General features: G+C 68.5%; 99 protein-coding genes (2 of these 99 cut by a window edge). 49 read left to right on the top strand and 50 right to left on the bottom strand.

Annotation, left to right across the window (positions count from 1 at the left end; genetic code table 11):
• From ABZ717_RS01745 to eccCa, 3 genes are all read right to left on the bottom strand, one after another.
• A protein-coding gene (locus ABZ717_RS01745) for a hypothetical protein (protein WP_358503930.1) crosses the window boundary here: on the bottom strand, nucleotides 1-1925 show its 5' portion. 739 nt of this gene lie to the left of the window's left edge; the window shows 1925 of its 2664 coding nt (coding positions 1-1925); the start codon lies at nucleotides 1923-1925; its stop codon lies off the left edge, out of view.
• A gap of 71 nt (nucleotides 1926-1996) precedes the next feature.
• Nucleotides 1997-2323 (bottom strand): hypothetical protein, encoded by a 327-nt coding sequence (locus ABZ717_RS01740; RefSeq protein ID WP_067602334.1) that lies wholly within the window; start codon nucleotides 2321-2323, stop codon nucleotides 1997-1999.
• A 276-nt stretch (nucleotides 2324-2599) separates the two neighbouring features.
• Nucleotides 2600-6508: a type VII secretion protein EccCa gene (gene eccCa / locus ABZ717_RS01735; RefSeq protein ID WP_358504079.1), complete on the bottom strand. Its 3909-nt coding sequence runs from the start codon at nucleotides 6506-6508 to the stop codon at nucleotides 2600-2602.
• Nucleotides 6509-6780: 272 nt separating this feature from the next.
• On the opposite strand from eccCa, the gene eccD reads away from it, so the two are divergent.
• A complete protein-coding gene (eccD, locus tag ABZ717_RS01730) occupies nucleotides 6781-8121 on the top strand; it encodes a type VII secretion integral membrane protein EccD (protein WP_358503927.1) in 1341 nt (446 codons plus the stop codon).
• A 35-nt stretch (nucleotides 8122-8156) separates the two neighbouring features.
• Here the strand turns inward: eccD and ABZ717_RS01725 are convergent, their stop codons facing one another.
• The 6 genes from ABZ717_RS01725 to ABZ717_RS01700 all read right to left on the bottom strand — a co-directional run bounded on the left by ABZ717_RS01725 (nucleotide 8157) and on the right by ABZ717_RS01700 (nucleotide 16707).
• Complete coding sequence (locus tag ABZ717_RS01725; RefSeq protein ID WP_358503924.1) at nucleotides 8157-10190, bottom strand: tyrosine protein kinase; 2034 nt, start codon at nucleotides 10188-10190, stop codon at nucleotides 8157-8159.
• 43 nt (nucleotides 10191-10233) lie between these two features.
• The gene (locus ABZ717_RS01720; protein WP_358503921.1) at nucleotides 10234-12285 is read right to left on the bottom strand and encodes a serine/threonine-protein kinase; all 2052 of its coding nucleotides are present in this window, start codon (nucleotides 12283-12285) and stop codon (nucleotides 10234-10236) included.
• Between the two features lie 19 nt (nucleotides 12286-12304).
• Entirely contained in the window at nucleotides 12305-14383 is a 2079-nt protein-coding gene (locus ABZ717_RS01715) for a serine/threonine-protein kinase (protein WP_358503918.1), read from the bottom strand.
• Nucleotides 14384-14541: 158 nt separating this feature from the next.
• Nucleotides 14542-15081 (bottom strand): hypothetical protein, encoded by a 540-nt coding sequence (locus tag ABZ717_RS01710; RefSeq protein WP_358503915.1) that lies wholly within the window; start codon nucleotides 15079-15081, stop codon nucleotides 14542-14544.
• Between the two features lie 11 nt (nucleotides 15082-15092).
• Nucleotides 15093-16307 carry an N-methyl-L-tryptophan oxidase gene (gene solA, locus ABZ717_RS01705; RefSeq protein WP_358503912.1) on the bottom strand — a complete coding sequence of 405 codons (1215 nt, stop codon included), beginning with the start codon at nucleotides 16305-16307 and terminating at the stop codon, nucleotides 15093-15095.
• A gap of 25 nt (nucleotides 16308-16332) precedes the next feature.
• Complete coding sequence (locus tag ABZ717_RS01700; protein ID WP_358503909.1) at nucleotides 16333-16707, bottom strand: hypothetical protein; 375 nt, start codon at nucleotides 16705-16707, stop codon at nucleotides 16333-16335.
• A gap of 607 nt (nucleotides 16708-17314) precedes the next feature.
• On the opposite strand from ABZ717_RS01700, the gene ABZ717_RS01695 reads away from it, so the two are divergent.
• Nucleotides 17315-18565: an MFS transporter gene (locus tag ABZ717_RS01695; protein ID WP_358503906.1), complete on the top strand. Its 1251-nt coding sequence runs from the start codon at nucleotides 17315-17317 to the stop codon at nucleotides 18563-18565.
• Between the two features lie 149 nt (nucleotides 18566-18714).
• Here the strand turns inward: ABZ717_RS01695 and ABZ717_RS01690 are convergent, their stop codons facing one another.
• Nucleotides 18715-20532: an acyl-CoA dehydrogenase gene (locus ABZ717_RS01690; RefSeq protein ID WP_358503903.1), complete on the bottom strand. Its 1818-nt coding sequence runs from the start codon at nucleotides 20530-20532 to the stop codon at nucleotides 18715-18717.
• Nucleotides 20533-20839: 307 nt separating this feature from the next.
• On the opposite strand from ABZ717_RS01690, the gene ABZ717_RS01685 reads away from it, so the two are divergent.
• Nucleotides 20840-21388 carry a hypothetical protein gene (locus ABZ717_RS01685; protein WP_358503900.1) on the top strand — a complete coding sequence of 183 codons (549 nt, stop codon included), beginning with the start codon at nucleotides 20840-20842 and terminating at the stop codon, nucleotides 21386-21388.
• Between the two features lie 297 nt (nucleotides 21389-21685).
• On the opposite strand, the gene ABZ717_RS01680 is transcribed toward ABZ717_RS01685, so the two are convergent.
• Nucleotides 21686-22684, bottom strand: coding sequence for a hypothetical protein (locus ABZ717_RS01680; protein WP_358503897.1), 999 nt, complete (start codon nucleotides 22682-22684; stop codon nucleotides 21686-21688).
• Nucleotides 22685-22864: 180 nt separating this feature from the next.
• Complete coding sequence (locus ABZ717_RS01675; RefSeq protein ID WP_358503894.1) at nucleotides 22865-23536, bottom strand: DedA family protein; 672 nt, start codon at nucleotides 23534-23536, stop codon at nucleotides 22865-22867.
• Between the two features lie 166 nt (nucleotides 23537-23702).
• On the opposite strand from ABZ717_RS01675, the gene ABZ717_RS01670 reads away from it, so the two are divergent.
• The 3 genes from ABZ717_RS01670 (at nucleotide 23703) to ABZ717_RS01660 (ending at nucleotide 26949) form a co-directional block, all read left to right on the top strand.
• Nucleotides 23703-24305: a suppressor of fused domain protein gene (locus tag ABZ717_RS01670; RefSeq protein WP_358503891.1), complete on the top strand. Its 603-nt coding sequence runs from the start codon at nucleotides 23703-23705 to the stop codon at nucleotides 24303-24305.
• A gap of 75 nt (nucleotides 24306-24380) precedes the next feature.
• Nucleotides 24381-26420, top strand: a complete 2040-nt coding sequence (locus ABZ717_RS01665) for an acyltransferase family protein (RefSeq protein WP_358503887.1) — start codon at nucleotides 24381-24383, stop codon at nucleotides 26418-26420.
• Nucleotides 26421-26631: 211 nt separating this feature from the next.
• Nucleotides 26632-26949: a hypothetical protein gene (locus ABZ717_RS01660; RefSeq protein WP_358503884.1), complete on the top strand. Its 318-nt coding sequence runs from the start codon at nucleotides 26632-26634 to the stop codon at nucleotides 26947-26949.
• Nucleotides 26950-27466: 517 nt separating this feature from the next.
• Here the strand turns inward: ABZ717_RS01660 and ABZ717_RS01655 are convergent.
• From ABZ717_RS01655 to ABZ717_RS01645, 3 genes are all read right to left on the bottom strand, one after another.
• Nucleotides 27467-32521 carry a DNA repair ATPase gene (locus tag ABZ717_RS01655; RefSeq protein WP_358503881.1) on the bottom strand — a complete coding sequence of 1685 codons (5055 nt, stop codon included), beginning with the start codon at nucleotides 32519-32521 and terminating at the stop codon, nucleotides 27467-27469.
• A gap of 11 nt (nucleotides 32522-32532) precedes the next feature.
• A complete protein-coding gene (locus tag ABZ717_RS01650; RefSeq protein WP_358503878.1) occupies nucleotides 32533-34578 on the bottom strand; it encodes a flotillin family protein in 2046 nt (681 codons plus the stop codon).
• 180 nt (nucleotides 34579-34758) lie between these two features.
• The gene (locus ABZ717_RS01645) at nucleotides 34759-35400 is read right to left on the bottom strand and encodes a DUF1449 domain-containing protein (protein ID WP_358503875.1); all 642 of its coding nucleotides are present in this window, start codon (nucleotides 35398-35400) and stop codon (nucleotides 34759-34761) included.
• A 306-nt stretch (nucleotides 35401-35706) separates the two neighbouring features.
• On the opposite strand from ABZ717_RS01645, the gene ABZ717_RS01640 reads away from it, so the two are divergent.
• The 3 genes from ABZ717_RS01640 to ABZ717_RS01630 all read left to right on the top strand — a co-directional run bounded on the left by ABZ717_RS01640 (nucleotide 35707) and on the right by ABZ717_RS01630 (nucleotide 38506).
• Nucleotides 35707-36135 carry a YciI family protein gene (locus tag ABZ717_RS01640; RefSeq protein ID WP_358503872.1) on the top strand — a complete coding sequence of 143 codons (429 nt, stop codon included), beginning with the start codon at nucleotides 35707-35709 and terminating at the stop codon, nucleotides 36133-36135.
• Between the two features lie 82 nt (nucleotides 36136-36217).
• Entirely contained in the window at nucleotides 36218-37489 is a 1272-nt protein-coding gene (locus ABZ717_RS01635) for an RNA polymerase sigma factor (protein WP_358503869.1), read from the top strand.
• Nucleotides 37490-37522: 33 nt separating this feature from the next.
• On the top strand, nucleotides 37523-38506 hold the full coding sequence (locus ABZ717_RS01630) for an NAD-dependent epimerase/dehydratase family protein (protein WP_358503866.1): 984 nt from the start codon (nucleotides 37523-37525) through the stop codon (nucleotides 38504-38506).
• A 122-nt stretch (nucleotides 38507-38628) separates the two neighbouring features.
• On the opposite strand, the gene ABZ717_RS01625 is transcribed toward ABZ717_RS01630, so the two are convergent.
• A complete protein-coding gene (locus tag ABZ717_RS01625; RefSeq protein WP_358503863.1) occupies nucleotides 38629-38817 on the bottom strand; it encodes a DUF397 domain-containing protein in 189 nt (62 codons plus the stop codon).
• A gap of 10 nt (nucleotides 38818-38827) precedes the next feature.
• Nucleotides 38828-39682 (bottom strand): helix-turn-helix transcriptional regulator, encoded by an 855-nt coding sequence (locus tag ABZ717_RS01620; RefSeq protein WP_358503860.1) that lies wholly within the window; start codon nucleotides 39680-39682, stop codon nucleotides 38828-38830.
• Between the two features lie 535 nt (nucleotides 39683-40217).
• On the opposite strand from ABZ717_RS01620, the gene ABZ717_RS01615 reads away from it, so the two are divergent.
• From ABZ717_RS01615 to ABZ717_RS01595, 5 genes are all read left to right on the top strand, one after another.
• A complete protein-coding gene (locus ABZ717_RS01615; RefSeq protein WP_358503857.1) occupies nucleotides 40218-40349 on the top strand; it encodes a hypothetical protein in 132 nt (43 codons plus the stop codon).
• A gap of 97 nt (nucleotides 40350-40446) precedes the next feature.
• Nucleotides 40447-40974, top strand: a complete 528-nt coding sequence (locus ABZ717_RS01610; RefSeq protein WP_358503854.1) for an ATP-binding protein — start codon at nucleotides 40447-40449, stop codon at nucleotides 40972-40974.
• On the top strand, nucleotides 40971-41396 hold the full coding sequence (locus tag ABZ717_RS01605; RefSeq protein WP_358503851.1) for a hypothetical protein: 426 nt from the start codon (nucleotides 40971-40973) through the stop codon (nucleotides 41394-41396). The genes ABZ717_RS01610 and ABZ717_RS01605 overlap by 4 nt, the downstream gene beginning before the upstream one ends.
• Nucleotides 41397-41608: 212 nt before the next feature.
• On the top strand, nucleotides 41609-42166 hold the full coding sequence (locus ABZ717_RS01600; protein ID WP_358503848.1) for a sigma-70 family RNA polymerase sigma factor: 558 nt from the start codon (nucleotides 41609-41611) through the stop codon (nucleotides 42164-42166).
• A complete protein-coding gene (locus ABZ717_RS01595) occupies nucleotides 42163-43248 on the top strand; it encodes a CU044_5270 family protein (protein ID WP_358503846.1) in 1086 nt (361 codons plus the stop codon). The genes ABZ717_RS01600 and ABZ717_RS01595 overlap by 4 nt, the downstream gene beginning before the upstream one ends.
• A 64-nt stretch (nucleotides 43249-43312) precedes the next feature.
• On the opposite strand, the gene ABZ717_RS01590 is transcribed toward ABZ717_RS01595, so the two are convergent.
• The 6 genes from ABZ717_RS01590 to dnaK all read right to left on the bottom strand — a co-directional run bounded on the left by ABZ717_RS01590 (nucleotide 43313) and on the right by dnaK (nucleotide 51073).
• Nucleotides 43313-43867 (bottom strand): Uma2 family endonuclease, encoded by a 555-nt coding sequence (locus tag ABZ717_RS01590; protein WP_358503844.1) that lies wholly within the window; start codon nucleotides 43865-43867, stop codon nucleotides 43313-43315.
• 74 nt (nucleotides 43868-43941) lie between these two features.
• Nucleotides 43942-46551, bottom strand: a complete 2610-nt coding sequence (gene clpB, locus ABZ717_RS01585) for an ATP-dependent chaperone ClpB (protein ID WP_358504076.1) — start codon at nucleotides 46549-46551, stop codon at nucleotides 43942-43944.
• Nucleotides 46552-46660: 109 nt separating this feature from the next.
• The gene (locus ABZ717_RS01580; protein WP_358503842.1) at nucleotides 46661-47161 is read right to left on the bottom strand and encodes a helix-turn-helix transcriptional regulator; all 501 of its coding nucleotides are present in this window, start codon (nucleotides 47159-47161) and stop codon (nucleotides 46661-46663) included.
• Complete coding sequence (gene dnaJ, locus ABZ717_RS01575) at nucleotides 47158-48321, bottom strand: molecular chaperone DnaJ (RefSeq protein ID WP_358503840.1); 1164 nt, start codon at nucleotides 48319-48321, stop codon at nucleotides 47158-47160. The genes ABZ717_RS01580 and dnaJ overlap by 4 nt, the downstream gene beginning before the upstream one ends.
• A 127-nt stretch (nucleotides 48322-48448) precedes the next feature.
• A complete protein-coding gene (gene grpE / locus ABZ717_RS01570; RefSeq protein WP_358503837.1) occupies nucleotides 48449-49174 on the bottom strand; it encodes a nucleotide exchange factor GrpE in 726 nt (241 codons plus the stop codon).
• 42 nt (nucleotides 49175-49216) lie between these two features.
• Complete coding sequence (gene dnaK / locus ABZ717_RS01565) at nucleotides 49217-51073, bottom strand: molecular chaperone DnaK (protein WP_358503834.1); 1857 nt, start codon at nucleotides 51071-51073, stop codon at nucleotides 49217-49219.
• A gap of 568 nt (nucleotides 51074-51641) precedes the next feature.
• Between dnaK and ABZ717_RS01560 the strand changes: the two genes are divergently transcribed.
• The 4 genes from ABZ717_RS01560 (at nucleotide 51642) to ABZ717_RS01545 (ending at nucleotide 58846) form a co-directional block, all read left to right on the top strand.
• Nucleotides 51642-53861: a (Fe-S)-binding protein gene (locus ABZ717_RS01560; protein WP_358503831.1), complete on the top strand. Its 2220-nt coding sequence runs from the start codon at nucleotides 51642-51644 to the stop codon at nucleotides 53859-53861.
• Between the two features lie 436 nt (nucleotides 53862-54297).
• Nucleotides 54298-55293 carry an ABC transporter ATP-binding protein gene (locus tag ABZ717_RS01555; RefSeq protein ID WP_358503828.1) on the top strand — a complete coding sequence of 332 codons (996 nt, stop codon included), beginning with the start codon at nucleotides 54298-54300 and terminating at the stop codon, nucleotides 55291-55293.
• A 49-nt stretch (nucleotides 55294-55342) separates the two neighbouring features.
• Nucleotides 55343-56185: an ABC transporter permease gene (locus ABZ717_RS01550; RefSeq protein WP_358503825.1), complete on the top strand. Its 843-nt coding sequence runs from the start codon at nucleotides 55343-55345 to the stop codon at nucleotides 56183-56185.
• Between the two features lie 78 nt (nucleotides 56186-56263).
• On the top strand, nucleotides 56264-58846 hold the full coding sequence (locus ABZ717_RS01545; protein ID WP_358503822.1) for a histidine kinase: 2583 nt from the start codon (nucleotides 56264-56266) through the stop codon (nucleotides 58844-58846).
• Between the two features lie 74 nt (nucleotides 58847-58920).
• Here the strand turns inward: ABZ717_RS01545 and ABZ717_RS01540 are convergent, their stop codons facing one another.
• From ABZ717_RS01540 to ABZ717_RS01530, 3 genes are all read right to left on the bottom strand, one after another.
• Nucleotides 58921-59664, bottom strand: a complete 744-nt coding sequence (locus tag ABZ717_RS01540; protein WP_358503819.1) for a hypothetical protein — start codon at nucleotides 59662-59664, stop codon at nucleotides 58921-58923.
• 159 nt (nucleotides 59665-59823) lie between these two features.
• On the bottom strand, nucleotides 59824-60315 hold the full coding sequence (locus ABZ717_RS01535) for a hypothetical protein (RefSeq protein ID WP_358503817.1): 492 nt from the start codon (nucleotides 60313-60315) through the stop codon (nucleotides 59824-59826).
• Nucleotides 60316-60588: 273 nt separating this feature from the next.
• Nucleotides 60589-61152: a gamma carbonic anhydrase family protein gene (locus ABZ717_RS01530; RefSeq protein WP_358503814.1), complete on the bottom strand. Its 564-nt coding sequence runs from the start codon at nucleotides 61150-61152 to the stop codon at nucleotides 60589-60591.
• 377 nt (nucleotides 61153-61529) lie between these two features.
• Here ABZ717_RS01530 and ABZ717_RS01525 point away from each other — a divergent pair, with 377 nt between their 5' ends.
• A complete protein-coding gene (locus ABZ717_RS01525) occupies nucleotides 61530-62774 on the top strand; it encodes a cell division protein DivIVA (protein WP_358504074.1) in 1245 nt (414 codons plus the stop codon).
• A 131-nt stretch (nucleotides 62775-62905) separates the two neighbouring features.
• Complete coding sequence (locus ABZ717_RS01520; RefSeq protein ID WP_358503812.1) at nucleotides 62906-63355, top strand: GNAT family N-acetyltransferase; 450 nt, start codon at nucleotides 62906-62908, stop codon at nucleotides 63353-63355.
• A 42-nt stretch (nucleotides 63356-63397) separates the two neighbouring features.
• On the opposite strand, the gene ABZ717_RS01515 is transcribed toward ABZ717_RS01520, so the two are convergent.
• Complete coding sequence (locus tag ABZ717_RS01515; protein ID WP_358503809.1) at nucleotides 63398-65083, bottom strand: MDR family MFS transporter; 1686 nt, start codon at nucleotides 65081-65083, stop codon at nucleotides 63398-63400.
• A gap of 189 nt (nucleotides 65084-65272) precedes the next feature.
• Between ABZ717_RS01515 and ABZ717_RS01510 the strand changes: the two genes are divergently transcribed.
• Together ABZ717_RS01510 and ABZ717_RS01505 are read left to right on the top strand one after the other, a co-directional pair.
• Nucleotides 65273-65887, top strand: coding sequence for a TetR family transcriptional regulator (locus tag ABZ717_RS01510; RefSeq protein WP_358503806.1), 615 nt, complete (start codon nucleotides 65273-65275; stop codon nucleotides 65885-65887).
• A gap of 107 nt (nucleotides 65888-65994) precedes the next feature.
• Entirely contained in the window at nucleotides 65995-66645 is a 651-nt protein-coding gene (locus tag ABZ717_RS01505; protein ID WP_358503803.1) for a class I SAM-dependent methyltransferase, read from the top strand.
• A gap of 52 nt (nucleotides 66646-66697) precedes the next feature.
• Here ABZ717_RS01505 and ABZ717_RS01500 read toward each other — a convergent pair whose 3' ends face one another.
• The gene (locus ABZ717_RS01500; protein ID WP_358503800.1) at nucleotides 66698-67078 is read right to left on the bottom strand and encodes a Rid family hydrolase; all 381 of its coding nucleotides are present in this window, start codon (nucleotides 67076-67078) and stop codon (nucleotides 66698-66700) included.
• 184 nt (nucleotides 67079-67262) lie between these two features.
• On the opposite strand from ABZ717_RS01500, the gene ABZ717_RS01495 reads away from it, so the two are divergent.
• The 3 genes from ABZ717_RS01495 to ABZ717_RS01485 all read left to right on the top strand — a co-directional run bounded on the left by ABZ717_RS01495 (nucleotide 67263) and on the right by ABZ717_RS01485 (nucleotide 69499).
• On the top strand, nucleotides 67263-68861 hold the full coding sequence (locus tag ABZ717_RS01495) for a D-aminoacylase (RefSeq protein WP_358503797.1): 1599 nt from the start codon (nucleotides 67263-67265) through the stop codon (nucleotides 68859-68861).
• A gap of 111 nt (nucleotides 68862-68972) precedes the next feature.
• Nucleotides 68973-69245 (top strand): type II toxin-antitoxin system prevent-host-death family antitoxin, encoded by a 273-nt coding sequence (locus tag ABZ717_RS01490; protein ID WP_358503794.1) that lies wholly within the window; start codon nucleotides 68973-68975, stop codon nucleotides 69243-69245.
• The gene (locus ABZ717_RS01485; RefSeq protein ID WP_358503792.1) at nucleotides 69242-69499 is read left to right on the top strand and encodes a type II toxin-antitoxin system RelE/ParE family toxin; all 258 of its coding nucleotides are present in this window, start codon (nucleotides 69242-69244) and stop codon (nucleotides 69497-69499) included. Before ABZ717_RS01490 ends, ABZ717_RS01485 begins: the two co-directional genes overlap by 4 nt.
• Nucleotides 69500-69511: 12 nt before the next feature.
• Here the strand turns inward: ABZ717_RS01485 and ABZ717_RS01480 are convergent, their stop codons facing one another.
• Entirely contained in the window at nucleotides 69512-69820 is a 309-nt protein-coding gene (locus tag ABZ717_RS01480) for a hypothetical protein (protein ID WP_358503789.1), read from the bottom strand.
• 217 nt (nucleotides 69821-70037) lie between these two features.
• On the opposite strand from ABZ717_RS01480, the gene ABZ717_RS01475 reads away from it, so the two are divergent.
• Together ABZ717_RS01475 and yidC are read left to right on the top strand one after the other, a co-directional pair.
• On the top strand, nucleotides 70038-70337 hold the full coding sequence (locus ABZ717_RS01475) for a DUF6412 domain-containing protein (RefSeq protein ID WP_358504071.1): 300 nt from the start codon (nucleotides 70038-70040) through the stop codon (nucleotides 70335-70337).
• Nucleotides 70338-70480: 143 nt separating this feature from the next.
• Nucleotides 70481-71176 carry a membrane protein insertase YidC gene (yidC, locus tag ABZ717_RS01470; RefSeq protein WP_358503786.1) on the top strand — a complete coding sequence of 232 codons (696 nt, stop codon included), beginning with the start codon at nucleotides 70481-70483 and terminating at the stop codon, nucleotides 71174-71176.
• Between the two features lie 4 nt (nucleotides 71177-71180).
• Here yidC and ABZ717_RS01465 read toward each other — a convergent pair whose 3' ends face one another.
• Nucleotides 71181-71798 carry a superoxide dismutase family protein gene (locus ABZ717_RS01465; protein WP_358503784.1) on the bottom strand — a complete coding sequence of 206 codons (618 nt, stop codon included), beginning with the start codon at nucleotides 71796-71798 and terminating at the stop codon, nucleotides 71181-71183.
• 364 nt (nucleotides 71799-72162) lie between these two features.
• Between ABZ717_RS01465 and ABZ717_RS01460 the strand changes: the two genes are divergently transcribed.
• From ABZ717_RS01460 to ABZ717_RS01420, 9 genes are all read left to right on the top strand, one after another.
• Nucleotides 72163-72795, top strand: coding sequence for a YigZ family protein (locus tag ABZ717_RS01460; RefSeq protein WP_358503781.1), 633 nt, complete (start codon nucleotides 72163-72165; stop codon nucleotides 72793-72795).
• A gap of 112 nt (nucleotides 72796-72907) precedes the next feature.
• Complete coding sequence (locus ABZ717_RS01455; RefSeq protein WP_358503778.1) at nucleotides 72908-74374, top strand: PQQ-binding-like beta-propeller repeat protein; 1467 nt, start codon at nucleotides 72908-72910, stop codon at nucleotides 74372-74374.
• A gap of 67 nt (nucleotides 74375-74441) precedes the next feature.
• On the top strand, nucleotides 74442-75101 hold the full coding sequence (locus ABZ717_RS01450; protein WP_358503775.1) for a hypothetical protein: 660 nt from the start codon (nucleotides 74442-74444) through the stop codon (nucleotides 75099-75101).
• Between the two features lie 142 nt (nucleotides 75102-75243).
• Complete coding sequence (locus ABZ717_RS01445) at nucleotides 75244-77172, top strand: methylmalonyl-CoA mutase family protein (RefSeq protein WP_358503772.1); 1929 nt, start codon at nucleotides 75244-75246, stop codon at nucleotides 77170-77172.
• Complete coding sequence (gene scpA / locus ABZ717_RS01440; protein ID WP_358503769.1) at nucleotides 77169-79403, top strand: methylmalonyl-CoA mutase; 2235 nt, start codon at nucleotides 77169-77171, stop codon at nucleotides 79401-79403. The genes ABZ717_RS01445 and scpA overlap by 4 nt, the downstream gene beginning before the upstream one ends.
• Nucleotides 79400-80503 (top strand): methylmalonyl Co-A mutase-associated GTPase MeaB, encoded by a 1104-nt coding sequence (gene meaB / locus ABZ717_RS01435; protein ID WP_358503765.1) that lies wholly within the window; start codon nucleotides 79400-79402, stop codon nucleotides 80501-80503. Before scpA ends, meaB begins: the two co-directional genes overlap by 4 nt.
• A 269-nt stretch (nucleotides 80504-80772) precedes the next feature.
• A complete protein-coding gene (locus ABZ717_RS01430; RefSeq protein ID WP_358503762.1) occupies nucleotides 80773-81144 on the top strand; it encodes an STAS domain-containing protein in 372 nt (123 codons plus the stop codon).
• Nucleotides 81145-81299: 155 nt separating this feature from the next.
• Nucleotides 81300-81581, top strand: a complete 282-nt coding sequence (locus ABZ717_RS01425; protein ID WP_358503759.1) for a type II toxin-antitoxin system Phd/YefM family antitoxin — start codon at nucleotides 81300-81302, stop codon at nucleotides 81579-81581.
• Nucleotides 81578-81877 carry a type II toxin-antitoxin system RelE/ParE family toxin gene (locus ABZ717_RS01420; protein ID WP_358503756.1) on the top strand — a complete coding sequence of 100 codons (300 nt, stop codon included), beginning with the start codon at nucleotides 81578-81580 and terminating at the stop codon, nucleotides 81875-81877. The genes ABZ717_RS01425 and ABZ717_RS01420 overlap by 4 nt, the downstream gene beginning before the upstream one ends.
• 89 nt (nucleotides 81878-81966) lie before the next feature.
• Here the strand turns inward: ABZ717_RS01420 and xylA are convergent, their stop codons facing one another.
• Both xylA and ABZ717_RS01410 read right to left on the bottom strand, forming a co-directional pair.
• Entirely contained in the window at nucleotides 81967-83124 is a 1158-nt protein-coding gene (xylA, locus tag ABZ717_RS01415; RefSeq protein ID WP_358503753.1) for a xylose isomerase, read from the bottom strand.
• 69 nt (nucleotides 83125-83193) lie between these two features.
• Nucleotides 83194-84384 (bottom strand): ROK family transcriptional regulator, encoded by a 1191-nt coding sequence (locus tag ABZ717_RS01410; protein ID WP_358503750.1) that lies wholly within the window; start codon nucleotides 84382-84384, stop codon nucleotides 83194-83196.
• A 57-nt stretch (nucleotides 84385-84441) separates the two neighbouring features.
• Here ABZ717_RS01410 and ABZ717_RS01405 point away from each other — a divergent pair, with 57 nt between their 5' ends.
• Both ABZ717_RS01405 and ABZ717_RS01400 read left to right on the top strand, forming a co-directional pair.
• The gene (locus tag ABZ717_RS01405; protein ID WP_358503746.1) at nucleotides 84442-85020 is read left to right on the top strand and encodes a GNAT family protein; all 579 of its coding nucleotides are present in this window, start codon (nucleotides 84442-84444) and stop codon (nucleotides 85018-85020) included.
• Entirely contained in the window at nucleotides 85007-85474 is a 468-nt protein-coding gene (locus ABZ717_RS01400; RefSeq protein WP_358503743.1) for an NUDIX domain-containing protein, read from the top strand. Before ABZ717_RS01405 ends, ABZ717_RS01400 begins: the two co-directional genes overlap by 14 nt.
• Before the next feature lie 56 nt (nucleotides 85475-85530).
• Here ABZ717_RS01400 and ABZ717_RS01395 read toward each other — a convergent pair whose 3' ends face one another.
• The 3 genes from ABZ717_RS01395 to ABZ717_RS01385 form a co-directional block, all read right to left on the bottom strand.
• A complete protein-coding gene (locus tag ABZ717_RS01395) occupies nucleotides 85531-86463 on the bottom strand; it encodes a M48 family metallopeptidase (protein WP_358503740.1) in 933 nt (310 codons plus the stop codon).
• Between the two features lie 158 nt (nucleotides 86464-86621).
• Nucleotides 86622-87368, bottom strand: coding sequence for a DivIVA domain-containing protein (locus tag ABZ717_RS01390; protein WP_358503737.1), 747 nt, complete (start codon nucleotides 87366-87368; stop codon nucleotides 86622-86624).
• A gap of 31 nt (nucleotides 87369-87399) precedes the next feature.
• A complete protein-coding gene (locus ABZ717_RS01385; RefSeq protein ID WP_358503734.1) occupies nucleotides 87400-87696 on the bottom strand; it encodes a hypothetical protein in 297 nt (98 codons plus the stop codon).
• Between the two features lie 572 nt (nucleotides 87697-88268).
• Here ABZ717_RS01385 and ABZ717_RS01380 point away from each other — a divergent pair.
• Nucleotides 88269-89573 (top strand): hypothetical protein, encoded by a 1305-nt coding sequence (locus ABZ717_RS01380; protein WP_358503731.1) that lies wholly within the window; start codon nucleotides 88269-88271, stop codon nucleotides 89571-89573.
• A gap of 249 nt (nucleotides 89574-89822) precedes the next feature.
• Here ABZ717_RS01380 and ABZ717_RS01375 read toward each other — a convergent pair whose 3' ends face one another.
• Nucleotides 89823-90719, bottom strand: coding sequence for an N-acetylmuramoyl-L-alanine amidase (locus tag ABZ717_RS01375; protein ID WP_358503728.1), 897 nt, complete (start codon nucleotides 90717-90719; stop codon nucleotides 89823-89825).
• A 556-nt stretch (nucleotides 90720-91275) separates the two neighbouring features.
• Here ABZ717_RS01375 and ABZ717_RS01370 point away from each other — a divergent pair.
• Together ABZ717_RS01370 and ABZ717_RS01365 are read left to right on the top strand one after the other, a co-directional pair.
• On the top strand, nucleotides 91276-92352 hold the full coding sequence (locus ABZ717_RS01370) for a DNA primase (RefSeq protein ID WP_358503725.1): 1077 nt from the start codon (nucleotides 91276-91278) through the stop codon (nucleotides 92350-92352).
• A gap of 420 nt (nucleotides 92353-92772) precedes the next feature.
• Nucleotides 92773-93993, top strand: coding sequence for a hypothetical protein (locus ABZ717_RS01365; protein ID WP_358503722.1), 1221 nt, complete (start codon nucleotides 92773-92775; stop codon nucleotides 93991-93993).
• 231 nt (nucleotides 93994-94224) lie between these two features.
• On the opposite strand, the gene bldC is transcribed toward ABZ717_RS01365, so the two are convergent.
• Together bldC and ABZ717_RS01355 are read right to left on the bottom strand one after the other, a co-directional pair.
• Nucleotides 94225-94428 (bottom strand): developmental transcriptional regulator BldC, encoded by a 204-nt coding sequence (gene bldC, locus ABZ717_RS01360; RefSeq protein WP_013155387.1) that lies wholly within the window; start codon nucleotides 94426-94428, stop codon nucleotides 94225-94227.
• Nucleotides 94429-95133: 705 nt separating this feature from the next.
• Nucleotides 95134-95967, bottom strand: coding sequence for a hypothetical protein (locus ABZ717_RS01355; protein WP_358503720.1), 834 nt, complete (start codon nucleotides 95965-95967; stop codon nucleotides 95134-95136).
• Between the two features lie 253 nt (nucleotides 95968-96220).
• Between ABZ717_RS01355 and ABZ717_RS01350 the strand changes: the two genes are divergently transcribed.
• On the top strand, nucleotides 96221-96448 hold the full coding sequence (locus ABZ717_RS01350; protein WP_358503717.1) for a DUF3073 domain-containing protein: 228 nt from the start codon (nucleotides 96221-96223) through the stop codon (nucleotides 96446-96448).
• Between the two features lie 151 nt (nucleotides 96449-96599).
• Here the strand turns inward: ABZ717_RS01350 and purM are convergent, their stop codons facing one another.
• From purM to ABZ717_RS01335, 3 genes are all read right to left on the bottom strand, one after another.
• On the bottom strand, nucleotides 96600-97676 hold the full coding sequence (gene purM / locus ABZ717_RS01345; protein WP_358503714.1) for a phosphoribosylformylglycinamidine cyclo-ligase: 1077 nt from the start codon (nucleotides 97674-97676) through the stop codon (nucleotides 96600-96602).
• A gap of 124 nt (nucleotides 97677-97800) precedes the next feature.
• Complete coding sequence (gene purF, locus ABZ717_RS01340) at nucleotides 97801-99297, bottom strand: amidophosphoribosyltransferase (protein WP_358503711.1); 1497 nt, start codon at nucleotides 99295-99297, stop codon at nucleotides 97801-97803.
• A 54-nt stretch (nucleotides 99298-99351) separates the two neighbouring features.
• Nucleotides 99352-99795, bottom strand: a complete 444-nt coding sequence (locus tag ABZ717_RS01335; RefSeq protein ID WP_358503708.1) for a sterol carrier family protein — start codon at nucleotides 99793-99795, stop codon at nucleotides 99352-99354.
• 432 nt (nucleotides 99796-100227) lie between these two features.
• On the opposite strand from ABZ717_RS01335, the gene ABZ717_RS01330 reads away from it, so the two are divergent.
• Nucleotides 100228-100845, top strand: coding sequence for a DUF47 family protein (locus tag ABZ717_RS01330; protein WP_067600200.1), 618 nt, complete (start codon nucleotides 100228-100230; stop codon nucleotides 100843-100845).
• 83 nt (nucleotides 100846-100928) lie between these two features.
• On the opposite strand, the gene ABZ717_RS01325 is transcribed toward ABZ717_RS01330, so the two are convergent.
• Nucleotides 100929-102491, bottom strand: a complete 1563-nt coding sequence (locus tag ABZ717_RS01325) for a helix-turn-helix domain-containing protein (protein WP_358503704.1) — start codon at nucleotides 102489-102491, stop codon at nucleotides 100929-100931.
• 143 nt (nucleotides 102492-102634) lie between these two features.
• Here ABZ717_RS01325 and ABZ717_RS01320 point away from each other — a divergent pair, with 143 nt between their 5' ends.
• Together ABZ717_RS01320 and ABZ717_RS01315 are read left to right on the top strand one after the other, a co-directional pair.
• Nucleotides 102635-103903 (top strand): FAD-dependent oxidoreductase, encoded by a 1269-nt coding sequence (locus ABZ717_RS01320; protein WP_358503701.1) that lies wholly within the window; start codon nucleotides 102635-102637, stop codon nucleotides 103901-103903.
• A 75-nt stretch (nucleotides 103904-103978) separates the two neighbouring features.
• On the top strand, nucleotides 103979-104428 hold the full coding sequence (locus ABZ717_RS01315) for a GreA/GreB family elongation factor (protein ID WP_358503698.1): 450 nt from the start codon (nucleotides 103979-103981) through the stop codon (nucleotides 104426-104428).
• A 78-nt stretch (nucleotides 104429-104506) separates the two neighbouring features.
• On the opposite strand, the gene ABZ717_RS01310 is transcribed toward ABZ717_RS01315, so the two are convergent.
• The 8 genes from ABZ717_RS01310 to ABZ717_RS01275 all read right to left on the bottom strand — a co-directional run bounded on the left by ABZ717_RS01310 (nucleotide 104507) and on the right by ABZ717_RS01275 (nucleotide 112870).
• On the bottom strand, nucleotides 104507-105511 hold the full coding sequence (locus ABZ717_RS01310; protein ID WP_358503695.1) for a hypothetical protein: 1005 nt from the start codon (nucleotides 105509-105511) through the stop codon (nucleotides 104507-104509).
• A 114-nt stretch (nucleotides 105512-105625) separates the two neighbouring features.
• Nucleotides 105626-106591 (bottom strand): nucleoside hydrolase, encoded by a 966-nt coding sequence (locus tag ABZ717_RS01305; protein WP_358503693.1) that lies wholly within the window; start codon nucleotides 106589-106591, stop codon nucleotides 105626-105628.
• 31 nt (nucleotides 106592-106622) lie between these two features.
• The gene (gene pstB, locus ABZ717_RS01300; RefSeq protein ID WP_358503690.1) at nucleotides 106623-107402 is read right to left on the bottom strand and encodes a phosphate ABC transporter ATP-binding protein PstB; all 780 of its coding nucleotides are present in this window, start codon (nucleotides 107400-107402) and stop codon (nucleotides 106623-106625) included.
• 15 nt (nucleotides 107403-107417) lie between these two features.
• Nucleotides 107418-108500 carry a phosphate ABC transporter permease PstA gene (gene pstA / locus ABZ717_RS01295; protein ID WP_358503687.1) on the bottom strand — a complete coding sequence of 361 codons (1083 nt, stop codon included), beginning with the start codon at nucleotides 108498-108500 and terminating at the stop codon, nucleotides 107418-107420.
• Nucleotides 108497-109462, bottom strand: a complete 966-nt coding sequence (gene pstC, locus ABZ717_RS01290) for a phosphate ABC transporter permease subunit PstC (RefSeq protein ID WP_358503684.1) — start codon at nucleotides 109460-109462, stop codon at nucleotides 108497-108499. Before pstC ends, pstA begins: the two co-directional genes overlap by 4 nt.
• A 268-nt stretch (nucleotides 109463-109730) precedes the next feature.
• Nucleotides 109731-110714, bottom strand: coding sequence for a mycothiol synthase (gene mshD / locus ABZ717_RS01285; protein ID WP_358503681.1), 984 nt, complete (start codon nucleotides 110712-110714; stop codon nucleotides 109731-109733).
• Between the two features lie 81 nt (nucleotides 110715-110795).
• Entirely contained in the window at nucleotides 110796-111830 is a 1035-nt protein-coding gene (locus ABZ717_RS01280; protein WP_358503678.1) for a hypothetical protein, read from the bottom strand.
• Between the two features lie 257 nt (nucleotides 111831-112087).
• Entirely contained in the window at nucleotides 112088-112870 is a 783-nt protein-coding gene (locus ABZ717_RS01275) for a response regulator transcription factor (protein WP_358503675.1), read from the bottom strand.
• A 109-nt stretch (nucleotides 112871-112979) separates the two neighbouring features.
• Here ABZ717_RS01275 and ABZ717_RS01270 point away from each other — a divergent pair, with 109 nt between their 5' ends.
• The 4 genes from ABZ717_RS01270 to ABZ717_RS01255 form a co-directional block, all read left to right on the top strand.
• Nucleotides 112980-113237 carry a MoaD/ThiS family protein gene (locus ABZ717_RS01270; protein ID WP_358504068.1) on the top strand — a complete coding sequence of 86 codons (258 nt, stop codon included), beginning with the start codon at nucleotides 112980-112982 and terminating at the stop codon, nucleotides 113235-113237.
• Between the two features lie 46 nt (nucleotides 113238-113283).
• Nucleotides 113284-113550: a glutaredoxin family protein gene (locus ABZ717_RS01265; RefSeq protein WP_358503673.1), complete on the top strand. Its 267-nt coding sequence runs from the start codon at nucleotides 113284-113286 to the stop codon at nucleotides 113548-113550.
• 391 nt (nucleotides 113551-113941) lie between these two features.
• The gene (locus tag ABZ717_RS01260; protein ID WP_358503670.1) at nucleotides 113942-114637 is read left to right on the top strand and encodes a redox-sensing transcriptional repressor Rex; all 696 of its coding nucleotides are present in this window, start codon (nucleotides 113942-113944) and stop codon (nucleotides 114635-114637) included.
• 142 nt (nucleotides 114638-114779) lie between these two features.
• On the top strand, nucleotides 114780-115343 hold the beginning of the coding sequence (locus ABZ717_RS01255; protein WP_358503667.1) for a glutamyl-tRNA reductase. The gene runs 948 nt beyond the window's last position; only the first 564 of its 1512 coding nucleotides appear in the window; the start codon lies at nucleotides 114780-114782; its stop codon lies beyond the right edge, outside the window.

Genomic DNA, 115343 nt, shown 5'->3' with positions numbered 1-115343 from the left:
GACGTCGCCTCGTTACCGGACTCCAGGTAGGCGATGGCCTCGATCTGCTGGTAGGCGTCCACCGAGTTCACGATGCGCCCGGCGGTCTCGTCGTTGCCCATGAGGAGCTGCATGAACTGGGCACGCTCGTCGGGACCCATGCGCACGTAGTTGGTATCGGGATCGAAGTCCCCGATCCCCTGCACCGGGTTGCCGTCGGTGTCCAGGATGTCGCCGTTGGCGAAGCTGAAGATGTGGGCTTCGAAGATGTCGCCCAGGCTGTCGGCCAGAGCGCCGTTGAACTGGGTGAAGGAGGCGTCGGAGTAGTCGTTGTCCCCCTCGGTGACACTGACGCCGGTGTTGATGAGGGCGTCGTGCATCTCCGGGTCGGTGATGGTCTCCATGAACCCGGTGAAGGCGTCGCCCGCGCGCTCGTTCACCTCGGGATCCTCACTGTGCACGTCCTCGGCCAACCAGTCGGTGAGCTGTCGCGCGGTGTGCCCGTCGTCGTGCCATTCGAAGGTGAGGGTGCCCTCCAGGGCCTGCTTGCGCAGGTCCTCGTCGCCGTAGGGGACGCCCGGCTCCTCGTTGAGGTGCTCCCCGGTGAGGATGTAGTAGTTGGAGTCCTTGTTCCGGGAGGCCACGTCGACCATGTGCGAGACCTGCTCGGAGTCGGGCAGCACGCCGTCGGAGTCGTGGACCTCGCCGCCCCAGGCGTCGAGGAACGCGCCGGTGCTCAGGTGGAGGTTGGTGGACAGGCCGTAACCGGCCTCCAGGTTCTCGTCGGTGTGCTCCATGAAGGCGGAGAGCGCCTTCATGTCCATGCCCATCCCGGCGGGGCCCGTGGAGACCTTGCCCTCCGCGTCGGGGTTGATCCACGGCCCCTCGACCGCGTAACGGAAGCTCTGGGGCAGGTTGTCGTAGCCACCGCCGATACGCGGGTCCGACAACGCGAGTAGACCGTCGCCGAGCGTGCCGAGGGCCTGTTCGCGTTCCTCCTCGCTCATGCCGGACTCGGCCATGAGGTCGGGGTAGGCCATGAGGCCCGCGCCGGCGCCGTCGCGGTAGTAGGGCTCCTCCAACTGCCGGTAGAACTCCTCCAGGAACTCGACCTCCTCCGACTCGAACTGTGTCCCGTTCTGCTGGTGACCGCGGGCGTTCGACCCCATCATCGCCATCACGAGCATGAGCTCGTGGTAGCGGTCGTCCAGGGGCTTGTCTCCGGACCAGTAGGCCGAGAGTTCGTCGGCGTACTCCTCGGCGTTCTCCGGGGTGAGTTCGACGTCTTCGAGGAGTCCGGAGTAACGCGACGGGTCGAGGCTGAGGAACCCCCAACCGGCGTTCCCGGCCTCGATGAGCTTGGAGACGTTCTCCGGGGTCGGACCCTCTTCGAGCATGGTCCGAACGTCTTCGGCGGTGTCCTGGAGGGTGTTCCAGTTGGTCCGCTCGCGCTCGATGAGGCCCTCCTGCACGGTGGAGAGTTCGTCGTAGAGTTCGCGACACTTCTTCTCGTCACCGGCGCCCCAGTCCGTCCAGAGGAACCCGTCGGCCTGCGGGTGGGACTCGGTGATCCGGTCACCCTGGTACTTGGAGGGGACGGCGCCCTCCTTCTCGCCCTTGCTGGTCTGCCAGGTGGAGAGTTGGGCCTCGCGTTCGTCGTCGAAGGCCTTGACGGTGTCGGCCCACATCTCGGCGACCGAAGAGGCATAGCTGACCGAGACCGCGGCGTCCCGCCACTTCTGGATGTCCTCCTCGGAATGCCCTTGGATGTTCCAGGCGATGAGGTCGGTGAACTGATGCGAGGCGGAGTCGAAGCTCCCCCCGAGGTCGTCGGCGCGACCGAGCACGCGGGCGTTGAGGATCTCCAGATCCGACGCGCAGTCGTACATGTCGGCCGAGCGTCCGTAGAAGTCTCGGGGGAAGAAAACGAGGGCGATGGTGGCCACGGTCATCCTCAGGGGCGAAGAGCGAGCGGGGTGATGGAAGGGGACTCGGGCTGGGGCGAGGCCACGGGGCGTCAGTCGAAGTTCAGGTCACGGTGGGACTGCCAGGGGTGGAAGCCGTCCGAGCTGTCGAGGTCGTTCTGGGCGACCTCACCGGCGCCGGCCTGGATGTTGTTGGCCAGGGCGAGACCGTGTTCCTGGAGGTCGATGAGGGCTTGGTCGGCCTCTTCCCGGAACTTGTTGAACCCGGATCTGACGTCTTCGTGGCCGCAGGCGCCCACCGCGTCTCCGAGGAGGAGGTCGAACGCGTCGGCCAGCCCGGCCATCGCGGCGGCGAGGGTCTCGGCGTACTCGCCACCCTCCATCGCCTCGATCGGGTTCGCGCCCGCTTCGTTGGTCATGGAGGCACTCCTTTCGGATGAGGGTGTGCACCGGCGACGGAGACCGGTGTCCGCTGACGCCACTTCGGGGAGTGACGGGGACAGGGTCGCCTGGTGCGACGACGGTAAGAGGACGAGAGTTTCATACCAAAGGAAACAGAAGTGTAACGAGACCCGTATTGTCCGAGGTGACCGTGCGTAGGGTGACCACGCATGTACACACCGAGTTGGAGTCGTCGGCGGCGATGGCTCGCGGCTCTTGGCCGCCTGAGCCACCGTCGGTCGAGGCGGGCGTCGTTACGCGGGGGGCTCGCTCCAGCCGACCTGCAGCAGGTCGGGGCGCTTTCCACGAAGGGCCAACTGCGCACGACCCTGGGGAAGCTGCTTGGAGGCCACACCGTTGGCCAGGCGTCCCTCCATACGGTCGCCGGAGAACAGCACGCCCGGGGTGGCCATGTCGCTCAGCGACTGCAGCACCGGCTCGAACATCGCGCGTGCCGTACCACCGGTGCGGCGGGCGGCGATGACGTGCAGGCCCAGGTCGGCGCCCTGCGGGATGAACTTGGCCAGGGGAGCCAGCGGGTTGCTGCGCGAGGCGATCATGTCCATGTCGTCCACGATGACGTACAGGTCGAGCCCCTTCCACCAGCTGCGATCCCGCAGCTGTTTCGGGGTCACGTCCGGGCCCGGCAGGCGTTGCTGGAGGGAACCGGCGAGGTTGTCGGCGACCGCCTTGGTCTGCTCCGCGGTCGTGCAGTAGGCCAACAGGTGCTCTTCGGGAACCAGTTCCAGGTGTGAGCGTCGGAAGTCGACCATCACGATGCCCAGCTCCTTGGACGGGCGTTGGACGATCTGCTTGACCAGCCCGCGCACCAAGGCGGACTTGCCGCTCTGCGGGTCTCCGAACACCAACAGGTGCGGGTCCCGGTCCAGGTTCATCACGGCCGGGGCCAGGGAACTCTCGGCCATGCCCAGCACCAGCTCCCGCGACCTGCTCCGGCCGGATCTGCGGCCCTTGAGCAGCTCGTCCAGTTCGACGCGCTCGGGGAGGGTGCGCACGCCCTGGACCGCCTTCTGCGGCCAGCGTTCCCGGATCCGTTTGATCAGGTCCTGGACGCCGTCGGTCAGGTCCTCATCGCTCGCGACACCGTCCACCCGGGGCAGCGCCACGTGGGTGTGGTGCTCTTCCGCCGACAGACCTCGACCCGGGGTGTCCTTCGGGATGTCCTCGGCGATCTTGCGTCCGATGCCCGAGTCCATGGGGTCGCTCAGCCGCAGTTCGAACCGGCCGCCGAAGAGCGCCTGCAGACGGGAACGGACCTGGGAGGAGGCCGCGCCCGTCAGGATGGTGTGCACGCCAAGGGAGGGACCACGCGTCGCGATGTCCATGAGGTAGTCGTCGGCGGCGTCGAAGGCGTCCCGAACGGCCGACCAGCCGTCGATCATCAGGAACAGGTCCCCTGGGACGCTGGACGGCACCTCGCCCTCCGCGCGGGCCTGACGAAAGGCCGCGGGCGAGTCGAGCTTGTGCTTGCGGAACAGACGCTGGCGGCGGTCGAGGTGTCCGGACACGTCGGTGAGGACCCGCTGGACCTTCTCCGGGTCGGCCCGTCCGGCCACACCCGCGACGTGCGGAAGCTCGTCCATCGCCTGGAGCGCGCCACCACCGAAGTCGATCGCGTAGACCGCCACACGACCCGGCGGGTACCGCCACGCCAGACTCGTGATGATGGTCCGCAGCAGGGTGGACTTACCGGACTGGGGGCCTCCCAGGACGACGATGTTGCCCTCGCCACCGGTGAAGTCCAGTTCGGCGGGGACCACGCGTTGTTCGCGCGGGATGTCGGTCAGTCCGAAGACCGCCTTGGCCTCGGTCGGGTTCGGCTCGGTGCCCGCACCCTCCAGGTCCTCGCCCTCGCCGAGGTCGGTCAGGACGGTGTCGAAGGTCAGCAGCTCCGGGAGGGGCGGCAGCCAGACGGGGCGTACGGGGTCGGCGCCGGAGGCCACCAACCGATCCACGGTCACCTGCAGGGTGGTGCGCTTCTCCTGCTTGGGTTTTTCCTCCGACTTCGCCTTGATCGAGTCCACCAGCGACTCCACCAGCGATCCCGCGCCCGTCACCTTGCCCAGGCCGTTGTAGGACAGCAGCGGAAGGACCGGGTCGTGCTCGGTCTTCTCCTCCTTGGCCGGTGGTTCGTAGGGCTGGGAGACCATGGCGGCCTTGAACCGTTCGAAGACCGAGGTGTCGACCTTCAGGTAACCCGAACCGGGCTCCGGGGGCAGGTGGTAGGCGTCACCGACACCGATCGCCTCCCGGCTCTCCGCCTCGGAGAACGTCCGCAGACCCACCCGGTAGGACAGGTGGGACTCCAGCCCCTTGATCTTGCCCGACTCCAGCCGCTGGGTGGCGAGCAGGAGGTGCACGCCGATGGAACGGCCGATCCGGCCGATCGCGACGAACAACTCCGCGAAGTCGGGGTGGGCGGTCAACAGTTCGGAGAACTCGTCGATGATGATGAGCAGGTGCGGCAGTGGTTCCAGGCCGGGATCGTTCTCCCGGGCCGCTTCGTAGGCGTGCAGGTTGGGCAGGTTGCCGGCGTTCTTCAGGATCTGTTGCCGTCGTACCAGTTCACCGAAGGTCGCCTCGCGGAACCGGATGACCAGGCCGTCGTCGTCGGCGAGGTTGGTGATGAGCCCGGCGCTGTGCGGCAGCCGGTCGGTGTCGGCGAAGGTCGCGCCACCCTTGAAGTCGACCAGCAGCAGGGCCAGGTTCTCCGGTGAGTGGTTGATGACCAGGGAGGCCACCATGGTCCGCAGCATCTCCGACTTACCGGAACCGGTGGCACCGACGACCAGGCCGTGCGGTCCCATACCGCCGAAGGCTGATTCCTTCAGGTCCAACAGGACGGTGTTGCCGCTCGGGCCCACCCCGATGGGTACGCGCAGGTAGTCGCCGGTGGAGCGTTTGCGCCAGGTACGGCGGGTGTCCAGCGCGGCGACGTCGGGGACGCCCAGGATCTCGGGTAGCCCGACGGTCTCGTGCATGGCGTCGTCGCCGTCGGTCACCGCGATGCCGTAGGGGGCCAGGACGCGGGACAGGGTGGTCAGTTGGGCGACGCCGGCGTTGTCGGCCCTGCCATCGAGGGGCACGTAGGCGGACTCCGGGTCCGGCTTGATGCCCTCGGTGTCCTCACGCAGGGTGCCGTCGGCCTCGATCAGGAGCCGTAGCTCCACGGAGTCGGGTTCCTCGCGTCGCTCCGAGGACAGGATGATGACGTGGATGCCGAGGTCGGCCAGGTTGGTGACGGGGGGCTCGGCCTGAAGGCCGGAGAGGGTGGACTGGTACTCGCCGTCCAGGACGACCACGAGCCGCTGTGTGCCGGGGCCCGGGGGCTTGCCACGGCGACGTTGCAGGTCGACGGTGCGTCGTTCGATCTCGTCGGAGAGGAGTTCCGCGACCTGCACGGTGTTGTCCGAGACGAAGCGGGCGGGCATGGGGCCGTCCGTGGCGTCCTCGAAGGTGTTGTGCGGCAACCACTTGGTCCACTCCCACCGCTCCCGGAGCTTCGGGTCGCGGACCACACCGATGCGCAGGTCGTGTGGGGAGTGGAAGACCGAGAGCTGGGAGATCATCGCTCGGACGAGACCGCGTCCGGCCTCCCGGTCCCCGTTGATCGAGATGACGCCGTGCCGTCGGAGTGGAACGATCAGGGGCATCTCGGGGACGTCGCCGTAGAGCTCGATGAGCTGGTCGGCGGCGCCTTGGCAGACGGGATCGTAGACGATCAGCGGGGAGGAGGTATCGACCTTGAGCTTCAACCTTCGGGCCAGAGGCCGTGTGCCGCATCCGACCCGCACGTCGAGGAAGTCGGGGTCGGAGGCCCGGCGTTCCCATCTTCTCGCCCGGGAGCGGGCCGGTTCCGTGAGCAGACTCGGCTTCGGATGGCGGAAGGCGTTGTCCGAACGCTGGCCGGCGGCGACGTCTCGAACGATCTCGCGCAACTGGTCCAGGTAGTCGACGTAGCGCTCTCGTTGCTCACGAATGCGCTTACGCGGGCCGTTGTGCTGGGCGACGAACATGATGATTCCGACGATGACGCTCGCGAGCATGATCATCACGCCCGCCACCATCATCAATGGTCGGTGACCCATGGTGATGGACATCAGAAGGGAGCCCGAACCGGTGATGATCGGCATGATGATCATCGCGCCCGAGCTACCGGCCGGCGCGTTCTCCGGCATCTGCGGCGGTGTCGCGATGACCAGCGGAGACGTCCCTGGTGCGGGTGGTATCTCACGAGCCGGGCGGGGAACAGGTCTCGTCGCCACGGGGGTCCCTTCTCCGTCCACCTGCAAGGTTTCGTGTTTCGGTGACTACGCTATAGATGATCTCGTGGACACAGCGAATCGCCTAATTGTCATCGGTTGCGCCCGTTGAGCATGGTAATCACAGAACGAGTCGACAAAGAGGGTCTTGGGTGAGCGGATACTGCAGGGTCACGGTCACCGGACCCCGGCGCTGGGCCGATCTGGCGCTACCGGGAAGTGTTCCCGTCGCCACACTCATGCCTCGCATCATCGAGGTCTGCGTGGACGAGGGAGAGAGCACCGAACCGGCTTCCTGGACACTGACCACGGTCGACGGTCAACCGGTTCGCCCCGAAGCGCCTCTCGAAGGCGCGGGTGTCTACGACGGGGACGTGCTCCTCCTCGATCGTGTGGTCGCTCCGAGCCGTCCCGAACACGTCGATGACGTACGCGGCGCGGTCGAGGACAGCGTCGACGAGACCGCGTGGATCTGGAACCCGACGACCACGTTGTCGTTCGGCCTGCTCGTGGGCGGCATCGGGCCGTTGCTGATGCTGTTCCTCATGATGTGGCTGCGTCCGTCGCCGGGGCACCTCGCGGTGGCGGCGTTGGGCACGTTGTTGACGATCGGCACGATGATGCTGGCGGCCCGCCGGCCGCTGCCCGCGGTCGCCTACGTCCTCTTCGCGACGGCCTGTGTGTGGGGTGGTGCCACCGCGGTCCTCGCGGCCGGGTTCCTCTTCAACCCCACCCCCTTGGTCACGGGGGCCATCGCGCTCTGCGGGGGTCTGCTGGTGGCGGTGATCGGCTGGTCCATGCACGAGACCGGGCTGCCCTACATCGCCGGACTCACGGTGCTGACCCTGACCGGGGGCGTTCTGGTCGTGGTCGGGATCTTCGCGCAGCCGGTACAGGGCGTGCGCGCGATGGGGATCGCGCTGGCCCTGTGCGTGGGCGCGCTGCCGCGTGTGGCGATGGTGATGGGCGGCCTGTCCGGACTGGACTACGAGGTCGGACGGTCGGGTCAGGTGGCCACGGACCGGTTCGAGGAGACCTTCACCAACACCGACCGCCTGCTGCTGGGCATCGTGATGGGCACGGCCCTCTCCGGCGGGATCTTCGCGGTCCTGCTCGCCTACTTCGGCACGGGCCTTCCCGACCTGCTGCTGTGCGGTCTCCTCGGGGTGCTGTTGGTGATGCGCTCCCGTCTGTTCGACCGCATCCGTCACGTGCTGCCCCTGCGCCTGGCGGGCGCCGTGGGTCTGGGCGCCGCGGGTGTCGCGGTCACGGTGCAGCACCCGGTGTTCGGCCCGTGGCTTCCGGCCGTGGTCCTGCTCGCCGGGATCCTCCTGAGCGTCCTGAGCTGGGTGAAGTTGAACGACGTCCCCCGTGCCTCGCTCCGAAGGGTCCTGAACTGGACCGAGATCCTCATCATCATGACGATGTGCGTCATGTTCGCCTGGGGCATGGGCCTGTTCGACTTCGTGGCGAGGATGACCGGAGCCACCTGATCCCACGGTGCTCCGAAGCAGGGTGACGCGGGCCCTCAGTAGAGGGTGCCGGTCTGTTCGAAGGTGTCCGGGTCCAGCAGGACCGGGGGTGTGCCGTCGCCGGGCAGGGCCGCGATGACCTCGCCGTCGGGGTGGATCGCGACGCTCCGGTAGGAGGCCGCCTGATCGGCCGCCTCCAGCAGGTTCTCGCCGGACTCCAGGTCCCAGACGTAGGGGTGGTACTCCCGGGAACCGGGGCCCGTGCCCGCCGACCACGTCGCGTACAGCCGCTCCCCGGCGGGGTCGAACAGGAGTTGGACGAGGATGGGCTCGTCGTCGGACTCGAACTCCTCGCGGGTGAACGAGGCGACCTCGCTGCCGTCCTCGTAGTCCTCGACTTGGACCTCGGGGTCTTGCGCGTAGGCGATCTGGGTGGTTCCCGGCCGTACCGCCAGCGAACTGTCCGAGGTCCCCTCCACCGTGCCGACCTCTTCACCGGTGCCGACGTCCCAGACGTGGACGGTGTCGTTGTCGTTGGTGGCGACGTGGTCCTCGTCCACGAATCGGGTCTCGAACTGGAGCCCCTCGGCGAAGGGCTCGCCGGCCTCGCCGGTGGCGGTGTCGACGACGTTGGTGCCCGGGCCCTCGCCGGAACCCTTGTCCAGGGTGACGGCCAGTCGGGTGCCTTCGGGGGAGAACGCGAAACCCCGGACGTTCTTCGGGCTGGCCAACCAGCGTTCCTGGTCGTCCGGGCCCTCCTGCGCTCCCAGGTGTCGGACGGTTTCGCCGGAGATCAGGTCGTAGGTGTGCGCGAGGAGGACGGGATCCTCTCGTCCCTCGTATTCGACGGGCGCGGCGGTGACCAGTGTGCAGCCCACCGGTGAGAGCGCCGCTTCCGAGAACAGGTCCGAATCCGATGTGGTGGGGCGGGCGATCTCCCGTCCCTCCCGCCAGTCCCAGACCATGAACCCCACCTCGGAAGCGACGCCCAGGACGTCTCCGTCACCGGAGAACGTGAGGTTGGAGATGTTGATGTCCGGAGCGGGAGGTTCCTCCGGAGGCGGGAACCCGGTGGCATCCAGGCAACGGCCCTCGCCGACCAGCGACTCCGAGCCCTCTTCCGGGCCGGTCGCGTCCGCCGGATCATCGGACAGTCGGTCATGGGCGAACATCGCGCCCCCGGCCGCGAGTACGACCAGGACCAGCGCCCCGGTGCCCAGGGCGAGCAGTCGTCCGCGCCCGCGACGCATCGTCTGCGGCGGCGTCACCTCCCGTCCCGCGGGGCCGGTGGCCAGGACCTCGCCCTGACGTGTGGCGACCGCGTCGATCGCCGCGCGCAGCGGAGGCGACCACGGAGGTGGCTCGGTGGGCCCACCGAGCATGCTCACCAGGTCCGAGGAGCTGGGACGCAGTCTGGGGTCCCGCTTGAGACAGGCGTCCACCAGGCCGCGCAGTTGCAGTGGCACGGCGGACAGGCCCTCGGGCCCGGCCACCCCGGAGACCGCGTAACAGAGCGTCGCCGCCCACGAGAACACGTCCGTGGCCGGGCTCGCTCCGCCCTCCGGAGCGGCGAACGCCGGATGCGGCGCCCGCCGTTCGGTGTCGGAGACCGCCCACTCCAGGCCGGGGTCGGCCAAAACGGCCCCGTGACCCGCCATGAGGACGCCGTCCGGCCACAGCGAACCGTGTGCCGGGCCGGCGCCGTGCAGGTCGGCCAGCGCCTGGGCCAGGGCCAACGCCAAGGGGCGCACCGCGTCTACGGGGAGCGGGCCGTGTGCGCGCAGGAGTTCGGCCAGGGTGGGCCCGAGCGGACGGGAGACGGCGACCCAGGGGACCGCGCCGCTCAGGTCGGCGTCCCGGACCGCGCACACGTGCGCCCCGGACAGCCCGCGCGCCCCCTCCACCTGGCGGGCGAAGGCGGCGCGGAAGGTGGGGTCGGTGGCGTACTCCGGACGTACGACCTTCACCGCCACCGACGAACCGTCGTGGGGTACCCCCAGGTAGACGCGGGCGTAGGCGTCCTCGCCGAGGCGGGCGCGCAGCCGGTAGGGGCCGATGGCGGGCGGGTCGTGCGGGTGGAGAGGGAACATGGGCCTTACCGGGGTCGGGGAGGGAGGGGACACGGGGCGGGGGTCACATCTCTTCCACCAGACGCAATTCGACCGCGTCCACGAACCACATGCCGCTGCCGTGCCCGGGCACGCCCGAGATGACCTCACCCTCCGGGTGCACGGCGATCTCGTGCAGGTATCCCTCGTTCTCGGCGGCGGTCAGGTCCTCCCCCGTGGAGTACTCCCACACCTTCATGTAGGCGTCCTCGAACTCGTAGTCCACGGGGACGTAGGTGACGTAGACACGGTCCGCCTCCACGCTGTACTGCACGTCGTGGACCTCGAACTCCTCCGCGTCCATGTCCTCGTCGACGAAGTCGGTGGAGTCGGAGGGATCGTCGAGGTTCATCCGGTGGGCGCCGTTGGAGATGGGATGCAGGATGGTGGAGTCGTCCACCATGGACACGCCCTGGGGGCCCACGAGGGGGCTTTCCTCGCTCTGTCCGATGACCTCACCGCTCTCCACCTCCCACAGGTACAGCTTCTCCGAGTAGTCCTGACCGACCACGTGGGCACCGTCGGGGGAGACGTCGACCGAGCGCACGCTGTAGGGACCGGAGAGCGTGTCGGCCATCTCGTCGGTCTCCAGGTCGTAGATCATCACCGCCGAGTCGGTACCCCCACCCGCGCCGACCACCAAACGGGTGCCGTCGTCGGTGAAGGCGATGGAGCCGATGTCGAAGCCCTCCGAGTAGACCGTGTGCTCGCCGCTCTCCAGGTCGTACACGTGCGCGCCGTCGTCGGAGGCGTAGGCCAGCAGGCAGTCGTTCGGGCTGAAGCTCGGGTGCCCGTACAGCATGGGGATCCGCGTCTCGATCCGCGCGACCTCGGTGTCCTCCCGCCAGCTCCACAGGGCCACGCCGCCGGTGCCGGCGACGGCCAGGACCTCGCCGTCGCTGGAGAACTCCGTGTAGAAGACGCCTTCGTCGTCGTTGGGCGCGGTGGGTTCCTCCTTGGCCGCCTCGGTGAACTCGGGGGCGAGGTGCTCGGTGGCGTCGCACGTCTGGCGCGGAGCCGCCTCCTGCTCCTCGGGGTCGGGGGACCCGCCGACCAGACCGGCCTGTCCCGCGGTCCACACACCGAGCCCGGCGACCATCGCCAGGGCCACGGTGGCGGCGCCGGCGATGAGCAGGCGCCCGCCCAGACCACCCTTGGCCCCGGGGGAGGGGGCGGCGGACACCGTGGCGTGGAACTCGTGCGCGACCCCGTCGATTCGGGCCGCGGCGTTCGGCGGCGACCAGGCGGCGGAGGTCGGAGCGGGGGCCACCGGACCACCGAGGGCGTGCAGCACCTGCGCGGCGTTGGGCCGCGAGGCCGGGTCCTTCTCCAGACAGGCCGCGATGACGTCGCGCAGGGACGGTGGGACCTGGGCGAGGTCGGGGTCGAGGTTGGCGATGCGGTACAGGACGGTTGAGGGGTGGCCATCGCCGAACGGTCCCTGGCCGGTGAGCGCGTAGACCATGATCCCGCCGAGCGCGAAGACGTCGGCGGCCGGCCCCGGGCCGTGTTCGGAGTCGACGGACTCCGGTGACATGAACGCGGGGGTGCCCGCGAAGCGTCTCCCCTCCTCGCCGGCCTCGGGGGAGTCCCCCATCGCGTGGGCGATGCCGAAGTCGATCACCTGGGGGCCCTCGGCCGCCACCATCACGTTTCCGGGCTTGAGGTCGCGGTGGACCAGCCCGGTGGCGTGGACGCGTTCCAGGGCCTGGGCGATGCCGCGGGCCATGAAGCGCACCGACTGCTCGGGGAGCGGCCCGGTGTCGTACACCAGGTCCTGCAGGGAAGGGCCCATCACGTACTCGGTGGCCAACCAGGGGGTCTGCCCGGAGGTGTCGCCGGCCAGCACGCGCGGCGTGTAGTCGCCGTGGACCCGCTGGACGAGTTCCAGCTCACGGGCGAACCGTTCACGGAACCCGGGGTCGTAGGCGTACTCGGCGCGCACGACCTTGACCGCGGCGGGCCTGCCGTCGGAGTCCATCCCGAGGTACACGCGCCCCATGCCACCGGAGCCCAGCAGGGCGATGACACGGTAGGGGCCTACCTCGCGGGGGTCGTGTGGGGCGGGTTGCTGCATGGTGGCCTTCCGGGGGTGTTCAGGAGAACTCGGCGACGACTTCGTAGTCGGTCGTGTCCAGGACACGGACGGTGGCGTAGCCGTCCTCGGTCACGGTGGTGGCGATGTGCTCGCCGTCGGCGCTGACCCCGATGACGTCCGAGAGACGTAGCCCCTCGACCGGCGTGACCTCACCGGTGGCCGTGTCCCAGACGGGAGTGTCCGCGGTCGGCCAACTCGTCCCGCCGTAGGCGACGGAACCGTCCTCGGACAGCGCGACCTCGTAGATGTTGTCGTCGCCGAGGCCCGACATGTCCATTTCCCGGGTGGAACCGTCCGTCAGGTCGACCGCCAGGACCTCGGTGTAGTCCATCAGGACCACCAGGGTGCTCCCGTCCCTGGACAGCGCGAAGTCCGAGATCTCCTCACCCTCGAACCGGTGGACTTCCTCGCCGCTCTCGGCGTCCCACACGATCGTGAAGGCCGTGCCCTCACCATCCAGGTTGTAGCTCGCCCCCACCAGCATCGATCCGTCCGGGGTGTAGTCCAGGGCGTGCAGGTATCCGTCGAGGGGGAGGTCGAAGACGACCTCCTCGCTCTCCACGTCCCACGTCTGAAGAATCGGGTTCCCGTCCTCGGTTCCATCGTCGGAGGCCTCGGCCGCCAACGTGGAGGCGTCCTCGGTGAGGGCGGCCATGTCGAACATGCCGAACTCCTCGTCCTGGCCCAGGACCGCGATCCGATTGTCGCTTCCGCCCCGCCAGACCCGGATGTACTCGTTGACGGCGGTCGCGACGTGGCCACTATCGGTGAAGTCGGCCCCGAGGGCGCTCGGGTACTCGTCGATCAGCTCCCCGTCGCGCCAGTCCCACGTGCTGAGGGTGCTCGCGCCGAAGACGTGCAGGTGGTCGCCGTCCTCGGAGAAGGTGAGGGTGTACATGAACCCGCCGAAGTGGTCGCTCTCCTCCGTGTCCGGATCGCCTTCGCCGGCGGCCCCGCCGTCCGTCCCCGCGTCCGCCCCGTCATCCGCCCCGGCGGAGGCGTCGGCGGTGGGTTCCCGCCCGTCCTCGGATCCGAGGGGCAGCGCGGTCCACGCCAGCGCCCCACCACCGAGCAGGACCAAGGCGGTGGCCGCGGCCGCCGCGATCACCACGGACCGGCGGCGCCACCACGAGGTTCCACCGCCCCGACCCGGGCCGTTGCCCATGGGCAGGGTGGTGCGCTCGGCGGCCCTGGCCTGTTCCGTCTCACCCGCCTTGGCGTCGATCTGCCGGTTCACCCGGGTGGGAAGCCAACCGTGCGCGGCCGACGGCAGCGGCAGACCGGACAGCTCACGTAGGATGGAATCGGTGTCGGGGCGTTGTTCGGGTTCCTTGGCCATGCACCGGGCGATCAGGTCCCGCAGCGGCCCCTCCGGGAGGGCCTCCAGGTTCGGTTCCGCCTTCAGCACCTTGGCGAGGGCGTTGACCGGGCTGCCCGCACCGAAGGGCGGCGTCCCACTGGCGGCGAAGATCACCGCACCGCCCAACGAGAACACGTCGGCGCGCGAAGTGACGTTCTTACCGGTGATCTGTTCCGGAGACGTGTACGACGGGGTGCCGAAGGTCTGGCCGGTCCTGGTGAGGACGGTCCCCTCGACGGCGCGGGCGATTCCGAAGTCGATGACCTGTGGACCCCGCGGGGACAGCAAGATGTTGCTGGGTTTGAGGTCGCGGTGCATCAGCCCGGCGGCGTGGATGGTCGCCAACGCCTGGGCCAACCCCAGGGTGAGCACCAACAGGGACTCGGCGGGAAAGTGCCCGACCTCCCGGACGGCCTCCTTGAGGGTGGGGCCGGGCACGTACTCGGTGGCCATCCACGGTTCGGGGGCCTCGGGGTCGGCGTCCACGACCGCCGGGGTGAAGGGGCCTCGCACGCGTTGCGCCGTGCGTACCTCACGGGCGAACCGTGCCCGGAACCCGTTGTCGTGCGCCAGGTCCTCCTTGACCACCTTCAGGGCGCACAGGTGACCGTCGGGGGTACGCGCGAGGTACACCTTCCCCATCCCGCCGGCGCCCAGCCGGGCCAGGAGTCGGTGCGGACCGATGGCGGGGGGATCGTCGGCGGTGAGGGGTTGCATGACTGCAGGGGATCCTTACTGCGCGCGAGTCGGCGGCGTTTCCGGAGGGTTCACGGAGAGGACGTGTACCGGGCCAATGTAGCGGCTTGGCGACAAACCACCCAGGGCGCTGTCCTCATCCGGCCCGGAGTTCCGCCTGATGGGGCGGTCGAGGGGGCTCAGTCGCGTCCGCCCAAGAGCGCCCTCGGGAAGTAGCCGAGTTCGGGGTCGATCTCGTACACGGTGACGGCCCCGCCCTCGGAACGCACGCCCGTCAGGAGGCTCCCGTCATCGGAGAGCGTGAAGGGGTGTACCTCGGGTCCGGAGGTCGACGGACCCTCCGGCCGGAACTCCTCTCCGGTGTCGGGATCCCAGGCCACCAGGAATCGGGCCCGACCGTCCTCGCCGGTGCGCGAGGCCAGGACGAGGTCGTGCTCGCGACTGTGGGCGACGTCCATGAGGGCGCCGTCGACCATCAGACAGCCGCTCGGGTGGAAGGCGACCGGGGCGGGGGAGGACAGGTCGGTGTCGACGGGAACGTGCGCGAGGGGTTCACCCGACTCGGAGTCCCACAGGGAGGTGCCGTCCTCCATGGCGGTGGCCAGGGCCATGGAGTCGGGGGTGTGGACCAACGTGGACGTGGAACGGGAGTCCGGTGCGGACAGGTCGCCGGGGGCGGCGGGCTCATGGGATCTTCCGGACGTCGTGGACCAGGACACGACGTCGGGGTTCAGCGAGACCGTCGCCCGTCGGTATCCCAGCGGTGCGGATCGAACATACCGATCGGCAGGTCCGTGTGTCCGGTGCGGGCCAGGTCGGCGAGGGCCACGCCCACGGCGGAGGCGAACTTGAACCCGTGACCGGAGAAACCACCCGCCAGGACCAACCCCGGCAGCTCGTCCCGACGTCCGATGAGGAAGTGCTCGTCGGGCGTCATCGTGTACATGCAGGCCACCATGTGTTCGGGCAGTGGGCCCACCCCGCGCAGTCCCGCGGCGAGGTCGCCCAGACGGCGTGCGTCGTCCTCGTCCGGGGGACGGGGGCCGACGTCCGGGTCGACGGGTTCACCCCACTGGGAACCCGCGCGTCGGCCCGCGGCGGCGCGCACCGTCTCGGACTCGGCGTGGATCCCGATCTTCAAGGTGCGACCGTCGTCCATGCTGGGGAAACCGAACCAGAGGGTGCCGTCGGGTTCGTCGCGCGCGAAGACCGGCTCGGGGCCGGCCGTGCTGGGCAGGGGATCGGTGATGGGGAACCATCCGAGCACGCGCCGCTCGACCCTGATGCCACCGCCCAGGTCGGTGAGACCGGGCAGTAGACGGGTCAGCCAGGCGCCCGCGGTCACGACCACGCGGCGGGCACGGATCTCGGTGTCACCGACCCATACGCGCGGGCGGTCGGGATCGGGCTCGACGCGGGTGACGGCCCGCTGCGTGAGCACCCGCGCCCCGGCCTGGCGGGCCAGCCGGACGGCGGCGAGGATCGCGGGTTCGGGCAGGACCACCCCGGCGCCCTCCTCGAACACGCCGACCTCGTCGGGGCGCGTGAGGTGGCGGGGGTGGCGTTCGGCCAGGGCCGACGCGGAGAGGTGTTCGTGGGCGAGGCCGTGTTTCTCGGCGGCCAGGGTGGATCCGGCGATGGCCGCCGAACCGGGGTGGCCGAGCATCAGCGCGCCGGATCGGATGACCAGGCGTGCCCGCGCGGCCTCCTGGAGTTCGTCCCAGGCACGCCACGCGGCGCGCACGAAGGGGACGTACTCCGCGCCCTCCAGATAGGCGGTCCGGATGATGCGGGACTCGCCGTGGCTGGAACCCCGGTCGTGCCCGGGGGAGAACTGTTCGACACCGATCGCGTCGACGCCCTCACGGGCCAGCCGCCACAGGGTCTGGGATCCCATCGCGCCCAGGCCGACCACGACGGTGTCGGTGTCCAGGGGTCTGCTCATGGGGCAGAAGGCTAACGGGAGCGCGTCAGGCGGCGGCCACCGGGCTGCGGTGCGTGTAGTAGTGCGCCGGCTCGGGGATCTGGGCGAACGGGTTGAGCAGGGCCGCGGCGCCGGTGGGGTCGTTCGCCGGGTGCGACATGGTGCCGCCCTGGAAGAGGTCGTTCCAGAAGAAGCGGCCGTCGCGGCACCAGACGTTCACGTCGCGCATGACGGAGGCGACGGCCATCTCGGAGCTACCGGACCAGTAGAGGGGACGGGTGGCCACGGCGGAGAGTTCGTTCAAGAGCGCCGTGATCGCTCGCTGGGCGCAGAAGGCGTGGCGAGGCTTGTGCTTGACCCGGCTGGCGAGTACCGACTTCGCCCGGGAGGCCCGGGGGTTGTTCAGGCGCCAGTGACTCAAGGTCGTCTCCAGTGTGTGTCGAGGAACCGCGGGTGCTGACCGTGTGTGCTTGTGCGGCCACGTCGCCGCGGTGTCGAGGGGCCACCGGATGGCTTCCTCGAACGAAGTTGGTGCGGTGTGAACTCTGCCGTTACCTCGCAGTTATTCTTCGCGCTCCGGATGCTAGCAGCAACGTCCCCCTGGGAGTCGAGGCTTGTAAGTGTGACGCATGTAACACCTAACAAGTCTGTATCGACCCGTTGATTCATAAAACCTGCAGTTCAGAAGGGTCGAATAGAACTTGTGTTCGAGTTATCGAACCGAGATGAAAGGACTCTGGTCCCGATTCGACTGTCGCCAGAGTCACCCGTTTTCGCCACGTTGAGCCGCGAAACTGTCGCCTACAGTGACTTTGTGCAGGTGGGGCAGGTTTTGCCGGTCGGCGGCGGTGCTTTGCCCTTTCCACACCCGCCGCACCACAAGGCATTCCCGTTCTTTTTGCGCGGCCGGTCACCCCGGTGCGGGGGGTGTTCGCCGGTGTGGAGGACACTGGAAAACGGCGGGAAACAAGGAGAGAAGCGGCGAAGTGACCCAGATTCGGTCCGAAACATCCGGTGACAGGACAACAGTGAACGGCGCCGACCCCGACGAACCACGGGGCGGTGCCCGCGCCTGGTTGGTGTGGGGCGTGGCCGTGGGCGGTTACTTCCTCGCCATGCTGCACCGCAACGGACTCGGTGTGGCCGCCCTGGAGGCACAGAGTCGATTCGACGTCGGGCCCGCGCTGCTCTCCCTACTGCCCATGCTGCAGCTGCTCGTGTACGTGGTCCTGCAGGTGCCCGCCGGACTGCTCGCCGACCGGCTCGGCCCCCGGTACACGCTGGTCATGGGCATGGCGGCGATGGCCATCGGATCCTGCATGTTCGCGCTCGCCCCGGGGATCGAGATGGCGGTCGCCGGCCGTTTCCTCATCGGTCTGGGTGACGCGCTCGTCTTCCTCAACGTCATCAGGCTCGCCGCGCTGTGGTTCCCCCGCGCGCGCTACGCGCTGGTGAGCGGTCTGACCGGTGTCGTCGGCGGCACCGGCCAAGTGGCCAGCGCCGCCCCGCTGGCCTGGGCACTGGGCGGGATCGGCTGGGTGGCGGCCTTCCTCGCCACAGCCGGGCTCACCGTGCTCATGGCGTCCCTGATGCTGCTGATGGTCCGTGACCGACCCGACGGGGCGGCCGGACGTTCCACCGTCGCCGACCCCATATCCGCCTGGGCGGCCCTCAAGGAGGCGCTGCGCGCCGACGGGCCCCGGATCGGCATGGCGCACCACGCGGCCGTCATGGCGCCGTTCACGATGATGATGGTGCTGTGGGGCTACCCCTTCCTCGTGAACGGTCTGGGGCTCTCCGAGGGCGCCGCCGCACTCACCCTCACCGGTCTGGCCGCCGGTGCCCTCCCACTCGCACCCCTAGCGGGGGTCCTGGTCGGTCGCAGGCCGGGCGTGCGGGGCTACTTCGCCCTGGTCTTCGGCGGAACCCTGAGCCTGGGGTGGCTCCTGTTGGTCCTGTGGCCGGATGGCGCGCCCGTACCCCTCGGCGTGGCGGTACTGGCCTTGAGCGCGCTCGGTCAGACCATGGCGCCCACGATCTCCTTCGACTTCGCCCGCGACGGTATCCCCGCCGGTCGCACCGGAGTCGCCTCGGGCCTGGTCAACATGAGCGGGTTCACCACCGCCGTCGTCTGCACCGTCGCCGCGGGCGCGATCCTCCAGGCGCTCCCCGAAGAGCCCTCCTCCTACCAGGTGGCCTTCGTTCCCATGGCCGTCACCACGGTCCTGTCCACCTGCGTGCTCGTCGTGTTCCTCCTCCGCGCCCGCCGCCGGAGATAGGGGGCGCGCGTCGGCCCGCGCGAGGAACGCCACCGCGGTGGCGACCTCGTGGACGTGGAGCCCTGAGCCCGTGGGGCGAGAACGCCCGAGGGGCGGGGCGGTCGTGTGACCACCCCGCCCCTCGGCGGTGTCCTGTGTCCCGTCGGAGCCTAGAAGGCCTCTTCGGGGACGTCCATGAGGCCCAGGTTCACGTTCTGGGCGATCTTCAGCTCGGCCTCGACGCGGGGCAGGAACTGCTCGGAGAAGAAGCGCGCGGCGGCGATCTTCCCGGTGTAGAAGTTCTTGTCCACGTCGTCGGCGCCGTCCACGCTGTTCAGCGCGATCTCGGCCTGGCGGAGCAGCAGCCAGCCCAGGACCACGTCACCGAAGGCGAACAGCAGGCGGACGGAGTTCAGGCCGACCTTGTACAGCTCGCGGGAGTCCTCGGCGGAGCCCATCGCGTGGCCGACCATGAGCTCGACCATCTTCTCGACCTGGCCGAGGGCGCCGAGCAGGAGCGCGCGCTCCTCCTTCAGCTGACCGTTGCCGGCGTCGCTCTCGGCGAAGGCCCTGATCTCGGCGGACAGCGTGCCGATGGCCTGGCCACCGTTCTTCACGATCTTGCGGAAGAAGAAGTCCTGAGCCTGGATCGCGGTGGTGCCCTCGTAGAGGGTGTCGATCTTGGCGTCGCGGATGTACTGCTCGATCGGGTACTCCTGCAGGAACCCGGAGCCGCCCAGGGTCTGCAGGGACTCGGCCAGCAGCGCGTAGGAGTGCTCCGAGCCGACACCCTTGACGATCGGAAGCAGGAGGTCGTTCATGGCCTCCAGCCCGGAGGGGTCCTCACCCTTGGCCCGGGCGATCTGGATCGCGTCCTGCTGGGTGGCGGTGTAGATGACCAGCGAACGCATGGCCTCCACGTACGCCTTCTGCGTCATGAGGCTGCGACGCACGTCCGGGTGGTGGGTGATGGTGACCTTGGGGGAGTTCTTCGCCCCGGCGAGGTCGTTGCCCTGCACGCGGTTCTTGGCGTACTCCAGGGCGTTCAGGTAACCCGTGGACAGGGTCGCGATCGCCTTCGTTCCGACCATCATGCGGGCGTACTCGATGACGAGGAACATCTGACGGATGCCGTCGTGCTTGTCGCCGACGAGGTAACCGATGGCGGGGTGCTTGTCGCCGAAGGTCAGCTCACAGGTGGTGGAGGCCTTGAGGCCCATCTTGTGCTCGACGTTGGTCACGTAGGCGCCGTTGCGCTCGCCGAGGGACCCGTCCTCGTTGACCAGGAACTTGGGCACCAGGTAGAGGGAGAGGCCCTTAGTGCCGGGGCCGGCGCCCTCGGGGCGGGCCAGCACCAGGTGGAAGATGTTCTCGGACATGTCGTGCTCGGCCGAGGTGATGAAGCGCTTGACGCCCTCGATGTGCCAGGTGCCGTCACCCTGGTCGGTGGCCTTGGTGCGGCCGGCGCCGACGTCGGAGCCGGCGTCCGGCTCGGTCAGCACCATGGTGGCGCCCCAGCCGTTCTCGATGGCCTGCTGGGCGAACTTCTTCTGAGCCTCGTTGCCCTCGGCGTGCAGGATGCCGGCGAAGCCGGGGCCCGCAGAGTACATGTGCACGGAGGGGTTGGAGCCCAGGATGAGCTCGGCCGCGGACCACACCAGGGAGCGGGGGGCGCCGAGGCCGCCGAGCTCCTGGGGAAGGTCGAGGTTGTACCAGCCGGCGTCCATGTAGGCCTGGTAGGACTTCTTCAGGCTCTCGGGGATGGCGACGGTGTTGGTCTTGGGGTCGAAGACGGGCGGGTTGCGGTCCGCGTCCTCGAACGACTCCGCGACGACACCGGTGGCGAGGCGGTCGACCTCTTCCAGGATGGTGCGCGCGGTCTCCTCGTCGAGTTCCTCGAAGGGGCCCTGGCCCAGGATGTCCTGGCGCTTGAAGAGTTCGAAGAGGTTGAACTCGATGTCGCGCAGGTTGCTCTTGTAATGCGTCATGGACAGCTCCGCTGTGTCCCTGGCCGCGGTGTCTGTACACGCGGATCTACCGACTAGTAACAAGTCAATGTTACTACTGAGTAGCTCCATGCGCCAGTCTTGGCGGGTACTTGTGTCGGCCAAGGGTGCGTCAACTGTCCCTCAGGGCAGGTTATTGGGGCGTTTCGGACACTAGGTCCATCGGTATGGGTGCGCTCCCAAACCGACGCGAAGACGCGCAAGAGCCCCCGACCGCCCCACCCTCATCGCCCGCCGTGAGGAGGGGACGGACCGGACCCTGGGTTTCGGCGCCTCCACCGCGGAGGCCGTGACCGCCGCGTTGCGCGACCTGATCGCCATGGAACAACTGGCGGAGCACGGGGTCCCGCCCCACGAGGTGGCCGACACGTGGCTGGAGGCCTTCGACCCACGTTCCCTCGTCCTGGACACCGACTCCCGGGCGGAGCCGCCGGACGACGTCCGAACCACGGCCGACCAGGTGTGCGAGGCGTTGGCCGAGGACGGTCGGAACGCCGTCGTCGTCCGGACCGGCACCCCGGACCTGGAACGTTGCGGGATCCACACGGCCAAGGTGTTGTTCACCGTGCCGTCCGGGACCACCTCGGCCGACGGGACCGAGTATTTCAAACCTGTACTTCATGCTGAAGTGACACCGTGCCTTGTGAGTTCGGGGGATTTTTCTGCGAGCCCCGTGCGCACAGTAACTTTTGTTTCGCTTCCGGTGGGGAGGCAGTGGTCGTGGCCGGTGTCAGGGCCGGCTTCCGATGTGTTATTCGAATATGAAAAGCAGAGTTGGTCGTGTGTTCAGGCCATGTCAATGGTGATTCTTTTTTATGTGAACCTCGATGGCCGTTGAAAGGTCTGATTGCGCAGGTAGAACACTAGGCATCTTATCCACCTGTTCGCACTTGACCTTTTTCCTCCAAAAGTCGCATGAGGGTGTCGAAGTTCGCGCGAATACCTGGCCGGGCGGGCCTTTGCATGTTTTTCCCGTGACGTTAAGTGACTTCGGTCGGAAATGGTGGCGGAGGTTGGATCCTATTCGTCTTCTATTCGACCGGGACAAGGATGTGCGGGCGGTCCCCATCGATGTGTCGCGTTCGATATGGCGCGGGGCGGGACGGCCGAGCCGTCCCGCCCCTGGGTGAGTGCCTCAGCAGGCGCCGCGACCCTCGGTCGTGTCGCACAGCCCTCGTCCGTCGGTCCAGGACAGGGCGTCACGGGCGTTGCCGCCGAACGGGCGGGTGACCGTCACGTCCACCCCGTGCCCCGAGTCCTGCGCCAACCACACCCGGACCTCGTTGTCACCGGCCCGGAGCACGTAGAACGGGTGCGGTACCGGCGACTGGCCACTGCCCGGGTTCGCCCACCAGTCCGCGCCCTGGGCGTTGGCCACGTCCACGAACAGGCAGTCGTACGAAGAGCCCTCGTAGGAGCAGGTCCGCGCCTGGCCACCGCCGTAGCGGTCCACGGTCGGCTCCGCGCCGATGCCGTTGTTGTACGCACGCCAGTAGACGGTGTCGCAGTCACCGGCGGAACAGGCGTTCCAGTCCGACCACGCCGTCGCCCGCGCGGCCGGCGCGGCCGATCCGCCGTTGATGGCGCCGCAGTACTTGTCCACGATGTAGGGCACCACGAAGTCGGACACCCACACCGAGTCGATGGCCTCACCGGCGGTGTTGTCGGTTCCCAGCCCGGCCGAGTCCATCTGCCACAGGCCGACGCCCGGGTTGAAGAACAGGCCGTCACGCCCGGCGGGGTCGTAGAGACCGGACTGGTTGTCGTACCGGGAGAGGGTCATCGGCGAGGGCGGCTCGGAGGAACCGCCGGACACCTCGGGCCAGACCGGGGCCAAGGCCATCGCGGTGGCCTCCTGGGCCGAGATGGTGCAGGACGCGCCGGCCGCCGCGCTCTCCGCGGCGTTCTGGGCCGCGGCCAGGGGCTCGGCGCCGAAGGTCAGCGGGCCGGTCGGGATGGAGACGGCTTCGAGCTTGTCCTCCAGGGCCTGCCGGTCGGCGGACGCACGCTCGGCGGGGGTGTCCGCGGGGGTGGGTGTGAAGTCGGTGTCGGCCATGGCGACCTGGGGCGTGAGCGCGAGAAGCGCCGCCGCCGCCAGGCCGCTCAGGGCGCGTTTGAACACAGGGGAGTTCATGGGGGTCCACCTCTTGAGCGGGTTCGAGGGTGTGCGGGTCTACCACCAAGGTCACGGGAAGTAGTTTTCGTTTATCTCATTGAGATTGGAGGAAACCTACAAGTCTCTCGACCCGCCGACAAGACCCCTTGCCGTGTACCGCGCGGAAACTGTCACCCACCCGCCAGGGAACCCTGTCCCTCAGAGTGTTCGTTCGGAGTCGACCCGAGTGCCCCGCACCTTAGGGCGGCGGCGTTCACGCACCCGCACCACGACGAACCACACGCACGCCAGGCCGACCCCGGCCAGAACCACCTTCGAACCGATACCCACGTACTGTTCCACCACGTGCCACTGCTCGCCCAAGTGGTAGCCGAGCAGGACGAACACGGTGTTCCACACGGCGCTCCCCAGAGCCGTCAGGGCCAGGAACACCGAGAGGCGCATCCGCTCGATCCCGGCCGGGATCGAGATGAAGCTGCGGAAGATCGGCACCATGCGTCCCAACAGGATGGCCTTGGTCCCGTGCCGGCGGAACCAGGCCTCGGTGCGATCGATGTCGGACAGCTTCACCAGGGGGACACGGTCGGCGAGCCGCCGGAACCGATCCCGGCCCAGCCACGCGCCGAGACCGTAGAGCGCCAGCGCCCCGACGAGGGAGCCCATGGTGGCCCAGAGGATCACCTCGATCAGACCCAGGTCGCCCTGGGAAGCACTGAACCCGGCCAACGGCAGGATCGCCTCACTGGGGATCGGCGGGAAGAGGTTCTCCAAGGCGATCGCCAGACCCACCCCCGGCCCGCCCAAGGTCTCCATGAGGCCGACCACCCAACCGACGATGGCCCCCGCCTCGGTCGGATCACTGCTGCTCATCGCTGTCCCCTGTCTGTCCGCCCCCCTCTTCGCGAAGGGGCGGACAGCGACTCTACGTAGGGGCGCGCAAGTTCTTCATAAGGACGGTCGGCGTGCCCTCGGACGACTCCTATCCTCTGAAGTGCGCCGACCACCGCGCACCGAACCCGAACCAGGAGAACGCACGATGCTGGAGATGCTGCCCGGACTCACCCAGATCTACGAGGGGTGGGCGCAGCACTACCCGGACGTGCGGCCGCTGACCATCCAGTTCCCCGGTGGTGGGAACGACCAGGGCATCGACGGCGTGCTCGCCTACCCGATGGAGGGGCACTGGCTGCTCGTGACCTTCGGCCTCACCGAACTGGGGGAGAAGACCAGCGAGGAGAAGCGGGTCTCCGGGGCCGGGTTCGAGTTCTCCTGCCGCATCCCGCGTGAGGAGGGGGACGAGACCGTACCCGCGTGGATCCTCCGTGTCCTGCACGCCCTGGCCGAGCAGTACGTCGCCGGGGCACAACTCGACGTGGGGCACTGGATCATCACCCGCTCTCCGCTCGGTGGCGAGAGGTCGAACGGCGACATGACCTCGCTCGCGATCGTGCCCGACGCCGACATGCGCATCCTGGACACGGACAACGGGCTGGTGCTGTTCTTCCAGGTGGTGGGGCTCAAGACCGAGGAAGCCGAGTACGCCCAGGAGGCGGACACGATCGCCCCGATCATGGCCCTGCTGCGTGACCGCGACCCGAAGATGCTCACCGACCCGAACCGCGAGACGATCCGCCTCTGACCTTCGACGGGGTTCTTCCGGACGAGACCGGGAGGTCGACCCACGTACGCGCGCCCTTCACCCGGGCGGGCCATCATGGCGACCTCCCCGTTCCCTTCGCGAAGGTCGTCCGTGCGTTCTCCCGTGCCCACCGAAGGCCACCGGCCGGAGATCGACGGGCTTCGCGCGATCGCCGTCCTCCTCGTCGCCGCCTACCACATCTGGTTCGGCCGGGTCTCCGGCGGCGTGGACGTCTTCCTGCTGCTCACCGGCTTCCTCATCACCGGATCCCTGGTGCGGGCCGCCGGCCGCGGACGCATCCGCTACGGGGACTTCCTCGCGCGACTGGCCACACGGTTGGTGCCCACCGCCGTCCTGGTGATCGGGGCGACCCTGGTCGCCACCCGGTTCCTCCTCCCGGAGACCCGGTGGCGCGACACGGTCGCCGAAGGAGTCGCTTCGGCGCTCTACCTCGAGAACTGGCACCTGGCGCTCGGGTCGGTCGACTACCTGGCCCGTGACGACGGCGCGAGCCTCTTCCAACACTTCTGGTCGCTTTCGATCCAGGGGCAGTTCTACCTGCTGTGGCCGCCGCTGATCGGCCTGGCCCTCTGGTGGGCGACCCGGAGAGGAACCTCCCCGCGGCGCGGCCTCGTCGTCGCCCTGGGCGCGGTGTTCACCGTCTCCCTGGCGTACTCGGTGTACGTCACCCGAACCGACCAGACCTGGGCCTACTTCGACACCGGCGCGCGCCTGTGGGAGTTCGCGCTGGGCGGTCTGCTCGCGCTGTTCCTGCCGTACCTGAAGCCGGCGAAGAGCCTCCGGATCCTCCTCGGCTGGGCCGGCCTGGCCGCCCTCGTCCTCTGCGGTGTCCTGCTCCAGGTGTCCACGGTCTTCCCCGGCTACGCGGCACTGTGGCCGACCCTCGCGGCGGCCGCCGTCGTCGTCGCGGGAACCACGGATTCACGCTGGGGCGCGGACCGGATGCTCACCCCGCGCCCGGTGCGCTACCTCGGCTCGATCTCCTACGCCCTGTACCTGTGGCACTGGCCGGTCCTGGTGTTCTACCTGGAGTTCACTGGCCGAACCCTGGCGAGCCCCCTCGGCGGCGCGATGGTCCTCGCCGTGTCCATGGCCTTGGCCGCCGCGACGACCCCTCTGGCCGACCGGGTCACGACCTACGCCCGGGCTTCGCGGGTCCGAGGCCCGGCCCTCGCCTTGGCCTGCCTTTCGCCACTCCTCCTGGCCACGACCGTGTGGACCACACACATGGACACCGAACAGCGACGCCTGGAGGAACTCATCGCCGATCCGCAGCGCTACCCGGGCGCCGCGGCGATCGGCGCCGAGCACGGAGAGTACCCCGACCCCGTCCACCCCGCTCCCGCCTCCGCGGCCCAGGACACCCCGCTCACCTACGAGGACGGCTGCAACCAGACCATCGCCGGAACCGAGGCGATCGTCTGCGAGTACGGGCCCGAGGACGCCGACCGCACCATCGCCCTCGTCGGCGGCTCCCACGCCGCCCACTGGTTCCCCGCCCTCGAAGTCATCGCGGAGCAACAGGGCTGGCGACTGCTCAACATCGTCAAGGGCGCCTGCCTGTTCACCGACGCGCCCCAGCTCTACAAGGGTGAGCCCTACACCGAGTGCGCCGAGTGGAACCAAGGCGTGATGGCCGAACTCGCCGACCTACGCCCCGACACCGTGTTCACCACAGGCACCACCACCAGCCTGGACACCACCGCCGGTTTCGGCGAAGAGGTCTTGGTGGAGGGGTACGTCGACCGCTGGCGCGAGCTGGAGGCCCTGGGCATCGAGGTCGTCGCGGTCCGCGACACCCCGCGCCTGGGCTTCGACGCCCCCGAGTGCCTGGCCACGGCATCCCCAGAGGAATGCACGGCGCCCCTCACCGACTCGATGGCCGAGGCCTCCCCCTTCGAAGCCGCCGACCTCGACCTCCCGAACAACGTCGTCACCCTCGACCTCACCGACCGCATCTGCGAACCCGACCTGTGCCGCCCGGTCGTCGGCAACGTGCTGGTCTTCTGGGACGCCGGACACATCAGCGCCACCTACATGCGCACCCTCGCCCCAGAGCTGCGTGACCGCCTCCTGACCGCCACCGAGTGGTAGACACACGAACGCCTCAGCGAGCGCGCCGTTCGTACTGTCGCTCCACCACGTCGACCACCGTATGGACATCGGCCCAGGGGTGATCGTCGTAGTGGTCCGCCCTGGTTCGGGCCGTGATCTCGATCTTCACCGGCTCGGGACCTCGCCCCGAAGACACGGAGGCTCTTCGCCCGGACCACTTGAAGTGGTCGCGTAGGCCTACGAAGTACTCGTGCTCCGTTTCGCCCTCCCCAAGGATCAGGACCTTGGGACGCTCTCGAAGCCCACCCGGTCGTTTACCCGGGCTGCGACCTCTCCTCATCGGGGGTTCCTCTCCTGGGCCCTGACGCTCTACGGGGGTTCGTGGGCGAAGGGCTTCGATCTCGGCCTGTTCCTCGGGAGTGAGGGGGATCCTCTCGACCTTGTAACCATCGATGCCGGTGCCGACCGCGCCTGCCGGTTCGGTGAGGCGGCGCAGATGTTCTGTATCGCCGGCCGGTGGTCGGTTGCCTCGCAAGGACCCCAGATCCCCGGAAATGACACGGAGTGAGGTTCTGAACCATCGACGTACTCGGTTGAGGGCGCCGACCGCCTCCGAATGGAACGTGGTGGGGCTCGCGAGGGATTTGGGGCAGGCCATCGCCTTCTGGGCCGTAAGAAGAGAACGCCGGTGTCCATCTGAATGGATCACCACGCACCTTACGCCGCATGAACGCGATCGCCCTGACCACGGAAGACTTCCCGGAGGCGTTTGCTCCGAAGATCCCGGTCGTCTTGAGCGGACCGATCTCGTCGGGTGAGGGGAATCCAACGGCGCTCTGCTCGGCGGGTACGAGGATGAGTTCCTGCTCGTCGCGTAGCGACCGATGGTTCTCTACCCGAAAACTCGGCAGTATGCCCTTGACTCGTCGTTCGTCGCGACGCTCCAAGGCTTGGCTTTTCACTATGCCCGCATCACTTTAGAGGAGTCGTGAGCACATGCGCAGGGGCGGGGTGAACTTCTGTGGACAACTCGAAGGGCCGGTTCCGGGGCGTCCCCGGAACCGGCCCTTACCGGCCGAACGGTGTCAGCGGTCGTTGTTGTTGAGCGCGGTACCGATCTCTCCGACCCGGTCGGCGAGCAGGCCCATCGCACCGATGGCCCTGGTCATCGGGTCGTCGTCGGCTCCGCCCAAGGCCCGGCCCCGACGGAAGCCGTCCCTGACCTCGGCCCAGCGCCGTTCCTGCTCCTGGGTCATCACCCCGCGCAGCTCGGCGAGCTTCAGCAGGTTGGCCTCGGCGCCCGACGTCAGGGTCTGTGCCTCGCCCAGGTAGTGGTCGTCGATGACGGCCTCCACCTCGGCTTCGTTCATGACCGGCACGATCTTCTCGGAGAGCCGGTTCATGTTGCGGTACGAACCCTGGAGCTGGAAGGGCGGTTCGGTGCGGGAGTCCTCGGACTGCGCGGCCGAGGCGATGTAGGCCTGGTTGTTGGCCAGCACCACTTCCTGCACCCGCAGCAGCTTCTGGAGCACCGACACGATCCGGTCCACCTCGGCCGCCGAGTACGGGTGCTTCAACCGGTCCGTGCCGACCGACTCGTCCCCCTGGGCCATGCGCACGAACGTGTGCACGTCCTCCTGGTCCCGGGTGGACAGCGGCGCCAGGGTCGGGTTGGAGGTGATCGCGTTCTCGATGTAGCTGAGCGCGAACAGCTCCTCCTTCCCGGACAGCACGTCGCCCAGGTTGTACACGTCGGCACGGTTGGCCAACATGTCCGGGATCCGGAACCGCTTGCCCTGTTCGGTGTAGGGGTTACCGGCCATGCAGACCGCGAACCGCTTCCCGCGCAGGTCGTAGGTGCGGGTTCGGCCCTCCCACACGCCCTCCATCCGGCGCTGCCCGTCGCAGAGCGAGATGAACTTCTGGAGCAGCTCGGGGTTGGTGTGCTGGATGTCGTCCAGGTACAGCATCGTGTTGGCGCCCATCTCCAGCGCGAAGGAGATCTTCTCGATCTCCTGGCGGGAGGTGGCGTCCGGGGCCTCGGCCGGATCCAACGAGGTGATGGAGTGCCCCAGAGAAGGCCCGTTCACCTTGACGAACACCAGCCCCAACCGGCTGGCCACGTACTCCATGAGCGTGGTCTTGCCGTATCCGGGCGGGGAGATGAGCAGCAACAGGCCGCTCTGGTCGGTGCGCTTGTCGTCACCGGCCGCCCCCAACTGCTTGGCGAGGTTGTCCCCGATCAGCGGCAGGTACGACTCGTCCAACAGACGGTTGCGCACGAACCCGCTCATCACCTTCGGCTTGTACTCCTCCAGCCGCAGACGTTCGCGTTCGGTGCCCACCAGGTCGTTGCGGCGCCGTTGGAAGTCCCGGTAGGCGGGCACGTCCACGGCCTGGAACCGGCGGGTGCGCGGCAGGATCTCGTCCAACCGCACGGAGAGCGACCGCCCCTCGATCCTCGGGTGGGACCCCAACAGCCCCGGCACCTTCTCCTCGACCGAGGCGGAGGACTCGTACCGGTTCACGGTGGCGAGTTGCAGCGCCACCGCCTCGGGCAGGTCACCCGGGGCGGCCGGTTCCTCCAGGGTGGTCGCGTAGGCCTCCAACCAGGCCGTCACGAGCTGGTGTCGGGCGGCCACGTCGTCGCCGAGCCCTCGCAGGTCCTCCTCGAAGGCCTTACGGGTGGTCTCGCGGGTACTGCCCAGAGCCCGGTGGAACCGGTCCAGCAGGGTGCGCGCACCCGCACCGGAGACGAATCCGCGCCGGTTCGGACCGTCCAGGGCCATTTCCTCGAACAGGTAGTCGCCCACCGTTTCGAGGTCGGTGTCCTGGTGCAGCCCGGTCTCGGTGAGGAAGGTGTCCACGGCCTCGGCGAGCTCGGTGCGCAGGGCGTCGATCGCCGCCGACCTCCGCGCCCCGAACACGCTCCGGGCCCGGGCCAGGGAGACCGCGCGAGTACGCCAGGAACGTCGCAGCCCCTCGTCCGCCCCGTTGGCCCAGAACAACTGGGCGACCGCGCGCACCTGCCCCGGGTAGCGCAGCAACTCGGCCCCGGCGCGCAACCGCAACAGCACCGACAGGATCTTCGCGGCGTCGTGGTCGTGCACGCCCCGCTCGTATCCCTCGTCGTAACGCGACTCCGCGACCCCGCGCACCAGCGAAAGCAACGAGTCGCCGTTCTCGGCGTGCAGCTCCGCGTCGTGCAGGGCGTCCAGGGACAGTCCTTCGGCACCTTCCTCGGCCGCGGCCAGGATCGACGTGGCCAGGTACTCGGCCCGGTACACGTCGGGGCTTTCGGAGACCAGAAGCCGGTCCCACAGGTGCCGGGTCTCCTGGAACGCCTCGTCGGTGACGGGCGAGCGGAAGTCGGTACCGGTGATGGCCACCGACATGTGTCCGTCGTGCGGAGTGAGGGTGAGGTCGATGGGTTGGGTGTTCACCGCGAAACGGTGCCTGCCCAACCGGATCGTCTCGCCCCCGGGCCCGCCCTCGAACAGGTCGCTGCGGTCCTGTAGGGCCCGTCCGGCCTCCTGCCGGGCGGCCAGGATCTGGCCCTCCAGCTCCTCGGCGCGGACGGTGTCACCGAGTTCGCGCATCTCCGTGACGGTGCGGCGCAGTCGCGTCACCATCGCGTCGGACGCGAAGTAGGTGTTGATGTCCTCCAGCGTGGTCAGGGTGGCGACCCGCCGGTGCACCCCCTCCAGGACACGGGCGGCCGAGGACGCCAGACGGTCGGCCCGCCTGGACCTCTCGTCCACCAGCGACTGCTTGCGGGTGGAGAACGCCTCGTAGACGTCCTCGCGTTTGTCGGCCAGCTCTTGGAGGAAGTCGTCGAACTCCGCGAAGCGCGACTCCAGGTTCTCCAGCTGGAGCATGATCCGGCCGAGCTGTTCGTCGCAGCGCTCCGGGGTGTCCGCGGCGGCGATCGCCCCGGTGATGGCCTGGCCCAGCAGCGCGAACTCGGCGGCGAACTCGGCCCGACCCTCCAGGGCGAGGAGTTCCTTGCGCCGGGATTCCAGGGTGGCCCGGGCGCGGTTGACCCCGCCCATGACCTCGCTGATCCGCTCCAGGATGCGGGTGCGCACCTGGGCGTCGCCGATGTCGAGTGAACCGATGACCTCGGTGACGACCTGAAGGCCCTCGGTCTGTTCGGCGATGCGTTCGCCGACGGCGGTGGCGGCGCTGACCGCCTCCAGCGCCTCGGCGTCCTCGACCAGCCGCTCCACCTCGGAGTGGTAGCCGTCGAAGGCGTCCTCCTGCTCCAGGAAGGACACCGTGCGCCGGCCGGTGGAGGCGATCTCCTCGTCGAGGCCCTGCTCGATCGCGTCGATCCGCTCGCCGTCCACGTAACGCATCTCGCGCAGCGTGGCGGCCTGACCCTGGGCGCGGCGCAGTTCGGTCAGACGGGTCACCCAGCCCTCCGCGGACCTCGGGGTCTCGCCCCTGGATCGACGGATGAGCGCGGTGACCTTCGCCTCGGTCTCCGCGAGGGTCTCGGCGGCCTGCCGGGTCAGGGACTGGACGGTCTCGAACTCGTCCAGCACCCGCTCCGCGGTGCCGCGTACCTCGGTCAGCGGAGCGGCGAGGTCGCCCAGTTCCTCGTCACCGAGCCAGTGGAACCGGTCCAGGACCCTCCGGCAGGAGGCGATGATCGCCTCGAACACCTCGGTGGAGGGCCGCATGTCCTCGGCGATCCGCGACACCGACAGACTCTCCGAGATGCCCTGCACCAGTTCGGCGTTGCCGATCCGCTCCAGGGGCCCGGTGCCCACCGGCTGTGCGGCGGCGTACACGTCGGACACGAACGGGGTTCGCCACACCTGCATCGGGTGCACCCGGGTGGGTTCGCCCGAGCCGTCGCGGAACACCGTCATTGTCCCGTCGTCGAACAGCGAGTGGCCGTGACAGACGATCGGGTTGGCGACCTCCTTGCGGATGGTGTTGTAGGGCAGCAGCAGACTGCGGCCGTCCGCCCGGGAGTGGAAGACGTACAGCACGTCCTCACCGTTGGGAGAACGCACCACCCGGTCGAACTCCAGGTCGGTGACGTCGGTGTCGAAGGTCCGCGCCACCCCGGTGGCCAGGTAGTAACCACCCGGGAAGATGAGCCCTTGGTCGTCGGGCAGCCGCTGGCAGGAACGGCCGATGCCGTCGAGGCGCTCGACCTCCTTGGTCCGCTTGTTGAAGACCAGGTACCGCCACGTGGTCTCGTTGTACGGCAGGACCTTCAGCAGGATCAGCGCGCCGACCTCGGCGTGGAACACCGAGGCGTCGGCCAGGCTCTGCAGCGGCTCGTCGACGGGCTCGCTGTAGATCCCCTCGCCGACCTCGGTGTTGTTCTCGATCTTGATGGTCAGGTCGCCGCCGACCGTCTCCACGAACAGTTCGTCGCGGATCGAGATGTGCGGGTGCCGCCCCATCACGTGGTTCTCGCGGGTGGCCTCCACCCACTCGAAGTCGTGCGCGGGCGGGAACACGTGGTCGCGTTCGCCCCGGTCGTCGAGGTAGGCGATCTCGCCGGTGGGCGAGATCGACCACCTCAGGACGCGGACGTCCTCCGTTCTCGGGCCGGTCTGGAAGACGGCCAGCAGCCGCTCCTCGACCCTGCGCAGCTGGAGCAGGCGGGCGTCGCGGTAGTAGCGGTACAGCTGCTCGAAGTCCTGCCGGAAACGCTCGTCCGCGAGCAGCCCGGGGATGGCGTCCTCGGGCGCGTCGGTGAACTCGAAGGAGTCGTCACCGTGCTCGTACCGGTGCAGGGAGAACACGTCGGGGACGTGTGTGGTGCTCTGCATCCCGATGTAGACGTTGTAGCCGAACAGGATCGTGTTCCCGCCGGTGTCGTCTCCGACGGAACGCCCCACGCTGACGATGTCGCGCGGTACGCAGTTGTGTTCGGTGCGGATGCGTTCGGTGCCGAGCAGGGCCAGCTCGGTGCCGCCGAACACCTCCAGCCGACGGTTGTTGAGCTCCTCGGTCCGTCGGGCCAGTTCGCCGGTCTGTTCGCGGAGCCGGGCGCGGAGCACCTCATAGGTGCCCGCGTCCAGCGACCGCGCGTCCTCGGCTTCGGGCCCGGGGCCTTCGGTCTCCTGGAGCCGTGCTTCCTGGGGCTGTGCGCCCCCGGACTGGGCCTCGGTCACGGAGGACTACCTCACTGCTTCACGGGGGCGAGTGCGTTGACGGGCAGCTGGTCCAGCCCCATGGAACGGGCGGTGCCGAGCAGCCGGTCCAGCTTGCCGGTGTCCGGGCCGCCCGCGCCGATCAGCTTGAGCAGCAGCGCGGAGACCGTGAGGTTCTTGACGTCCTCGGTGTCCACCTCGGCCAGGACCCTCTTGATGTCCTCGGCGAAGTTGCCCTCGCCGTTCAGCCAGCCGTTGCCCAGCGCCTGCACGGTCTCGGAACCGTTGACGAACCCGTCCACGGCCTTGCCCATGCCGATCGAGTTGACCATCCGGTCGAAGAAGGCGCCGTCGCCACCGACGATGTTGATGTCGGCGCTCTCCAGCCCGGCGGCCATGGCCGTTGCCTGGGCCTCGGCGATCTGACGGTTGACGTCGATGCCGGCGAGGCGGACCTCCTTCTCCGCCTCCAGACGCAGGCGGTACTCCTCGTGGTCGCGACTGACCTCGTCCAGGGCGGCCATCGCGGCGGCCTTGTCGGTCAGACCCGCGGCCTCGGCGCGCAGCTTCTTCTCCACGGCGTCGGCCTCGACGTCGGCCTTCTCGCGGGCCACGACGGCCTCGGCGCGGCCCAGCTTCTCGACGGCCTCGGCGTCCTGCTCCCGGACCTGGACCTCGGCCAGACCCGCGGCGGCGGCCTCGGCCTGCAGGCCCTCGGCCAGACGGATCTTGGCGCGGGTGTCCAGCTCGGCGGCCTGCTGACGCGCCTCGGCGAGGGTGAGTTCCTCCTGCGCCTTGTGCTTGGCCGCGGCTTCGGCGGCCTCGGCGGCCTTGATGTCCTTGACCAGGTTCTCCTGGGCCTCGGCCTCGGCGTGGATGATGATGGCCTGACGCTGGCGCTCGGCCTCCTCCACGGCCCGCAGCTTCTTGATCGCCTCTTCCTGCTCGGCGACGGTGCGGTCGACGGCCACGCGCTCGCGGACGACGTCGGCGACCTCGCGCTTCTCGGCCTCGACCTCCTTGTCCTTGGCGATGCTGCTCAGCTCGGTCTCGCGCTCGCGGCCGATGACCTCCAGCATGCGGTCCTTCTCGATGCGCTCGGTCTCGATGGCGATGACCCGCTCGCGGTTCTTCTCGGCGACCGCGATCTCACGCTGCTGGTTCTGGTGCTGGACGCCGAGCTGCTCGGAGGTGCGGATGTTGGCGGTCTCGGACTTGAGACGCTCCTCGGCCTGGACCCGGGCGGTCTCGGCCTCCTCCTTGGCGCGGATGATCTCGATCTCGCGCTTGGCCTTGGCGGCCGCCTCCTCGCGACGCTTCTCCAGCTCGGCGAGGGTCTCGGCGGTCTCCGTGTCCTGGCGGTCGATCTCCTTCTTGCGGTCGTTCTCGAACTCGTTGGTGCGCTTGTGCTCCCGGGCGGTGCGCTCGGTGATCTTCGAGATGCCCTGCGCGTCCAGGATGTTGTTGGCGTCGTGCTGGTGCAGCGGGGTCTGCTCCAGCTCGTCGATGGCCACGTCCTCCAGGATGTAGCCGTTGAGGTCGGTGCCGATCAGGGAGACGATCGCGTGGCGGAACTGCTCGCGGTGGGTGAACAGCTCCTCGAAGTCGAACTGCTTGCCGACGGTCTTGAGCGCCTCGGAGAACTTGGAGTTGAAGAGCTCCTGGAGGGTGTCCTGGTCGCTGGCGCGTTCGGTGCCGATCGCCTTGGCGACCTTCTTGACGTCCTCGGCGGTCTCGTTGACCCGGACGTAGAAGAACACCGTGATGTCGGCGCGGATGTTGTCCTTGCAGGTCAGGCCTTCACGGCCACCGCGTTCCAGGGTCAGGCTCTTGAGGGAGATGTCCATGATCTCGGCCTTGTGCAGGACCGGGAGGACGATCGATCCGGTGAAGGTGACGTGGACGTCCCGCACCTTGGAGATGATCAGGGCCTTGCCCTGCTCCACCTTGCGGAACAACCTGGTCACCATCAGCAGTAGGGCCAGGAGGACGACGATTCCGATGGCGATGGCGACACCGATGGTCAGGAAGGTGGCATCGGCCGCTTCCTGTCCGGTGGCCGGAGCACTCAGCAACACGTAGGGGTCTCTTTCTGCGAGCGGCGTGGATCGGGGGATACGCGGCGTCGGGCGGAGGGACGGGAGCGGGACGGCCGTGCCCGAAAAGATCGCTTGTCAGGGGTTATGACGCGTCCGCGTGGCGAACGGTTCCGAAGTGGACAAGATCATCCCTGCTCATCGCGGGTGGAGCCGGAACACTCAGTGCTGACCGGGATCCAGAGCGGGGTCGAAGGCGGTGACGAGGAAGTGGTCGTCGGCCGCGTCGTGGTCGAAGATGAGGGCCGTGCTGCCGACGGACAGGACCTCGCCGCCGGTCGTTCGCACCGGGATGGAGATGGCGGCTCCACCGGCGGTGGTGATCTCGGCCTGGCCGAAGTCCTCACGGGCCTCACCGATGCGGATGCGGCAGGTGCGGCCGACGAGTTCGTGCTTGGAGTCGCCCTTGCGCTTGGGCAGGAACCGCTGGAGTCCCATCACCACGCCGCTGGTGACCGCCCACGCGGCGACCAGGGCGATGAGTAGGACGACGGCCCCGAGGGCCCACAGCATCGGCGCGGAGGTGGTCTCGATGAGGCTGGTCACGATGCTTCCCATCATGCTGACGAACCAGGCCACGCAGATCAGCATGGTCAGGGCCACGGTCACCGGAACCCTCCCCAGCCCGGCCTTGCTCAGGACCGCGCTGAGCCCGGCGGCGTCACCGTCGGCGTCCACGCTGTCGAGTGCTTCGGTGTCCGCGGCACCGACGATCACGAAGATCCAGTAGCCCAGGACCACGATGAGCATCGGCGTGAACAGGACGGTGGGGAATCCGAAGGCGGTACTCAGGAACAGGCCCATCCCGCGTACTCCTTCGTGTTCTCGTGGTTCCGCGACCGGCGCCGGGGGAGGGCGACCAGGGTTCGTATCCGTCGGAACCGTGCCGAAACCCTATCGAACGCCCCAGCTCAGCACGTTCCTCGGGGTCCCCGTTGTCCGATTGTGGCCGGCACCCCGTTTCGTGGGCGCAGGTCGAACGAGCCGCGTTGGGAAGGAAGGAGGAGTAGGAAAAAAGTTCATGGCGGGTGTCGATCCGGCGTCGACCCGTTCGACGAACAGGTGAGAGCGGGGAAGACCCCGCCGGACACTCGAAAGAGGGCGAACACCATGCGTTACCTGATGTCGATCATGAGCGACCCCGCGTCCGAGGCCGCCGACTACGAGCCCGGGCCCGAGATCTACGAGGCGATGGCCGCCTACAACGAGGAGCTGGCCAAGGCCGGGGTCCTGCTGACCGGTGAGGGCCTGGCCCCCACCTCGGAGGGCGCCGAGGTCGTCTTCCGCGACGGGGAGGCCACCGTTGTCGACGGGCCCTTCACCGAGGCCAAGGAGTTCATCGCCGGGTACTGGGTGCTCCAGGTGTCTTCGCACGCCGAGGCCGTGGAGTGGGCCAAGCGTTGCCCGCACCCGCCCAAGGGGGACCCGACCGAGATGAAGCTCCAGCTGCGCCGGATCGGTGAGCTGGAGGACATGGACGACATGCCCGAGGAGCTCAAGGAGCGAGAGCGCGCCCTGCGCGCCCAGCAGGAGGGGTGAGCTTCCGGTGGTACGGGGGCGGGTCCGCGTGGGCCCGCCCCCGTACCTTGCGGCCGGAGCCCGCCGGTGCTGTCATGATGCGGTGGATCATACGGATGTGACGCGCCAGGTGGAGGCGGTCTGGCGGATCGAGTCGGCCCGCCTGATCGCGACCTTGACGCGCATGGTCGGCGATGTCGGATCGGCCGAGGAGTTCGCGCAGGACGCGCTGGTCACCGCGCTGGAGAAGTGGCCCCGGGAGGGTGTGCCACGTAGTCCCGGGGCCTGGCTGACCACCGTCGCCAAGCGGCGGATCCTCGACCGCTGGCGCCGGGACGAACGTTTCCGGGACCGCATGGTGGAACTCGGTCGGGAGTTCGTCGAGCACGACGGACAAGCGGAGTTCGACGCCGTCCTGGAAGAGGACTACGGCGACGACCTGCTCAAACTCATGTTCGTGTGCTGTCACCCCGTGCTGTCCACCGAGGCTCGGATCGCGCTCACCCTCCGCCTGCTCGGTGGACTCACCACCGACGAGATCGCCCGCGCCTTCCTCGTGCCGGAAACCACCATCGCCCAGCGCATCGTGCGGGCCAAACGACGGCTGACCGAGAAGAGGGTTCCGTTCGAGGTGCCCTCGGGTGCGGACCGCGACGCCCGCCTCGCCGACGTGCTGGAGGTCCTCTACCTGGTGTTCAACGAGGGGTACACGGCCACCTCGGGGGAGGGGTGGCTGCGTCCCGAACTGTGCGAGGAGGCCATGCGCCTGGGACGGGTCCTCGCCGGATTGATGCCCAAGGAACCCGAGGTGCACGGGCTGATCGCGCTCATGGAGCTTCAGGCCTCCCGGTTCCGGGCCCGGATCGGTGCCGATGGGGCGCCGGTGACCCTCGCCGATCAGGATCGTTCCCGGTGGGATCGGCTGCTCATCCAACGTGGACTGGTCGCTTTGGAAGGTTCGATCCCCGTCGATCCCGCCCGTCCACGGGGCGTCTACTCCCTCCAGGCCGGCATCGCCGCCAAGCACGCCACGGCCCACACCGCCGAGGACACCGACTGGCGTGGGATCGCCGTCTTGTACGAGGTGCTGGCCCGCCGCACCGGGTCGCCCGTGGTCGAACTCAACCGTGCGGTGGCGGTGTCGATGGCGATCGGGCCCGGTGCGGCACTCGACATCGTCGACGCCCTGCGCGATTCCGGGGCACTGGACGGCTACCACCTGCTCCCGGCCGTTCGCGCCGACCTGCTCCAGCGTCTCGGACGAGGTGAGCAGGCTCGTGCCGAGTACGAACGGGCCGCCGACCTCACCCGCAACGAACGCGAACGCGCCCTCCTATTGGAGCGCGCCCGTTCTGCCGTGGGCAGTGGGCTCTAGCGACGAGCGCTCGTTCTGGTCACACTGGTCCGCATGAGACTTCTGGTTCTGGGCGGTACCGAGTTCGTGGGACGGGCGATCGTGGAGGACGCGCTCGCCCGAGGGTGGGACGTCACGGTGTTCCATCGAGGACGGCATGAGGCTCCGGTGGGGGCGCGTGTGCTGCACGGTGACCGTACCGAGGAGGGTGGTCTCACGGCGTTGGAGACGGGGGAGTGGGACGCCGTCGTCGACACCTGGTCGGGTGCCCCCGGAGCCGTTGCGGCCACCGCTCGACTGTTGGACGGTCGGGTCGGCCACTACGCGTACGTCTCCAGCCGTTCCGTCCACGGCATGCCCAGCGCTCCCGGCGCGGATGAGACCGCCCCGACCGTGAAGCCCGCCCTCGCCGACGAGGGAGAGGACTACGCGCGGGCCAAACGTGGGGGTGAGGTGGCCGCCGAGGAGGTGTTCGGCGAGCGGGCGCTGTTCGTCCGGGCCGGTCTCATCCTGGGTCCGTACGAGAACATCGGCCGGTTGCCGTGGTGGCTGAACCGGATCGCGCGGGGTGGTCCCGTTCTCGCGCCTGGGCCGCGTGACCTGCCGTTGCAGTACATCGATGTCCGGGACCTGGCCGCCTGGACCCTCGACGCGGTGGAGAAGGGATTGGCTGGTCCGTACAACCTGGTCAGCCCGATCGGACACGCCACGATGGAGGGGTTCCTGGAGGCCTGCCGGGAGGTGACGGGGGCGGGCGCAGAGTTTCGCTGGGTCGCGCCCGAGGTGATCGAGGCGGAGGGGATTCGACCCTGGATGGACCTGCCGGTCTGGCTGCCACCGGGCGAGATGCACGAGACCCTGCACCAAGGGAATGTCGATCGTGCCCTGGCCACGGGGTTGAGGTGCCGCCCGGTCATCGAGACCGTCGCCGACACTTGGGCGTGGTTGAGGTCCATCGGTGGCGAGGCGCCCCAACGCCCCGACCGGCCCAGTCTCGGTTTGGACCCCGAGGTCGAACGGCGTTTTCTGGGTCGGTGATCAGACCCCCACCCCCGCCGTGATCTTGCTACCAGTAGCAATACAAGCGCTTTCTTCGCCTCTGGTAGCAAGATCGCCGGGGTCGAGCCGGGTGGGGCCGAGTCGCCCACCCGGTTCTGGCTCTAGCGAACGCTCGCGCGTAGGAGGGCCGTCCACTCGTTGGAGGGGAACATCAGGTGCCCGGCCTCCCTGTTCTGGGTGTCGCGTACGGCCGAGCCGGACGGAAGGTCGGCTACCTCGACACAGTCCTGAGTCTGGCCCCCACTATGGGAGGACTTGCGAAAGTTCAGGGGGTGGGGCTTTTCTGGCATGGGTGCTCTCTCACAGGGATGACAAGCGGTTCCGAATCAGAGCGTGCGACTCTTCCACGGACAAGGCAGACGCCTGCACGAAGTCGAACCGGCGCGTGTACTGGCGGACCTGTGGTTCGGATTCCAGGTAAAGCTCCTCCGTGGCGACCTCCAGATACACCACTGGAGGTTCCGGCCTTGGGAACTCCAGGATCACGAAGTGTGCTGTCATGGCAGCGTGCAGCCCTCCCGACACGGGAAGGACCTGGATGCCGACGTTCGGTCGTTGACCGACCTCAAGAAGATACTCCAGCTGGTCACTCAGCTCGGGCGTGATGTGCAAAAGCGCGGCTTCGTCGATGACAGCCCAGAACGCAGGGGGATCCGCGCGGCTGAACACTGCCTTGCGCAGCATCCGAACCTCGACTCTTTGGTCGACATCGTCGGTGTCACCCATGGAACTGGCAACGGCCATGGCACGTGCGTAGGACTCGGTCTGGAGTAGCCCCGGGATCGTCATGGATTGATAAGAGCGGATCGATGAGGCTTCCGCCTCCAGCCCGATCAGCTGTCCCGTGCCGAGAACGTTCTCGTAGGTCGCCCACCAGCCCTTACGGCTGGCCTCCTTCACCAGCTCCGCGTACCCGTCTCGCTCAACCGGGTCGGCGACCCCGTAGATGTCCAACAACAGGAAGACATCCTCGACGGAGAGCCTCTTCCAGTCGCCGGTTTCCAGCCTGTTCACCTTGGATTCGGACCAACCGCGAGTCTTACCACTGCGCTTCTTGGCTTCGGCGGCGACAGCTTTCGCAGTCAGTCCGGATTTCTCACGTTGTTGGAAGAGGAGTCGGCTGAGACGCCGCCGACGCAGGGTCGGGCTGACCATGTCGCTGTCCTTCCGTGAGGGTCCGGTCTGGTGGCCTGATCCTATGGCGGACCAGCGGGATTCCGACATTTAGTGCGCCTTCCGTAGATACTCGCTTCGCCCTTGAATATTAGGGACTCCAGATTAAACTTGGGGCTTGCAAATATTGGAGCAAGAGGCAACCATGGTGTCACCAGAACATCCCGCCGGACCTCCCGCCCGGCACCTGAGCACCAGGAGCCGCGCTATGCCGCGTTGCTTGAACCTGTCCGAGCTGACCTACGCGCGTCACCGCGCTGCTGAACTGGTGCGCCGCCGTCGCCCCCGAAGGGCTGGGCGGGTGCGTGCCTACGCCTTGTCGCCCCGAACCCCGGCCGGGGCAGGGTCGTCGGGCTCACCCCGGCCACCACGGGTCCCGGGTCCGCGTCTCCCACTGGACACCGTTCCGCTGGACGTCCTCCACGCGGTCTTGTCAGGGCTACACCGACTGGAAACGAGCGCCTGAACAGGGCCGGCAGGAGCCCTTCGCTCCTTGGTCTCGGCCCGGTGAGGCGCGATGGACAACCGAACGACCTGCTCGGACCCCAACGGGCACGACTACATCCCCGATCAACCCCCGGTGAGACGCGGTAACACGGCCACCGCGACCTGCCGTTACTGCGAGGACACCATCACCGCGACGCGCTGAACCCCCGGCGCCCATGAAAAAGCTCTGGCGGGTGCACCAACACCCCCAGAGCAGGCCGACAACCAACACCGATTTCAACCGAAAGAGAGTTGCCGACATGGCCATTGTGCCGCACACCCGAGCCCCGATCCACACCCCCATCCCGCCCTTCACCGGCCGCCGCTGGCCCTCCCGCGTCTACCCCGGTGACCTGGCCCAGACCGCCTGGGTCCGCTCCGACCTGGCCTCCGATCTGGCCCGCCTGTCCGGGCTGTCCAAGGAGACCGGCGAGGACATCGTGCTCTGTGCCAGCGAGATGTTCGCGAACGCGTGCGACCATTCGCGATCGGGACAGGACCCTGAGGGGCGCGTGATCCGCACGCTGCACATGCCCACCGCCACCACCATCCAGGTCGCGATCGTCGATGATGGCATCCGAGTCGACGCCATCGAGCCCAAGGGCCCGGAGCTCCCGCATCAGCGCACCTCCGAAGACTGGGAGGAGGCCGAGCGTGGCCGGGGACTGCTGCTCATCCACCACCTGGCCGAGCGCTGGGGCTCCCACTCGGTCCTGGACTTCCCCTTCTGCGATGGTCTGGGCACCATCATCTGGGCCGAGTTCGCGTTGGGCGGTGCCCGGTCATGACCACCGTCGACTCCAGGGTGCGCTCCGTGCTGAACGCGCCCCGAGGCCAACGTTTCTCCCGTCCGGTGCTTTCCCACCCCACGAACGTCCGGCCGGAATCGCACCAGGAACGACGGGAACGGTTGCTGCGACAGATGCGGGGCAACCCCAGGGTCGCCTACATGCTCGAACACGGCGAACTCCCGCACTGGATGATCGTGGCCCGCCAACGTCGGGAACAGGCCGAGAGGCAAGCCCGTCAGGTCGGCGTGCCAACTGATCCCCCGACCGGTTCCCCCTCCAACCGCCGGGGCCGTCATCGGGCACCGCGCCGGCGGTGGGCCCTGCCCGCTCTGGCCGTCAGCGCGGCCCTTCTCCTGGGGCAGAGGGTCGCAGAAGTGGTCGGCCAATCGGGCACCCAGTCCAGTGGATTCCCGCTCTAGCCGCTGTAGCGCTTGAGGCCGTCGATGTTCAGGGTGACTCCGACCCCGGGTGGCTCTGTGTGTCCGTTGTCGAGAGTGAGGGTGCTCCGGTGACGGCCCCGGACAGAGGCCCCGGCGGGGGCGAGGACCGGCAGTCGGAAAAATCCGCACCGCCGACCGAACACACAGCCCTCCTCCCGACATAAGCAGGTGAGAGGACGGGAGGAATGCCCATGGGAAGCAGCACGGACGGGGACCCTTACTCCGACGAGTGCGCCTTCAACGCCCTGTTCGAGAAGCATTACGACGCCGTGTACCGATACGCGCGGCGCAGGGTGGGCGCCGATCAGGCGGACGACGTGGCCTCGGAGTCCTTCGTCGTGGCCTGGCAACGACGAAAACGCCTGGTCCCGCAGCAGGAACTGCCCTGGTTGTACGAGTGCGCGCGAAGAATCACCCTGGCCCACCTGCGCCGCGGCCGGAGCCAGGATCAGATCGCGCAATCGTTGACCCGAGAACCTGGCCGGATCGGCGCGTACGCCGACCACGCCGACGGCGTCATCGACCGCAGTGGGGCCCTGGCGGCCCTTGCACGACTGACCGAGATCGAACGCGAACTCGTGATGCTCGTGACCTGGGAGGGACTCGACACCCGCCAGGCGGCCAAGGTCGTGGGATGCAGTCACGTCACCGCTCGCGGACGACTGCACCGCGCCCGTAAGAGGCTCACCGCTCACCTGAACGAGGCGGCCGAACCCGAACCGGACTTCACTTGGGAGAAGACGTCATGAACGACCTGACCAGTCTGCGCGCGGCCCTCAACGACAGCGATCCGGCCAGGGACAGCGCCCCCACCGACCAGGGCCGTCGATGGGCCCGGGCCAACGCCATCGCCAGACTGAGGGAGAACACCCCCGTGACAAATCCCCTGTGGCGTCGTGTCCCCGTGCTCGTGGCCGGTGCCGCCGCCGCTGCCCTGACCGTGGGTGTGGGAGCGATGCTGTTGCCCACGGACCACCCGGCCGGAGTACCCGTGGCCTACGCCTCCCCGCCCGAGACCGTGGAGGTCGTCGGTGGGGAGCCGGTCGACGGCACGGAACCCTTGCTGGAGCTGTCCGAGGTCACGGCCGAACGCGGTGATCCCCAGGGACGGGGAGACGTGGGGTTCGTATCCTCCACCGGCACCACCATGTACCGGATGAACGCCGACGCCGGTGACGCGGACCCGGAGGAGACCCACGGGTACGGGTTCATCCCCTTCGAGTGGAACCGGTGGCAGAGCCTGGACGGTGAGCTGCGTGAGGACCAGAACCCCCAGCCCCCGACCGAGACGGGAGGAGAGGCCGGCGACCACGAGTGGTTCCTGGACCAGGTCGGTGAGACCCACGAGGAGACTCTTCACCCCAGCCTGGTCCTGCCCGAGGCGCTGCCCACCGACCCCGACGCTCTGGCGGAGACCCTCATGGGCCTGGGTGATGACCCTGAGGAGGACGAGAGAACCGACGCCTCCCTGTTCCACGCCGTCGCGGGCCTCTACGAGAACCGGCCCTTGTCCGGTGTGGAGGAGGCCGCCGTCCAACGGATCATCGCCGACCGTGCCGAGACGAGCCACCTGGGCACCGCCACCGATCCGTTGGGCCGAGAGGGCGAGCTCTTCTCGTTCGTCGTCGAGGAACCCGGTGTCCAGACGCTGGAGTACCGCTACCTCTTCAGCGCGGAGGACGGGGCGTTGCTCTACCAGGACTCCATCCTGATGGCCGAAGAGGACCCGGAGACCCCGATCGAGGACTACGGTCTTGAGTACCCCGTCCTGTCCCAGCAGGTCAGCTACGTCTGGACCGGGTGGGTCGAAGAGATCGGTCAGCGTCCTTGATCTGGTTCCCCTGACCATGCGGGCCGTATCGCGTCCACCCGGCGACCGGCGAGAGCTTCGTGCTCTAGCGGCCGTAGCGCTTGAGACCGTCGGTGTCCAGGGTGACTCCGACCCCGGGGATCTCGATGGTGTGGCCGTAGCAGAGCGTGACGATGCTGCGGTAATGGTCCCCGGAGGGCTCGCTGTGCACGGTGACGCTGTCGTCGTCGCGGTCGATCAGGAGGTGGACGCCGATGTCGCAGGCGGCGTAAGCGTGGGCCTTCTCGACACGATCACGGGCGTTGGCGCCTGAGTCCCGGGAAGTGACCTCGACGACGGCGAGGACGCCTTGAGGGTCGGCCCATTCGCCCTGTCCCGCGAAATGGTCGATGGGGGCGAGGATGCCGTCGGGTCGTGCGCGGCCCTTACGGTAGGAGTCCACCTTGAGACCCTGCCCGGTGACGTTCAGGTCCAGGTCCGCCCGCTGCGTCATGAACCGACGCATCAGCCACATGAGGATCGCGTTGTGGTCGCTGTCGGGCACGGGGCGGACCACCACACGCCCATCGAGGTATTCGAAGGTGACGTCCTCCCCGTCTGCCGCTCGTGCGATGACCTCGAACCGTTCGATCGTGTCCATGACAAGGATTCTTCCCCGGACACGCCGAAGGGGGGCCGCACCCGACCGGGTACGGCCCCCCTTCGACAATGGGCTCAGGCCTTGGTGGGGGTCACCACCAGGCGGTCGCGTTCGGGGTCGACGTCCACGGTCACGGTGTCGCCCTCGGTGAGCTCGCCGGACAGCATCACCTTGGCCAGCGGATCACCGATCGACGACTGCACCAGGCGACGCAGTGGCCGGGCGCCGTAGTTCGGGTCGAACCCGGTCAACGCCAACCACTCACGTGCACCCTGGGACACGTCCAGCGTGAACCTGCGCTCGGCCAGTCGCCGGGCCAGCTTGTCCACCTGTAGGTCCACGATCCGGGTCAGCTCCTCGGTGGACAACGCGTCGAACATGATCACGTCGTCCAGGCGGTTGAGGAACTCCGGCTTGAAAGTCGCGCGCACGACGTCCATCACACGTTCCCGGCGGGTGGCCTCCTCCAGGGACTGGTCCACCAGGAACTGTGACCCCAGGTTCGAGGTGAGGATCAGGATGGTGTTGCGGAAGTCCACCTGACGGCCCTGGCCGTCGGTCAGTCGACCGTCGTCCAGCACCTGCAACAGGGTGTCGAACACCTCCAGGTGGGCCTTCTCCACCTCGTCCAGCAACACCACGGTGTAGGGGCGGCGGCGCACCGCCTCGGTCAGCTGACCGCCCTCCTCATAACCCACGTATCCGGGGGGCGCACCCACCAGGCGCGACACCGAGTGCTTCTCGGAGTACTCGCTCATGTCCACGCGCACGATCGCGCGCTCGTCGTCGAACAGGAACTCGGCGAGGGCCTTGGCCAGCTCGGTCTTGCCGACACCGGTCGGGCCCAGGAACAGGAACGAACCGGTGGGCCGGTCGGGGTCGGAGATGCCCGCCCGGGCCCTGCGCACCGCGTCCGACACGGCGGCCACGGCGTCCTTCTGTCCGATCAGCCGCCGACCCAGCTCGTCCTCCATACGCAGCAGCTTGGAGGTCTCGCCCTCCATCAGCCGACCCACGGGGATTCCGGTCCAGGCCGACACGACGTCGGCGACCTCGTCGGCGCCCACCTCGTCCTTGACCATCGGGTCATCTCCATCGGAACCGGCCGAGTCCGCGGCCTTCTCCTCGGCCTTGGAAGCCTCCTCGACCTGCTTCTCCAGCTGCGGGATCTCCCCGTACATCAGCCGGGACGCCTCCTCGAAGCGGCCCTCGCGTTCGGCCAGTTCGGCCTTGGTGCGCATCTCGTCCAGGCGGCCCTTGAGCTCACCGACCCGGTTCAGTCCGGCCTTCTCCTGCTCCCAACGGGCCACCAGCCCGTTGAGCCGCTCCTGGTTGTCGGCCAGGTCCGCGCGCAACCGCTCCAGCCGTTGCCGACTCGCGGGGTCCGACTCCTTGTCGAGCGCCATCTCCTCCATCTTGAGGCGGTCGACGGTGCGGCGCAGCTCGTCGATCACCACCGGGCTGGAGTCGATCTCCATGCGCAGCCGGGACGAGGCCTCGTCGATGAGGTCGATGGCCTTGTCCGGCAGGAACCGCGCGGTGATGTAGCGGTCCGACAGGGTGGCCGCGGCGACCAGCGCGGAGTCGGAGATCTGCACCTTGTGGTGCGCCTCGTACCGCCCCTTGAGACCGCGCAGGATCGCGATGGTGTCGGTGGCCGAGGGCTCACCGACGAACACCTGCTGGAAACGGCGCTCCAGCGCGGGGTCCTTCTCGATCTTCTCCCGGTACTCGTCCAGGGTGGTGGCGCCGACCATGCGCAGCTCACCGCGGGCCAACATCGGCTTGAGCATGTTGCCGGCGTCCATGGCGCCCTCGGCGGCGCCCGCGCCCACCATGGTGTGCAGCTCGTCGATGAACGTGATGACCTGGCCCTCGGACTCCTTGATCTCCGTGAGCACCGCCTTCAGCCGTTCCTCGAACTCGCCCCGGTACTTGGCGCCCGCCACCATCGCGGACAGGTCCAGGCTGATCAGGCGCTTGCCGAGCAGGGACTGCGGAACGTCGCCCGCCACGATGCGCTGGGCCAGTCCCTCGACGACGGCCGTCTTGCCCACGCCCGGCTCGCCGATGAGCACCGGGTTGTTCTTGGTGCGGCGGCTGAGCACCTGGATGACCCGACGGATCTCGCCGTCGCGACCGATGACCGGGTCGACCTTGCCCTCGCGGGCCCGCTCGGTCAGGTCGACACCGAACTTCTCCAGGGACTGGTAGGTGTCCTCGGGGTTCTCCGAGGTGACCCGACCGGTGCCGCGGACCCGCTCGAAGGCCTCCAAGAGGCCCTCCGGGGTCGCCCCTGCGTCCTTGAGCAGCCGGGACGCCTCGCCACCGTCGGCGGCCAACCCCACCAACAGGTGTTCGGTGGAGACGAACTCGTCCTCCATCTGCTGGGCCCGCTGCGCGGCCGTGTTGATGGAGACGATGAGCTGCCGCGAGGAACTGGGGGAACTGACCGTCGAACCCGCCACCTTGGGCAGGGCTCCGATCGCCGACCCGACCTTGTCCTTGAGCCGGTCGGGATCGACCCCGACCTCCTTGAGCAGCGGCCGGGTGATGCCCTCCGCCTGGTCCAGCAGGGCGTTCAACAGGTGCAGGGGCTCGGTCTGCGGGCTGCCGTCGGTGGTGGCCTGACGAATGGCGGCGGCCAGAGCCTCCTGGCTCTTCTGGGTGAGCTTGTAGTTCACGATCCGTGACTCCATTCACATGAAGTTTCACTCAGGGTAATGTTCGATGGCCGACCCCACCGCGCAATAGGGGTGGAGTCCGCGAGGCCCGACCCCGAGGGTCCGGCCCCTATTTCTGGTCGGGATCGCCCGTGTCGCGGGCGTTACCGTCGTCCCCGAGCCCGCCGCCCCGCTCGGGACGCTCTTCGGGGTCGGCCGTGTTGAAGATCGTCACGCGGGTGCGGCGCACCAGTTCCCCACGTGCGGGTCCGCCCTCGGGACGGGCCGGGCGGCCGCGCCGGGACACCGCCCGGCGCGCCGCCTCAAGTTCGTTGGCCAGGTGGAACACCTGCTCGCGCAGCTGCTCGACCTCGTCCTCCAGTTCCAGGATCCGCTTGATCCCGGCGAGGTTGATGCCCTCCTCCTGCGACAGCCGCTGCACCACGCGCAACGTCTGCACGTCACGCATGGAGTAACGACGGCCCCGCCCGGAAGTACGTCCGGGCGACACGAGCCCCAGCCGGTCGTACTGCCGCAGCGTCTGCGGATGCATACCCGCCAACTCCGCGGCCACGGAGATGACGTAGACCGGGGCGTCGACTCCGAACGAAGGATCGTTCACGACATTCACGCGCCCTTCGCCCGCGCTTCGAGTCCGTCACGCGGGTCGTAGTCCGACGTCGCCGCGCGGAACTTCTCCAACGCCTCGCGAGCGTCGTCGTTGAGTGTCTGCGGCACCTTGACCTCGAAGGTGACCAGCATGTCGCCGATGGTGCCGTCCTTGCGGGTGGCGCCCTTGCCGCGAACCCGCAGCGTGCGCCCGTTCTGGGTGCCCGGCGGCACCTTCACCGTCACCGGGAAACCGCCCAGGGTCGGAACCCGGACGTCGGCGCCCAGCGCGGCCTCGGGGAAGGACACCGGGACCGTGATGGTGACGTTGTCGCCGCTCTTACCGAACACCGGGTGATCCTTCACATGGACGACGACGTACAGGTCACCGGCGGGGCCACCGTTCTCGCCGGGTGCACCCTTGCCCTTGAGTCGGATCCGCTGCCCGTCGGACACACCGCCGGGGATGCGGGTCTGGATGCTGCGCGTGCTCTTGCCGCGCCCGCTGCCCGAACAGGTGGGGCAGGGATCGTCGACCACCAGGCCGCGTCCCTTGCACTCGCTGCACGGCTCGGACAGTGAGAAGCCGCCCAGGTTGGTGTTCTCGTGCCCGGTGCCGGAGCACTTCGGGCACATTCGAGGGGCCGTGCCGGCGCGCGCGCCCGTGCCCCTACAGGTGGGACACGCCGCGTCGCTGGTCAGCTGGAACGAACGGGTCACCCCGTCCGCGGCCTCTCGGAAGTTCAGTGTCGTCTCGGTCTCGATGTCGGAACCACGTCGGCTGCGGGTCGCCTGACCCGACCGTCCGCGGTTGCCGAACAGCCCACCGAACAGGTCGCTCAGCCGTTCGCCACCGGGGGCGCCACCACCGCCACCGCCCTGACCGAAGATGTCGCTCATGTCGAACCCGCCCGGGCCGGTGCCGCCACCGGGCCGGTACGAACCACCGAACATCGAACGCGCCTCGTCGTACTCCTTGCGGCGCTTCTCGTCCGACAGGACGTTGTACGCCTCGGAGATCTCCTTGAAGCGGTCCTCCGCCTTCGGGTCGTCACGGTTGGCGTCGGGGTGGTTCTCCCGGGCCAGCTTGCGGTAGGACGAGCGGATCTCGTCCTTGGTGGCTGTCTTTGAGACTCCGAGGACCTTGTAGTAGTCCTTCTCCAGGTAGTCCTTGGTGCTCATCGACTGGTGCCTTCTCCCCGCTGGTGCCGGTTGCGTCCGATGTTTCCACGTGGGTCCCGGCCGTGTGGGGCCGGGGTCGACCTGTGGCCGTGACCGACGATCTCATGCCGGCCACGGCCACAGCTCGTTACTTCTCGTCCTCGTCCTTCTCGGCGGAGGCATCCCCGGTGTCCTCTTCCGAGGCCTGCGGAGTGTCGCCGGTGGGTTCTCCCACGACCACGCGGGCCGGGCGCAGGACCCTCTCCCCGATCCGGTACCCCGGCTGGAACACCTCGATCACCGACTGGACGGAGATGTTCGGAACCGGGACGAGGGTGAGTGCCTCGTGCACGTTCGGGTCGAACTCGTCACCCTGCTCGCCGTACTTCTCCAGGCCCAGCTTGGTCGCCGCCGCCTCCAGGGACTCGGCCACCGCCTTGAACCCGCCGGTGAGCTCATCGTGGTCCCGGGCGCGACCGATGTCGTCCAGGATCGGCAGTAGTTCGCCGATGACCTGGGCGGTGGCGACCTCACGGACGGCCACGCGGTCACGCTCGACACGCTTGCGGTAGTTGGCGTACTCCGCCTGCACCCGCTTGATGTCGTTGGTGAGTTCGACGACCCGCTCATCGGCGTTGATGGCCTCGCTCACCACCGACTCGGGGGTGTCCGGGATCTCGGGGATGTCCTCGACCTCGGCCTCGACGACCTCGGGCTCCTCGGCGTCGTCCGCCTCGGACTCCTTGGTCTCCTCGACCTCGGGTTCGCGGACCTCACCGGTCTCGGGGTCGATCCTGCGGTTGTCGCGGATCACCGGACCCTGGGTCTCGTCACCGTCACCGGAGTCGGGGCTGTTCTTATCCGACAGCGCCATGTCCGACGTTCCCTCCTTCCTCGACTCTTACGGGACCACGTGTCAGGACTGGTCGCCCTTGCCCTTGCCGTTGTCCTCGTCGACGATCTCGGCGTCCACGACGTCGGCGTCGTCGGCGGAGCCGTCCGCGCTCGCGTCGTCGGCCGGGGCGCCCTCACCCTGCTGGCCCTGGCTGTAGATGGCCGAGCCGATCTTCTGGCTGGCCAGGGCGACCTTCTCGCTGGCGGTGCGGATGGCCTCGGTGTCGGTGCCCTCCAGAGCGGTCTTCAGCTCGGAGACGGCGGTCTCGGTCTCGGAACGCACGTCCGCCGGGATCTTGTCCTCGTTGTCCGTGATGACCTTCTCGGTCTGGTAGACGAGGGACTCGGCGTTGTTGCGGACCTCGGCCTCTTCGCGACGCTTGCGGTCGTCCTCGGCGTACTGCTCGGCCTCGCGGACCATCTTGTCGATGTCGTCCTTGGACATGGCCGAACCACCGGAGATGGTGACCGACTGCTCCTTGCCGGTGCCCAGGTCCTTCGCGGTGACGTTCACGATGCCGTTGGCGTCGATGTCGAAGGCGACCTCGATCTGCGGGACGCCGCGCGGCGCCGGGGGCAGACCGGTCAGGTCGAAGACGCCCAGCTTCTTGTTGTACTGGGCGATGTCGCGCTCACCCTGGTACACCTGGATCTGCACGGACGGCTGGTTGTCGTCGGCCGTCGTGAAGATCTCGGAGCGCTTGGTCGGGATGGTGGTGTTGCGCTCGATGAGCTTGGTGAACACCCCGCCCTTGGTCTCGATGCCCAGCGACAGCGGGGTGACGTCCAGCAGCAGGACGTCCTTGACCTCGCCCTTGAGCACACCGGCCTGGAGCGCGGCACCGATGGCCACGACCTCGTCCGGGTTGACGCCCTTGTTCGGGTCCTTGCCGCCGGTCATCTCCTTGACCTGCTCGGCGATGACGGGCATACGGGTGGAGCCACCGACCAGCACGATGTGGTGGATCTGGTCCAGGGCGATCCCGGCGTCCTTGAGGACCTGCTGGAACGGCACCTTGGTGCGCTCGACCAGGTCGGAGGTCAGACGCTGGAACTCGGCGCGGGTGAGCTTCTCGTCCAGGTGCAGCGGGCCCTCCGCCGAAGCGGTGATGTAGGGCAGGTTGATCTGCGTCTCGCTGGAGCTGGAGAGCTCGATCTTGGCCTTCTCGGCGGCCTCGCGCAGGCGCTGGAGCGCCATCTTGTCCTTGGCCAGGTCGACGCCGTTGGAGTTCTTGAACTTCTCCACCAGCCAGTCGACGACCTTCTGGTCCCAGTCGTCACCACCGAGGTGGTTGTCGCCGTTGGTCGCCTTGACCTCCACGACGCCGTCACCGACCTCCAGGAGGGAGACGTCGAAGGTGCCGCCACCGAGGTCGTAGACGAGGATCGTGGCCTCGTCCTCCTTCTCCAGGTGGTAGGCGAGCGCGGCCGAGGTGGGCTCGTTGATGATGCGCAGGACGTTGAGGCCCGCGATCGTGCCGGCCTCCTTGGTGGCCTGGCGCTGGGAGTCGCTGAAGTAGGCCGGGACGGTGATGACCGCGTCGGTCACGTCCTCGCCCAGGTACGCCTCGGCGTCACGCTTGAGCTTTTGCAGGATGAAGGCGCTGATCTGCTGCGGGTTGAAGGTCTTGTCGTCGATCTGCACCGACCAGTCGGTGCCGATGTGACGCTTCACCGAGCGGATCGTCCGGTCGACGTTGGTGACGGCCTGGCGCTTGGCCACCTCACCGACGAGCACCTCACCGTTCTTGGCGAACGCCACGACCGAAGGGGTGGTGCGGGAGCCCTCGGCGTTGGTGATGACCGTCGGCTCGCCACCCTCCAGGACCGCGACACACGAGTTCGTCGTACCGAGGTCGATTCCGACCGCACGTGCCATGGTTGCTTCCTCCGTCAAAGTTGAGTCGTTCAGGCGTAAGTTTGCTTCGTCAGGTCAGGGCTGTCAAGTCAGTTGAGTCAATGAGGCTCAACTTGATTCCTACGACCTGACAACGGGTGGCCCGGCGGAGATGTTCCCGACCTGGGGAATTTTTGGTGGGCCCGTGGCCGAACTCCGGGACGACTCGGGGAGATCCTCGATTCGAGAATCCGGGAGAGTAAGGGGCTACTCAGGGGGACCGGTGGACCCACCGATGCCCGGGTGTGCCCGATCGGTCCGGCCGTCCGCTTACATAGGGGGCGTGGTGTGTACGTGTGCGAAGGGACCGGAAGCGACCGGCGTGATTCCGTTGTGGCCGAGGCCGGCTACGGTGGGCCCGCGCGTGAGGGCGGTTCCGCGATCGAACGGCACGTCGCGAGAGAACGCATCGGCGAGGGCTCGGAAGCGGGTCTCGGGCCAGGATGGCCCGGGGTGGTGGCGACCTTGCTATTACTCGCTAGTAACATAAGTTGGGACCACCGGTGTGTGGCGCACCGGATGACGAACGCAGGATGGGAGGCCACGGACGATGCACCCGCTGTACTTGACACTGGGCATCATCACCTCGGTCTTCGCCGTGGTCGCGATGGCCCTGTTCGGGTTCGGTCTGTACAAGATCGTGCGAACAGTGGGCATCGGCAGAACGGTGGAGCCCGAGCGCAAGGAGTCGCCGGGCAAGCGGCTGACGATGACGCTCATCGAGATCCTCGGACACACCCGGATGCTCAAGCGTCCCTGGGTCGGTGTGGCCCACTGGTTCGTGATGGTGTCCTTCCCCCTGTTGGTCCTCACGGTCATCGAGGCCCAGGGTGAAGTCTTCGACCCGCACTTCAAGCTGCCGATCATCTACGACTGGACCATCTACGGTCTGGCGATCGAGTTCATCGCCGGGACCAGCCTCATCGGCATCCTCGGCCTCACCGCCTACCGCCTGCTGAACGGCCCCCACCGCAAGGGTCGCGACTCCCGGTTCGCCAACTCCAGGACCTGGACCGCGTACTACGTCGAGGCCTACATCATCGGCCTGCTGCTCGCCGTCTTCGTGATCCGCGGCTTCAAGGTCGCCATCGAGGACTTCGCCTTCCCTGTGTGGGCCACCCCGATCTCGCACGCGGTCGGCGCGATCCTGCCCGGTGACGCCGCGATCGCCGAGCCCGGCATCGCACTGGTCGCCGCCTTCAAGCTGATCATCAGCTACGCGTTCTTCGTGGTGCTCTACCTCAACCTCACCATGGGCATCGGCTGGCACCGCTTCATCGCGCCGGTCAACATCTTCTTCAAGCGCAACGCCGACGGCAGCCCGTCCCTGGGCGCCGCCAAGCAGATGATGGACAAGTCCGGCACCAAGCCCCTCGACTTCGAGGAGGCCGACCCGGACGAGGACCCGTTCGGCGCCGGCAAGCTGGAGGACTTCACCTGGAAGGGCCTGCTGGACTTCACCAGCTGCACCGAGTGCGGTCGCTGCCAGTCCCAGTGCCCCGCCTGGAACACCGGCAAGCCGCTGTCGCCCAAGAAGGTCATCCTCGACCTGCAGGCACACGCCTACGAGAAGGCCCCGTACCTGCTCCAGGGCATCACCGAGGAGACCCTCGCCGAGGCCCCGGACAACAGCCACGCGGGCGTCGACGTCCTCGCGCTCCTCAACAAGCCGCTGGTCGGCACCGAGGAGGAGGGTGGCGTCATCCACCCCGACGAGCTGTGGGCCTGCACCAACTGTGGTGCCTGCGTCGAGCAGTGCCCCGTCGACATCGAGCACATCGACCACATCCTGGACATGCGTCGCTACCAGGTCATGGTCGAGTCCAACTTCCCGTCCGAGGCCAACACCCTCCTCAAGAACCTTGAGAACAAGGCCAACCCTTGGGGCATGGCCGAGGACCGGCGCATGGACTGGATCGAGGAGCTGGCCGGCCAGGAGAATCCGGTCGAGGTCCAGGTCGTCGAGGACAAGCTGCCCGAGGGCACCGAGTACCTGTTCTGGGTCGGTTGCGCCGGTGCCCTGGAGGACCGCGCCAAGAAGACCACGAAGGCCATCGCCGAGCTGCTGGACATCGCGGACGTCAAGTTCGCCGTCCTGGGCGGCATGGAGGCCTGCACCGGTGACCCGGCGCGGCGTCTGGGCATGGAGTACGTCTTCCAGATGCTGGCCCAGCAGAACGTCGAGACGCTCAACGACGCCGGTGTCACCAAGATCGTGGCCAGCTGCCCGCACTGCTTCAACACCCTGGCCAAGGAGTACCCGCAGCTCGGTGGCACCTACGAGGTCATCCACCACAGCCAGCTGCTGGCCCAGCTGGTGGACGAGGGTCGCCTGACCCCGGTGAGCTCCATCGACGAGAACATCACCTACCACGACCCGTGTTTCCTGGGCCGCCACAACAAGGTGTACACGCCACCGCGCGACATCATGGCCCAGGTGCCCGGCGTCAAGACGCAGGAGATGCACCGTCACAAGGAGCGGGGCTTCTGCTGTGGCGCCGGTGGCGCCCGCATGTGGATGGAGGAGCGGATCGGCAAGCGCATCAACACCGAGCGGGTGGACGAGGCGCTGACCACCAACCCCGACACCGTCTCCACCGCGTGCCCGTTCTGTCAGGTCATGCTCGGCGACGCCATCAACGAGAAGAAGTCCGCCGGTGAGGCCAAGGAGACGCTGGAGGTCGTCGACGTCTCCCAGCTGCTGCTCCGTTCGGTCAAGGGCGACGATCCCGCGGCCGGCGGGGAGAAGAAGGAGACCGCCGACGCCTAGCGTCCGATCTCGCCGAGAATCCGCGCGCGAATGGGCGGGACACCCACGGGGGTCCCGCCCATTCCGTTTCTTCGAAATGCCAGTAGATCCCATAGGACGTTTTTTCCTGAGAAGAAATTTCTCTTTCGTTGTCTCGTGGGATCGATTCAACGGAGAATGACGAATTCCGACGACAGGCCGAGTGTGGTTCGTGTAGAAAGTTGGTGACCGCAGGTACGGCCCCGCCCGACGTGAGTGTGAGGGGACGGGCGTGGACCGCACAGCGGCCGCGACCGCGCTCGCACGTGAGGTGACGAAGGGGCACGTGCGAGCGCGGCGCACCCCCACGGGCCCGGTGGGAATGACATTTGTCAGTACCGGAGCCGGGTGATCGCCATCGTGCTCCTGTGACAGCCGAGTCTGTCGCCGGCCCGCCCCATGCGAAAAGCTGTGGGACATGACGGCGACAGCGAACACCACCGCGACCACCACCCCCCACGCTTCCAAGGAACCGGCGGTGGTGGTCCGCGATCTACGTCAGAAGTACGGCGATTTCGAAGCGGTCAAGGGTGTCTCCTTCGAGATTCGGCCCGGTGAGCTCTTCGCCCTCCTGGGCACCAACGGCGCCGGTAAGACCACCACCATCGAGACCCTCGAAGGGTTCCGCCGCCCCAGCTCCGGCACCGCCCGCGTCTTCGGGCAGGACCCCTACGGACAGCCCGTCGGGGTGCGCGAGCGCACCAACGCGGTACTCCAGGGCAGCGGTCTGATGGAGGACCTCAGCGTCGACGAGACCCTCGCCCTCGCCAGTGACCTCGCCGCCGACCCGCGCGGAACCGACGAGGTGCTCACGCTGATCGGCCTCACCGACAAGCGCGGGCTGCGGGTCCGACAGCTCTCCGGTGGTCAAAAGCGTCGACTCGACCTCGGCCTGGCCCTGCTCACCCGGCCCGAGGTGCTCTACCTCGACGAACCCAGCACCGGGATGGACCCCGAGGCGCGACACGAGACCTGGCGCATCATCGGCGACCTCAAGCGGGACGGCGTCGCGATCCTGCTCACCACGCACTACCTGGAAGAGGCCGAGAAGCTCGCCGACCGGCTCGCCATCATGCACCGCGGCGAGATCCGGGTGGAGGGCACGCTCGCCGAGGTCCTCGCCGGATGGGGCGACCGGGTGACCTTCCTGCTGCCGAGCGACGTGCGCACCGCCGACCTGCCCCGACTGGAGGGTGCCGAGGTCGAGGTGCAGACCCGCGAACAGCGGCTGTGGGCGACCTACACGATCCGCGGCGGCGACGTCGCCGACCGGGCCCACCACACCGTCGCCGCCCTCATGACCTGGGCGGGCGAGCGCGGCGGAACCCTGCAACACCTGCAGGTGCGAGGCGCCTCCCTGGAGGACGTCTTCCTCCAGGTCGCGGACGGCGCGGCGGACCTGGTCGGCGAGTAGCGACCGGCCACTCGGACCACCCATCCCACAGACTTCTGGAGCACCCGACATGACCACCACAGCCCCCGAGGGCACCGAACGCCGCAAGAAGGGGCCGGGCGTGCCGCGTCAGACCCTGCGCCTGGGCCGCACCGAGTTCACGCTCTTCGTCCGGTACAAGACCGCGTTGATGTACCTGATCATGCCGATGATCCTGCTGCTTCCGGTCCTCAACCAGGAGAGCGTCCCGATCCTGGGGGACTACACCACCACGGAGGCGGCGCTGGTCGGCACCATCGGCGCCATCGCCCTGTTCATCGGCCTGGGTCACCCCTCCAACGTCTTCACCGCCCGACGTGAGGCCCTGGTCCTCAAACGGCTCCGGGTGAGCGGGGTGCCCGCGGTGGCGATCTTCGGGGGCGTGTTCCTCGTGGTCCTGCTGTTCACCCTGCTGATCGCGGCGCTCATCATCGGCGGGTCCGTCGCCCTCGGCGGTCCGCTGCCCTCCGACCCGGTGATGTTGGTGTTCTCCGTGGTGCTGGGATGCCTCGCGATGACCCTGCTGGGTCTGCTGATCACCCGATTCGTGAGCAACGCCGAGTCCGCGCAGATGCTCTCGATGGTGCCGATGATGGCCCTGCTGTTCCTCGGTGGCAGCTTCATCCCGCTGGAGGTCATGCCCGACGGCCTGCGCCAGGTGGCGATGCTGCTGCCGGTCGCCCCGACCGTGGAGATGGCCCAGGCCGCCTACTTCGGCTACGACGTCTTCGGTGGCTTCGAGGGCGCCGAACCGGTGGGTCTCATCGGTCTGTGGGCCGGCGCGCTGCCCAACATCGGCATCATGCTCGCCTGGATCGTGGTCCTGGCGCTGCTGGTCCACCGTTACTTCCTCTGGGACCCCCGCCGTCCCTGAGTGTGACGGACAGACCGAACGTGTCGGGAAGACCCAGGACGGGGGCCTTCCCGGCACGTTCTAACGTGAGGTGGACGGATGTCGGTGGGGAAGGCGGGGCGGGTGGCGCTACGGGCCGAAGAGGACACGGAGTCGACCGAGGTCTTGGAATCGTCGGACGGCGGTCTCTACACCCGCAGGCAGCGTCGCCTCCGCTGGGTCGTGCTGATCTTCATGTCCGCACTGGGGCTGCTCTTCCTGGTCTGGCCCTTCTACGAGCTGCTCTTCCAGCTCGATCCCACCGCGTACCGGGCCGTGGCGGGACAGCGGCGGTGGCCCACCCTGGTGGCCCTGGGGCTGGGGGTGGTCGGCTCGGCCTTCGGGTGGCGGATGACGTGGCAACGGGTGAACGGTCGCGCCGTCGCCGACCCCCGTCTGTACTGGGGATCCCTGGCCGTGGTCGCCCTGATGTGCGTCTTCCTCCAGGTCCCCTTCTACATCTTCTCCGCGTGCGCGGGCGCCTGGTGCCTGCTGGTCTTCATGGCCCCGTGGCGACGGTCCCTGTGGATCAGTCCGCTCCTGGTGGTCCTGCCCTGGGTCCGGGTCCTGCTGGACCCGATCGGCCACTCGCCCCTCCTACTGGGGGCGGACTTCGTCCTCGCGGTCCTCTTCATGCTGATCATCTGGTCCGGTTGCGTGGCCACCTTCTGGATGTGGGACGCGACCCGTGAGGCGGTCGAGGGCTCCCAGGCCCGGGCCCGGCTGGCGGTGAGCGAGGAACGTCTCCGTTTCGCCGACGACATCCGGGGCCTTCTCGGCACGGAACTGAGCACACTCGCGGTGAGCGCCGAGCACGCGGGACGGGTCCTGCGCACCGACCCACAGGACGCACGGCTGAGGATCGACCAGGTGCACGAGGCGGCCCGGGGAACGTTGCAGCGAGTGCGATCCGTGGTCCGCGGCTACCGTGACCTCGACCTGGAGACCGAGGTGGGTTCGGTCCGGGCGGTCCTGGAACAGAACCGGACCGTCACGACGGTCACCGGCCTGAGCGGGTTGGACCTGCCACGCGAGACCGCCGGTCTGGCCGCGTGGGTGGTGCGCGAGGGCGGCACGAACGTCCTGCGGCACAGCGAGGCCCGCCGGTGTCGGATCGGGTTCTCCGTGGTGGAGGCGGCCGACGACGTTCCGAGCAGCCTGGTCATCGAGATGGCCAACGACGGCGCCGAGGTCGGTGAGGTCGAGGACACGGGCTCGGCCAGCGGTCTGTCGGGGCTGGCCGAACGCGTCGAGCGTGTCGGTGGCACACTGACGGCGACCGGTACGGCCGACGGCGGTTTCCGGCTGCGCACGGTCGTCCCGCTCTCCAACGCCTCGCTCCAGAGCGCCCCCCGCAACCCGGTGCGACCGGCCACCGTGCCGGCCACCGCGCGAGCGGACATCGCGCCGGCCCCACCGCGAGCGGACGCCGTGGCGCCCTCTGGAAGCGTCCAGGGCGAGACGAGCAGTGGGAGGGAACGGTGGGCCGACCGTCGTTTCCGGATCACGCGCTTGATCAACTTCGTCATGCTCGGCGGCAGCTGCCTGTCCACGGCCTTCTTCCCACTCTTCGACCTGGTCTTCAGCGCGTCGGGACAGAGCCCGATGTGGCGGTCCGCGCTCGGGGTGGCGCTCTGCGTCCCCAACATCGTCCTGCTCATCCTGTTGCTGCGCGAGCGCCTGGACGGCGACCGGTCCCCCTCACCGAGGCTCTACTGGACCTCTCTGGCGTTGTTGGCGGCGACGGCCGTCCTGCTCGCCTCACCGGTGGCGAGCCTGTTCACGATCGCCCTCTGGTGGTCGGTCGGCGCCCTCCTGACGCACGGACGCACCACCCTCATCGTCGCTGTGGCCCTGCTGTTCTCCCCGCTGGTGCTGCTGCCGACCTACGCCGTGCCCATCACCGACCTCCCCCTGTACCTCGTGGTCTGGGCCGGGGCGGTCGTGGCCGCCTTGGTGCTGGTCGGCACGACCTTGCTCACCATCTGGCTCTGGGACGCGAGCCGTGAGGCGGTCATCGGCCAGCGGGCCCGAGCCCGGCTCGCGGTGACCGAGGAACGACTCCGCTTCGCCCGGGACATGCACGACCTGCTCGGGCACAGCCTGTCCGCCCTGGCGGTCAAGGCCCAGCTGGCGAGCCGTCTGGTGGACCGCGCTCCGGATCGCGCCGCCGTCGAACTGGCGGAGGTCCAGGACTTGGCCCGCAAGGCGCTGGGCCAGGTGCGATCGGCGGTGAGCGGCCACAGGGAGGCCGACCTGGCCGACGAGGTCGCCTCGGTCTCCTCGATCCTGGAGACCGGAGGGACCCGGACCACGGTCATCGGGTTGGAGGGACTCGAACTCCCGGAGCGGGTCGAGGCGACGGCCGCGTGGGTGGTCCGGGAGGGAGGCACCAACGTGCTGCGACACAGCGACGCCGAGGAATGCCAGATCACCTTCACCCTGGCCCGAGGGGAGGCCGGGGAGAGCGCCACCCTGGTGCTGGAGATGCACAACGACCACGCCCGGGAACGGGTGCGGGACGAGAACGGTGGCAACGGGCTGACCGGGCTCGCCGAACGTGTCTCCGCTAACGGGGGGACGGTCTCCGGCTCCCGCACCAGGGACGGAGGTTTCCTGCTCCGCGCGGTCCTGCCGCTCTGACCCCACGCGTGGGCCTCCCTGCCCCGCGACACCCTGGACCGGGGTGTCGCGGAGCATCCGGGGGGTCGGTTCCGTCAGAGGGTGACCACGGAGTCGAAGGCGGCATCGATACCGTCGGTGACCTCGTCGCCTCCGCCGGTGTTCAAGCCGAGCATGAACGCGCCCTGGTCGCCGCCGAGCTCCATGACCAGGAATCTTCCGTAGGTGTTCGCACCGTCACCCGAGTCGCTGCCCATGGTCACCCCGAACGCGGGAACGCCGTCCACCTCGGTGGCGCCGTCCGGTTCGATCCACAGGTCGCCCTCCTCGGCGACCAGTTGGCCGACCATGTCCGTGGCCATGTCCACGGCGGTGAGCGCGAGGGGTTCGAGGGGGCCGAGTTCCTCGGTGCCGGTCACGATGATCGCCTCCGGATCCTCTGGTGAACCATGGATCGAGTAGGTGTCGTATTCCGATGGCACCTGGTCGTCACCGAGTCGCCGCCAGCCCTCACCGGGGAGTTGGAAGGCCAACCCCGCGTTCGGGTCGGAGACGGTGCCGGTCTCGACCGGAGTCCGGCCCGCTTCGCTCTCCCCGCCCTCGCCTGAGTCCTGCGACGCGGAGGCGTCACCCGAGGCGTCACCGGGGTCGGTCGAGGCGTCGTCGCGCGACAGGAACCATCCGACACCCGCCGCCGTGATCAGGAGGAAGAGGATCGTCACCGCGGCGGCGATGGTGAAGGTGACCTTGCGCGCGTTGTCCGGCTCTTCGGAGTCGTCGGTGTCGTGGAGGTCGAGGCGCCGCCGGGTCTCGGGGGCGGGCCTTTCGGGTTCGCGCATCCATGCTCCTGCGGGGGCGGCCGGTCGTGACCGGGGTGACCGAGGGGTCAGAAGGGTCACTACCCGGTGGCGGGGCCGTTGGAGCGGGCCGGAGGTGGCCGGATCAGGCCGCTTCGATCGGGAACCCGACGATCGAGCGAGGAGGGGCGCCGCCGGCGGTCAGATGTACCAGGGGGCGAGCCTGCGCAGGAGGGGGCCCTGGAGTGCGCGGTGGGTGTGGAAGTCCCCGAGGGCCTGGAGCGGGGCCCAAGGGGTGGATGGTCCCAACGGGATCGGTCCGTGGCCGGTGCCGGTGAGGGTCGCGTTCCGTTTCAGGTCCGCCGGTGGTCGCTCCGAGCGTGGATCGGGAGGGCGGGGCGCCGGAGCGATGCCGGCACCGCGTGGGGACGCTCCTTCGGGAGGCGTCGGCTCCGGGGCACGGGGATCGGGCTCTTCCCGTCCTGGCTCGGGGCACGGTGTCCCACCGGCCGGCGGGGTGCCCCCGTGGTCGCCCTCGGGATGTTCCACGATCCCCAGGGCACGGTCGATCTCGTCGAGACTCAGGCTCTGATCGGTGTCGGCGACCGCTGTCAGGACCTCGGCGTACAGTTCGATCTCGTCGAGGGCGACATGGTCGTGAAGGCGCTCACACAGATCGACGCCGTGGTTCATCGGTGCTCACCTCCGAGGGACGACGGTGTCGCCGGGCAGGACGGAAACGCCCACACCCTTGGCGTTCGGGCGGACGCGAGGCGGTCCGCTCCGACAGGGGACGAGCACTCTCCAGACTAGGTCCGAGGGTGCTCCTCGCGCATGACTCGGGTGGGCCACCCGCCCGCCCACCCGAGCTAGTCACACGGTGTCCGTTCCCTCCGGGGGAGGCGCGGCGAAGTCCCAGTGCCTCCCACCCCCCTGAGGCATGGGAGAGGTCGTCGACCCCGCCTTTCAGTACCAGGTGACGTCCTGGTGCTGCACGGCGTAGGCCGCGTACGCGGTCGGCGTGTGCTCCAGCACCAGGCGGTCGTCGTCGTTGAGCTCACGGACCACCTTGCCGGGAACGCCCGCCCACAGCGTGTTCGGTGGGACGACCTTGCCGGGGGCCACCAGGGAACCGGCGGCCACGAGAGCGCCCTCGCCGACCCGCGCGCCGCCGAGCACGATCGCGCCGATGCCGATGAGCGCACCCTCCTCGACGATCGCGCCGTGCACCATCGCCTTGTGGCCCAGGCTCACGTTGTCGTGGAGGATCGCGGGCTGTCCGGGGTCGGCGTGCAGCCCGCACTGGTCCTGGATGTTGACCTTCTCACCCACCACGATGTCCTCGGTGTCGGCGCGGAGGACGGATCCGTACCAGACACTGCTTTCGGCACCCAGGCGGACGCGGCCGACCACGACCGCTCCCGGGGCGATCCAGGCGGTGGGATCGATCTCCGGCTCGCCGAAGGGGGCGCCCCCGATGAGCGGGCCTCCGCCCCGGCCCACGCCACCGTCGTCCGTCGCGCTGCCCATATGTCACGTCCTTCTTTCCGAGGTCGGTTCCCCTGAGGCCGAACGCGGAGGAAATTGACCGCTCGGCCCCCGTGTGGGGATGATCGCGCATACCTTAGTAAGTAGGTGACCAGGGTCCGCACGGTGAAGTACCCGTCAGGGATCTTGACGCGGCGGCGCGGACCGTGTCTACCTTGGTCGTTTGGACGGTGTCCACGGCGTTACGCTCCGCTCTCGGCCGATGCCCCTCATCGAGCCGAGCCGGTGCATGAAACAGACACTTGAGGGCAGAACTCGCACAGGGGGACGCCTTGGGTGTTCTTTAAACAGATGGCGCAGTTTTACCATCAGCGACGTGCAGTCAACGGTGTTAAGGACATGAAAGGCACATGAGCGATATGTTGCCGGGCGGCGGACTGCAGCAAGACAGGTTCCCGACAGTGCGCAAGGGCGGCTACGACAAGGCGCACGTCGACGACTACTACGTCCGAATGGACAATCAGTTCAAGGACCTCCGCGAACGTCTTCAGCGGATGGACGACGAACTGGAGCAGTACAAGCGTGACCTCGCGATCGCTCGCGAGAAGGCCCAGGTCAAGCCTGAGCACGAGCAGATCAGCGAGCGTATGGCGGAGATCCTGCGGATCGCCGAGGAAGAGGCCAAGGAGCGTCGTTCCCGGGTCGAGTCCGAGGTGAAGGAGGCCCAGAAGAAGGCCGAGGAGGAGGTCTCCAAACACCGTAAGGACGCCGAGGAGCACGCCGAGCGCATCGTCTCCTCCGCTCGCACCGAGGCCACCGAGATGGTCTCCGGCGCCAAGAAGGAGGCCGACCAGCTCCGCGAGCAGGCCAAGCAGGAGGGCGAGCGGCGGCTGAACGAGGCCGAGGCCCGGGCCCAGAAGATCCACGACACGGCCGATCGTCGACTGGCCACGCTCACGGCCACGCACGCCGAGGCGCTGCGTCGTCTGAAGGACATGCACTCGACGCTCGCCGAGCTGGTCACCGCCGAGGACAAGGCCGGCGCGCTTGAGATCGGTCTTTCGCGCGAGGCCGCCGTCGAGGCGGAAAAGCCCAAGGCCGAGGCTCCCAAGACCGGGCCCAAGGGACCGCAGGGACGCCCGCCGCAGAACAAGGCGCCCGAGAACAAGGCAGCCGAGAACAAGGCCCCGCAGGCCAAGGGCCCGGAGGGCGAGGCTCCCAAGGCCAAGACCCCGGAGGCCGAGCCGAAGCAGGACGAGGCCGCCGCTCAGACGCCGCCGCAGGCTCCGGACGAGGCGACGGTGCGCATTCAACCGCTGCCCGAGAACGAGCAGGGTCGGCCGGACGAGGGCAAGGGTGGAGAGCCCAAGCCTGCGGCGCCCCAGCCGCCGCAGGGGGCCCGCTTCAACGCGCCCGCTCCGGGTGGTCCGCCGAACGCGCCGCAGCAGCCGCCCGGTGGCCCGCAGCAGCCCCAGAGCGGTCCCCAGCGTCCGCAGGGTGGGCCACAGCAGGCCCCCGGAGGTCCGCAGCAGCCGCAGAGTGGCCAGGAGCAGTCCCCGACCGAAACCGGGGACCCGGGTCTCACCGGTGTCTACCGTCGTCCGGAGAGCCCGCAGCAGCCTCCGACCAACGACGAGGGCGTGCGGGTCATCCGCAAACCCTGAGGGTTCGTCGGGAAGCACTCCGCCAGGTGGCGGGTCGAGGGCGGGACGGTCGTCCCGCCCTCGGCGTTTTGTGACTGGTTGTAGGGTGTCGTCCGCCTTGTAGCAGGCTGTCGGCTACGATGCCGAAAGCCATGATGATTCGTGCGGCCATTCGGTCCGACCTCGGTGCGATCCTGCGCCTCTTGCGTGAACTCGGGGACACCACCCATACGCGGAGTGCGCACGTTCGTATGTCCTCCGCCGCGGTCCGGGCCTGGACCCGGATGGAGACCGACCCCGATCGCACCGTGCTGGTGGCCGAACGCCGCGGCCAGATCATCGGGACCCTCGACCTGATGGTCGTGGCCAACCTGACCCACGACGCCCAGCCGTGGGCGGTGGTCGACAACCTCGTCGTCGACCCCGAGACCCGCTTCCAGGGCATCGGCAGGGCCCTCATGGAGGACGCCCTGGACCGGGCCACCCGCGCGGGTTGCTACAAGGTCGAGCTGCTCTCCCACGAGAGCCGGCAGGGCGCGCACCACTTCTACCGGAACCTGGGCTTCGACGACTCGGCCGAGGGTTTCCGCCGCTACCTCTGAACCCGGGGGTGTGTGGACGACCCGGTCATGGGATGACCCGGGTCATCCTTGGCGCCGCTCTTGACCTCCGCCGCGCAACGGCACCCCCTTCATGAAGGACACCGCGACCAGCCCGATCACGGCGATGGGGATCCCCGCGACGAACACACCCTGCATCGCGTGGTCGAATGCGCCCACGATCACCTCTCGGACGGGCTCGGGCAGGGAGTGCACCAGCTCGGGCGACCCTTGGGCGGACTCGGCGGCCTGTTCCAGGCCGATCGACAGCTCCTCCGCGCCCGAGTCGACGTCCTCGATCCGGTCGGCGACCATCGCCTCCCTGGCCGCGGTGGCCGCGGCGGCCAGCTCACCGTTGAGTCGACCGACCATCACCGCCCCGAAGGCCGCCACGCCCATGGCGCCGCCCAGGTTCCGGAAGAAGGTCACCGAGGCGGTCCCGGAGGCCATGTCACGGAGCGGCAGGGCGCTCTGCGTGGCCAACAGCAGGATCTGCATGTTGAGTCCGAAGCCCAGGCCCACGCACATCTGCCCGACGACGATCGTGGTCAGCCCGGGGTCGACCTGCGCCAGGCTCAGCACGGTGAAACCGATGACGCACAGCACCATGCCCACCACCGGGTAGACCTTCCAGCGGCCGGTACCGCTGATGGCGTACCCGGAGCCGATCGAGGTGGTGAGGAAGGAACCCACGAGTGGCAGCGTCATCAGTCCGGAGACCGTGGGGCTCATGCCGTGCACCATCTGCAGGTACTGCGGCATGTAGATGATGAGCCCGAACATCATCATGCCGACGGTCACAGAGCCCGCGGAGGCCAGCACGAAGGTGCGGTCCCGGAACAGGCGGGTCGGGATGATGGGTTCGGCGGCGCGACGTTCGACCAGGACCGCGGTGAGGGTCAGCAGTACCGCGCCCGCTCCCATGACGTAGGCGGTCGGCGAGTTCCACGGGAACTGGGTCCCACCCAGGCTGAGCAGGACGATCACCGTGCTGGCGGCACAGAAGATCAGTGCGGCCCCGAGCCGGTCCACCGGCGCTTCACGGCGCGGGGCGAACGGCATCCGGAACATGAACTGGACGACGGTGAAGGCCACCACGGCGAGTGGAACGGTGATGAGGAAGCACCAACGCCACCCCAGGGGGCTGTCCACGAGGAAGCCGCCGACCAGCGGGCCCAGCACGGTGGACACACCGAAGACCATGCCGATCAGACCGCTGTAGCGGCCACGCTCACGCGGGGAGACGACATCGCCCAGGATGATGTTGGGCAGGGTGGCGAGCCCGCCGACCCCCAGTCCCTGGAGGGCTCGCGCGGCGATGAGCCAGTTGATGTCCTGGGCGAATCCGGCGGCGAGTGAGGCCACGATGAAGACGCCGAGGGCGATCTGGAAGAGGAGTTTGCGTCCCCACAGGTCGGAGAGCTTGCCCCAGACCGGCGTGGAGGCGGTCATGGTGAGCAGCGCCGCCGTGGCCACCCAGGCCAGCCGATCCTGTCCGCCGAGTTCGCCCATGATGGTGGGCAACGCGGTCCCGATGATCGAGTTGGTGAGCATCGAGGTGAGCATCGCCAACACGAGACCGACCATGATCCGGCGCACGACGGGCCGTGGCGGGTAGTCGGGGGTCTCGGGAACGGGGCCGGACGTCGGTGCCGCCGCGGGATCCTCGGGGGTTTTCGCCTTCGGGACGGGTTCTCGGGTCTTCGACATTGCGCGCGGCGACTGTTCCATGGGTTCCCCGTTCCGGACGCACGAAAGCCCCACGGCACGACAACCGGGGGGCGGCATCCGGATTCAGGTATAGGTAAACGCTGTTGACCTGTCAAGTCGGCGTCACTCGAACGCCGCCGGTATGCGCTGGGTCCACGGAGGTGGGACCCTGGAATCCTGAAAGTCGGATCGAGGCCCCAAGGGGTGCAGATGGAGCGTCCGGACGCGACCGGAAGCGGTGCCACCGTCCCCACGCGCCGCCGTGAGGTGACCAGGGAACGCATCCTCACCAGCGCCAAGGAGCTCTTCGCACAGGAAGGGTTCGGTTCGGTCTCCTCTCGGATGATCGCCTCGCACGCCGGGGTGAACGTCGCGCTGATCAACCGGTACTTCGGTTCCAAGGCCGGGCTGCTCACCGAGATCCTGCGCGAGGACGGCGTCTTTCCCCGCCTCATCACCGACGGCCCGGTCGAGGAACTACCTCGTCGACTCGCCGAGCACGCGGTGGGGCGGTTGCACGGGGAGGGGAGCACACTACAGCGGGCCTTGGACCACTCGGCCGGGGATCCGGACTTGCAGGCCGTCTACCAGGGGCGACTCAAGAGCGCGTTCATCGAACCACTCGTCGAGTACCTGGGGCGGGAGAACGCCGAGGTGCACGCCTCCCTGCTCGCCGCCGTGTGGCTGGGCCTGGGACGGGTCCGACGCATCGAAGGTGGTGAGGCACTGCGCGGGCACGACCGCACGCGGCTCACCGCGCGGATCCAGGCCATGTTGGAGTTGTGCCTGGAGGACCTCGGAACCCCGGACCCGGACGATCCCTAGAGCTCCCGTGCTCGTGCCGGCCGGGGCGAACGCCCGTTGCCGTACCGGCAAGGGAAGTGGCCACGCGGATCGCCGACGACGAGAGTGTGGTCGGAGGTGGTCGATCAATGACCCAGGAGCACGGAGCCGCGCCCCAAGAGATGGGCGAGGACTTCTGGAACGAGCGTTACCGGTCCAAGGACCGGATCTGGAGTGGTGAGCCCAACCGTCATCTGGTGGCGGAGGTCGCCGGACTCGAACCCGGACGCGCCTTGGACGTGGGCAGTGGGGAGGGGGCCGACGCCCTGTGGCTGGCCGAGCGGGGGTGGCGGGTCACCGCGGTCGACATCTCGTCCGTGGCACTGGACCGCGCCGAGGCCCACGCGCGGGAGCGGGGCGCGGAGATCTCCGAACGAGTCACGTGGCTGAAGGCCGACGTGACCCGCTGGTCTCCGCCGGGACCGCCCTTCGACCTGGTCACGGCCCAGTTCATGCACATGCTCCCCAACCCCCGGGCGCGCCTGTTCGCCGACCTGGCCGCGGTGGTGGCGCCCGGTGGCGAGCTGTTGGTCGTCGCGCATCACCCGAGCGATCTGAAGACCGGGGTGCCTCGGCCGCCCATGCCGGAACTGTTCTACGAGGGCGAGGCTGTGACCACGGCGCTCACCGAGGGGGAGTGGCGGGTGCTCGTCGACGAGTCCCGCCCGGGGCGACAGACGATCGACGACGTCACCTACACCGTTCACGACCTCGTGGTCAGGGCCCGCCGTTCGGGGTAGGTACCGCGAAGGGCGGGTCGGCCGCCCCGGGGCCTTCCGGGGCGGCCCGACCTCAGTCCTTGAGCTTGGCGACGACGTCGATCTCGACGAGGATGTTCGCGAGGTCGGAGCCCACGGTCGTCCGCACGGGGTAGGGGGCGGTGAAGTGTTCCGCGTAGACGGCGTTGAACTCGGGGAAGTCCGCCCTGAGGTTCTCCAGGTGGACGGTGGCCTTGACGACGTCGTCCAAGGTCAGCCCGTGTTCGGCCAGGACGGCGGCGATGTTGGCCAGGACCTGGGCGGTCTGTTCGCCCACGGTCGGCGCGACGCGCCCCGTCCGGGGGTCCTGGGGGCCGAACCCGGCGGTGAACAGGAATCCGCCCGCGACGACGCCCTGGCTGTAGGCACCGGCGGGGACGGGGGCCCGGTCGGTCTGGACCGCCTGCTTGGACATGGGGTCTCCTTCGGTCGGAGGGTCGCGTGCACATGCGCGCGCCGCTGCTCGTGCGGACTCAGGGCGGCCACGGGCACTTTTATTGGCAACAAAGTTACCAATTATTTGCCCGTAAGCGTATCTTGGGCCACACCGACACCCGCGCTTCGGCGCGCCGGGCGACGGTGACCCGAACGGAGGAACAGTGCAGCCCGAGACCGTACTCAGTGGGGGACGGGTCGTCGACGGCTCGGGCGGCCCCTCCCGCCTGGCCGACCTCGTCCTACGCGACGGCCGCATCAGCCACATAGTCTCGCCCGGATCCGCTCGATCCGCCGGTGAGACCCTCGACGTGAGCGGCCTCGTCGTCGCACCGGGCTTCGTCGACATGCACGCCCACTCCGACCTCGCCCTGCTCGCGGACCCGGCCCACGAGGCCAAGGTCCGCCAGGGCGTCACCCTCGAAGTGCTCGGCCAGGACGGACTCGGCTACGCCCCCGTCACCGACGACACCGTCGAACCGATTCGCGAGCAGATCTCCGCCTGGAACGGCACCCCCGACCTGGACCACACGTGGCGGAGCGTGGGCGAGTACCTGGACCGCGTCGACCGTGGGGCCCCCACCAACGCCGCCTACCTCGTCCCCCACGGCAACGTCCGAATGGCGGTCCTGGGCAACGAGGACCGTCCGCCCACCGACGCCGAACTCGACCGGATGCGCGCCATGGTGGCCCAGGGCATGGCCGACGGAGCGCACGGACTCTCCACCGGACTGACCTACACCCCGGGCATGTACGCGACCGACGACGAGATCGTCGCCCTCCTCGGGCCGGTCCGGGAGGCCGGCGGCTACTACTGCCCCCACCACCGCAACTACGGTTCCCGGGTCGTGGAGTCCTACCAGGAATGCCTGGACGTGGCCCGCCGCGCGCACGTCCCGCTCCACCTGGCCCACTGCCACGTCAACTTCCCCCGCAACCGAGGGCGGGCCCGCGAGGTCCTGGACGCCATCGACGAGGCCACCGTCCGCTTCGGACTCGACGTCACCCTCGACAGCTACCCCTACCGGGCCAGCGCCACCTACCTGGCCGCTCCGTTGCCGAGCTGGGCGCAGGAGGGTGGTACCACCGCCACCCTCGACCGGTTGAGCGATCCGGACACCCGTGGCCGGATCCTGCGGGAGGTGGAGACCAAGGGCACCGACGGCAACCACGGCGTCCCCATGGACTGGGGGACCCTCGTCGTCACCGGCACCGCCGACCCGGGCCTGTCCTGGGCGGTCGGGCACTCCATCGCCGACCTGGCGGCACGTAGGGGCGAGGAACCGGGGCGTCTGTACGTCGACCTGTTGGTCGCCGACGAACTCCGCAGCGGCTGTCTGCTCCAGGTCGGCAACGAGGAGAACATCCGCACCATCATGCGGCACAGCGCGCACACCGCCGGCAGTGACGGCATCCTCGTCGGTGACCGGCCGCACCCGCGTGGTTGGGGCACCTTCCCCCACTACCTGGGCCACTACGTTCGCGAACTGGGCCTGCTCAGCCTGGAGGAATGCGTGCGGCACCTGACCTCCCGGCCGGCGCAACGCCTGGGCCTGGCCGACCGCGGCACCATTCAGTTGGGGGCCCACGCCGACCTCGTCGTATTCGATCCCGACACCGTCGCCGCCCGCGCCACCTACGACGACCCCCGCCGTACCCCGGTGGGTATCGAACACGTGCTGCTCTCCGGCGAGTTCACCGTCCGGGACGGTCGACGCACCGATCGCCTCCCCGGACGCTCGGTGCGAAGGAACCGCCGATGACCGCCATCGTCGATCTCGACGAGGCCGGGGCCGTGTCCACCTCGCCGAGAACGTCGCAGGACTTCTTCTGTTCGAGGGACAGGGGTAACGTACGAAACGTACGCTACGTACATGATCAAGGGGATTGATGTCATGGCGAACATGGGTGCGGGCGACGTCAGAGAGAACTTCTCCGACACTCTCAACCGGGTCTCCTATGGGCATGAACGAGTCACCATCACCCGGCGTGGACGCGTGGTGGCGGCGCTCATCTCATCTGAGGACCTGGAGCTGCTCGAAGCGCTTGAAGACGCTCGCGACGCCGCTGAACTCGAGGACGCCATCGCGCAGGACGACGGAGAGCGGATCCCGCTCGACCAGGTCGAGCGGGAGTCTCCCCGGTGACACGGTATGAGGTCTACTTCTCGTCGGCCGCGGCTCGACAACTGCGCAAGTTGGAAGAGCGGCAGCGCAAGCGGGTCCTGCACGCGGTGAGAGGCCTGTCCGAGGACCCCCGCCCTCCAGGGGTCAAGGCATTGCGAGGAAGGGTCGGCTACCGGATCCGGATCGGTGACCACCGGGTCCTCTACACGGTCGATGACGGTGTCATCGAGGTGTGGGTGGTGAAGGTCGGTCACCGTCGCGATGTCTACGAGTGACCGGGGTCGGGGTCAGCCGATGACGATGGCGCCGGCCAGGACCGGGGTGCCGAAGCGGACACTGCCGTGACCGGAGGCCAGGGTTCGGCTGCCCTGACAGCTGGTTCCGGCGAACAACGCGAAGCGTGAGTCCCCCTCGATCTCCACGACACCGCCCTGGCCGGTCTCCAACACTCGGCAACCGCCGTTCTCCACGTTCTGTTCGTGTCCCGACTCGAAGGTGACCCGGACCGGGGTGGTCCGATCCTTGTCGGACATGCCCGAGATGGCTCCAGCGATGGTCGCGGACATGGTGGCAAGGTTCGCAGGGCGGATCGGCACGGGGTTCCCCTCTTCGGAAGGCTCGCGCGAGCCCGGAAAGACACGGCGGAGATGGTTACTCTGTGTCATTTAGCTACAGGTTCGCGTGATCGGAGTGGAACGTCGGCGGAGTGTCGGCGGAATTTCTCCCTTGGCCGAGCGGCGACTTTGTCCGTATGATGGTGGCCGGATGTGATCGCGGTCGGTGGCTGCGGTGACCGAGATCGAAGGGGGTCGGGTGCACTACCTGCTTCCCCTGTTCGACTTCCTCCTCCTCGGCGTCCTTCCCACCGAGCTCCTCGGTCTCGGGACCCAGGGACCGGCCCTCGTGCTGGTGGCGGTGGCCGTCGGCACGGCCCTGACCTGGATGGTCCTGCACGGAACGGCCCCGTGGCCGGTCGGCGACAGCGCCACCGGCGCCGGTCGCGCGATGCGGCGGCGTTCCGCCCGACTGCCCGTCCTCACCCTCCGCGATCCCGACGCCGCGGGTCGACCACGCCCCCGAGCGCCAGGACAGGCCCTTCCGGCCGCTCTCTAGACTCGTGCGCCTCGCGGTGACCATGTCCCGCCCCGCGCTCTGACACGCGTCCCCTCCCGTGTCCGGCGCGGCCTCGTGCGCACCCCGATCCACGATGAGCGGCCCACGTCCGAACTCTCCACCTGGACGAAGGGCCTTCCACCTTGTACACCTTCGGGCCGATCGCGGCTCTCATCGACGTGCTCTCGGCGACCCTCGCCGTACTGACCGACCTGCTCGCCCCGTTCTCCGGGGCCTTCGCCGCCGGTCTGGCGGTGATCGCGCTGACCGTGGCCGTGCGCGTGCTACTCCTGCCCCTGGGGGTGGCGCAGGTGCGCGCGGAGAAGCAGCGCGCCCGCCTCGCCCCGCGTCTGGCGGCGATCACCGAACGCCATGGCAAGAACCCCGAAAGGCTGATCGCCGAACAACGCAAGGTCTACTCCGAGGCGGGGACCGGGCCGATGGCCGGCTGTCTCCCGGGGCTCGCTCAGGTTCCGATCATGTTCGCCCTGTACGGGCTGTTCATCGGGGTCGCACCCGGTACGGAAGAGCTGTTGCGGCGCACCTTCGCCGGGGTCGAACTAGGTGCCACCCTGGCCGGCGGTTCCTTCGCTCCGGTATTCGTCGTGATGCTGGTCGTGCTGGCGGCGGTGGCCTGGGCCAGCCGTCGGTACGTCATGTTGCCGACCATGCAGGTGGGCCCCGCTCGGCCGCCGATGCTCGGGGCCCTGTCCTACCTGCAGTTCTTCACCGTGCTCGTCGCGGTGTTCGTGCCGTTGGCCGCGGGACTGTACCTGTGCGCCTCCACCGCGTGGGCGCTGGGCGAGAAGCTCGTCCTGCGTCGGCTCATCCCCGACTAGGGGCTCAGAACTCCACGGTCACGCAGGCCAGGCGGTCGCCCGCCGTGCCTGCGTGGCCCTCGTGGGTCGCGGTGTGCTCGTCGTGAAGGACCAGGGAGTTGGCCTCCCCCTCGCGGAACTCCCAGTCGACCGTGGTGGTGACGTAGGCGTTGCCACTGGAGTCGGTGGTCATGTCCAGCCACACCTCGTTCTCCGGGTTGGCGTAGGCCGGGTCGGCGGAGGGCTCGTCCTCCGTCGCGGCCGGGTCGACCTCGTCCTGGTAGTGCGGTCCGGCGTCGGCGGGGTCCTCGCCACAGGGCTTGGTGTGCACGTGGGCGCCGAAGTCCCGGTCGGCCTCCAGCCCGGTTCCGGTGAACTGTACGTACGTGGCCCCGTCCTGGACACGTACCTGGACGTCGGCGGTGGCGCCTTCGGGCACGGCGGTCTCGTCGTAGGTGACCGCGCCGGTGCTCTCACTCGGGGGAAGGAAGATCGACGCCGTCACGCTGGGCTCGGCGGTGGGCTGGGCCGAGGGGCCCGCGCCGGAAGCGGAGCCGTCGTTGGTCGTGGGTGCTCCCTGTGCGCACCCGGCGACGAGGAAGGCGGTCAGTGCCAGACCCACGGCGGGTGAGGTGGTGCGCATGTCGGGACTCCCGGGAGATAGTCGCTTGATGTCCGCAACGTTACCCAATGTGTGTACCTGATAACAGCGAGTGCGGAAATTCTGATGTGCCCGGAGGAACGAAGCGCTCGCGGAGAATGAACGCGTCGAGTCGGGTCCGTCGCCCTGTGGGGGTTCCAAGCTCGTCCCGGCATACTCCGGCGAAGGGACCGTACCAGTCCGAGGGGCGCGGTCAGGCCCGGGCCGAACACCGCGAGCGCGGCCATGCGCACGGCGGGGCACCGTTGTCACCGCCCTTCCAACGACGAGGACCTCTGAGCGTCGGGTTCGTCCCGAAAGCCGGCAGACTGTGCGTCGAACCCACGACCTCTGCTGAACAGGCGACATGCGAACGATCAGACGCGGCGGCGAACACGAGATCGAGATCAAGAAGTCCCGGTTCATCTGCGCCATGGCCAGGGTGGACGGCGAGGAGGCCGCGCGCGCGTTCATCGCCGAACGTCGCAAGGAGCACTGGAACGCCAACCACAACTGCACCGCCTACGTGCTCGGTGAGGACGGTGGGGTCCAGCGTTCCAGCGACGACGGCGAACCCGCCGGGACCGCCGGGGTGCCCATGCTCGAAGTGCTGCGCCACCGGCGGATCACCGACACCGTCGCGGTCGTCACCCGCTACTTCGGTGGCACCAAGCTCGGTGCCGGCGGCCTGATCAGGGCCTACGGCAACTCCGTGTCGGCGGCGGTGGAGGAGTTCGGTCTGCTGGAGCGCCGGTCGCTGCTGGTGGTGGACGTCCACGCCGACTACGTCCTCGGTGGGCGGTTGGAGAGTGACCTGCGCGACTCTTCGCTCAACGTTCGCGCCGTCGCCTACGAGGAGCGGGTCCGTATCGAGGTGGCCCTTCCAGAGGACGAGCTTCCCGCGTTCGAGCTGCGCCTGGCCGAACTGACCGGGGGCCGCGCCGAGTTCGAGGTCCAGGGGACCACCGTGATCGAGGTGGAACCCGACTCGGACGCCTGAACGTTCGGTGCTCACGTACAGGTAACGAGTGGTGGGCTCCGTGTATCCACTTGACCGCTTCGCGGCTTAGGATTTGCCGTAATCATCATCGTTTCATCGGGAGAGACCGTCAATGCGCAGCTCACGCGTGCCCCAGGCCCTGACCTGTGGTCTCGTGGTGCTGATGGTCGCGGGATGTACCGGTGATCCGGAACCCCCGGAGTCACCGGCCGAGCAGGAGACCGCCCCCATCCCCACCGAGTTCGAGGGGGAACCCCCGCCCGGAATCGAGGGTGAGGTCCTGCGCCACCTGCACGGCGAGGACGCGGGTGTCCACGAGATCCTCGACGACCCGATGGGAGTGCGCATCAGCCCCGTGGGCGGCGCCTTCCTCATCAGCTCCGGCGGCGAGGACCGCCACCTGCTGCACGACGCCGCCACCGGTGACCTCCTCTGGGAGGGCGAGGCGCGTTTCCGGGGTTTCGACGTCGACACCGAGGGCGACCCGGTCCTGGCCCTGAGCGACACCGACGATCGACCGTTCGTGCTGGACGCCCGCGGACAGACCCTGTGGGAGCCCGCCGGGGAGGAGGACCGCTACCTGGACGGGCTGGCGGTGCGCCGACCGAGTGAGTGGAGCGCCGAGGAACCCGACGGCGACTACACGGTGCTGGACGTCGACGGCGAAGAGCTGTGGACCTACACCCTCGAACCCGAGCCCGACGAAGAGGACGAGGAGTCCGAGGAGCCTGGTGAGTCCGAGGACGAGGAGACCGAAGCGGAACCGGTCGACCCGCTGGGCGTTCCGGTCTCCGCCTGGGATGACACGATCCTGCTAGAGGACGCCGAATCGGGCCTGCACGCCTACTCGGTCGCCCCCGAGGAGGCCGGTGAGCACCTCTGGTCGCTGGACACCGAGAACGAGGAACTCGGTCTGTCCAACGCCCCCATGAGCGTCCCGGAGGTCCTCGGACTGTACGAGGTCCCGGACCCCGAGGCCCGGGAGACCGGGGACGAGGAGACCGACGGGGAGGACGTCGACGAGGAGGCCCCCGAGGAGGAGCCCACCAAGGACGTCATGCTGTTGCGTTGGGCCCAGCCCGAGGCGCCCTCGACGCTGTCCGCGCACGACATCGACGACGGCGATGTCCTGTGGACGCTTCGGGAGCCCGGGGCCAACCCCGTCTCCGCCCTCTTCGAGGAGGCCGGTACCCCCGGAGGGCTCTACGACTCCGACACCGCCACCCTCTTGCTGTCCCAGGCCAGCGGCGGCGCTCCCATGGTCGCCGTCGACCTGGTGGCGGGCGAGATCCGCTGGGGCCTGGAAGACGAGGCGGGAGCGATCTCCCCCGCCTTCGCACACGCCGGGTTCGTCTACGGGGACACCCGCTCCAACGAGGACGGCGACAACCAGTTGGTGCTGGAGGCCGAGACCATGGACGTGGTCGCCGACGACCTGGACGCCTACGTGGAGGCCGTCACGGAGACCGGGCACGCCATCCTCGTCCAGGGCCGACAACGGTTCGTCTACGGCCCGGGCCCCGAGGCCGACTCCGACGTCGACGGTGAGACCGACGCCCCCGCGGAGGACGCGAGTTAGAGGTCCACCCCCTACTCCGCGGACGGCTGTCCGGGTGGACGCGGTACGAGACGGGAGAGTGAAGCCCATGGGAGCTCGCTCCTTGGCCCTGCTCGCCGTCGTGAGCCTCTTCTCCACCGCGTTGCCGTGGGGCTCGAACGCCTGGGCCCGGACGGCGGAAGGGGAGACGACCGAACTCTCGGAGATCGCCGAGGCCCTGCGCGAGGACCCCGTGTACGTCGACGACCACATGGCCGAGGCCGTGGGCGCCGAAACGATCGATGAGATCCGCTCGTACGTCGAGGGAGGGCCCCAGACCGTCTACGTCGTGCTCGCCGAGGTGGACGAGGAGACCGGAGAGGCGCCGGCGCTCATCGCCGCGCGGGCCGGGGTCGACGGTGTCTACCACATGGGTCATGGATTCGGTGTGGCCGGAACCGAAGACGGGGCCCAGGAGAGCATCCGTCTGGCCGATTGGAAGGCTGAGGAGGGCGGGGTGGAGCCGACGCGCCCCGAGCTGCTGTCGGAGTCGATCCGCCTGTTCCAACGGGACGACTTCGTGAAGGAGTACAACACGATGGTCGCCGAGACATTCCAGGACCATGAGGAGAAGGAAGAGGAGGGCGACGATTCGTGGACGACCGTCGCGCTCGTGTCCGCGGGCCTCAGAATCGGCCTGATGCTTCTCGTCCTGGTCGGCGTGATCCGGCTGAAATGGGCCAATGACAAGAAGAACGACAAGAAGTAGGTGATGGATCCCGAGGTGCCGCTGTGGCGGCCGGGCCGGCCGATCGCCTCCTCTCGGGCCGGGGCGTCGACCCCGCCACGTTCTCCGGGGGACCGCACCCCGGATCACCGAAACCGAACGGTGTTCTCTACCATCTCGGAGTATGGACGTTCCAGAGAGCGGGTCCGCCGAGGCCCTCGACCTGGCCGAGGGTTTCCCGGCGGCCACACATGAGCGGTGGCGCGAACTCGTCGCCGGGGTGCTGCGCAAGAGCGGTGTCGCCGAGGACCGCCTGGAGCGGACGCCCGAATCGGTGCTCGCCACGCACACCCTCGACGGGTTCGACATCGATCCCCTCTACACCTCCACACCGCCGGCGCCCGATCCCGGTTACCCCGGGCTGGCGCCGTTCACCCGCGGGTACCGCCCCGGTGGTGGCGTGCCCGGCGGATGGGACATCCGCGCGCGCCACGACGACGCGGACCCGGCCGAGCTGCGCAGGCGTATCCACAACGACCTGATGAACGGCGTCGCCTCGCTGTGGATCGGCGTGGGCGGTGACGGTCTCCCGGTCTCCCGGCTGGGAGAGGCCCTCGCCGACGTCTACCTCGACCTGGCTCCGGTGGTGCTGCGGGCACCCGGCCCCGAGGCCTTCGACGCGGCCCGGGCCCTGCTGGCGGCGCACACCGACGCCGACGTCCCCGACGGTCGGGTCATCTCCCACCTGGGCCTGGACCCGCTCACCACGGCCGCCCTGGCCGGCGAGCGCCCCGAGGTGGCCGACGCCGCACGGTTCGCCGCCGAACGGGCCGCCCACCACCCGCACCTCGGACTGTTCGTCGCCGACGGCACCCTGGTGCACAACGCGGGCGGGTCCGACTCCCAGGAGATCGGCGCGGCCATCGCCGCCGGCACCGCCTACCTGCGCGCCCTCGTCGAGGCCGGCCTGGACGTGGCCGACGCCGCCGGGCGGATCGAGTTCCGACTGGCCGCCAACGCCGACCAGTTCGCGGTGATCGCCAAGCTCCGCGCGGTCCGCGCCATGTGGAACCAGGTGCTGGAGGTCTCCGGGCTGCCGGCCGACCGGCGCGCCATGCGTCTGCACGCCACCACCTCGGACGCGATGCTCACCCGCCGCGACCCGCACGTCAACATGCTGCGGACCACGATCGCCTGCTTCGCCGCCGGGGTGGGCGGCGCCGACACCGTCACCGTCGCGCCCTTCGACTCCGCCCTCGGGCTGCCCGACGACTTCGCCCGGCGCATCGCCCGCAACACCCAGTCGCTGCTCATCGAGGAATCGCACCTGGCGCGGGTCATCGACCCCGCCGGCGGCTCCTTCTACGTGGAGTCCCTCACCGGGGACCTGTATCGCGCCGGATGGGGTTTCTTCCAGGAGCTGGAGCGGTCCGGCGGTGTCGCGGAGGCCATCGCCCGCGGTGAGCTGCGTGCCGCCGTCGACAAGGTGTGGGAGCGCCGCCGACAGGACCTGGCCACCCGTGCCGCACCGCTGACCGGGCTGAGCGAGTTCCCGAACCTGGACGAGACGCCGCTGGTGCGCGAGGTCGACCCCGGTCGGATCGAACCGTCCGCCGACGGCTTCCCGGTACGCCGCTACGGGCAGGACTACGAGGCACTGCGCGACCGTTGCGACGCCCAGGAGACCGAGACCGGCCACCGCCCCACCGCGTTCCTGGCCACGCTGGGCCCGGTGGCGGTGCACACCGCCCGCGCGTCCTTCGCCACCAACCTGCTCGCCGCCGGTGGGATCACCACCGACTCGCCGGGGCCGCTGGAGGACCCGCGCTCCGCGGCGGAGGCCTTCGCCGCCTCAGGGCACCGGGTCGCGGTCATCTGCTCCTCCGACAAGATGTACGCCGAGCACGCCGAAGCGCTGGCACGTGCCCTGAAGGGAGCCGGTGCCCGTCGGGTCCTGCTCGCCGGGGCACCGCGCGACGCCTACCGCGAGGCGGGGGTGGACGTGTTCGCCCACAAGGGCTGTGACGCGGTCGCCCTGCTCTCCGACCTGGTGGACGTCCTCATCACCGATCCGCCCGTCAGCACCACCGACGCCCAGGGGGCGAGCTCATGATCCCCGACTTCTCCGACATCGCACCGGAGCCACCGGCCTTCACCGGGCAGGGGTCCCAGGGCGGCGCCGACTGGCGACGGGCCCTGGAGGAGGCGACCGGTAAGGCCGCCGACGCCCTGGAATGGGAGACCCCCGAGGGAATCGGGGTCAAACCGCTCTACACCCCCGCCGACCGGGCCGGCCTGGACTTCGTCGATGGGCTGCCGGGCGTCCCGCCGTACCTGCGCGGGCCCTACCCGACCATGTACGTCAACCAGCCGTGGACCATCCGCCAGTACGCCGGGTTCTCCACCGCCCAGGAGTCCAACGCCTTCTACCGGCGCAACCTCGCCGCCGGACAGAAGGGCCTGTCGGTCGCCTTCGACCTGGCCACCCACCGCGGTTACGACTCCGACCACCCCCGGGTCGCCGGCGACGTCGGCATGGCCGGGGTGGCCATCGACTCCATCTACGACATGCGCCAACTGTTCGACGGCATCCCGTTGGACAAGATGAGCGTCTCCATGACCATGAACGGTGCGGTGCTGCCCATCCTGGCGCTGTACATCGTCGCCGCTGAGGAACAGGGTGTGCCACCCGAGAAGCTGTCGGGGACCATCCAGAACGACATCCTCAAGGAGTTCATGGTCCGCAACACCTACATCTACCCGCCGACGCCGTCGATGCGGATCATCTCCGACATCTTCGCCTACAGCTCCCAACGGATGCCGCGGTTCAACTCCATCTCGATCTCCGGCTACCACATGCAGGAGGCCGGGGCCACGGCCGACCTGGAGCTGGCCTACACGCTCGCCGACGGGGTGGAGTACATCCGTGCCGGTCAGCGCTCCGGTCTGGACGTGGACGCGTTCGCGCCGCGGCTGTCGTTCTTCTGGGCGATCGGCATGAACTTCTTCATGGAGGTGGCCAAGCTGCGGGCCGCCCGCCTGCTGTGGGCGCGTCTGGTCAAGGACCTCGGCGGGACCAAGGACAAGTCGTTGAGCCTGCGCACCCACTCGCAGACCTCGGGCTGGTCGCTCACCGCGCAGGACGTGTTCAACAACGTGGCCCGCACCTGTGTGGAGGCGATGGCCGCGACCCAGGGACACACCCAGTCACTGCACACCAACGCCCTGGACGAGGCGCTGGCCCTGCCCACCGACTTCTCCGCGCGCATCGCCCGCAACACCCAGCTGTTGCTGCAGCAGGAGTCCGGAACCACCCGGGTGGTCGACCCCTGGGGCGGCAGCTACTACGTGGAGAGCCTGACCCACCAGCTCGCGACCAAGGCCTGGGCGCACATCGAAGAGGTCGAGAAGGCCGGTGGAATGGCCGCCGCGATCGACGCCGGCCTGCCCAAGATGCGCATCGAGGAAGCGGCCGCGCGCACCCAGGCGCGTATCGACTCGGGCCGTCAGCCGGTGATCGGCGTCAACAAGTACCGGCCCGACACCGCCGACGAGATCGAGGTGCTCAAGGTCGACAACACCCGCGTGCGCGCCGAACAGCTGGAGAAGCTGCGCCGCCTGCGCGCGGAACGCGACGACGACGAGGTGCGCGCCGCGCTGGACGCGCTGACCGAGGCCGCCGGACGCGAGTCCAAGGCGGACGAGAACCTCACCGACAACCTCTTGGCCGCCGCGGTGAACGCCGCCCGCGCCAAGGCCACCGTGGGGGAGATCTCCGACGCGATGGAGAGGGTCTTCAACCGTCACTCCGGTCAGATCCGTACCATCCAGGGTGTGTACAAGGACGAGGCGGCCGGCAGCACCGACGCGGCCGGGCTGATGGACCGGGTGACGGCGCGCGTCGACGGGTTCGCCGAGGAGGAGGGGCGTCGTCCCCGCATCCTGGTGGCGAAGATGGGCCAGGACGGTCACGACCGCGGTCAGAAGGTCATCGCGACCGCCTTCGCCGACCTCGGCTTCGACGTCGACGTGGGCCCGCTGTTCCAGACCCCGGGAGAGGTCGCCGCCCAGGCCGTGGAGGCCGACGTGCACGTGGTCGGGGTGTCCTCCCTCGCGGCGGGGCACCTGACCCTGGTTCCGGCGCTGCGCGAGGAACTGGCGGCGCTCGACCGCTCGGACATCATGATCGTGGTCGGCGGGGTCATCCCCCCGGGTGACTTCGAGGAGCTGCGCGAGGCGGGAGCGTCGGCGATCTTCCCGCCGGGCACGGTGATCGCCGAAGCCGCCATCGACCTGCTCGACGAACTCGAACAACGTCTGGGAACGGACCTGGAAGGGGAGTGACCGTGACGGCGCGCAGGAGTCGTTCGGTGGACGTGGACGCCCTGGCCGAGGGGGTCCTGGCCGGACACCGGCCGACCCTGGCCCGGGCGATCACCCTGGTGGAATCGCGCCGTCGTGACCACGCGCGCTCCGCCCAGGAGTTGTTGGTGCGGTTGCTGCCGCACACCGGTAAGGCGCATCGGGTGGGGATCACCGGGGTGCCCGGGGTGGGCAAATCGACCTTCATCGACGCGCTCGGCGGCCGGTTGACCTCGAACGGGCATCGGGTGGCCGTGCTGGCAGTGGACCCCTCGTCCACCCGGACCGGTGGCAGCATCCTCGGTGACAAGACCCGGATGTCCGAGCTGGCGGTCGACCCGAACGCGTTCATCCGTCCCTCGCCCACGGCCGGAACCCTCGGTGGGGTGGCCCGGGCGACCCGGGAGACCATGCTGCTGATGGAGGCGGCCGGGTTCGACGTGGTCCTGGTCGAGACGGTGGGTGTCGGGCAGTCCGAGGTCACCGTCGCGGCGATGGTGGACTGCTTCCTCTTCCTCACCCTGGCGCGCACCGGTGATCAGCTCCAGGGCATCAAGAAGGGCGTCCTGGAACTGGTGGACGTCGTGGCGGTGAACAAGGCCGACGGGCCGCACGCCGACGACGCCCGCAAGGCCGCCCGGGAGCTCTCCAGGGCCCTGCGGCTGCTCCAGCCCGTCCACCCGGAGTGGCGTCCGCCCGTGCTGACCTGTAGCGGCCTGACCGGCGACGGGCTGGATCGGGTGTGGGAGACCGTGCTCGAACACCGGTCCGTGCTGGAGAGCGACGGTGCCCTGGCCGAGCGTCGCAGCGCCCAGGGCGTCAGTTGGATGTGGGACCAGGTTCGGGATCAGTTGATGGACACCTTCCTGCGCGACCGGGAAGTGTCGGATCTCATCCCGGGCATGGAGGCGGGGGTGCGCTCGGGGGAGACCACGCCCACCCTGGCCGCTCGCACTCTGCTGGAGTCCTTCACGCAGCGTGATGGCGTCCGAGAGGCGGGTACGGAACGTGACCGGTCCGAAGAGGACACCGAAGCCCTCCGGGGAGCAGCCGACGGCACCGGTTCCGATGTCGTGAAATAACCCAGTGTCAACGGTCGAAACCCGGACACTGGAACGAGGTTCTCGCCCATGAGGCGAAAATTTCTTGCCCGATGCCATTCCCGTCGCGGCGGTTCGCTTATACCGTGTGTGTCCAACGACCGACCAGATCGCTCGGGCACGAGGGAACCCTCCGCACCGGATCGGCTCTGTGGGAGTGGAGCCGGGCCCGGTGGTCGTACCCGGTCGGGCTGCGTATGGTTAAGCGAGGGACCCCTCACCATCTGAACGTGGGGCCGGGAGGAGTGAACGTGCACAGGCTCGGACTGAGCACGCGGGTCGAAAGCCGCAGCGTGATCGTCGCGATCGAGGGAGAGCTCGACATCGCGACCGCCGCAGACCTCCAGGAACACATCGGGGCCACGATCGAGGACCACGGTCCGTGGCTCATCCTGGATCTGTCCGCGCTGGACTTCATGGACTCCAGCGGGCTGAACGTCATCATCAACGCCTACCGGACCGTTCGTGAGCAGAACGGTTCACTGTCGTTGGCCGCTCTGAACGAACGAGTCACCAAGGTCGTCCGCCTGGTCGGCCTGCACCGTCAGGTTCCGGTCCACCAGACCGTCGCCACCGCGATCGCGGCGATGGAGGCCCTGGAGGCCAAACGGCAGGCCGGCTAGCCGCCACTCGAACCCGTCGAGGCCCCGTGGCCGCCGCCTCGGGGCCACCACGGCCCTCCAGCGGTCGGTCACGCGCCCTCGGGGTCATGTCCGCTCCGTCGCACGGTCCTCCACAGAGCCTGATGTAATAGATGTACATCTGGTGCATTGAATGCATGAGTGAATCCGTCACCGCGACTATGTCCGAGGTACGACGTCACTTCGCTGACGCCATCGAGCGGGCACGTCATGAGCACACTCCGACCTTCATCACACAGCGGGGCAAGGCCACGGCGGCCATCGTCGATGCGGACGAGTATCGGCGTCTCCTTCGGCTCGAACAAGCTGCGGAGGACGAGTGGCTGAACCGTCTTGCCGACGAGTCCGAGCGGGAAGGGCGTGAGCACACCATCACCCTGGAGGAGATGGCGCGCGAACTTGCTCAAGGTCCGGAGTGAACCGGTACGTCACTCGGTTCACAACCGCTGCCAAGCGCAGAATGCGCCGTATACCCAAGGATGAAGCGGTTCGGGTCCTGCGCAAGTTGTCAGAGCTACAGGACGCTCTGGAAGCCGGTGACACCAGTGCCCTGGATATCAAACCCCTGACTGGTCAGCATGGTCGCTGGCGATTGAGGATCGGGGATTACCGTGCTGTCTACACGCTGGACAAGGACGATGACGGGCAGCCGGTCGTGTGTGTCCTTGTCATCCCCGTTGGGGATCGACGGGACATCTACGGACAGGGCTTTTGAGTGATATCTGATGGACAGGAGAGCGAAGTGGGCATATGAGCCCGCCACCGATCGATCGGTGACGGGCTCACATGGAGATACGGAACGGTTCAGCGCACGCCGAGCAGGTGCTCCAGGGCCAGTTGGTCCAGGCGCTCGAAGTGATAGCCGCGCCGGCCCACCTCATCCAGGTCCAGGTCCTCCTTGAGCAGGTCGGCGACGCTCTCACCGGGGGACAGGGTGGACTCGGACAGTTCCGGCACCCGGGCCTCGGCCAGCGCGACGGCCACCGCCGGGTCGGCGCGGAACGCCGCGGCCTTGTCCTTGAGGATCAGGTAGTTGCGCATGCACGCGGCGGCGGACTCCCACACCCCGGACATGTCCTCGGTCCTCGGCGGCTTGAAGTCGAAGTGCTTGGGGCCCGCGTAACCGGCCCGCTCCAACAGGTCGACCAGGAAGAACGCCTCCTTAAGGTCGCCCGCGCCGAAGCGCAGGTCCTGGTCGTACTTCACGCCCCGCTGACCGTTGAGGTCGATGTGGAACAGCTTGTCCGCCCACAGCGCCTGGGCGACGCCGTGTACGAAGTTGAGCCCGGCCATCTGCTCGTGGCCGACCTCGGGGTTGACCCCCACCATCTCGGAGTGTTCGAGGCTGTTGATGAACGCCAAGGCGTGGCCGACCGTTGGCAGCAGGACGTCGCCACGCGGCTCGTTCGGCTTGGGCTCGATGGCGAAACGCAGGTCGTAGCCCTGATCGCGCACGTACGAGCACAGCAGGTCGAAGGCCTCTCGGAGACGGTCGAGGGCGGCGTGGTCGTCCTTGCCGGCCTCGGACTCGGCGCCGTCCATGCCGCCCCAGCACACGTAGGTCCGCGCACCGAGCGAGGCGGCCAGGTCGATGTTGCGGATGACCTTGCGCAGCGCGTATCGACGTACGTCGCGGCTGTTGGAGGTGAAGCCGCCATCCCGGAAGACCGGGTGGGAGAACAGGTTGGTGGTCACCATCGGCACGGTCAGCCCGGTCTCCTCCAGGGCCGCGGTGAACCGGGCGACGATCGCGTCGCGTTCGGCGGTGGTGCTGCCGCGCGGAATGAGGTCGTCGTCGTGGAAGGTGACGCCGTGCGCGCCGAGTTCGGCCAGGCGGCGGACCGCCTCCACGGGGTCGAGCGGGGGGCGGACGGCGTCACCGAAGGTGTTGACGCCCTGCCATCCCACGGTCCACAGACCGAAGGTGAAGTTGTCCTCTGGGGTGGGCTGGTGATCGGACATGGCTGCGCTCCTGGGGGGTGTCGGTCCGGGGCCGGACGCGATCAGTTTGTCTAGAGTCACAACTAATTGTCAACGGGGCAGCGGAAGGTCTCCCGTCTCCAGGGAGTGGATCATCACCGCGGCGCCACCCCGGGCCGCCGCGCTCATCCCCAGATCCGAAGGCTCCACTCGACAACCGCCCGCGTCGGGGGCGAAGGACCGCGCCAACGCGGCCTCTCGACACCGTGGGAGCAACCACGGCGCCAGCGGTACGAAGTAACCGCCCAACACCACCGCGCCCGGGTTGACCACGTTGACCAGCACGGCCACCGCACGGCCCAGCCATTCGCCCGCCCGCTCCAACACGCCCAGAGTGGTGGGATCACCCGCCTCGGCGCGCTCCACCGTCGACGCGACCAGACCGGCGACGTCGCCCCCCGAAGAGCCGGGCAGCGCCTCGCGCAGGATCGCCCCCACACCGGCGAGAGCCTCCAGACAACCCCGCCGACCACAGGAGCACTCCGGGCCGTTCGGCTCCAGTTCCAGGTGCCCGACCTCCCCGGCCCACCCACCGGAACCGCGCACCAGCTCACCGCCGGTCAGCACACCCGCGCCGATGCCGACCTCACCGGTCAGGTACACCAGGTCCGGGATGCCCGCGCACGGACCGAACCGGAACTCGGCCATCGCGCCGAGGTCGGCGTCGTTGTCCACCAACACCGGAACCCCGTCCAGGGAACCCCGGACCAGGTCCCCCAGTGGTACGTCCCGCCACCCCAGGTTCGGCGCCCGGGTCACCACCCCCGACGGCACGTCGATCAACCCTGGAACGGCGACGCTCACCCCCACCAGGCGGCGTCCCCGTAACGCGGGATCCCCCGCGACCTCCCGCAGCGCCTCGGAGATCCTCCGAGCGCACTCCTCGGCCCCCTCGGCCCGGGCGTCCAAGGGGACGTGGCGTTCCACCAGTCCGCGGTTCAACAGGTCCACCGCCACCACCGAGAGGTAGTCGACGTTGACCTCCAGCCCCACCGCCGCCACCGACCGGTCGTCCAAGGCGAGCAGTACCCCGGGCCGGCCCACCCTGCGCTGAGAGGTCTCCCCGGTCTCCCTGACCAGCCCACGCTCCATCAGGTCGGCGACCAGGCTGGAGACGGTGGTCTTGTTCAGACCGGTGTTCGCCGCGACGGCCGCCCGAGAACACGGAGCCGACTCCCGCACGGTCCCCAACACCGACCGCAGGTTGGTCTCCCGGACGGTCTGGAAGCTGACCCTCTCCAACAGGACCTCCTGGAAAACCCGTTGCCCGTGCCAGGGCCCGCTGCTTGGATTCCCATCATGCTGCCTCCCGACCCCTTCCGCGAACAGCCCACCCTCCACGGACGCGGAGTGCGGCTCGTCCCGCTCGGTGCCGAGAACGCCGACGACTTCGTTCCGGCGATCCTCGACCTCGATCCGCGGGTGCGTCGTCTCACCGGCACCCACCGGATCTTCACCGAGGAAGAACTGCGTGCCTTCGCCGCGAGCCGCCCGGACCACCACGACCGGGCCGACTGGCTCATCTACGCCGACGACACCTGTGTCGGGGACTGCGCCCTGATCGACTTCGACCCGGACAACGCCGGGGTGGGCTACCGGATCGCCCTGCACAGCATGGATTTCACCGGTCGGGGTCATGGCACGGCCGCCACCGACGCCGTCCTGAAGTACGCCTTCGAGACCGTGGGGCTCCACCGGGTGGCGCTGGAGGTGTTCGACTTCAACACCAACGCGCGGCGTTCCTACGAGAAGTCCGGGTTCGTCCGTGAAGGGGTGTGGCGCAAGCAGCTGCGTTGGGACGGCGAATGGCACGACGCGGTATTGATGTCGATCCTCGACGAGGAGTACGCGCTACGGTCGGAGGATGCCGGTCCCTGACTTCCTCAAGCGCCTGCGCGAACACGTCGGCCACGATCTGCTGCCCCTGGTCGGGGTGACCGCGGTGGTGCTCGACCAGGACAAGGTCCTCCTGCACCGACGTTCCGACGACGGTCGCTGGGCCACCCCGGGCGGGATCCTGGAACCGGGCGAACAGCCGGCGCCGGCCGTGGTCCGTGAGGTGTGGGAGGAGACCGGAGTGCGCATCGAGGTGGAGCGCCTGGTCACCGTGATCACCCAGGAACCGCACACCTACCCCAACGGCGACCAGGTGCAGTTCCTCGATCTGGCCTTCCGCTGCCGACCCGTCGGCGGTGAGGCCCGCGCGGACGACGACGAGAGCCTGGAGGTCGGCTGGTTCGCCCAGGAGGAACTACCGCCCATGGCCGACCGCATCCTGGAACGCATCCACAAGGCCCGCCATCCCGAGGGCACGCCCTACTACCTCCGGTGAGCCCCGGCGAGACCGCGAGGCCCGACGCGCGGGGGAGCGGTCGGACCGTCCCGGTCTCACAGGAGAACGCGTCCTCTGCGGCTGCGGTCCCGGAGCGCGGCCATCCGCCGGACGTTGCCCGGCCGCCGCGACAGCAAGTGGTACACGAACAACGAGGGGTCCCGGTCGACCGACGCCCGAGCGGCCATCTCACCCAGGTTCACCCGCGTGTACAGATTCGATCCACCCGCGAACAGCCGTACCGCCGAAGCGCCCTCGGGCACGTGCGCCAGACCGTGGTCGTCCGCTGTGTACTCCCGCGTGCGAGCCAACGACGAGCCCAGTCCCGGGACGAGTTCGGCCCCCAGGATCGCGAGGCGCTGCCAGTAGCCGGTGTGCCCGGAGGTGATGTGCCCGATCTGGTGGGCCACCAGGAACGCCATCGCGTCGGGGTCGCGCGGCCGGCCGGAACCATCGAGCAGGGCACCGGGAAGCACCAGGTACCTGCGCAGCCCGTGCCCGGAGGCGTCGGTGCGCGCTGACGCCTCCCCGCGCCGCACGTACGCCTCTGGAGCCTTGGGCGCCCCCATCTCCCGGGCGAGGGAGACCACCACGCGGTACACCTCGGGGAACTGGGTGGGGGAGACACGCACCGACTCCGCGCGTTCACGGGCGTACCTCAGACCGCTCGCCCACCAGCACACCAACGGCACCGCCCCCAAGGCCGTAACGGCCCACGGGAGCGACCAAATCGACCACAGCAGATGGAACAGGGCGCTCATGATCGCCACCGACACCACCGTGCACAGGGCGAACAGCGGCCGTTCCCAGGGGTGCCGGGGGGACAGCACCACGTGGTCCTCGGAATCCTCGGCGCACAGTTCGGGCGCATGATCGTTGAGGAAGGTCGGCCGTGGTGTGTGGTGGGTCCTGGACATGGTGGCGCGACCGGGGACCGTGTGGACCGAGCAGGCCGGGGCGGGCGCTCCGGGCGGCGTGGCGTGTTGCATGCTGCTCCCCTCAAGCCGCCGTGGACACGGGTTCACTGTTCCCGGAGCCGCCGGCGGCGTGGGATGACTACTCCCTGTACTCGAATATTACGTTCCGCTTCCCTGGACGTGGTGTGTCGCTGACGGCGTGTTCCCGCGCGGGTGTCGCAGGGCGCTCGTCAGTGGTGCTCGTACAGGCGCAGTTCGTCGGCGAGGACGTCCAGGAAACGGTCGACCTGGGCGGGGTCGTAGCCCGGCCTGGCCCGAGTGGTGGCGAACTGGGCCCGTTCCACCTCGCCCGACGTGAGAGTGGCTCGGTCCTGACGACCCTGGAGCAGCACACCCAGCGTGTACTCGGCGCGGTCCAGGAAATCGTCGACCTCCTGCTCGTTGTATCCCGTGGTCAGCCTGGTGGTGGCGAAACGCTGGTTGCGAATGTCGTCCGGGGTCATCCGGGGGCCGGTCGGCACCGGCCGACCGGTCGGGGGCTGGGGGGTCGGTGGCCCTCCGGCACGGGGGTCACCCGCTCCGGGCCTGCCGACAGCGGGACCGCCCACCCCGGGACGTCCGGGCGCCGCGGTGGGGGATCGTCTCGGATCACCCTGGGTCGGATGCGGTGGCAGCGGCGGGGGCGCCGGCTGGCCCAACCCACGCCCGGCGAGGTCGGCGATCACGGTGTCGAGGAAGTCGTCCACCTCGTCCTCGCGGTACCCGGGACTCATCCGGGTGGTGCGGAAGCGAGAGTTGCGGATCTCCTCGGCGGTGATCAGAGGCCCCTTGCGCGGCCCGCCCTCCAAGGCGACCAGGGTCGCCTCGATCCGATCGAGGAGCGCGTCGACGTCCTCCTCGTTGTAGCCCGGGCGCAGGCGCACCGTGTGGAACTTCTTGTTGCGGATGTCCGCCGGTGTCAGAGGCATGGTCCCCATTGTGCAGTTCATGCGGGTCGAAGGGGCCGAGTCAGGGGCCCGCGGGTGGTCGGTTGCCGTCCTGTCGGCCATCCGGTCGACCTTCGAGTCGGTCGGCGAGCAGGTCAAGGTAGTCCAGCACTTGGCCGCGGTCCAGCCCCCGCAACACCACGTCGAACTCGGGAGCGCGCAAGAGTTCTCGCAGTCGCTCGGCGGAGATCGTGACCGACTCGGGTGAGACGAGGGCGCGTAGACCCAGTTCGATGAGGTCGGCGACCTGGGTGCGGTCGAACCCGCGCAGGACGAGGTCGAACTCGGGTTCGGGGAGGGCCGTGGCCGGGGGATTCATGGACCGCATTATGCCGAGATGGAGTGGCCCGCGCCATGCCGTCCGGTGTTTCTGGCCGAGTGTGGACGTAAGTCCCGTTCCGTGCAGAAGGTCGGGTAACGACGTGGCCGAGCGGCCGGCGGGGTGACGCGAGACACCGGAAAGGCGGTGAACCACCGGCGCCCGCGGCGGGCCCTTCTATGGAAGACGCTCGTGTCGGCGAACGGTTCACACGATTCTCGAAGAATCACGGAATTCGTCGAACTCCGTCACGAATGGTGATTGTCGATCGTCATCGTGTCCTTTCTGAAACCCGGTTCCGTGATCGCCTGTCCGTCGCTTGTGTATTGTTCTTGTCAAGCAGGCGAGCATGAAGAAAACGGCTTTTCCGGCCCTGGCTTTCGCGGGTCGTAGTCGATCCCGTGCTTCGTTGCGCCAGGTCAAGGGCTTCTGTGTGCCCTGTCCGATCCCCCATATCCGACCCTGGTCGAAGCCTCTGCGAGGTTTCCCGCGCGTTGTTTTTCCGCGGTGGAAATCCCGACCAGGCCAGGCCCGATCCCCCTCGGGCCAGGACGATCCGAAAAGGATTGATCTTGAAGAACGCTCGTTTCAGTGCTCGACGTGTGCTTCAGGGCGGCGCGGCCTTCGCCGCTCTCGGCGCTCTCGGTATCGCTACCGCGATGCCGGCCTACGCGGACACCTACGGCTGGGGATACGCCTCCGCCGTCGGCGGTGACGGTGTCTCGGAAACGTACGTCACCCAGGACCAGACGGTCTCCAACTCCTTCTCCAGCGGTATCGGCGGCTGGCTGACCGTCGACGGCACCACCACCGCCACGGTCGACGCCGAGGGCGCCAGTGCCACCACGGTCGTCGACTCGGCCCGCATCCTCATCACCCTCGACGACCTTGAGGACATCCTCGACCCCGAGGCGGACGACGAGGAGGAAGAGGAAGAGGAGACCGACGAGGACGACTCCGAGGACGACGGCGAGGCCGACGAGACGGACGAGGACGGCGAGACCGACGGCTCCGAGGACGCCGAGCCCGTCGAGGGTGGCCAGGACGGCGACGACGGCTCTTCGCAGGACTCCGAGGACCTGCCCTCGGAGGGTGCCGAACCCGGTGGCGACACCGAGGTTCCCGCCCCGGGCGCCGACCCCGAGCCGTCGCCGAGCCCCGAGCCCTCGCCGACCCCCGAGGCCGACGCCGGTAGCGCCGCCGACACGGTGGACACGACCGCCGACGACGCGGCCGACGAGGTCATCGAGCTGAACGAGGAGAACTCCGAGCTCGTCGATGGTGGCGACACCGTCTTCATCGAGGCCACCGTCACCGGTGCCACAGTGAGCACCTCCCAGAGCTGGGACGGCGACGTCTCCCACCACGCGTTCGAGGGGAACCTGTCCGTGCCGGACGAGGTCGCCACCCTCGCCAACGGTGAGGAGGTCGTGATCGACCTCGTCCCGGTCGTCGACCAGGGCGTCGCCCAGACCGAGGACGCCGGTTTCCTCTGGAACGACGCCTACACCAACCTCTACCTGGCCTTCTCCGTCGACGGTGAGATCGTGAACGGCTACCCGCTCGCCGAGAGCGCCGCGGGTATCACCACCGGTGCGACCGACGGTGGTGGTGACACCGGTGGCGGCGATGGCGGCGATGGTGGTGACAAGGACGATGAGGGCGACGACAAGACCCCGCCGAGGGAGCGCGACAAGGACACGCTGCCGGCTTCGGACGTCAAGGACGCCGAGCCGCTGGCCACGACCGGTTCCCCGCTCCTCGGCCTGATCGCCGCGGGTGCCGCGGTCGCCGCCGGTGGTGGCGCCGCCGCCTTCCTCGCCCGCCGCAAGAAGAACAACGCCGAGGTGGACGAGACCGCGACCGCCGAGAGCTGATCGGTCGCCGCTCGACCATCACGTCGACCGGATCGAGCGGACCGGTTCGCCGGGCGCGTCCCTCGTGGACGCGAGGAGGCTCCGGGGCACACGGTGCCACCGGGGCCTCCTCGGCGTTTCGGCGCCCGAAAGAAGAAGGACCGTCGGCCGCCAGGTCGTCCGTCCTGCCCCCTGGATCTTGCTTCCAGAGGCAAGATCATCCGGGATGAGATCCCATGAGTCACACCGGCAACGTTTCCGGTGGGTCCGCTAGCCGCGCATGAGGTAGGTGGCCAGACCCGTGGCTATGGCGTCGGCGGCGTTCTCCTGCCAGGCGGGGTCGCTCAGGAGTTCCGCGTCCTCGGGGTTGCGCATGTTCCCGGTCTCCAGGAACACCTTCGGCACGGTGGACAGGTTCAGCCCGCCCAGGTCGGTGCGTTCGTCCAGCCCCTCATCGGCGAGGTAGTCCGCGTAGGGGATGTCGCTGCCCTCCAGGTACTCGCGTCGCAGGTCCTCGGCGAGCAGGGCGGAGGGCTCCACGATGTCCTCGGTCAACCCGGGCACCTCCCCGGGGGTGATGACGTGGAATCCACGACCGGACTCCGGGCCGCCGTCCGCGTGGATGGACACCACGGCGTCGGCCTCCTCCTCGTTGCCGATCTCGGCTCGCCTGTCGATGCAGGGGCCGACGCTCTCGTTGTCCTCGCGGGTGAGGATCACCTCGACCCCGTCGGCCTCCAACCGCTCCTGGACCAGAAGCGACAGTTCCCAGTTGAACTCGTGTTCGGCGTAACCGTCCGAGGTCTCCGCCCCCACCGTGTCGCAGGCCTTCTCGCCGTTGCCGACATCGACCTGGCTGTTGATCTCGCTCGGAGCCCGGGCGTTGCCACCATTGTGTCCGGGGTCGATCACCACCACCCGATCACCCAGCGGGCCATCGTTGTCGGCCGCGCTGTCCCGGCCCTCTGCGGACCCGTCGTCGGCGCCACCGTCGCCGTCCTCCCCGTTCGCGTCCTCGGGGCCCGGCAGAGGCGGGGCGGCCGTGGGATCGCCGTCCGGCGCACCGTCGGCGGGTGCTGAACAGGCCGCGGTCAACAGCACCGCGAATGAGAGCAGGGCCAGGGCACGTACACGGCCCGGGCGCTCTGTTGGTGCGGAGTCGAGCATGCCCACAACCTAGCGGGTCGACGAGACCTGGCCGTACCCCCTCAAAGGTGGACGAACGTTCCATGTCGAAGGTCCGAAACCGGACAAAGTTCAGGATATCGCTATACGAAAAGGTGGCGGAGTTCTGTGGCCTCTTCCCTTTTCTCGGGCGTTCCCTTCCTTGCCGAAACGCCAATGACGCGCTCGACTCGGGAAGGTTTACCGGCCGAATAAAACTTCACCCATTCATTCAGTGATGATCACTCAGCGCAATGAAATGGTCATCGTGATATGTTCGTGATCTTCTTATTCGTGATTTGATCTTTGTCGGTGAGTAGTCTCCCGAAAGAGAACCGGGAAGTAACACGAAGGTTCACCGGCCACCTGTCCCTCCTTGGCTCCAGGTCGAACCCTTCCGGTTCTCGCAGGTAGAGAGCTTCTGAACGCCCTCGCCCTCCCCCGACCGATCCTGGCTCGCGACTCCGTGTTCCGAGACCTTCCCACCCGCTTTTCGGTGGTGAAACGCGTGGCCAGGCCGACCCGAAACCGGGTCGGACGAATCCGAATGAGGATTGTCTTGCGTAGAACCCACAGCATCACCGCGCGTCGTGTCCTGCAGGGAAGTGCCGCCTTCATCGGTTTCGGCGCCCTGAGTCTGGCCGCCGCCATGCCCGCCCAGGCCGACACCGTTCTGTACGGTTCCGGCACCGCCTCGGTCTATGGCGAGGAGACCTACCTGGAAGGCACTCAGCAGGGTCAGGAGGGTTCGGCCGCGGACAACCACTCCTTCCAGGCCGAGAGCTTCCTGACCATCGACGCCGACACCGAGGTCCGGGTGGACGCAGCGGGCACGCACACCAGCGTCGCGGTCAACAGCGCCCACGCCCGGCTGACGCTGGAGGACGTCCTGGACATCATGAGCGAGGCGGACACCGAACTGCTGGCCTCCGAAGGCGACGTGACCACCTTCTCTGAGGACGACGCCGTCGAGACCTTCGAGGACCAGGACCTCCTCATCGACGTCGAGTTCAACGACGCCACCATCTCCGTCACCAAGAACTGGGACGGCACCCACACCACCGACTTCTCCCCGGGCACCGTCCAGGAGAACGTCAATGAGCTGGGCATCGACATCACCGTCCTCAACGAGGAGGGCGAGGGCGAGTTCGACGACCGGTACGCGGAGGACGTCGTCTGGGACGGTGCCTTCAACATCCTCTACGCCGAGTTCGACGCCGGTGTCCTGGGCGGGATCGACTTCTACCTGGCGGAGGCCGTCGCGGCCACCACCGACGGAGATCTCGGTGGCGACGACGACGATGACGACGACAACGGCGGTGGCGACGACGGTGGCGAGGACGGCGGGGGTGACGACGGCGACGGTGACGAAGGTGATGGTGACGAGGGCGGCAGCGGCGACGAAGGAGACGGCGGCGAGGACGACGGGAAGGACGACGGCAAGGAGCACCCCGGGGACGGTGACAAGGGCGACGGTGAGCAGGGCAAGGACGAGGACCTGGCCCGCACCGGCGCGCCCATCGCGGCCCTGATCGGCGCCGGTGTCGCGCTCGCCACCGGTGGTGGCGCCGCCGCCTACCTGGCCCGTCGCCGGAAGAGGAACGGTGACACGGCCGAGGAGACCGATGAGGGCTGAGTGAGATCCGTCGCCCCGGACGGTTCCACCGACTGATGGTGGGATGGTCCTGAGGACCCTGGGAACCCCGTGGTTCCCAGGGTCCTTCCTTGCGCTCGAAGGCCCGCCGAACCCGGCCCGTGATCGCTCCGCGTCCACCGACGGTCACCCCATGGTCATGGCATCGTCGTCGGCGGAACGGTTTCCGTTTCGTGATCCAGGGGCTAGGCTCGCGGTGTGGACCGCCATGCGCACAGGTGTTCCATCCGACCCGCTTCCACCCGATCGCCCACCCAGACCGGTTCGAGACCCTCCTCGGATCTTCACGAAACACCGCGCCCGGCCACCAGGTCGGAACGTGTCCCCGGTTCCGGTGCATCGTCGCCGGGGCGGCGCCGACCCTCGGGTCGGGCATCCCCCAGATACAACAGGAGTGTTGTGGTGACTCCCGCCGTACCGTCCGCCCGCCGACTGATCGCCGGCGGAACGCTGTTCGTGGCGCTGGGCGCGTTCGGTGTGGCCTCCGCGGCCCCGGCCTCCGCGAGTCCGCTGGTCTGGGCCAGTTCACAGGCCTGGGTGGCCGATGGCGATCTGGTCACCGGGTACTCCACCGCGATCAGTTTCGGCGGGGAACGCCAGGACGAGTCCACGGCGGATCCCCTCCTCGGCCCGTTGGCCGGGTACGCGCGGGTCCAGGGCGAGAGCCGGACCATGGTGGCGGACGGGACCGGCGCGAGCTCACAGGCGAGTGTGGATCGGGCCCGGGTCCGACTCGGGGTGGAGGATCTGGTCGACCTCGGCATGATCGACCTGCCCGACGGTGTGGAGGAGCCTTCCCCGAGTCCCTCGGACGGTTCCGAGGGTGGGTCCCCGGCCCCACAGGACGACCCGGCGGAGAACGAGAACGACGGCTCGCGGACTCCACCCGATCGGGATCGGCAGCAGGCCGACGAACCCACCCCGGACACACCCTTCGAGGAGCCTTCTCCCTCGCCCGGCGAGTCCCCGACCCCCGAGGACGTGGTGATCCTCGGCGAGGATGGGTCCGAGAACGTCTCCACCGACGGCAACTCGATCGAGTTCACCCTTGAGGACGTGCGGTCCACCGCGGCCGCGGGCTACGACGGCCGGACCGAGGCCACCCTGGAGTACGGGGAGTTGACCGCCTTCGGTGCGCCGATCCCCGATTTCGAGGGCGAGTACACCGCCGAGGACACTCTGGAGGTCCTCGACGCCGATGGCGAGACCGCCGAGGAAGTTCCCGTCAGTGTCCGCTTCATCGAGCATGAGAGCGGCTTCGAGGACGACCAGGAGGGGTGGCGGGGCGAAGGTGTCCGCTCCGCCCTGACCGTGTGGGTCCAGGTGGGAGACCCCACCGCCGAGAACGGGTTCGCGGTCGACTTCGCGGACGCGTGGGCGATCGGTTCCACTCACACGACCGAGCTGGAGAGCGATGATGAGGGCGGCGAACGCGCGGAGCGCGGCGAGCGCGGGGAGAAGCCTGAGGAGGAGGCGGCTCCGAGCCGTCGCCTCCTCGCGACGACCGGAAGTTCGATCGCCGCGTTGATCACCGCCGCGGTGGTCGCGGTGGGTGGTGGCGCGGCCGCGACCTTCCTGGCCCGCAAGCGCACCACGGCGATGGACGATCGTATCGAGGACTGATCCGACCGGTGTTCCGGTCGAACTCGGGGGACCCGTTCCGGACAGGGTGGGCGAGGATGAGGGTCCAGGTCGTCCCTGGTCGGATTCGTCCTGTGCGGCCCGCCGGTGGGCCTTCGAGCGCATGAGAATGAGCGGGTCACCCCGTCTAGGTGACCCGCTCAGGTACTTCTTGTCCTCAGTGGCCGGAGCCCGTCCGGCCGCTCCCCCCGGAATCGGCACAGACCGGGGAGATCACTCCGTACGCTGGCTCGGGATACCGGCCAACAGAGCGCGGACCTCGGTTTCGCGGTAGCGGCGGTGGCCGCCCAGGGTGCGGATCGAGGTCAGCTTGCCCGCCTTGGCCCAGCGTGTCACGGTCTTGGGGTCCACGCGGAACATGGTGGCAACCTCGGCGGGGGTCAACAGGGGTTCCGCCTCGGGCGTGCGAGTTGACATGTGTACGGCCTCTCCTCCTGGATCTGTGTGCCGATCCTTGAGCCTTTTTCCTGGCACTTGGCCCGGATGTCCAGTATGTCGTCTAAGTCCATACTGGCATCACCCGAGGTGATTGCGCGACCACTCCAAGCAACTTTGCACGTGGGAGGCCTTCGAAAGCCGCCCGTGATCGCGTCACGCTAAGTGATTCTAGCGACACGTTTAGTGGCATGTGGCGTATTCGGTCAAAACTTCGTTCTCAGGCCTCGTTTTTCTCGATCCGGAGTGCCCGAAGTGCTAGGGCAGACCTGACCGAAACCCGGATGCCGAGCTCGGGGGAGAGGGCGGAGCCCTTGATCGGTCGCCTTCTGGAAGGAGATGGGCGGTTTCGCGCCTCAAGTGCTCGTCCGCTTCGGCCAATGGGTCGGGTTACGCGGATTCGCGGTGTGGCAAGGGTTTCTCGATTACTCAGAGTGCACTCGGTAACCGACTCACTACAGTCTACGTCGATCCCTATCGGGCGTTATGCCCAGTTTCACTACCCTTGATGTCGTGGGCGAATGGAACCGGGTTCCACAACGCCGTCACGTGCGGAAAGAGGTTCGGTGCGGGGCGAGAAACCTGGTGTACCAGGTTGTGCTTCGGCGTGGCGTTCCACCGTTTCCGGCCTGGGATGACGACAACACCGTCATGGCCGTCCACGAAAACCTGATGGGTCCATGACCCTCAGTTGGCGTGCTCCAGGGCGCGCACAGACTTCCAACGTCGGGTGATGCGTTGGCGCAGTTCCACTACGCGGCCCCCGTCGCCCTTGGACAAGGCCTCGATCGCGTCGGAGATCTCCGCCACCGAGTGATCCTCGCTCAGGTGGTCGTCGCTGAGCAGATGCGGCAGCCCCCCGTAGTCCAGTTCCAGTAGGGAGTCGGGATGGGCGACCGCCTCCAACCAGTCCACGAGCCGTTCGGTCGACCCCGAGACCGCGTGTTCGCCGATGTTCTCCCGCAGGATCGTCACCGTGTGCTCCAACCGCCGCCGGGCCTGCGAGGTGTGCGTCAGATACAGCAACGTCCTGGTGGTGTCGGCCGACAGCACCAGGCAACGCTCCTGGTGTTCGAAGGGCACGAACCACGGCACCGGTATCGTCCACGTGCTCGACAGGATGAACGGCCTGGTCTGCGCTCCAGACTCGCGCCACTGCCGGTAGCCGGTCTCCACCCGTGACGCCTCCCGCCTGGGCACGAAGGCCTCGACGAGGGGCTTGGGCATGTCCGTGGCGAACTCGTCGAAGGAGCGCCAGCAACGCAGGCGGGTCTGCCAGGGGCACACGTACAACCGCTCGTCCACCCGACGCAGGTAGGCGTCCCCGCTCTCCTGGGCGGGAGCGACGATCGGAGGAGTGCCGATGGTCCGCCCCAGGTTCTCCGCCTGTTCGGCGGCCAGGGCGTTGATCCGCTTGGGCCTGTCCTCGGACGAGGCGTATTCCTCCCAGTACCTTCGGTCACGCGGGGGGAAGGACGCGATCGGTTGGTAGACACGTAGGTACGCGGTGTAGGGCAGCACGATCGCATCGTGGCACAGATCGTTGCCTCTGACACTCACCGTGAGAAACGCCTGACAGGACGGGCTTTCGTGCATACACCACACCCCTCACCCCCGGGTGGCGTAGGCACGGCGCGGTCCGACCAGGTACGGTTGTGTGTGTACGTAAGCTGGCGCCGGCCGTCAGTCGCGTTTGACGGCCATCAGCCTGGTACTGCGGGTTAGTAAGTGATCTGGGGTTCGTCGGAACCCAATCGTTGAGGGGGTCGAGCCAATGGGGCGCGGCCGAGCCAAGGCCAAGCAGCAGAAGGTCGCCCGGAAGCTCAAGTACAGCACCGGCGGGACCGACCTTGATCGGCTGCGGTCGGAGCTGGGTGTCGCTGAGGATGAGGGGTCTCCCTCCGGACCGTCGGGTCCGGACGATCCCTACGTTGAGCCTCACGATGACCTGGTCGACCGTTACGCGGATCTTGCCGATAAGTACTCGGACTCCGACAAGTAGTCACACGTCGCCGAGACTTTCAGGTCGCTCGGAATCAATCGCTGACCTGTAGCGGCCACGGCTTCCCATCGGAAGCCGTCGCGGACAGGTGGATATAGCCGGTGCGAACCACGCAGGTGGTTCGCACCGGCTATATTCGCGTCCGTTTTCCTCACGCTCGCCGGTACTCGCCCGTCAGGGTCGCGAGGCCGGCACCGTTCTTCGCGGCGTTCTTCACGGTGCCCAGACGCCAGGCCGGGACATCCCGTTCGGCGAGCACCTGGAGCGCGCGCTCGGCGTCCGCCTCCGCCACGACCGCCACCATGCCCACACCCATGTTGAAGGTGGCCTCCATGTCCTGGCGGGAGACACCGCCCTTGTCGGCCAGGTAATCGAAGACCGGGAGCGGCGCCCAGGTGGCACGGTCCAGTTCGGCTTCCACACCCTCGGGCAGGGACCGGGACAGGTTGGCCGCCAGACCACCGCCGGTGATGTGCGAGTAGGCGTGCACCTCCACCGCCTCGGTCAACGCCACGCAGTCCTTGGCGTAGACCCGGGTCGGGGTGAGCAGGACCTCGCCCAGCACACCGCCCAGCTCCGGGACCTCGGCGCGCAGGTCCAACCCGGCGGAGTCCACGATGTGACGCACCAGCGAATAGCCGTTGGAGTGCGGACCGGACGAGCCCATCGCGATCACGACGTCGCCTTCGCGGACCCGGTCCGGGCCCAGGATGGCGTCGCCCTCGACCACACCGGTGCCGGCGCCGGCCAGGTCGTACTCGTCGGCCCCCATCGCCCCCGGGTGTTCGGCGGTCTCCCCACCGACCAGCGCGCAGCCCGCCTGGTGACAACCCTCGGCGATCCCGCCGACGATCTCCGCGATGCGCTCCGGCACCACCGCGCCGGTGGCGATGTAGTCGGTCATGAAGAGCGGCTCGGCCCCGCTGACCACCAGGTCGTCGACGACCATCGCGACCAGGTCGATGCCGATGGTGTCGTGCTTGTCCATCTGCTGGGCGAGCATCAGCTTGGTGCCCACGCCGTCGGTGGACGTGGCCAGGACCGGGTCCTTGTACTTGGCCGTGTCCAGGCGGAACAGGCCCGCGAAACCGCTGGCGTCGGTGACCTGCTCGGGTCGGCGCGTACGCGCGACGTGACGCTTCATCAGGTCGACGGCGCGCTCACCGGCGGCGATGTCGACGCCCGCGGCCGCGTACGCGCCCGTCGTCCCTGTGCTGTCGGCTGCCACGCGAGTTCTCCTCGTGTATTCGGATGATCTGCTCGGTTCGTTCCGCCGCCCCTGTCGAGGGCACGCCGAAGGATCCGGCCGGACAGATGAGCGTGCGGTGGGCGCGAGGGCCCGCCGCACGTGACTACTTCTGGTTCGATGCCAGCGTGGAACCCTCGGGGGTGCCGCAGGCCTTCTCCAGCAGGTACTTGCCCTGGGAGTCGGCGTCGACCTGGAGTGGGTACACCCCGTCGAAGCACGCGCGGCACAGTTGGTCCTTGGGCTGCTCGGACGCGGCGATGAGCTCGTCCAGGTCCACATAGGCCAACGAGTCCGCGTTGACGGACTCGGCGATCTCCTCCACCGACAGGTTCGCGGCGATGAGCTCGGCGCGGGTGGCGAAGTCGATGCCGTAGTAGCACGGCCACAGGACGGGTGGACTGGAGATGCGCACGTGCACCTCGGCGGCCCCCGCGTCGCGCAGCATCCGCACCAGGGCACGCTGGGTGTTGCCGCGCACGATCGAGTCGTCCACGACCACCAGACGACGGCCCTCGATGACCTCGCGCAGCGGGTTGAGCTTGAGCCGGATGCCCAACTGGCGCAGGGTCTGGCTGGGCTGGATGAAGGTGCGCCCCACGTAGGAGTTCTTCACCAGCCCCTGGGCGAAGGGGATACCGCTGGCCTCGGCGTAACCGACGGCCGCCGGGGTTCCGGATTCGGGGACCGGGATCACCAGGTCGGCGTCGACCGGGTGCTCCCTGGCGAGCCGGCGACCGACCTCCACCCGGGTGGAGTTGACGTTGCGTCCGGTGATGCTGGTGTCGGGACGGGCCAGGTAGACGTACTCGAAGAGGCAGCCCTTGCGTTGGACCGGGGCGAACCGGCGGGAACGGACCCCTTCGCCGTTGATGATCAGGAGTTCGCCGGGGTCGATCTCCCGGACGAACTCGGCACCGACGATGTCCAGCGCGGCGGTCTCACTGGCCACGACCCAGCCGCCCGCACCGGAGGTCTCGCCCAGACGACCCAGTACGAACGGACGGATGCCCTGGGGATCGCGCGCGGCGTACAGGTTGTTCTCGTCCATGAACACCAGGGAGTAGGCGCCCTTGACCTGGGGGAGCAGATCCATGGCCGCGTCGTCCGGCGACTGGCCGTCCTTGGCCCGGGCCGCCAACAGGTTGGTGAGGATCTCGGTGTCCGTGGTGGCGCCACGACGCTGGTCGGGCAGCATCGCCGCCAGCTCCGCCGTGTTGATCAGATTGCCGTTGTGACCGAGGGCCAGACCTCCCTCGCGTGCCGTGTAGAACGTCGGCTGCGCGTTCTCCCACACCGGCGACCCGGTGGTGGAGTACCGGCAATGACCGATCGCGAGGTGGCCTCTGAGTGAGTCGAGCGTCGCCTCGTTGAAGACCTGGGAGACCAGTCCCATGTCCTTGTAGACGACGATCCGCTTTCCATCGCTGGTGGCGATGCCCGCGGATTCCTGGCCGCGGTGTTGGAGCGCGTAGAGACCGAAGTAGGTGAGTTTGCTGACTTCTTCGCCGGGTGCCCAGACCCCGAAAACGCCGCAGGCGTCCTGCGGGCCGCGTTCGAGCGGATCGAGGTCCATGGAGAGCCGGCCGTCGGAGTACGACACACGCACAGCTTAACGGCTGGTCGACCGTGGCCGATCAACCGGGGTCGAACGTCCCTATTCGTCCGTCCATAGGGGCAGGTGTCCGGACAGGTCGGAACGTACTCCGCCGGCGCGCACGTCGTGACCGTCGACCGCACCCTCCCAATCGACCCGGCCCAGGGCCAACCGCAGCCAGGTGAGCGGGTCGGTCTCGACCACGCCGGGCGGGGTGCCACGGGTGTGCCTGGGGCCCTGGATCACCTGCACGGCCCCGTAGGGCGGCACCCGCACCTCCAGGCTGTGTCCCGGGATTCGGTCGGCCAACACCGCCAGGCTGCACCGTACGGCGGCCTTGAGCAGCGCCCTCGGCGGATCCTCCAGCCGTAGGGCCAACCGCGCGGACGTGGCCACGGCCTCCTCGTCCGAACCGGGGAAGGCGGGTTCGCCCAGGACGGCGAGTTGTTCGTCCAAGGTGGCGCGCAGGCGCCGCACGGAACTCGGGGTGAGCGCGGAAGGCATGCCCGAAGCCTACGGGGGTAAGGACCGATATTCGGATCGCTCGCTCATCGCCCCGGTGAACCAGGGGGGCACTTGTCATGTCGAGGGGTTGCCTCCAAGGTGGACATCGAAGGCGAAGGGGGAGGGATGTGGTCCCATCTCCACATTTCCAGGTGATTCCTGTCTCAACGCACGGCTGGCCGGCGGGAGCCTGGACGCGGTAGCGTCCCGATGCGTCCCGGTGTCGTTGAGATTGGGAGGATTGCGAAGGAACCCATGTCCCATGGCGTTCCTCGCACCGACACAGGCAGATGAACGAGGGGTGACCCGAGCCGGACCCGCCTCCCCCATATAGGGTCCAGCCCGGACGAGTCCCACGCTGTCGCGCTGAAGTAGCTGATCAACGCACTTAACATCCACCAAGGAAGACCACCGCACCATCGGGAGAACGACGTGCGCCTGCGCTTGCGCCCGCGTGATGACAGTTACTACGAGATGTTCACCGACTCGGCGAACAACCTGGTCATCGGGGCCCGCCTGCTGGTGGAACTGATGAGCGACGGGGCCGACCGGGAAGCCATCACCGAGAAGATGCGTGCCTGTGAGCACGCCGGCGATGACGCCACCCACGCCATCATGCGACGGCTCAACAAGAGTTCGGCACCTCCGCTCCACCGCGAGGACATCTACCGACTCGCCTCCAACCTCGATGACGTCATGGACTCGATGGAGGCCGCCGTCGACCTCATCGGGCTCTACGGCCTCGAACGCCTCCCCAAGGGCATCATCGACCAGATCGAGGTGCTCGAACGAGCCGCCGAACTCACCGCCGAGGCGATGCCGCGGCTGCGGACGATGAAGGACCTGACCCGTTACTGGATCGAGATCAACCAGCTGGAGAACCAGGCCGATCGGATCTACCGCAAGCTCCTCGCCAAGCTCTTCAGCGGTGAGTACGACGCCCTCACCGTGCTCAAGCTCAAGGACGTGATCGAGGAGTTGGAGACCGCCGCCGACGCCTTCGAGCACGTCGCCAACACAGTGGAGACCATCGTCGTCAAGAACGGCTGATCGTATTCTTCGGCTCCTCCGGAGCGTGTTCGGGCGCCCCGAGAAGCAGGGCATGACGGCGCCCGAACGGGAACCCCCGGCGCTCAGGTGGGAGGTTCCGTGTAGGCCTCAAGGGTGATGGCCAGCGCCAACCGGGCGCGGGGGCTGTCCAGGGCCAACGAGGCGACCCCCGCCATCCTGCGCATCCGGTGCCGGACCGTGTTCGGGTGCACCCCGAGTTCCCCGGCGGCCTCGTTCGGGTCGCCCAAGGCGCCCAACCAGGCGCGCAACGTCTCCGTGTACCGGGTGCCGTGCTCGGCGTCGTGCGCGACGAGATCGGCGACCGGACCGTCGGCGGGCCGGCGCCCGGACAACGACGCCATGCGCAGCCGGTGCACCAACACCTCGTCCCAGGACTCGTCGTAGGCCGGTACCGGGCGATCCACGTCGGCGGGCCGGGAGGCGTGCAGCGCGAGGCTCTCGTCGGCCTCACGACGGCTGGACGGCAACCTCGCCAGATCCGCCGGGCCACCGATGCCGGCGTTCACCGTCACGTGTGAGGGCAAACCTCTCGTGGTCGAGTTCAGCCACTCACGGGCGGTCGCCGGATCGGTTCCGCACGGCAACACGGTGTACACGGTGCTGCCGAACACCGTGCTCCGGCCGGGACGGGACCAGCCGAACCCGGTGGTGGCCCGCTCGAACGTCATCAGGGTGGCGGAGTGGCGCTCTTCGGGGGTGTGCGCCTGTAACGCCACCACCCGATGCGCCGTCGCGGCCAAACCCAGCCTTCCCGCCGCCTCCGTGGGATCCATGGCGCCTTCCAGCAGACGGCTCACCAGATCGGACTCCACCTGCCGTTCCAGATCCGCGCTCACCCTGGTGCGCAGCATGTGCAGGGCCACGGTTCGGGCCCCCTCGGCCAGCAGCGCCGAGCGTTCCTCCCCCAGTGGTCGATCGCACACGACCCACAGGGAGCCGAGGAACTCGCGACCCACACGAACGGCCACCGTGGTCCGTCCACCCAGGCCCAGAGCCGGTTCCGGGGGCAGGTGGAGCGGCTCGGAGGAGGACACCAGGTGCGCGGTCACCCCCGTGCGTTCCATGTGGCGTTGGAGCTCGTCCGGCACCCGCCGCCCCAGGATGGTGTCCAACCGGGCCCGGTCCGCATCCGTCTGCCGCTGCGAGTAGGCCAGGAGGCGATAACGCGGGTCCTCGATGGTCACCGGCCCGTCCACCCGCTCCGAGATGGTGTCCGCGAGCGCGGGCAGGTCCGCCGGTCCGCGCCCCGCCTCGGTCTCGCCGCCCTCCAACACCAGCCCGTAGACCACGCCGGCCACCTGTCCCCAGGACACCGACGAGTCCACGACCAACAGGGCCACGCCCCGCTCGCGGGCGTTCGCGGCGGCCTCGGCCCTTCCGTGGTCCTCGACGGACTCAGAGGGGCGCACCAGCACCGCCACGGCACCGGCGCGCTCGGCCAGCTCCACCGCGAGCGAGGGGTCGTCCACGCCCACCGCCAGGAGGATGTCCCCCTCCTCTCGGCCGGGTGAACCGGGGTCATGGAGGGCCACCCCGCGTAGAACAGTGCCCGGGGCGGGGCGCGACCCGACCAACCTGGTTCCATAGGTGCCGAGGATGGTGACCAACCGGTCCAAAAGGACCACAGCGCCCCCTCCGTTGTTCCGAACTGACTTCAGCGTAGGTCGAGATTGTGCGTGTCGGACAAAGGGCGGCTCAAGGTTCCAGGGCACACTTTGGTAACAGAGGGCGAACCGCGCCCTCTTGTCGTCGTGCACAGGGAGAGGCCATGGCCGGGAAGGGCGCGGATGTTCCGCGTACCGTCATCGTCGTCGGCGCTGGGATCGTGGGCCTGTCGACCGCTTGGTTTCTCCAGCGGTACGGGGTCGGGGTCACGGTGGTCGAGCGAGATACGGTCTCTTCCGGTGCCTCGTGGGGGAACGCCGGCTGGATCGCGCCCGGGCTGACCATTCCGCTGAACGACCCGTCGGTCTTCGGCCACGGGGTGCGCGCGGTCCTGGACCCGAAGTCCCCGCTGTCCATCCCGCCGACCACCGACACCGGACTGCTCGGCTTCCTGGCCTCCTTCGCGTTCAACAGCCGCCGCTCCACCTGGGAGCGGGCGCTGACCGGCAACGCCCCGCTCAGCTCCGTGAGCCTGGACGCCTTCACCGAACTCGTCGAGGCGGGCGTGGGCATGCAGGACGGGCCCAAGGTCGAGGACGCGCCGGTCACCGCGCTGTTCAGTAGCGAGAGGCAAGCCGTCCACCTCCTCATGGAGCTGGACCAGATGCGGGCCTCGGGGCTCCCCTTGTCCTACACGGCGCTGGACCAGGAGGCCGTCCGGGCACAGAGCCCGTTCGTCTCGAACAGTGTCCGCGCCGGCGTCCGGATCAACGACCAACGGCACGTTCACCCGGGTCTGTTCACCCACGCGCTCGCCGACGCCGTGCGCTCCCGCGGGGGCAGCATCGTCGAGGGGTTCCGGGTCACCGGGGTGGAGACGAGCCGGGACGGTTTCCGTCTCCGCTCCGCCCATGGCGAGACCGAGACGGCGGACGCCGTGGTGGTCGCCACCGGCGCCTGGCTCGGCCGTCAGGGCCGCCCCTGGGGCGTCACCGTCCCACTGCGGGCCGGTCGCGGATACAGCTTCACCGTGCCGACCGACACACCGGTGCCCGGGCCGCTCTACCTGCCGGAGGCCAGAGTCGCCTGTACGCCACTGGCGGAGGGACTCAGGGTCGCCGGAACCATGGAGTTCCGCGACATCGAGGCCCCGATGTCGGAGGGACGCATCTCGGCGATCGCCTCATCGGCGGAACCATACCTGGCCGGGGTCGACCTGGCCGGTCGCACCGACGAATGGGTGGGGTCGCGCCCGGTCACCGCGGACGGTCTCCCGATCATCGGTGAGACGCGTATCCCCGGCCTGTACGTGGCCGGCGGACACGGCATGTGGGGATTCACCCAGGGCCCGGCCACCGGCCGCATGTTGGCCCGAGCGGTCGCCACGGGCAATCCGCCCGAGGCACTACGCCCCTTCGATCCACTCCGGTGAACGACCATCACGTCCACCGGGCGCCCCGCCGAATCGTCGGCCGGGCGCCCTTCCTCTTCCAAAGGGAGAAACACGATGTCCAACGACAGTCGCGTCTGGATCACTCCGGACGCCCACCGTCGGCTCACCGTGGAGCTGGCGGTCCTCCAAGGCACGGCGGAACCCGCCGAGGCCGAGAGCTTGGGGATCCACCTCGTGGAGGGCCCCGACGCCCGTGAGTCGCGCATCCACAAGATCGAGGAGCTCATCCGGGACGCCGTCATCGGTCAGGCCCCGCCGGACGACGGTGTCGCCGAGCCCGGCATGGTCCTGACCATCCGTTACGCGGACGACCCCGACACGGAGACCTTCCTGCTCGGCGCCCGCGAGGGTGTGTCCGGGGAGGCGATGAGCGTCTACTCGCCGAGCTCACCCCTGGGCCAGGCCCTGATGGGCGCCGCCCGCGGGGAGCAGCGCTCCTACAAGGTCCCCAGCGGCAAGACCGTGAGCGTCACCCTCGTCGAGGCCGTTCCCTACAGCGCCTGACCCGATAGGGCCGCCCGCCGAGGGCGGCCCGACGGAGACCGCCTCCATTCCTTCACCCGGGTCGGTCCGTGCGCTTCCTCAATCCACCCGGCCCTCGAAGATCAGGGGAGGGTAGAGACTCCGGCCCTGTTCGTCGATGAACTCCAGGGTCCACTGGAGTGTCGGGTCGTCCTCGTCGGCCCAGCAGTCCTCGTCCCAGCTCCCGGTCTCGTCCGTGGACAGGACCATGGGCGGTTCGAGGGCCGCGCCGAGAAGAGGTGCGGAGGACTCCGTCAGCGGGCTTCCCACCGAACAGCTCGTGAGGACCGAGCCGGTGTGCCGGTCCTCCCCGGTTCCGTTGGTGATCTCCACGCTCCAGGCGTAGTAGTCATCGCCCTCTTCCTCGGATTCCTCCTCCGTGGGCTCTTCGTCCACGGGTTCCTCGCTGATCGGCTCGTCGGTCTCCTCAGCCGTCTCCTCAACCGTCTCCTCGTCCACCGGATCGTCGGTGGGTTCCTCCCCGAGGAGTTCTTCCTCGGACTCTTCGTTCTCCACGGTCGGTTCGTCGGCGGGTGCCTCGGTGGGTTCCTCTTCGGGGGCCTCCTCCAAGGCGTCGTCCTCGGTCGTTTCCTCAACAGGATCCTCGTCGAGAGGTTCATCCTCTGAGGGGACGTCGTCGGCGGAGGTATCGGAGCGATCCGGCGCCGGTTCGGTCAGACGCTCCACCGAACTCATGGTCACCGTGAAACCGTCCTCGAAGCGGTGGCTCGCTCCGAGGGCCAACATGACGGGCCCATCGGTCGACTCGCCCTCGCTTTCGTCCTCCTGTGGGGGGTCGATCTCCTCCTCGGCGGAGGGTTCCCCAGGCTGACCACCTCGGCCTCCGTCGCCTCCGGAACCGCCCGAGCCGCCGTCTCCACCTGAACCTCCGGAGCCCCCGCCGGCCCCGCTGCCGTCTCCGTCTCCGTCTCCGGAGTCTTCCTCACCGGGGGACTCCGTGGTCCGTTGCTCGTCACCGGAGGTCGTGGCGGGTTCCGAGCCGCAGGCACCTACGGAGACGGTGAGCAGGACCGCTGCCGCAGGGGCCGTCATGGCGATTCGCATGGGATCCCCTCCCTTCAGTGAAGGGGACACTAGGCTTTAAAGCACCATAAACGGGTCAAATGGCCAGGTCTGGACGAAAATCGTCGGCCGAGCAACCGAATCGGCTCGGCTGGATCACAGGCCCCGGATCGGACGATTCGGTTCGGTGGGGTGGGACAACAACGCGACCAGGTACTCATAGAAGGCCTCGGGGTCGATGTCCTCGACGACCCGGGCGTTGGGCTCCAGCCCGTGCACGCCCCAGGACATCGCCGAGTAGCCGCGGGTCAGCTCCCCGGCGGTCTCCACGTCGACGTGGTAGGGCGAGACCTTCCGGACCAGTTCGGGATGCAGCAGGAGCGCCGCGGTCAGGGAGTCGGGGTGCGTGGTGCCCTCGATGCCCACCGTGCGGTCGAACTCCAGGGTGGCCGCGCACACCCGGGTGAAGAAGGACGCGAGTGGGGTGCCCAGGGCGGCGATCCGATCCAACCGCTCCTGGTCGAACACCGCCCGACGCAGGGTCAGCGGGTCCCAGGGCACCACGGTGACGTCGAATCCCGCGGAGAACACGGACTTGGCCGCCTCGGGATCCACGTAGAAGTTGAACTCGGCGGCGGCCGTGATGTTACCCCGACCGTTGTTGGAACCACCCATGACGTACAACGACTTCACGTTGTCGACGAAGGAGGGGTCCTTCACCAACGCCATGGCGATGTTGGTGAGCGGACCGATCGCCACGATCGACAGCTCACCGGGGTTCTCCGCCGCCATCCGGACCAAGGTGTCCACGGCGTGCTCGGACTCGGTGACCAGGCCGGAGACGTCCATGTCCAGCCCACCGGACCCGTCACCGTGCACGTTCTCCGCGCTCACCCACTCGCGCACCAACGGCCCACGACACCCCAGGTACACGGGCACCTCGCCGAGTCGCCCGGCCACGTCCAAGGTCAAGAACGCGTTGCGCACCTGCCGTTCGAACCCGACGTTCCCGGCGACCATGGTGATCGCCCGCAGATCCGCCTCGGGGTCGAGCAGCCCGACCAACAACGCCACACAGTCGTCCTGCGCGGTGTCGGTGTCGATGATCAACGGAGTGGCCATGGGGGTCCTTCCACGGGTCGGGCCGGTCCCGCTAGCCGAAGCGGCCGGTGATGTAGTTCTCGGTGTCCTTCTTCTCGGGACGGGTGAAGATCTGGTTGGTCTCGCCCATCTCGATCAGCTTGCCGGGCTTGCCGGGCGCCGTGAGGTTGAAGAAGGCGGTCCGGTCGGACACACGCGCGGCCTGCTGCATGTTGTGGGTGACGATCACGATCGTGTAGTCCTCCTTCATGTTGTGAATGAGGTCCTCGATCGCCAGCGTCGAGATCGGGTCCAGGGCCGAGCACGGCTCGTCCATCAGGAGCACGGACGGCTTGACGGCCGTGGCGCGCGCGATGCACAGGCGCTGCTGCTGACCGCCGGAGAGACCGGCGCCGGGCTTGTCCAGCCGGTCCTTGACCTCGTTCCAGAGGTTGGCGCCGCGCAGCGACTCCTCCACCAGGTCGTCCGCCTCGGACTTGCTCATCCGCTTGTTGTTCAGGCGGGCCCCGGCGATCACGTTGTCGTAGATCGACATCGTGGGGAAGGGGTTGGCCTTCTGGAACACCATGCCGATCTCGCTGCGGACCAGCACCGGGTCCACGTCGGGCCCGTAGATGTCCATGTCGTCCAGGAGCACCTTGCCCTCGGCGCGGGCGCCGGGGGTGACCTCGTGCATCCGGTTGAGTGTACGCAGGAAGGTCGACTTGCCACAGCCGGAGGAGCCGATGAAGGCCGTCACCGATCGCGGCTCGATGGTCATGGACACGTCCTCGACCGCGAGGAAGTCGCCGTAGTAGACGTGTAGTCCGGAGACGTCGATTCGTTTCGCCACAGGATGTTCCTCGTGTTAGCGGGTCTTGGGTGAGAAGAGGCGGCCGATCACGCGGGCCAGGATGAACAGCAGCATGACGATCAGAACGAGCGTCAGCGCCGCGGCCCAGGCCCTCTCGTAGTTGACGGCCCCACCCATGCGGAACTGCGAGTAGATGAACACGGGCAGGTTCATCATCTGTCCGTCGAACAGGTCCCAGTTGATGGAGACCGCCGACGAGCCCGCGGTGAGGACCAAGGGCGCGGTCTCACCGATAACGCGCGCGATGGCCAGCATGATTCCGGTGGTCAGTCCGGCGGCGGAGGTGGGGAGCACGATCTTGGTGATCGTGCGCCACTTGGGCACGCCCAGGGCGTAGGAGGCCTCACGCAGGTCCCGGGAGACCAGCCGCAGCATCTCCTCACTGGATCGGACCACGACCGGGATCATCAGCACGGTCAGCGATAGCGCGCCCGCCGCGCCGTTGGTGTGGCCCGGGCCGAAGAGCATCATCCACAGCGCCACCACGAACAGACCGGCGACGATCGAGGGGATGCCGGTCATGACGTCCACGAAGAACGTGATGACCTTCTTGATCCGGCCCTGGGCGTACTCGACCAGGTAGACGGCGGTGAGCACACCGATCGGCACGGACAGCAGGGTGGCCATGCCGGTGATGGCCAGGGTGCCGACGATGGCGTGATAGACACCGCCCGCGTCCATGCTCGGCAGGACGCCGTTCATCGACACGGTCAGGAAGTACGGACTGAAACGGTCCAGGCCGTATCCGACGACGGTGTACAGCAGTGACACCAGCGGCGCCATGGCCAGCAGGAAGCAGCCGTAGACGATGGACGTGACCATGCGGTCCTTGGCCTTGCGACCGCCCTCCACACGGTTGGAGGCGGTCACGATGATGACCGAGTAGGCCACCGCGGTGAGCAACGCCCAGGTGATCAGACCGAAGGACGAGAACGCGGCCAGGACACCGGCGACCACCACGCCACAGCCGACCAGCAGACCGAGCGGGAAGTGGCGGGGCAGGGTGCCCGCGCGAAGGTCGGACTTGGCGCCGGACTCGGGTCCGGGGGCGTGAGGCTGCGTGGTCGTCGTGCTCATGCGGACTCCTTGTTGCCCCGTGCCACGACGTAGCGGGCGCCCATGTTGACTGCGAGAGTGATGGCGAACAGCACCAGACCGGCGGCGATCAGCGCGGAGACCCCGTAACCGGTGGCCTCGGGGTACTGGAGCGCGATGTGCGCGGCGATGGTCTGGTTGCCGCTCTGCAGCAGGTTGAAGGAGATCGCCAGGGCCGGGGAGAGGATCATGGCGACGGCCATGGTCTCGCCCAGCGCCCGGCCCAGGCCGAGCATGGCGCCACCGACGATGCCGGACTTGCCGAAGGGCAGCACGGCCAGGCGGATCATCTCCCACCGGGTGGCGCCCATGGCGAGCGCGGCCTCACGGTGGCCCTGTGGGACCTGGTGGAACACGTCGCGGGACATCGCCGTGATGATCGGCAGGATCATGACCGCGAGGACGACGCTCGCGGTGAGCAGGGTGCGGCCGGAGGTGGAGGAGGGTCCGGCGAACAGCGGGATCCAACCCAGGTAGTGGGTCATGCCCTCGTACACGGGGACCAGCTGTGGGGCGAGCACCATCATGCCCCAGAGTCCGTAGACCACGCTGGGGATCGCGGCGAGCAGATCGACGAGGTAGCCGAGCGTGGCGGCGAGCTTCCGCGGCGCGTAGTAGACGATGAACAACGCGATGCCGATGGCGACCGGGGTGGCCAGCAACAGCGCGATGGAGGCGGCCAGAACGGTACCGAAGGCCAGAGCGGCCACACCGAAGGAGGGATCCTCCCTGGTGTTGGCGTCCCACGACTGGTCGGTCAGGAAGTTCGAGGTGTTGGCCAACAACGACGGCCAGGCCTGGATCACCAGGAAGGCCGCCACACCGGCGAGGATCGCCAGGATCAGCAGACCCGACCCTCGCGCGAGTCCGGCGAAGACGGCATCGCCGATCCGGCGCTTGCCCCGGGGCGGTGGTGCCGCCTTGGGCGCGTCCGTGGTCGTCATGGATTCTCCGGTTCGGGAATGGTGAGTTGGGCCGGTCTCTCGGGTTCCTCGGTCACACCGATACGGGCATGGCCGAGTCGGGGACTCGACACAGGCGCATGCCGCACCGAATGTGAAGGTAAGCCCCAGAGGTGACCAGTTGTCCCAGGGAAGGTGAACGGAACATGAACGCCGCATCGCACACCTGTGGCGGTAAGGGGTTCGACCGGTTAATGTGACGCGTCACACTTGACGGAATCCGTTCCCCGGCGGGGCGTTCGGGCCGTGATCAGCCCTGCTGCGCGGGCGCGTACATGACGTCGGTGTCCCACATGGAGAAACCGAGGCTCTCGTACAGGCGCACGGCGGCCTCGTTGTCGCCGTCCACGTACAGGTGGACCCAGGGCAGCCCGGCGTCACGCAGGTGCCGTAGCCCGGCCAGGGTCAGGGCGCGGCCCAGGCCGGTGCCCTGCCACGCCGGATCCACGCCCACGACGTACACCTCGCCGACGCTCTCGTCGTCGCTGAGCCCCGCCCCGTCGGCGTGGGTCTTGGTCCAGTGGTAGGCGGCGATGTCACCGCTGGTGGTGGCCGCCACGAAGAAGCCCCGCGGGTCGAACCAGTCCTCGATCTCACGCTGCAGCAGGTCGTCCAGGGTCAGGGAGCCCTGCTCGGGGTGGTCGGCGAAGGCCCGAGCGTTCGCGTCCAACCAGGCCTGCTCGTCCTGTCCGACCACGAAGGGGCGGATCCGCACCTTCTCGGCGACCTCGGGACGCAGTCCGGGTTCGGGGAGTTCGGGCGCCGTCCACGGGCCGCCCGACACCTCCGGGCCCAGGTCGCGCAGCGGCATCCGCATCTTGTGGAGTTCACGCGCCGGCTCCCAACCGGCCGCCTCCGCCACCGAGACCGCTCCCTTGGTGCGTCCATGGGCCCAGACCCGTACCCCGCGCGGCCCGGCGTCCTCGCGGACCGAGCGCAGCAGGGCCGTCCCGAGCCCCTGACCTCGGTGCTCGGGGTGGACGACGACCTCACCGGAGTCGGGTTCGTCCTCGACACGTTCGATGAAGGCGAAGCCGATGATCGGTCCGGTCGGGTCGGCGCCGCGGAGTACGTGGAAACGGCTGCTGCCGGCGGGTGCCCCGTGTCTGACCCTGAGCACGGTGTGCTCGGACAGGGGAGCGACGCCGTCCACGGCACGGGCCGCTTCGGCCAGGGCCAGTACGGGTTCGGTCAGCTCGGAGGCGAGATCGTCGGTGACTAGCGGGGTGTTCATGAGCGGCAATCCTAGATCCTGTTCGCCGCGTGGGCGCGCGACACCCGTGGTGTGGGCCGGTTCGATCGGTACGCCGGGCCCTCAGCCCTTACGGCGCCTGCCCTGGTAGCCACCGCCGACCGCGAGTCGGACCCGGCGGGTGGGCGCCAGTGGGGCGGCGAGCAGCAGGGCCAGCAGGAAGGCGGCGAGCAGGATCGCCGGGGTGACCGACGGTCCCATGTCGCTGTGGTCCGCGGCGATCTCGGTCTCGGTGTCCTCGTCGTCGGAGGAGGGTGTCACCAACGGGAGTTCGGCCAGGTCCTCGGCCGAACCCGGTGGGAGCTCGGGCAGGTCGGCCTCACCACGCGGCAGGTCTGGGATGTCCGCCCCACTCGTGGGCACGTCGCCCCGAGGCGGCGTGCGGTCGGGGGTGGTCGACGGAGTCGTCCGCGGATTCGACGGGGTGTTCGAGGCCCGGTCCGAGGGGGTGGAGGATGCGGACTCCTCATCGTTCCCTTCCGTGGGGGAGCTGGTCGGGGTCCGGGTCGGGCTGCTCGTGGGCGTGGGTGACGGGGTCTCGGTCGGAGTCTCGGAGGGGGTCTCCGAGGGTTCCTCGGTGGGAGTCTCGGAGGGTTCCTCGGTCGGCGTGGGGCTCGGCTCCGGTTCGGTGACCTCGATCGACCAGGTGGCGGCGGAGGATTCGGTGGGTGCGTCCTGGGCGCACACGCCTTCCTCGTCGGTGAGCGCGTAGGTCAGGGTCGCGGTGACATCGGTGGTCTCACGCGGGGCTCCGGAGACGACACCGATGCCGTCGAGGCCGGTACCGCCGGACACGTCGCGCCCGACGAAACCGTCCACCCTGAAGACGGACCTCGCGGACTCGTCGATGTCCAACCCGAGCAGGCACACCGTGAGATCACCGTTGTTGGTCACCGCGAGTGCGTTGGCCTCGGGGACCTCACCCAGTTCGACCGAGTCCGACGGCTTGTCGAAGGTCAGCAGCACGTCACCGGGCGCGGCCACGGCGGGGGCCGCGGTGAGGACCAGGGTGGAGCCGACGAAGACGGCACCGAGCATCGCGGGTGTTCTTCGGACGAACGAGGGGCACGAGGGGGTCGTCGCGGCGGGGACGGGCATCGGGGCGATCTCACTCCTTGCGATGGCGCGCCAGTGTGGCTCGATCCGCGCCCAGGGGTTCCGCCGCGCCAGCCGTGGCCCGCCGGGTGCGTCACCGATCCTAAACTCTGCGTCCGCTCAGTTCGAGTCCCCCTTGGCATTCGATTTACCCCGGGACCCGAATGTTCGTCGTTCGCCCAGGTGAGCGGTATCGGACACGATTCCGGGACGTCCACGGTCCAACACGGACGCCCCGGGGTGACGAGGAACGATGGGTCCTACCCGGCCCCGGGCTCCGTGGAGCGGGCCGAGGACAGCTCGGCGGCCTCGGCGGGGGTGTCCGGAACCGCCGCCGTCGTGACCGACCGGTTCGCCGTATCCGGAACGAACCGGTAGCCGACGTTTCGGACGGTGCCGATCAGCGACTCGTACTCCGAGCCGAGCTTGGCGCGCAGCCGACGCACGTGGACGTCGATGGTGCGGGTGCCGCCGAAGTAGTCGTAACCCCACACCTCCTGGAGCAGTTGGGCCCTGGTGAACACCCGGCCGGGGTGCTGCGCCAGGAACTTGAGCAGCTCGAACTCCTTGAAGGTGAGGTCGAGGATTCGGCCGCGAAGCCGGGCGATGTAGGTGGCCTCGTCGATGACCAGGTCACCGCGGCGGATCTCGTCCGGGTCCTCGCTCACGGCCTCGGCGGCGCCGACCGCCAGCCGCAGGCGTGCCTCGACCTCGGCGGGGCCCGCGCCGGCCAGGACGAAGTCGTCGACCTGCCAGTCCGGGGTGAGCGCCGCGACGCCCCCTTCGGTGAGCACGACCAGCAGCGGACAGTTCAGTCCGGTGGTGTCGATCAGGCGGCAGAAGTTACGGGCCGACGCGAGGTCGGTGCGGGCGTCGACGAGAATGGCGTCGACGGGGGCACTGGATCCGCCGGTGGCGCCCGAGGCGAGAAGGGCGCCGGCTTCGGCGGGTGCGACCCGTACCGAGTGCAGGAGAAGGCCCAGAGCGGGCAGGACGTGGTCGGACGGTTCGTTCGAGTTCGTCAGTAACAGCAGATGGCTCATGCGTCTCTTCTCGTCGGCCCGCGCGTGGCGGGCGATCGAAGGCGCCATTGCCCCCGGTGGAGATTTGTTGAATACGTCGCCTCCGAGCAACACCAAGGATAATCAACAGATGGCGAAGTGCACTATCAGGTACTGGGCATCGGCGAAGGAAGCGGCCGGAACGGCCGAGGACACGCTCGATGCGGACACGTTGGAAACCGCCCTCGACACGGCGCGTCGGCTGCACCCGGACGACCGTTTCCAGCGCGTGCTCGGGTCTTCGTCGCTGCTGGTGGACGAACGCCCGGTCGGCAAGCGCGCGCATGGTGAGGTGGCGGTCACGGACGGGACTGTGATCGAGGTCCTACCGCCCTTCGCGGGTGGGTGAGCCGAGGGCCGAGGGCCCGAACGCAGGTGTGGAATCGGAGCGGAACATGACGGAAACCCCGGCCTGGACGGGGAAGGCGCGCGTGGTGATGCTGGGTCGGCAGGGATGCCACCTGTGCGAGGACGCGTGGTCGGTGATCACTCGTGTGACGGACGAACTCGGGGTGGATCGGGCGGAGGAGTCCTTGGACGCGGTCTCGGCGGCCGACCGGGAGGAGTACTGGGACAAGATCCCGGTGACCTTCGTGGACGGTCGTCGGCACGACTTCTGGCGGGTGTCGGAGGGACGGTTGCGTTCGGCGCTCTCCGGCTGAACCGCGTCCGTTAGCGGTTCGTGGGCACCTCCCCCGGTTTCTCGATCTTCTGTCGGAGTCGCTTCGTCGCGCGCTTTCGCGCGCCGGTGTCGTTCGTCCCCATCGCCCCTCGAACGTCCTTAACGGGGGGTGGTGGGCATTTTCGTCCGTCCGGAATGCGGAGGTTGTGATCCCCGCATTCCGGACGGACACGAGGCGAACATTTGTGTGAACTCCTCTGATGGGCTTCACATGCCACCCCACTTTGTGCGTGCTTTCACAAGCGCGTAATCTGGGGTCACCGAACATCACGTAGGTCGGGGGAAGCGCACGGATCCGGTGGCCGACGCGGCCGGGGACGGGCGCGTCCCGCAACCCCGCCCGAACCGACCTCCCCCTGGAGCGCCCGCCTGTGATCAGTCGCCCGCCTCGTCCCCGGGAGAGGGGCATCCCGGAGGCCACCGTCGCCCGACTCCCGGTGTACCTGCGCGCCCTGCAGGCACTCCAGGACCGTGGCACCGCCACCGTCTCCTCCGAGGACCTGGCCGGAGCCGCGGGCGTGAACTCGGCGAAGCTCCGCAAGGATCTGTCGCACCTGGGGTCCTATGGAACGCGCGGAGTCGGGTACGAGGTCGAGTACCTCGTGTACCAGATATCGCGTGAACTTGGTCTCACGCAGGACTGGTCGGTGGCCATCGTCGGCATAGGCAACCTGGGACGCGCGTTGGCCAACTACGGGGGGTTCGGCACCCGCGGGTTCCGTATCGCGGCACTGCTCGACGCCGACCCGGAAGTGGTCGGACGGTCGGTCGCGTCCCTGGACGTGAGGCATATTGACAACCTGGAGGAGGTTGTACGTGACAAGGGTGTGTCCATCGGGGTCATCGCCACTCCGGCCGGTTCCGCGCAGGGCGTGGCCGGCCGCTTCGTCGAGGCGGGCGTGACCAGCATCCTCAACTTCGCCCCCGTCGTGCTGAATGTGCCGGACGGGGTCGATGTGCGTAAGGTCGACTTGTCCATCGAACTCCAGATCCTCGCCTTCCACGCGCAACGAAGGGCCGACGTCGACGGCCCGGGCGCGGAACGGGCAGGGCTGGAAGTGACATAGACACAGGGTCCTTCGGACCCGCACAGGCGGTGGCGAAGAGCGAGCGTGCGCCGCGTTTCGGGGGGCTGACGACAGGGGTCCTCGGTCCTACCCGAACATGGAGAGGCATAAAGCCTGCATTAGTGCCTGCATAGGAGTGCGGATGAGTGTCCTGGCCGTGGGGTTGAGCCACCGGAGTTCGCCGGTGGCGCTACTCGAACGTGTCTCGTTGAACGGAGAGACACGGAGCAAGGCGGTCGGGGAGATGGTCGTTTCCGACGCGGTCAACGAGGCCATGGTGGTCTCCACCTGCAATCGCACGGAGATCTACGCCGACGTCGAGGGCTACCACGGTGGGGTCGCGGCCATCACCGAGCTGCTGTCCTGGCACACCGGCGTGAGCCTGGGCGAGCTCTCCGAGCACATGTACGTGCACTACGACGACCGCGCCGTCCAACACCTGTTCTCCGTCACCTGCGGCCTCGACTCCATGGTCGTCGGCGAGGGCCAGATCCTCGGCCAGGTCCGTGACGCCCTCAAGGACGGCCAGGAGACCGGAACCGTCGGCCGGGTCCTCAACGACCTCGGGCAGCGCGCCCTGCGCGTGGGCAAGCGCGCCCACACCGAGACCCACCTCGACCACGCCGGCGCCGACATGGTCGCCTTCGGCCTCAGCGTCGCCACCCGCGGCCTCGCGGTGACCCCCAGTCCCGACATGCCGGTCTCC

It is taken from the genome of Nocardiopsis sp. NPDC006832, assembly GCF_040635885.1.
In the GTDB taxonomy this organism is placed as follows: domain Bacteria; phylum Actinomycetota; class Actinomycetes; order Streptosporangiales; family Streptosporangiaceae; genus Nocardiopsis.
Note: the sequence above shows the minus strand (reverse complement) of the source record. Positions and strands in the feature narration are given on the sequence as shown.

Coding starts and splice junctions, on each gene's coding strand:
- ABZ717_RS01530 (WP_358503814.1), bottom strand. CDS start 61,152: ATGGGCAGCGCGACGGACGACGGTGGCGTGGGCCGGGGCGGAGGCCCG.
- ABZ717_RS01610 (WP_358503854.1), top strand. CDS start 40,447: ATGGCCATTGTGCCGCACACCCGAGCCCCGATCCACACCCCCATCCCG.
- ABZ717_RS01350 (WP_358503717.1), top strand. CDS start 96,221: ATGGGGCGCGGCCGAGCCAAGGCCAAGCAGCAGAAGGTCGCCCGGAAG.
- mshD (WP_358503681.1), bottom strand. CDS start 110,714: ATGAACACCCCGCTAGTCACCGACGATCTCGCCTCCGAGCTGACCGAA.
- ABZ717_RS01405 (WP_358503746.1), top strand. CDS start 84,442: ATGCTGCCTCCCGACCCCTTCCGCGAACAGCCCACCCTCCACGGACGC.
- ABZ717_RS01630 (WP_358503866.1), top strand. CDS start 37,523: ATGAGACTTCTGGTTCTGGGCGGTACCGAGTTCGTGGGACGGGCGATC.
- ABZ717_RS01510 (WP_358503806.1), top strand. CDS start 65,273: ATGGAGCGTCCGGACGCGACCGGAAGCGGTGCCACCGTCCCCACGCGC.
- ABZ717_RS01645 (WP_358503875.1), bottom strand. CDS start 35,400: ATGGGCCTGTTCCTGAGTACCGCCTTCGGATTCCCCACCGTCCTGTTC.
- ABZ717_RS01270 (WP_358504068.1), top strand. CDS start 112,980: ATGGCGAAGTGCACTATCAGGTACTGGGCATCGGCGAAGGAAGCGGCC.
- pstC (WP_358503684.1), bottom strand. CDS start 109,462: ATGACGACCACGGACGCGCCCAAGGCGGCACCACCGCCCCGGGGCAAG.
- ABZ717_RS01545 (WP_358503822.1), top strand. CDS start 56,264: ATGTCGGTGGGGAAGGCGGGGCGGGTGGCGCTACGGGCCGAAGAGGAC.
- ABZ717_RS01595 (WP_358503846.1), top strand. CDS start 42,163: ATGAACGACCTGACCAGTCTGCGCGCGGCCCTCAACGACAGCGATCCG.
- scpA (WP_358503769.1), top strand. CDS start 77,169: ATGATCCCCGACTTCTCCGACATCGCACCGGAGCCACCGGCCTTCACC.
- ABZ717_RS01465 (WP_358503784.1), bottom strand. CDS start 71,798: ATGCGCACCACCTCACCCGCCGTGGGTCTGGCACTGACCGCCTTCCTC.
- ABZ717_RS01715 (WP_358503918.1), bottom strand. CDS start 14,383: ATGCAACCCCTCACCGCCGACGATCCCCCCGCCATCGGTCCGCACCGA.
- bldC (WP_013155387.1), bottom strand. CDS start 94,428: ATGTCAACTCGCACGCCCGAGGCGGAACCCCTGTTGACCCCCGCCGAG.
- ABZ717_RS01320 (WP_358503701.1), top strand. CDS start 102,635: ATGGCCGGGAAGGGCGCGGATGTTCCGCGTACCGTCATCGTCGTCGGC.
- ABZ717_RS01690 (WP_358503903.1), bottom strand. CDS start 20,532: ATGACGCATTACAAGAGCAACCTGCGCGACATCGAGTTCAACCTCTTC.
- ABZ717_RS01540 (WP_358503819.1), bottom strand. CDS start 59,664: ATGCGCGAACCCGAAAGGCCCGCCCCCGAGACCCGGCGGCGCCTCGAC.
- ABZ717_RS01620 (WP_358503860.1), bottom strand. CDS start 39,682: ATGGTCAGCCCGACCCTGCGTCGGCGGCGTCTCAGCCGACTCCTCTTC.
- dnaJ (WP_358503840.1), bottom strand. CDS start 48,321: ATGAGCACCAAGGACTACCTGGAGAAGGACTACTACAAGGTCCTCGGA.
- ABZ717_RS01600 (WP_358503848.1), top strand. CDS start 41,609: ATGGGAAGCAGCACGGACGGGGACCCTTACTCCGACGAGTGCGCCTTC.
- ABZ717_RS01605 (WP_358503851.1), top strand. CDS start 40,971: ATGACCACCGTCGACTCCAGGGTGCGCTCCGTGCTGAACGCGCCCCGA.
- dnaK (WP_358503834.1), bottom strand. CDS start 51,073: ATGGCACGTGCGGTCGGAATCGACCTCGGTACGACGAACTCGTGTGTC.
- ABZ717_RS01375 (WP_358503728.1), bottom strand. CDS start 90,719: ATGCTCGACTCCGCACCAACAGAGCGCCCGGGCCGTGTACGTGCCCTG.
- ABZ717_RS01640 (WP_358503872.1), top strand. CDS start 35,707: ATGCGTTACCTGATGTCGATCATGAGCGACCCCGCGTCCGAGGCCGCC.
- ABZ717_RS01455 (WP_358503778.1), top strand. CDS start 72,908: ATGCGCAGCTCACGCGTGCCCCAGGCCCTGACCTGTGGTCTCGTGGTG.
- ABZ717_RS01310 (WP_358503695.1), bottom strand. CDS start 105,511: ATGCGAATCGCCATGACGGCCCCTGCGGCAGCGGTCCTGCTCACCGTC.
- ABZ717_RS01425 (WP_358503759.1), top strand. CDS start 81,300: ATGAGTGAATCCGTCACCGCGACTATGTCCGAGGTACGACGTCACTTC.
- ABZ717_RS01675 (WP_358503894.1), bottom strand. CDS start 23,536: ATGAGCAGCAGTGATCCGACCGAGGCGGGGGCCATCGTCGGTTGGGTG.
- ABZ717_RS01280 (WP_358503678.1), bottom strand. CDS start 111,830: ATGCCCGTCCCCGCCGCGACGACCCCCTCGTGCCCCTCGTTCGTCCGA.
- ABZ717_RS01335 (WP_358503708.1), bottom strand. CDS start 99,795: ATGCCTTCCGCGCTCACCCCGAGTTCCGTGCGGCGCCTGCGCGCCACC.
- ABZ717_RS01305 (WP_358503693.1), bottom strand. CDS start 106,591: ATGGCCACTCCGTTGATCATCGACACCGACACCGCGCAGGACGACTGT.
- ABZ717_RS01720 (WP_358503921.1), bottom strand. CDS start 12,285: ATGCAGCAACCCGCCCCACACGACCCCCGCGAGGTAGGCCCCTACCGT.
- ABZ717_RS01615 (WP_358503857.1), top strand. CDS start 40,218: ATGGACAACCGAACGACCTGCTCGGACCCCAACGGGCACGACTACATC.
- ABZ717_RS01560 (WP_358503831.1), top strand. CDS start 51,642: ATGCACCCGCTGTACTTGACACTGGGCATCATCACCTCGGTCTTCGCC.
- ABZ717_RS01625 (WP_358503863.1), bottom strand. CDS start 38,817: ATGCCAGAAAAGCCCCACCCCCTGAACTTTCGCAAGTCCTCCCATAGT.
- ABZ717_RS01590 (WP_358503844.1), bottom strand. CDS start 43,867: ATGGACACGATCGAACGGTTCGAGGTCATCGCACGAGCGGCAGACGGG.
- ABZ717_RS01445 (WP_358503772.1), top strand. CDS start 75,244: ATGGACGTTCCAGAGAGCGGGTCCGCCGAGGCCCTCGACCTGGCCGAG.
- ABZ717_RS01725 (WP_358503924.1), bottom strand. CDS start 10,190: ATGTTCCCTCTCCACCCGCACGACCCGCCCGCCATCGGCCCCTACCGG.
- ABZ717_RS01490 (WP_358503794.1), top strand. CDS start 68,973: ATGATCAAGGGGATTGATGTCATGGCGAACATGGGTGCGGGCGACGTC.
- ABZ717_RS01740 (WP_067602334.1), bottom strand. CDS start 2,323: ATGACCAACGAAGCGGGCGCGAACCCGATCGAGGCGATGGAGGGTGGC.
- xylA (WP_358503753.1), bottom strand. CDS start 83,124: ATGTCCGATCACCAGCCCACCCCAGAGGACAACTTCACCTTCGGTCTG.
- ABZ717_RS01395 (WP_358503740.1), bottom strand. CDS start 86,463: ATGCAACACGCCACGCCGCCCGGAGCGCCCGCCCCGGCCTGCTCGGTC.
- solA (WP_358503912.1), bottom strand. CDS start 16,307: ATGAGCAGACCCCTGGACACCGACACCGTCGTGGTCGGCCTGGGCGCG.
- ABZ717_RS01265 (WP_358503673.1), top strand. CDS start 113,284: ATGACGGAAACCCCGGCCTGGACGGGGAAGGCGCGCGTGGTGATGCTG.
- ABZ717_RS01400 (WP_358503743.1), top strand. CDS start 85,007: ATGCCGGTCCCTGACTTCCTCAAGCGCCTGCGCGAACACGTCGGCCAC.
- ABZ717_RS01390 (WP_358503737.1), bottom strand. CDS start 87,368: ATGGGGACCATGCCTCTGACACCGGCGGACATCCGCAACAAGAAGTTC.
- ABZ717_RS01525 (WP_358504074.1), top strand. CDS start 61,530: ATGTTGCCGGGCGGCGGACTGCAGCAAGACAGGTTCCCGACAGTGCGC.
- ABZ717_RS01520 (WP_358503812.1), top strand. CDS start 62,906: ATGATGATTCGTGCGGCCATTCGGTCCGACCTCGGTGCGATCCTGCGC.
- ABZ717_RS01665 (WP_358503887.1), top strand. CDS start 24,381: ATGGCGACCTCCCCGTTCCCTTCGCGAAGGTCGTCCGTGCGTTCTCCC.
- ABZ717_RS01515 (WP_358503809.1), bottom strand. CDS start 65,083: ATGGAACAGTCGCCGCGCGCAATGTCGAAGACCCGAGAACCCGTCCCG.
- eccCa (WP_358504079.1), bottom strand. CDS start 6,508: ATGATCATCATGCCGATCATCACCGGTTCGGGCTCCCTTCTGATGTCC.
- ABZ717_RS01460 (WP_358503781.1), top strand. CDS start 72,163: ATGCGAACGATCAGACGCGGCGGCGAACACGAGATCGAGATCAAGAAG.
- ABZ717_RS01550 (WP_358503825.1), top strand. CDS start 55,343: ATGACCACCACAGCCCCCGAGGGCACCGAACGCCGCAAGAAGGGGCCG.
- ABZ717_RS01680 (WP_358503897.1), bottom strand. CDS start 22,684: ATGAACTCCCCTGTGTTCAAACGCGCCCTGAGCGGCCTGGCGGCGGCG.
- ABZ717_RS01555 (WP_358503828.1), top strand. CDS start 54,298: ATGACGGCGACAGCGAACACCACCGCGACCACCACCCCCCACGCTTCC.
- ABZ717_RS01535 (WP_358503817.1), bottom strand. CDS start 60,315: ATGAACCACGGCGTCGATCTGTGTGAGCGCCTTCACGACCATGTCGCC.
- ABZ717_RS01670 (WP_358503891.1), top strand. CDS start 23,703: ATGCTGGAGATGCTGCCCGGACTCACCCAGATCTACGAGGGGTGGGCG.
- grpE (WP_358503837.1), bottom strand. CDS start 49,174: ATGGCGCTGTCGGATAAGAACAGCCCCGACTCCGGTGACGGTGACGAG.
- ABZ717_RS01450 (WP_358503775.1), top strand. CDS start 74,442: ATGGGAGCTCGCTCCTTGGCCCTGCTCGCCGTCGTGAGCCTCTTCTCC.
- ABZ717_RS01505 (WP_358503803.1), top strand. CDS start 65,995: ATGACCCAGGAGCACGGAGCCGCGCCCCAAGAGATGGGCGAGGACTTC.
- pstA (WP_358503687.1), bottom strand. CDS start 108,500: ATGAGCACGACGACCACGCAGCCTCACGCCCCCGGACCCGAGTCCGGC.
- ABZ717_RS01385 (WP_358503734.1), bottom strand. CDS start 87,696: ATGAATCCCCCGGCCACGGCCCTCCCCGAACCCGAGTTCGACCTCGTC.
- ABZ717_RS01315 (WP_358503698.1), top strand. CDS start 103,979: ATGTCCAACGACAGTCGCGTCTGGATCACTCCGGACGCCCACCGTCGG.
- ABZ717_RS01500 (WP_358503800.1), bottom strand. CDS start 67,078: ATGTCCAAGCAGGCGGTCCAGACCGACCGGGCCCCCGTCCCCGCCGGT.
- ABZ717_RS01275 (WP_358503675.1), bottom strand. CDS start 112,870: ATGAGCCATCTGCTGTTACTGACGAACTCGAACGAACCGTCCGACCAC.